Origin of the sequence: Streptomyces sp. NPDC001980, assembly GCF_040296885.1 — a bacterium.
In the GTDB taxonomy this organism is placed as follows: Bacteria; Actinomycetota; Actinomycetes; order Streptomycetales; family Streptomycetaceae; genus Streptomyces.
On record NZ_JBEOYD010000010.1, the window covers coordinates 1 to 115,343 of the forward strand.

Sequence of the window (115,343 nt, forward strand, 5' to 3'; positions counted from 1 at the left end):
CATTGTATTCGCTTCTACAAATCCAGAGGCAGGAAAAAGTGGGATTTCTGCATTTATAGTAGAGAAAGATACACCGGGCTTAATTATTGGAAAAGCCTGAAGGGGCGCGGGGAACTGCGCGAGCAACCACTGCGCGCCCGCAGCCGAGGTCTCCCTGCTCTTCCGCGGTGCTGCCGAAGGCAGTTCGGTAGGCCGAGTCGGGTGGGTGGGTGGGAAATCACCAGGGAGTCGGCGGCGGGGCCGTCACCGTTTCCGCGAGGCGGGCGAGGCGGTCCCTGAAGCGGCGGCGCCTCCGCGGGGAGGGGCCGTTCTCGCCGGCTGCCGCGCTGACCAGGTGCTGGACCGTGTCCAGGTCCAGTTCCGCGGCCTCGGGGACGGTGAGGGTCTCGTGGGCCAGGGCGGTGAGCGCGTCGTCGGTGGTGGTGGCGAGGGTCAGGACCGTCACGCCGGCGCGGCGGGCCGTGTCGACCCACTCCAGCAGGGGTTCGGCGTCCCCCGGCGCCACCACGAGCAGGGTCTCGCCCCGGCGGGCCGCCTCGATGCGGCCGGGGCCGACCGCGAGGTGCGCCGGGTCGGTGGGGCGGGCGTCGTGCCGTACGAGGGTCGGCGCCAGTTCCGGCGTACCGGACCACGCCGCCTCGTCGACGAGGTGGGCGGCGAGATGCCACGGCTCGTACTCCGGCGTGCCGAGCAGGAGCAGTCCGCCGCCGTGGGTCACCACCGAGCCCCGCAACGCGCCCGCGAACCTCCGGGTCGCGGTCAACCACTCGGTCCCGGCGAGCACTTCACGCAACAACGCGACCCGTACGGCGTCCATGTCTCCGCATACTGCCGCAATCGGGCACTCGTGACGTGGAGTTCACCCCGAATTCGCCCGGCCCGGGGAGGAGGCGGCCCATGAGTGACGTAGAAGCAAGCATTCCCTTTCGCGCGGGCAAAGAGGGCTACGCCAGTTTCCGGATCCCGGCGGTGGTGGTCTCCCGGGCGGGCACCGTGCTCGCCTTCTGCGAGGGGAGAGTGAACTCCGCAGCCGACTACGGGCACATCGACGTGGTGCTGAAGAGGTCGGGGGACGGCGGCCGTACCTGGGGGCCGCTCCAGGTCGCCGCGAGCAACGGGACCGATCTCGCCGGGAACCCGGCGCCCGTCGTCCTCGACACCGGTCGGATCCTGCTCGTGCACGTCCGCAGCGCCGCCTCCGCCACCGAGGACGCCATCCTGCGCGGCAAGGTGTCGGACGCCGACGGGCGGCGGGTGTGGGTGCAGCACAGCGACGACGACGGGGTGACCTGGTCCGCCCCGGTCGAGATCACCCAGTCCGTGAAGAAGGCCGGGTGGCGGTGGTACGCCACCACACCCGGGCACGCCATCCAGTTGCGTTCGGGACGGGTCGTCGTGGCCGCCAACCACACCCTCCCGCCCACCGGGACGGACAACGGCACCGAGGGCAAGTACAACAGCGGGCACTGCCTGCTCAGCGACGACCACGGGGCGACCTGGTACCTCGGCTACCTCGACGAGAACACCGACGGGTACATCAACGTCAACGAGACCACCGCCGCCGAACTGCCCGACGGGCGCGTCTACTTCAACACGCGCAACGATTCCCCGGCGCCGGGGAACAGAGCCGACGCCCACTCGGCGGACGGCGGGCGCACCCTCGTGAAGCCCTTCCGGCCGCAGGCCGGGCTCACCGCGCCGGTCTGCCAGGCCGGCGTGCTCCAACTCCGCGATCCCGACCTGCTGCTGTACTCCGGGCCGGGCGATCCGGCGACCCGCGCCCTGATGACGATCCGCGCCTCCGTCGACGGCGGGACCACCTGGCGGGCCGCGTACACGGTCGACGGACTGCCCGCCGCCTACTCCGACCTGACCCGGATCGACGCGGCCACCGTCGGGCTCCTGTACGAGACCGGCGACTTCAGCGCGTACACGACGATCACGTTCCGCCGGGTGCCCGTGAACCGGCTCACCTGACCGAGCCTGGCCGGGTACCGCCACCGGCCCGGACGTAGAGTCGGCCCATGACCTCTACCGACAGTGCACAGCAGCCGGCGGCCGAGAGTGCCCCCGCCAAGGATCCCTGGGACCTGCCCGACGTCTCCGGTCTGGTCGTGGGTGTGCTCGGCGGCACCGGCCCGCAGGGCAAGGGCCTCGCCTACCGGCTGGCCCGGGCCGGCCAGAAGGTGATCATCGGCTCGCGGGCCGCCGAGCGCGCGCAGGCCGCCGCCGACGAGCTCGGGCACGGTGTCGAGGGTGCCGACAACGCCGAGTGCGCGCGCCGCAGCGACCTCGTGATCGTCGCCGTGCCGTGGGACGGGCACGGCAAGACGCTGGAGTCGCTGCGCGGGGAACTGGCCGGAAAGCTGGTCGTGGACTGCGTCAACCCGCTCGGCTTCGACAAGAAGGGTGCCTACGCGCTCAAGCCGGAGGAGGGCAGCGCGGCGGAGCAGGCCGCGGCGCTGCTGCCGGACTCGCGGGTCACGGCCGCCTTCCACCACCTCTCCGCGGTACTGCTCCAGGACCCGGAGATCGCGGAGATCGACACCGACGTGATGGTGCTCGGCGAGGTGCGGGCGGATGTCGAGATCGTGCAGGCGCTGGCCGGACGGATCCCGGGGATGCGCGGCGTCTTCGCGGGGCGGCTGCGCAACGCCCACCAGGTGGAGTCCCTGGTCGCCAACCTGATCTCGGTCAACCGCCGCTACAAGGCACACGCCGGGCTCCGCGTCACGGACGTCTGAGCGGATGGGGGACACTGGTGGGCGGCCACGAGTGTCCCCGACCGCCCCGACCGATCCGAAAGCGACTGCCCCTATGCCCCGCCTCGCCGTGTACGCCCTCGTCGTCTGCGTCCTCGCCGTCGCCGCCGCCGTCGTCTCCTTCGTCCAGGGCAGCTGGGCGATCGGCGTCGTCTGGGTGCTGCTGACAGGCCTGTCGTCGAACATGACCTGGTACTACGTGCGGCGCGGCCGCCAGGAGAAGTCGGTCACCGGCTGATCACCAGCGGTCGGCCCGCGGCTGCTTCTCCTCGCCCTCCAGGAGGACCCGCCCGCCGATCTCCACCCAGCCGTACGGCTGGGGTGCGGTCAGGATCTGCGAGCCCCTGCCCTGGGTGATGTTCAGGGCCCGGCCCAGCTCCGCGGTGAGCAGCAGCGCCGCCGCACCGGTCGCCTCGTCCTCGTCGATGCCGTCGTCACGGCCGGGGAAGGCGCGGGCACGGACCCGCCCGGCCGACTCGTCCTCCCACGCCCAGGCATAAATCCACTCCCCCGGCGGCGGCACCGGCAGCGCGTCGACCTCGGCGGCCTTGGCGTACTGGCGCAGGGTGCGCGGCGGGGCCCACTCCGGGAGCGCCTCGATCCAGCTGAACTCCCCGTCCAGCCGGGCGCCGACCACGCCGGCCGGGGTGACCAGTTCGGGCACGTCCAGCAGCCAGGCCGTGCCGACGCAGGGGTGGCCGGCGAACGGCAGGCGCAGGGTGGGGGTGTAGATGTCGATGGCCCCGCGCTCGGGGTCGTCCACGAACACGGTCTCGCTGAACCCGAGTTTCGCCGCCAGCGCCTGCCGGTCCTCCCGGTCGGGCAGTACGGAGCCGTCGCGGACGACCCCGAGTTCGTTGCCGTACCCGCCGTTCGCCGCGCAGAAGACACGCAGCACGTCGTAATCAGTCACTCCGGCATTGAAGCATTCGCGGGGACGGCCGGTGCGTCCCGCCGGGAAGGGGCCATGAGCACGGCCCGCTCGCGCCCACAGCACACCACTTGACCTTCCCTTTGCCATTCCTTGGCGTTCGTTTTTGGTCGTCGATATCAAGCCGTGTCTGTGATCTTTCTGTGGCTGGTGAATCACCACCCGGACGGGTATGAGTGAGGTAAGCCTCAGGTAAGTTAGGCCAGCCTCACCACACCATCCCGCTTGGAGCCTGCATGCGTGCCGTCCGACTCACCGTCACCGCCGCCGCCACCGTGGCCGCCTTGACCGCCCTCTCGGCCTGCACGGCGAAGAGCGACGCCAAGGGCGACGACGCGATCCAGGTCACCGCCGCCGACGCCAAGTGCGAGACGTCGACGAAGTCGGTTCCGGCGGGGCACGTCACGCTCGCCATCGAGAACACGGGATCCAAGGCCACCGAGGTCGAGATCCTCTTCCCGGACGACCGGATCGTGTCCGAGAAGGAGAACATCGGGCCGGGGACGAAGTACACGCTCACCGCCGAGGTGAAGGCGGGATCGTACGAAATAGCCTGCCGGCCGGGGATGAAGGGGCACGGCGTGCGGCAGAAGCTGACCGTCACCGGCGGAACGGTCGCCAAGCGCGACCCGAAGCTGGACGCGGCCGTCGCCGCCTACCGCGAGTACGCGCAGGAGCAGGCCGACGCGACGATCCCGAAGGTGGAGACGTTCGTCAACGCCATCAAGGCCGGAGACATCGACGCCGCCAAGGACGCCTACGCCCCCTCCCGGGTCGGCTGGGAGACCACCGAGCCGATCGCCGAGTCGTTCGGGGACATCGACCCCAAGACCGACACCCGCGTCAACGACCTGGAGAAGGGCCAGAAGTGGACCGGCTGGCACGCGCTGGAGAAGGCGCTGTGGGTGGACAAGAAGGCCGGCGCCGAGCAGAAGACCCTCGCCGATGAGCTGCTCGCCGATCTGAAGGACTGGCAGAAGCGGGTCGGCAAGGCCGAGATCACCCCGACCTCCATGGCCAACGGCGCCAAGGAACTCCTCGACGAGGTCGCCACCGGCAAGGTCACCGGCGAGGAGGACCGCTACTCGCACACCGACCTGAGCGACTTCAAGGCCAACGTCGACGGCGCGCAGAAGGCGTACGAGCTGCTCAAGCCGGTCGCCCAGAAGAACGACGCGGCGCTCACCGGCGAACTCGACAAGCAGTTCGCCGCGCTGGACGCGCTCCTCGACAAGTACCGCACGGACAAGACCTCCGACGGCTTCGTCTCGTACGACACGGTCACCGAGGCGCAGCGCAAGGAGCTGTCGGACGCGGTCAACGCCCTCGCGGAGCCGCTGTCCAAGCTCGCCGCGGCCGTGGTCAAGTAGGGGAGCGGGGAATGAGCGAGAAAAGCAATCCGTCGCGTCGGGCGCTGATCGGCTGGGGCGGGGCCGGGCTGGCGCTCGGGGCCGCCGTGGCCGGGGGCGCGGTGGCGATGGCCGAGGCCGGCGACGACGTCGACCCGGTCGCCGCCGACACCGCTGCCGCCGTCCCGTTCCACGGCACCCACCAGGCCGGCATCGCCACCCCCGTCCAGGACCGGCTGCACTTCGCCGCGTTCGACGTGAAGACCGACGACCGGGCCGAGTTCGTGCAGTTGCTGAAGGACTGGACGGCCGCGGCCCGGCGGATGACCGCGGGCAAGGCCGTCGGCGAGGGCGCGTACGGCGGGCTCGCCGAGGCGCCCCCGGACGACACCGGCGAGGCCCTCGGGCTCAAGCCGTCCCGGCTGACGCTGACGATCGGCTTCGGGCCGTCCTTCTTCGAGAGGTTCGGGCTCGCCGGGCAGCGGCCCGCCGCGCTCGTCGACCTGCCGAAGTTCCCCGGGGACAACCTCGACTCGTCCCGTACCGGGGGTGATCTCTGCATCCAGGCCTGTGCCGACGATCCGCAGGTCGCCGTGCACGCCATCCGCAACCTCGCCCGGATCGGCTTCGGCAAGGTCGCCATCCGCTGGTCCCAGCTCGGCTTCGGGAAGACCTCGTCCACGACCCCGGACGCCCAGACTCCCCGCAACCTCATGGGGTTCAAGGACGGCACCCGCAACATCGCGGGGACCGAGACCGACCGCCTGAAGAAGTTCGTGTGGGCCGGGGACGGGGACGGGCCGGGGTGGATGAGCGGGGGGTCGTATCTCGTCGCCCGGCGGATCCGCATGAACATCGAGACCTGGGACCGGACCTCGCTCCAGGAGCAGGAGGACGTGTTCGGGCGGGACAAGGGCGAGGGCGCCCCGGTCGGCAAGGCGAAGGAGCACGACGAGCCGTTCCTGAAGGCCATGAAGCCCGATGCCCATGTGCGGCTCGCGCACCCGGACTCCAACGGCGGGATCACCATCCTGCGCCGGGGCTATTCCTTCACCGACGGGACGGACGGGCTCGGGCGGCTCGACGCCGGGCTGTTCTTCCTGGCCTACATGCGTGACGTCGGCAAGGGGTTCATCCCGCTCCAGCGCAAGCTGTCCGCGTCCGACGCGCTCAACGAGTACATCCAGCACGTGGGTTCGGCGGTCTTCGCGGTCCCGCCCGGCGTCCGGGACACGGACGACTGGTGGGGCCGGGCGCTGTTCTCCGAATCCGCCGAGGGGGCGTGAGCCGTGTTCTCCAACTACCTGATCGGTCTGCGGGAAGGCCTTGAGGCGTCGCTCGTCGTCTGCATCCTCATCGCCTATCTGGTCAAGACCGGGCGCACGGACGCCCTGAAGCCGATCTGGATCGGCATCGCGGTGGCGGTGCTGATCGCCATGGGCTTCGGGTGCGCGCTCGAATTCGGTTCCCAGGAGCTGACGTTCCAGGCGCAGGAGGCGCTCGGCGGGTCCCTGTCCATCGTCGCGGTGTGCCTGGTGACCTGGATGGTGTTCTGGATGCGGCGCACCGCCCGGCACCTCAAGGCGGAGCTGCACGGCAAGCTGGACGCCGCCCTCGCGATGGGCACGGGCGCGCTGGTCGCCACCGCCTTTCTCGCCGTCGGCCGGGAGGGCCTTGAGACCGCGCTGTTCGTGTGGGCCTCCGTGCACGCCGCGAGCGACGGCACCCCGCGCCCGCTGATCGGCGTGGCACTGGGCCTGGCCACCGCGGTCTTCCTGGGCTGGCTGTTCTACCGGGGCGCGCTGCGCATCAACCTCGCCAAGTTCTTCACCTGGACCGGCGGCATGCTGGTCGTGGTCGCGGCGGGCGTGCTGGCGTACGGCTTCCACGACCTCCAGGAGGCCGACTGGATCCCGGGCCTGACCAACCAGGCCTTCGACATCAGCGGCACCATCCCGCCGGACAGCTGGTACGGGACGCTGCTGAAGGGCGTGTTCAACTTCCAGCCGGACCCGACCGTGCTCCAGGTCACGGTGTGGCTGCTGTACCTGGTCCCGACACTCGCGCTCTTCTTCGCCCCGGTAGGGTTCGGCTCCGGGAAGGGGAAGGTGAAGGCACCTGATGACGCACCTGAGGACGCATCTGAGGACGCATCTGACGAACAGGGATCGCGCCCCTCGACGGCTCCGCGGACTCCGCAGGCGTGATCGGAACGCGCTCATAGCGGTCTCGCTGACCGCCATGTCGCTGACGGCGAGCGGTTGCGTGGTGGTGCACGGGGAGCGCGAGGTGCTCCCCGCCACCACCCGAGCCGAGGCCGCCAAGGCGCTCCGGCAGTTCACGGACGCCTACAACAAGGCCGACAAGGCCTACGACGGCTCCCTGGACGCGGACTACACGACCGGCGCCCTCGCCGACATCGACTCCGCGCGCCTGAAGGCCGGGCACGTCAACAGCCCGGCCGGCAACTCCGCCCACTCGGCGCTGGAGTTCGACGACGTCGCGTACACCATCCCGAAGAAGGCCGGCTGGCCGCGCTGGTTCGTCGCCGACGCGCACGGCAACAAGGGCGGCGACGAACGCTGGCTGCTGGTCTTCACCCGCAACAGCCTCTCCCAGCCGTTCCAGGTGGCGTACCTGACGCTGGTCGCGCCGGACGACGTACCGAAGTTCACCACCGACAAGGACGGCTGGGCCGAGGACGTACCGGCGAACAGCGCCCAGCTCGCCGTCTCCCCGGGCGACCTGAGCCAGGACTACGCCACGTACCTGAAGAGCGGCGGCACCGTCTTCGCGGACGGCCCGCAGACCAGCGGCTGGCGCACCGACCGCACGAAGTCCACCAAGCCGGGTCTGGCCACCCAGTACATCGACGAGCCGCTCACCAACGGCGACTACGCGCCGCTCGCACTGCGCACCACCGACGGCGGGGCGGCGGTGTTCTTCACCACCCGCTACTACGCCAAGGAGACGGCGGCCGCGGGCGCCTCCGTGCCGACGCCGAACCTGAGCGTCAAGGCCCTCACCAAGGGTGAGATCAAGCAGTCGCTGACGATGCAGTTCGTCTCCAACCAGATCGCACTGGACCCGGCGGGCACCGGCAAGGTCTCGATCCTGGGCCGCATCCAGGGCCTGACCTCGGCACAGGGGTCCTGAACAGCGCCCCTTACGGGGCGCCGGGGGTACCCCCGGCCGAAGGCTGGGGGAGGAACTGCGCGACCAGCCACAACGGCGCCGCAGCCGACCGACGACCCGACCCGGCGCTTCCCACGGCGCGCCTACCAGGCCGCGCCCACCTGGTCGGTCTCCTCACCCGCGTACCGGGCGCACGCGTCGGTGAGGATCTCCAGCAGGCTCAGCGGGTCGGGGAGCGCGTGCTCGGGGCCGCGTACCCAGTGCACCCGCCGGTCGCCGTCGCCGGGCAGCCGGGCGGGCGGGACGAGGACGTAGGAGCCCCGGCAGTGCCAGCGCAGGCCCGGGTGCTCGTCCATGGTCTCGGGGCGGCAGTCCAGCTCGCAGGGCCACCACTCGTCCTCGTCCTCGGGGGTGCCGCGGGTGAGGGTGAAGAAGAGCAGGCGGCCGTCGTCGCTGTCGGCGACCGGGCCGACCTCGACGCCGCTCGCGAGCAGCCGTTCCAGCGCCTGCCGGCCGGCCTCCAGGGGCACGTCCAGGACGTCGTGGGTCATGCCGGTCGCGGTGATGAAGTTGGCCTGCGGCTGGTGCCGGGCCCAGCGCTCGATCTGGGCGCGGTCGGTGGTGGACTGCGTCTGCCACGCGAACGACACCGGGTGCCGGGCCGGGGTGGGACAGCCGACGCGGTCGCACGAGCAGCCGTAGCCGGGGGCGGGGTGGGCGGCGGGGGCCAGCGGGAGGCCTGCCTCGGCGGCGGCGAGCAGCAGGGCCGCGCGGCCCTGGTCGTCGGCGGCGGCCGCCTGCTTCGGGCGGCGGCCGCGGAGCCACTGGGAGAGTCTGCCCTGCCGGCCGCTCGGGCCGCCGAACGTCGCGCTCATCTATCGCCTCGCCTCGCTGTGGTCCGGCCAGGATGCCTTATGGACACGTCTGGGTGCGAAGCGGGGGGTACGGGAGCTGTGTCACCCGGGCGGCCACGGGTCGCCCCAGTCCGCGTCCCGGGCCGCCTTGTACAGGTCGCCGTGGCGCTTGGTGACCGTCGTGCGGCGCAGCTGCTCGTCGGTCTCGCACAGGTCGAGCAGGACCTGGCCCTTGCGGATCTGGGGGCGGCGGACCACCCGGGCCGGTGCCGGGGCGGGCGGGAAGCGGGTGGCGGCCACGTAGCTGAACTTCTCGTCCTCGTAGGGCAGTGATCCGCCCTTGACCTGGCGGTGCAGGGAGGAGCGGCTGACCCGGGCGGAGAAGTGGCACCAGTCCGTGCCGGGGGCGATCGGGCAGGCGGCGCTGTGCGGGCAGGGGGCGGCGACGTGGAAGCCGGCGCCGGTCAGGCGGTCGCGGGCCTCGATGATCCGGGCGTAGCCGGCGGGGGTGCCGGCCTCGACGATGACGACGGCCTGCGCGGCGGCCGCGGCGGCGTCGACGAGGGCGGCGCGGTCGGCCTCGTCGAGTTCGTTGAGGACGTACGAGACCGTGACGAGATCAGTGCTCTCGATGGTGAGCGCCGCTCCGATCCGGGAGCGCTGCCACTTCGCGTCCCGCAGGGCCGGGTTCGATGCGGCGATCTCCCGGCCGAGGGCCAGCGCCGGCTCGGCCCAGTCGAGGACCGTCACCGGCCGCGTGCCCTCCCACGTGTCGGTCACCGCCCAGGTCGCCGCGCCCGTCCCGCCGCCGACGTCCACATGGCTGCCCGGCGCCCATCCCTCCGGCACCGCGTCGGCGAAGGCCGCCAGCGCGGACCGTACCGCCTCGAAGGTCGCCGGCATCCGGTACGCCGCGTACGCCACCACGTCCGCCCGGTCTCGCAGGATCGGCGCGTCGGTCGGGGTGGCCCCGCGGTAGTTGGCGATCAGTCGCTCGACGGCTCCGGTGGCCTGCTTCGGGGGAAGGCCGTCGAGCAGGTCGGAGAGCGTGGCGCGGAGCCGGTCGGCGGGTGGGACGGGATGGGTGGGGTGGTTCACCCGGTGATTGTATGGACAGCTCTGGCGAGGCGGGTCGCGGCGGCGGCCCGGGGTGCGCTGTCGCCGGGGCGGCGGCGTGGATGCACGGTGTTGGCCAGCAGGACGAGGAACGTGTCCGTCGCCCGGTCCAGCACCAGGCTGGTCCCGGTGAACCCGGTGTGGCCCGCCGCGCCCTGTCCCGCCAGTTCGCCCATGAACCACGGCTGGTCCACCAGGAAGCCCAGGCCGGGCGGGGCCAGCAGCAGGTCCACGAAGTCGGGGCCGAGGATCCGCGCGGGGCCGTACGCGCCGCCCGCGAGCAGGGCCCGGCAGAAGATCGCCAGGTCCCGGCCGGTGGAGAAGAGGCCGGCGTGCCCGGCCACCCCGCCCAGCGCCCAGGCGTTCTCGTCGTGCACGACGCCCCGCAGCATCCCCCGGTCCGCCTTGGCCCACGGCCGCCGCTGGTCCTCGGTGGCGGCCGCCCCCGGGCAGGGTCCGAAGTCGGTGGCGGTCATGCCGAGGGGCCGGGTGATGCCGTCGCGGACCAGGACGTCGAGGGGGCGGCCGGTGATCCGCTCCAGGACGTGCTGGAGGAGGAGCAGGTTGAGGTCGGAGTAGCGGTAGGTGCCGGGTGCGCTGCTCGGGGCCTCCGCGCGGAGCAGGTCGAGGCGGGCGGCGTCGTCGGGGCAGTCGTAGAGCGGGAGTTCGGGGCGCAGGCCGGAGGTGTGGGTGAGGAGCTGGCGGACGGTGATGCCGTGGGCGGCGACGCCGTGGAAGTCGGGGAGGTAGGCGCCGACGCGGGCGTCGATGCCGAGGGTGCCGCGCTCCAGCTGCTGCACGGCGGCGACCGCGGTGAACAGTTTGGTGAGGGAGGCGACGTCGAAGGGGGTGTTGACGGTCGCCGGGACGCGGGCGGCGGGCAGCAGTTCGACACCGGCGTCGGTCGCGGGGTTGTACGCGGACCAGCGCACGGCCCAGCCGGACGCCTCCTGTACGGCGATCACGGGGCCGCGTCCGGCGACCACGACGGCCCCGGCCGCCCAGGGCCGCTCACCGGTGGTGAGGTCGTGCACTTCGCGGACGAGGTGCCTGAGTTCCGCGGGGTCGAGACCGGCCCGTTCCGGTGTCTCGACGCGCAGTCTCGGTACGCTCAGCTCCCTGCTCCCTCCGTCCTCGCACGGGTGTTCCCACGTGCTGCCCAGGGACGGCACATTCCCACGAAGCAGGCCAGTGCCACCAGTGCCCCCGCCAGTTGGACGATTGCCATGGGCACGGCGGTTCTCTCCCCGGCGATCCCGACCAGCGGCGAGGCGACCGCGCCGACGAGGAACGAGGAGGTCCCGAGCAGCGCGGACGCGGAACCGGCGGCGTGCCTGGTGCGCAGCAGGGCGAGGGACTGGGCGTTGGGGAGAGTGAGGCCCATCGCGGACATCAGGACGAAGAGGGCGGCAGCGACCGGGGCGAGGCCGACCGGGCCGAAGGCCCCGGCCGACATGAGCAGCAGGGCGGTCGCGGCGAGCACGGTCACGACCAGGCCCGCGCCCAGCACCTTGTCCAGGCTGACCCGGCCGACCAGCACCTTCCCGTTGACCTGCCCGGCGATCACCAGCCCGACCGAGTTGAGGCCGAAAAGGAGGGAGAAGGTCTGCGGGGAGGCGCCGTAGATCTCCTGGATGACGAACGGGGACGCGGCTATGTAGGCGAAGAGGGCCGCGAAGGCGAAGCCGCCCGCGAGCATGTAGCCGGTGAAGGGCAGGTCGGCGAGGAGGGTGCGCATGGCGCGGACGGCGGCGGCCGCTCCCCCGGCGTGCCGGGCGGCCGGCGGCAGGGTCTCCGGGAGCCGCACCCACACCAGTGCGGCGAGCAGCGCCCCGACGACCGTGAGGACGACGAAGACGCCCCGCCAGTCCGTCACCCGCAGGATCTGCCCGCCGATCAGCGGGGCGATGATCGGGGCGACCCCGGAGACCAGCATCAGGGTGGAGAAGAAGCGGGCCATGGCGACCCCGTCGTAGAGGTCGCGTACGACGGCCCGCGCGATGACGATGCCGGCCGCGCCCGCGAGGCCCTGGGCCAGGCGGAAGGCGACGAGGGTCTCCACGTCCGGCGCGACGGCGCACAGGGCGGTGGCGACGACGTAGACGGCGAGGCCGGCCAGCAGCGGGCGGCGGCGCCCCCAGCGGTCGCTCATCGGGCCGACGACCAGCTGTCCGAGGGCCATGCCGGCGAGGCAGGCGGTGAGGGTGAGCTGGACGGTCGCGGCGGGGGCGCCGAGGGAGCGGGTGACCTCCGGCAGGGACGGGAGGTACATGTCCATGGCCAGCGGGGGCGTCGCGGTGAGCCCGCCGAGCACCAGGACGAGGAGGAGGCCGGCGCGGCGGGGGGCGGCGGTGGCCGGGCCGGAGCGGCCGACGGGGCCGGCGGGGCCGCGCGGTGCGGGTACGGCGGTGCCCTGGGCGTCCGCGGTGTCCTGGGCGTCCGGTGTCGGCGGCGCCGGCTGCTCGGGCATGTGTCCCCCGTCTTCGTAGGTCTCGCGGTCCGGTCAGCTGTTGCTGGATCCCGACGGCCCCCGCATATGCTCTCAGCTCGTACAGACTGCCGGGAAACACGTGAGCGAGGGTGGGCGGCCGGGATGGGTGAGCAGAGCGTGCGGTGGGGGATCCTGGCGACGGGCGGGATCGCGGCCGCGTTCGCGGCGGACCTGGTCGATCTGCCCGACGCGGAGATCGTGGCGGTGGCCTCGCGGTCCCCGGAGGCGGCGGAGGGGTTCGCGGAGCGGTTCGGGATCGGGCGGGCGTACGGGGACTGGGAGTCGCTGGCCCGGGACGAGGACATCGACATCGTGTACGTCGCCACTCCGCACTCGGCGCACCGGGCGGCAGCCGGGCTGTGCCTGACGGCGGGGCGCAACGTGCTGTGCGAGAAGCCGTTCACGCTCAACGCCCGCGAGGCCGGGGAACTGGTCGCGCTGGCGAAGGAGCACGACCGCTTCCTGATGGAGGCGATGTGGATGTACTGCCATCCGCTGATCCGGCGGCTGACGGCGCTGGTCGCGGACGGGGCGATCGGCGAGGTGCGGACCGTGCAGGCGGACTTCGGCCTGGAGGGGCCCTTCCCGCCGGCGCACCGGCTGCGGAACCCGCTGCTCGGCGGGGGCGCGCTGCTCGACCTGGGGGTGTACCCGGTGTCGTTCACGCAGCTGCTGCTCGGTGAGCCGGACGGGATGTCGGCGCGAGCGGTGCTCTCGGACGAGGGCGTCGATCTCCAGACGGGTGCACTGTTCTCCTGGGAGAGCGGCGCTCTCGCCTCGGTGCACTGCTCCATCGTCGGCGGCACCGGCACCACGGCCTCGGTCACCGGCTCGCAGGGCCGGATCGACATCCCGGACGGCTTCTTCAACCCCGACCGCTTCGTGCTGCACCGCGACGGCCGCGACCCGCAGGAGTTCGCCCTGGCCCCGGAGGACGGCCCGCGCAACACCTTCCGCCACGAGGCCGGCGAGGCCATGCGCGCGGTCCGGGCCGGCGAACAGGAGTCCCCGCTCGTCCCCCACGACAGCACCCTCGCAGTCATGCGCACCCTGGACGCCCTACGTGAGCAGATCGGCGTGCGCTACCCGGGCGAGCTGTAAGAGCGCCCCCGAAGGGGCGCTGGGGGTACCCCCGGCCGAAGGCTGGGGGAGGAACTGCGCGACCAGCCACGACGGCGCCGCACCCGACCGGCGGCTGCGCAACGCGGCCCTCCCAGCGGAGCGCCTAGGCTGCGCGTCCATGGATGCCAAGCAATCGAAGATCGCGGTGGTCACCGGAGCCGGCTCCGGTATCGGCCGGGCCGTGGCCGTGGAACTGCTGCGGGCCGGCTGGTCGGTGGCGCTGGCCGGCCGGCGCCAGGCGCGGCTGGCGGAGACGGCGGCACTGGCGCCCGAGGGCGCCTCCGTCGCCGTACGGACCGACGTCTCCCAACCCGACGAGGTGACCGCGCTGTTCGCGGCGGCCGTGGACCGGTTCGGGCGGGTGGACCTGCTGTTCAACAACGCGGGGACGTTCGGCCCGGGCGGGGTGGCCGTGGAGGACCTGCCCTACGAGGCGTGGCGGCACGTGGTGGACACCAACCTCAACGGGGCGTTCCTGTGCGCGCAGGCGGCGTTCCGGCAGATGAAGGAGCAGGAGCCGCAGGGCGGGCGGATCATCAACAACGGGTCCGTCTCGGCGCACGCGCCCCGCCCGCACTCCGTCGCCTACACCGCGACCAAGCACGCGCTGACGGGACTGACCAAGTCCCTGTCCCTCGACGGGCGGCCGTACGACATCGCGGTCGGGCAGATCGACATCGGCAACGCGGCGACGGACATGACGGCCCGGATGGAGACCGGCGCGCTGCAGGCGAACGGGGAGATCACCCCGGAACCGGTGATGGACGTGGCGGACGTGGCGCGGACCGTGCGGCACATGGCCGAGCTGCCGCTGGCGGCGAACGTGCAGTTCGCGACGGTGCTGGCGACGGCGATGCCGTACGTGGGCCGGGGCTGAACCGTCGTTCAGTCGGACAATCCACAACCTGCACAAGCGGAATGTCAACGTCCGCAGTATTGCGGCCGGTAACGGGCCTATGCTCAACTCTCCTCCACCAGAACTTCACAGTTGAGGCTCTGGCATTCCGCCGACCACACCGAGGGGGGAGGCGGCAGCCGTTCCACCGGACCGGGGTGGGGGTGGACCCGCGAGGGACCGCGGGTACGCACCGGTGGGTGGGGCGGCTGCCGCGTGACGTCAGCCCGCCGTCGTGTCGGCCGGGCCGGCCGGCGTCTCACCCGAGTCGGGACCGGCCACGGCACCGGCCGCCCGCCGCCGTCGGCGCAGCGTCCACGCCCCCGCGCCCAGCAGCGCGAACGTCACCGCCCCGCCCTCCGCGATCCGCCACGGCGACGGTCCCGAAGACCCCGAACCGGCGGCCGCCCCCGTCCCGGCCGCCCCCGCGGCCCCCTTGCCCTTCGACGACGGACTCGCGCTCGCCCCGCCCTCGCTCAGCGGATCGACCAGCGTCCCCACCGACTGCGCAGCACTCCCCTTCCCGAAGCCCCAGTCGAGCAGCGCGGCGGTCTGCTCGTACACGGCGTTGGTGGCGGGGTCCGGGTGCATCACGGTGACCAGCAGGGTGCGGCCGCCCCGGGTGGCACCGCCGGTGAAGGTGTTGCCGGCGTGAGAGGTGTAGCCGTTCTTGACGCCGAACAGGCCCTTGTAGACGTCGAGCCCCCAGGCGCCGGTGAGCAGGCGGTCGGTGTTCTGGATCTGGAAGGTCTTCTTGCCGCCCGCCGGGAAGTTCGCGGTCCGCGTTCCGCAGTAGCCGCGGAAGTCGTCGTCCTTCAGCCCGTGCCGGGCGAAGAGGGTCAGGTCGTACGCCGACGACAGCTGGCCGGGGTGGTCGAAGCCGTCGGGGCTGACCACGTGGGTGTCGAGGGCCTGCAGGTCGGCCGCCTTGGCCTGCATCTCGGCGACGGTCTTCGCGATCCCGCCGTTCATGTGGGAGAGGACGTGCACGGCGTCGTTGCCGGAGCGCAGGAAGACGCCCTGCCACAGCTGCTCGACGGTGTAGGTGAGGCCGGGCTTGATACCGACCAGGCTGGAGCCGGCCGGGACGTCGGAGACGTCGGAGTCCTTGACCTTGTACCGCTCGGTCCGCTCGAACTTCTTCAGCACGGTGTCCGCGAACAGCATCTTCAGGGTGGAGGCGGGCGCCAGCCGCCGGTGCGCGTTGTACGAGGCGAGCACCTCACCGCTGTCGCAGTCGGCGAGCAGCCAGGCGTGGGCGGTGATCTTCTTCGGCAGGCCGGTGGCACCGTGCACCTGTATGCCGCCGCGGGCCAGCCGCTCGCCGCCGATGACGGTGTCCGTGGCGGCCGAGGCGGGAGCCGCCACGGACACGGGAAGGGCAGCGGCCGTCAGTCCGAGGGCGGCACGCCGGGTCAGCCGAGAGGAATCGCGCATCCCGGGACCGTACACCGCACCCAACAGGGCTTTGCCGGGAGGACCCCCTGTCCGGCATATGAATTTGCTGTCTTATGAAAGTTTGCTAAGACATCCCGGTTTCTCAGCTCTGACACATCTTTTACCCAGGGCTGCTCAAAGGTTTCTCCCTAGCTTGAGCTCGCGTCCACAGCGGGCGCCAAGAACCTTCGAGGAACGGGATGTTTGGCATCTATCTCAAGCGCGAGCTGGGCCGCAGAAAGAAGGCGGCCCTGGTCATCGCTCTGGGTCTGGCGCTCGGTATCGCGCTGGTCATCACGGTCAACTCGGTGTCGGCCGGCATGACCCAGGCGCAGGACAAGGTCCTCAAGTCGCTGTACGGCCTCGGGACCGACATGACGGTCACCAAGGCCCGTACGGCACCGACCTCGGGCAGCTCAGGCGGCCCGAACTTCAAGTTCGACGCCAAGTCCAGCAGCAGCTCCACGCAGAGTTCGGACCGGGTGCAGACTCAGGGCGGTCAGGCCCTGAAGTCGTCCCTGGTCACCAAGGTCGCCGGCCAGACGGGTGTGGAGAGCGCGGTCGGAGCGCTCTCCCTGAACGTCACCAAGGTCGACGGCTCCTTCACCCAGGGCAAGGCGAAGAGCACCACCGGCAGCAGCAGCAACAGCGGTGGCCAGGGCCAGCCGGGCGGCAGCAGCAGCTCGGGCGGTGCGCCGCAGGTCCAGGGCGGCGGCGCCAACTTCAACGTCAACAGCTACTCCGTGGCCGGCGTCGACGTGGCCCACCAGGGCCTCGGCCCGCTGTCCACCATGAAGGTCACCTCGGGCAAGACGTTCACCTCGGCGCAGACCAGCGCCAAGGTCGCGGTGGTCAGCAAGTCGTACGCCAAGGAGAAGAAGTACAAGGTCGGCTCGACCTTCAAGATCTCCAGCACCAAGTTCACGGTCATCGGGATCGCGACCCCGGACAGCAGCGAGTCCGACACCGACGTCTTCGTCCCGCTGAAGGTCGCGCAGACCCTCGGCGACGCCAAGAACCAGGTCACCACGATCTACGTCAAGGCGACCGACTCCAAGCAGATCTCCGCCGTGAAGAAGGAGATCACGGCCAACATCTCCGGTACGACGGTCACCACCTCCGCCGACCTGGCGTCCACCGTCTCCGGCTCCCTCTCCACCGCCTCCAGCCTGGCGACCAGCGTCGGCAAGTGGCTGTCCATCGCGGTCCTCGCGGCGGCCTTCCTGGTGGCGGCCCTGCTGACCTCCTCCGCGGTGTCCCGCCGGGTGCGTGAGTTCGGCACCCTGAAGGCGCTCGGCTGGCCCTCGCGCAACGTGACCCGCCAGGTCGTCGGCGAGTCCATGGTCAACGGCCTGATCGGCGGCGCCCTCGGCATCGCCCTCGGCGTCGGCGCGGCCTACGCGGTCACCGCGATCAGCCCGAAGCTCACCGCCCAGCTGGGCAGCACCGGCGGCGGTGGCGGCGCGGGCGGCGGCCCGGGCGGCGGCGGCCCCGGCCAGCAGGCCTCCCAGAACACCCTGGAGATCGCGCTGTCCGCGCCCGTCTCCCTCACCACCATCGCCCTCGCGGTCGGCCTCGCGGTCACCGGCGGTCTGATCGCCGGCGCGATGGGCGGCTGGCGCGCCTCCCGGATGCGCCCGGCCGACGCCCTGCGCAGCGTCGCGTAACACCCCGCCCCTCCGAGCCGGGGCGCCGCTTCCACTCCCCCCGGGACGCGGCGCCCCCACCCCCTTACCGCAAGCACCCAGTGGAGAACCCATGTACAGACTCACCGGAGTCACCAAGCGCTACACGCGGGGCAAGGAGACGGTCGAGGCGCTGCGCGGCGTCGACCTGACCATCGAGGACGGCGACCAGCTCGTCATCCAGGGCCCGACCGGCGGCGGCAAGTCGACCCTGCTCCAGATGATCGGCGGCCTGGACCGGCCGACCGAGGGCAGCGTCCTGCTGGACGACGTCGACCTCGCCCGGGTCAGCGAGACCAAGCTGACCCGGCTGCGCGCCGAGAAGATCGGCATCATCTTCCAGTCGTTCAACCTGATCCCGACGCTCACCGCCCAGGAGAACGTCGAGACGGCCCTCGTCCCGCTCGGCATCAAGCCGGCCGAGCGCCGGGAGCGCGCGGCGGAGGCGCTGCGTTCGGTGGGCCTCGGCGAGCGCCTCGGGCACGCCCCGTCCGAGCTCTCCGGCGGCCAGCAGCAGCGCGTCGCGATCGCCCGCGCGCTGGTGAAGAAGCCGAAGGTGCTGCTCGCCGACGAGCCGACCGGCAACCTCGACGAGGGCACCCGCGACGACATCATGGCCCTCCTCGAAGGCCTGTGGCACGAGTACGGGCTGACCTTCATCATGGTCACCCACGACTCCTCCATCGCCCGCCGTGCCCCGCGCCTGGCCACCATCAAGGCCGGCCAGATCACCCTCACCGAGCAGGGCGGCGGACAGCGGTTCGCGCAGCAGGCGGCGGCCGGACACGGCGGGCAGCAGGCTGCGGCGTATGGCGCCCCGCAGCCCCAGGCCTACGGCCAGCAGCCGTACGTGCAGCAGCAGTACGGCGGCGGCCAGGGTTACTGACCGCGGTCAGTGAGCGGCGCGGGGCCGCTCACCGCCCGAGGAGCCGGTCGATCTCGGCCAGCTGCCCGGCGGTGAGCGGCCCCTTCGCGATCGCGCCGGCGTTCTGCTCGGCCTGGGCGACGGACCGGAAGCCGGGGATGGGGACCGTACGCGGGCTGCGGGCCCAGATCCAGCCGAGGGCACCCTGGGCGAGGGTCCGCCCGTCGCTGGTGAGGAGCTCGCGCAGGGCCTCGATCCGCTCGACCCACGCGGGATCGGCCCCGTCGCCGTCCCCGAACCCGGGCAGCCAGGCCGGCGGCCTGCTGCGGATGTCGCCGGCCGCGGCCCCCGCCCGCCGCCCGCCGAGCAACCCCATGGCGAGCGGGCTGCGGTTGATGGCGGCGAGGTCCAACTTCTCGGCCGTGTCGAGGAGTTGTGGAGCGTCCTGGAGCACATTCAGGGTGTGCTGCACGGCCGTGCAGTGCGGTCCCTCGGCGAAGACGGCGGCGCGGGCGGGGTCGTCGGTGCTCCAGCCGTAGGCCCGGATCAGCCCCTCGCCGACCAACTCCTCGCAGACGTCCCGGAGTTCGGCGGCACGGGCCGGGTCGGCGTCGGAGAGGTGGAGCTGGTAGAGGTCGACGTGGTCGGTGCCGAGGCGGCGCAGGGAGGCGGTCAGGGCGCGGCGGACGTAGGCCGGGGAGTCGTCGTGGCCGGTGAGGGTGCGGGTCTCCTCGTCGAAGACGTTGCCCCACTTGGTGGCGACGACGACCTCGTCCCGGCGCTTGCCGAGGGCACGGCCGAGGACGCGCTCGCTGTGGCCGGCGCCGTAGGTGTCGGCGGTGTCGAAGAAGGTGACGCCGAGATCGAGGGCGCGGTGGACCGCCCGTACGGACTCCTCGTCGTCGACCTTGCCCCAGCCGAGCGGCTGCCCGGTGGCGTCCTGCCACTCTCCGCCGATGGCCCAGCAGCCGAAGCCGAGCGCGCTGACACGGATGCCGGAACGGCCCAGGGTCCTGGTGGTGCTGTCGGTTTCCATGCCCGAGACGGTAGGAGTTCGAGCGCACACGAAGGCAAGGCGGTTACCGGGTCTTCCGCTACGCCTGCCCGGTCTCGAAGCGGGAGATGCGGCCGTCGTCCGCGACCGTGAAGTCCCAGCGGGTGACCATCTCGCCCCAGGTGTCGTTGCGGTAGTGGGCGAGCAGGGAGCGGCCGCCGTTGGACTCGTTGTCGACGTCGATGTGGCCGTTGGAGGAGAAGATCTCCCGGTCGATCCAGTCGTCGAGGTTCCGGTCGGAGCCGTCGTCCGCCATGGTCGCGTCCGGGGTGAGGAGTTCCACGAGGCGCTCGCGGTCGCTGGCGTTGACGGCGGTGACGAAGGCCCGGACGGCCGGGTCGCTGAGCTTGGCTGTCTTGATCCTCATGTCAGTCAGCGTCACATCGGTCCCGGCGGCCCGCCACCCGCCCGCCACCCGAACGGCCGTGCGGACGGGCCGACCGGGTGTGCCGGGTGCGACGGTGGAAACCCGTGATCCGCATGCCGCCGATGGGAGCTCCCGTGACCTGTTACGACCGACGTGACGTGGGCCTGCTGCTGCTCCGGCTGGGCACCGGCGGGGTGCTGGCCGCGCACGGCGCGCAGAAGCTGTTCGGCCGGTTCGGCGGGGGCGGCATCGAGGGCACGGGCCGGTTCATGGAGTCGGTCGGGTACGCGCCGGGGAGGCCGAGCGCGCTGGCGGCGGGGCTCGCGGAGGCGGGCGGCGGAACGCTGCTGGCGCTGGGGCTCGCGACGCCGGCGGCGGGGGCCGCGGCGGCCGGGGCGATGGCGGGCGCGACCGCGCTGCACAGGCCGAACGGCTTCTTCGCCGCGGAGGGCGGCTACGAGTACGCGGCGACCCTGGGCCTGGCCACCGCGGGCCTGGCCGTCGCGGGCCCCGGCCGGCTCTCCCTGGACCACGCGTGCGGGCATGTCTTCGACCGGGGCTGGATGGTCCCGGCGGCGCTGGGCGTGACGGCGGCGGTGACGGCGGTGGTGATCGGCGCCCGGAACCGGCGGGTGCGGCGGGCGGCGGAGGGGGAGCAGGAGGCGCTGTTCGAGGAGTAGCGGCGGGGACGGGCGGGGCAGGCTCTCCGCCATGACGGAAGAGCGGACGACATCGCCTGCGGAGGTCCGGAGCGCCCCGGACGCCCCGGACCTGTGGGCCTCTGTCGAGGACCTGTGGACCTGGCTGGACGCCAACCGCCGGCACGGCGGCGAGACCGGCCTCGTGCTGCGCATGCTCAAGCTCACGGAGGAGGTCGGCGAGGTCGCCCAGGCGGTGATCGGAGCGACCGGCCAGAACCCCCGCAAGGGCGTCACCCACACCTGGGAGGACGTGCAGGGCGAGCTCTGCGACGTGGTGATCACGGCACTGGTGGCACTGCGGACGCTGACGCCGGACGCGGCGGCGGTGTTCGGGCGGCATCTGGCGGGGGTGACGGAGCGCTCGCTGGGACCGGCCGCCGCCGGCGGGACGGCGGATCGCGACGATCCGGACGGGGGTCGTCTCGGCTGAGAGACCATACGGACCACACCGGGCGCCAAGTGCCGCTGCCGCGTGCGGGGTTCGAAGCCCGCACCGCGCCCCGTCTCGCCGAATGCCGGGTCCGGCTCCCCCGCCCACACAGGTCCGTCAGTGCTGCCGTCGGCAACACGGCGCTACAGATGTCCAGATATCGCATGGAAATCGCCTGACAGAGGATCAGGGCAACTTCTTCGGTCGGCCCAACGGTCAGGTGGACGCGCGAAGAGCTCTGACAGAGCATGGACATGGAACGTATCGGTGCGACATCTCGGCACTCGGCACCACTCAGACGCTCAGGGTCAGGGGGAGCAACAACCGATGGATGCGCCTCAGCAAAGCAGCCGCACTGCAAGCCTGGTGGACGTCACCGGGCTCTCGCCCGATCTGCTGGCAGCACTGGCCGACCCGAACACGGCGTTCGGCCTTGCCCTACAGCGCCACCTCCAGAAACCCGACAGTCCGCGGGTAACGGCCGACGTCGTCTTCGACAGCGCGTTGTGACCGGGCGGAAGCTCGGACCCGCCGAACCGGGGTGTCCATCGGGTGTTCCCTTACGGCAGTTCCTGTTGAAGATCCACAGCCGGTGCAACCTGTCCTGCGACTACTGCTACGTCTATTTCGCCGCCGACCAGAGCTGGCGGGAACGGCCCGTCGTGATGAGCCTGGACACGGTGCGGCGGGCCGCGGACCGCATCGTCGACCATGCTCTGGAGCACCGGTTGCCGTCCGTGCGGGTCATCCTGCACGGCGGAGAACCGCTGCTGGTGGGCAGGAAGCACCTCTCCGAAGTGCTCGGCGTCCTCCATGAACGCCTCGACCCGGTGGTCCGCTTCCACTGTTCGCTCCAGACGAACGGGACGCTCCTCGACACGGACTTCCTCGAACTACTGCTCGATCACCGGGTCGAAGTGGCGGTGAGCCTCGACGGCCCTTCCGCGGCACACGACCGGCACCGCCGGTTCGCGGACGGCCGCCCCAGCCATCCACGGGTCGCCGAGGCACTGGGACTTCTCGGCCGCCCCAGGTACCGCGACCTGTTCGTCGGGCTCCTGTGCGTCGTGGATCTGGCCAATGATCCCGTCGAAACCTATGAGGCACTCCTCGGTTTCGCCCCTCCGCGCGTCGACTTCCTTCTGCCGCACGGCACTTGGCGACATCCGCCGCCCGGTCTCGAGGACCGGACGGCACCTCCGCGCCGTCCGCCGGACCCCGAGGCACGGCATGACCGAGTCCCCTACGCCCATTGGCTGATCCCCGTCTTCGACCGCTGGTTCGACGCGCCACGGCAGGAGACGCGGGTGCGCATGTTCGAGGAACTCATGTCCGGTCTGCTCGGGGACCCCGTGCACGCGGAGGCGTTCGGACTGACACCGCACGATCTCGTGGTCGTGGAGTCCGACGGGACCCTGGAGGACTCCGACTCCCTCAAGGTCGTGGCGCCCGGCGCTCCGGCCACCGGACTCGACGTCTTCCGGAACTCCTTCTCCGAGGCCCTGTCGACGGACACCATGCGCCGACGGCAGTCGGGCGCGGACGGCCTCGGGCAGGTCTGCCGGGACTGCGCGTTCACCACCGTCTGCGGGGGTGGCCTGTACTCCCACCGCCATCATCCGGCGACCGGATTCGCCAACCCCTCGGTCTACTGTGCGGATCTGGCCGCCCTGATCGCGCACATGCGACGCCGCATGAACGAACGTCTGGTGCGCCCCCTGTGAGCCGGATTCGGGCCGACACGCTCCCCGCCGGTGAAGTACCCAACCGGGCCAGGAGAGTTGAACGCTTTGGGGATGGGGATAGTGCATATGAACTCGGACGCCGCCGACCAGGATACCGCGCGGGACAAGGGGGGTATCGTCTGCTGTCTCGGCACTGCTCTGTCACAGCAAGGTCTGAGGGGTACCGGTTGGGGGGTGATGAGGTGTGGAGGTCCATTGTTTCGTGCTCGCTTCCGCCGGCGCCGGACACCCTCCAAGGCGCGCAGTGTGACCCGCTTCACCACGTGATCCCCGCGGAAGCTGCAGGTCAGGGACTCATTGGAACCGTATTTCTTCCTGAGTTATGCGCGCAGGCGGGGCCCCCGGGTCCTGATCAAGCGGTTTTACGACGATCTTTGCACCGAACTGCGCGACTTACGCGCGAAGACCGGCGAACCGTTCGGCCGGCCCTACCTGGACGTCCTGTCCCTTCAGGTCGGCCAGGACTGGAACGCCAGCCTGAGCGATGCCGTCGGTCACTGTCGCACCATGGTGGCCCTGTACACCCCGGACTACTTTCGCAGCGACTTCTGCGGCAGGGAGTGGAAGGCGTTCGAGGACCGGCAGCGCACCCTGCGCGAGGTGACGGGAGTGGACGCGCGAGCGCTCATCCCGGTTCTGTGGGAGCCCGTACCGGCCGTGCCCTCCGGCGCCGACCACATACAGTACGAGAACATCGACTTCGGCGAGGATTACGCCCGGTCGGGGCTGAGGCGTCTTCTGGTCATGGATCCGGGCGGCGAGTACCGGCGGATCGTGAAGCTCCTCGCACAGCAGGTGCTGATCGCGGCGGAACACTTCCGCATCCCCATGGCGAAGGGTCTCGATCTCAAGGCACCGGAAGCCGCGGGCCCGTTCCCCTCGGCGTCCGACCTCGCGGCGCCGGGCAGCCACGCCGTGCTGCTGGTGGCCGCGCGGACCGCCGCGACGGCGCATCCGCACTCGGCGGACCTCCGGTGCCCGTGCCACGGCGACAGCCCCGCCGACTGGAATCCGTTCCACGCCGAGCACGGGGAACCGCTGGCCCCGCACGCGAAGCACCTTCTGGAGCAGAGCGGCTTGACCGTACGGACCGAGACGGTCTCGTACCTGCTCGGTCAGCACCTCGAAAGGGCCCGTGCACAGGGACAGGTCGCGATCCTCCTGGTGGAGGCGTGGGCCGCGGCTGACGAGGCGTATCGAAGCGCCCTTCGGGCGTACGACCGGGAGAACCATCCCGGCAGCGTCGTCATCGTCCCGTGCGGAGCGGACGAGGCAGGTGATTCGTCACAGAGCAAGGCCTACTGGGAGACGGTCCGCGGCGCGTTCCCCCTGAACTGGGCGAGCGGCGCCGGCGAGCCCTTGCCGTTGGTCCAGTTGGGTGCTTTGTCAGACGATTTCGACGCCCTCCTCCATGCGGTCGTTGCCAAGGCGAGCAACCACCTCTTCTCTTTCCTGGGAGAAGAGGAGGTACACCGGACCGCCCCCGCGCCATTGCCCATCCTGAACGCCGTGCCCGCCATCCGCCCCATACCTTCGAGAGCCGGAGCAAGGAGCAGGACCGATGACCCATGACGACCGCGGCCGGGGCACCATCATCACCTTCTACTCCTTCAAGGGCGGCACAGGGCGCACCATGGCGCTGGTCAACACCGCCTGGATCCTGGCCAGCAACGGCCTGCGCGTGCTCGTGGTGGACTGGGACCTGGAGGCCCCAGGACTCCACACGTACCTGCAGCCGCTGCTCGCCGACCCCGAACTCACCGAGACTTCGGGCGTGATCGAGTTGGTCCAGAGCTTCGCCGAGAAGGCGAAGGCGCAGACCGTCGGTTCCCGGTCCGAGAGCGGCGGCACGCTCGCACCTCCGCTGCCCGACGTCGCCGACCTGCGGCAGCATGCCCGGATCGACGAGTACATCGTGGGAACGGACCTGCGGCTTCCGCCCGGCGGGAAACTCGACCTGCTGCCGGCCGGTGCGCAGGACCCGGCGACGTACGCCGTCAAGGTCGGCACCTTCGACTGGGGCATGTTCTACCGCGTGGGTGGCAACAATCTGCTGACCGCGTTGCGTGAGGAACTCGCGGCGCGTTATGACTACGTGCTGATCGACAGCAGGACCGGTTTCAGCGACACGGCGGGCATCTGCACGATGGTGCTGCCCGACATCGTGGTCGACTGCTTCACCCTGAGCCGGCAGGGTGTCAACGGCGCCGTCCAGGTGGCGGAGTCGATCCGCCTGCAGTCCAACCCCCAGCGCGACATCCGGATCGTGCCGGTGCCCATGCGCGTCGAGGACGCCGGCCGCGACCGCCTGGAGGCCGGGCGCTACCAGGCCCGCAGTCTGTTCGCCCGGTACCTGGACTGGATGCCCGAGGACGAGCGCGACGTCTACTGGAACAGCGTCGAGATCCCGTACAAGGCCAGCTACGCGTACGAGGAGATCCCCGCCACCGTCGGGGAACGCCGTCAGGACGGTACGCTGCTCGCCGCCTTCGAACGGCTCACCGCACGGCTCACCGACAACCGGGTGACCCGGCTGAGCAACATGTCCGAGACCTACCGGCAGCGGCTGCGCAGGGAGTACGAACGCAACTCGCCCATCAGCCGCAAGGACTTCTACATCAGTTACGCGGCACCGGACCGTCTGTGGGCGGACTGGGCCGCGGCCACGTTCCGGGCGGCGGGCTTCGAGGCGAAGCTCGCACCGGTCGAGGCCGCGGATCTCTCGGCCGCCTCCACGGCACGGGACGACGTCGAACGCACCCTCGCCGGCGTAGCGCGGCTCGTCGTGTTGCTCTCCCCCCGCTACACGAAGTTGAAGCAGGCCGGGGACATCTGGCAGCGCGTCAGCCGCAGGGATCCGAACGGCGAGAACGGCATGGTCATCCCGGTGCGCGTCGACGACTCCTCGCTGCCGGCGGGGTTCTCCACGACGTCCCCGGCCGTCAGTCTCGTCGGGGTCTCCGCCGAAGAGGCCGTGTTCCGGTTGCTGACCACCGCCGACCGGGACCAGCAGTCCGGAGGCGGTGCCGGCCGCATCGCGGCGAGCGCGGTCACGTCCACCAGGCTCCCGGGCACTCCTCCGAAAGTGTCCCGGCTTCCCCAGCGCAACGCCGTGTTCACCGGCCGCCGGACACTGATCGAACGGCTGCGGGACAGTCTGCTCTCGGGCGGTGCGACCGCCGTGCTGCCCCAGGCCCTCTACGGGCTCGGCGGTGTCGGAAAGACGCAGATCGCCCTGGAGTACGCGCACCGGTTCGCATCGGACTACGACGTGGTCTGGTGGATCAACGCCTCGGAGCAGCAGCAGATCCGCCAGGACCTCAGCGCACTGGCCGGGCACCTCGGACTGGCCATCGGCGGCAAGGACCTGCGGGCCATATGCAGCGACGTGCTGGACAGCCTGCGCCAGGGCACGCCTCCGCACGCCCGGTGGCTTCTCGTCTACGACAACGCCGAGAACGCCGCGGATCTGAACGAGCTGCTTCCCGAGAGCGGACCGGGCCGACATGTCCTCATCACCTCCCGCAACCCCGGGTGGGACGAGCGCGCGGAGCGCCTTGAGGTCGACCTCTTCAGCCGGGACGAGAGCGTGGACCTGCTCCGCCGCTACAACCGCCGCCTGGAATGGGCGGAAGCGGACCGGGTGGCGGAGGAGCTGGGGGACTTCCCCCTCGCCGTCAGCCTCGCCGCGGCCTCGCTCCAGCAGTCGGCCCTGTCCGTGGACACCTACGTGGAGATGCTTCGTAGCCAGATGACCGACATCCTGCGCAGTCAGCCTGCGCCCGAATATCCGACTCCCGCAGCAGCCACCTGGCTGCTCTCGCTCAACCAGTTGCGGGAGCGGATGCCCGCGGCCGCCGCGCTCCTCCAGCTGTGCGCGTTCTTCGGACCGGATCCCATCCCGCAGAGCCTGCTCGAGAACAAGGCCTCCCGCAGACTGCTGCAGCGCTTTGACCCGAGCCTGGCCAACCGGCAGATGATGATCCCGTTGTACGGGGAGATCAAGCGCAACGGGCTCGCGCAGATCGACGAACGCGCCAACACCCTCACCCTGCACCGGCTGGTCCAGCGGGTCCTGAGGGATCAGCTCGGTCCCGAGGAACAGCAGGAGATGCGCGAGCGCGTCCACGCCGTCCTCGGCGAGGGCAACCCCGCCAACCCGGACGAGGCCGGCAACTGGCGTCAGTACGCGGCGCTGCTGCCTCACCTGCGGCCCACACAGGCCGAGGAGAGCGAAGACGCCGAGGTGCGGCAGTGGATCTGTGACACGGTCCGTTATCTGTGGCGCAGCGGCGACCCCGCGACGGCCGGTCAGACGGCCGGGCGCGTGCTGGCCACCTGGTCCGCGCAGTTCGGGGACGACGACGCGCTGGTGATCCAGCTGCGCACCGAGCTCGGCAACGCCCTGCGCGACCAGGGGCGGCTGCCCGAGGCTTTCGAGATCACCCGCGACGCCTACGAACGCGGACGCAGCGTCCTCGGTGAGGACCACATGTACACCCTCAACGCGGCCATGAGCCTGGGCGCCGACCTACGCGGCGCGGGACGCTACGAGGAGGCCATGGAGAGCGACCGGGAGACGTTGGAGCGGGCACGTCGCGTGTACTCCGAATCCCACATCCGGACGCTGCAGGCGGCCAACAACCTCGCCGTGTCCGAGTTCCTCTCCGGCAACCGGGAGGACGCGCGCAGGACCAACCGCGACGTCCTCAGGCAGTTTCAGGAGATCTCGGGCCCGGACCAGCGCACCACCCTCAACTCGGCCACGAACTACGCACGCGACCTGCGCGCCGCGGGAGAGTTCCACGAGGCGCTGAAACTCATCGAGGACACCCTGGAGCGCAGCCGGCGCGCGCTCGGCGACGATCACCTGGTCACGATCCGGGCCTCGCTCGGGGCGGCCATCCTGCACCGCCGCCTCGGCAACTTCCAGAAGGCTTACCCGTTGACCAACGAGACGTACGAGCAGTGCCGGAAAATCCTCGGCGACGACCACCCCGACACCCTGGCCGTCGCCACGAACCTCTGCTCGGACCGGTACGACCGGGGCGACGCCGTCGACGGGCGGAACCTCGCCAAGGACACCTTCGACCGCTACGAGCGACGCTTCGGCGCGGACCATGTGTTCACCCTCACCAGCGCCACCAACCTGGCGGTCCTGCTGCGCCTCACCGGTGAGCGGGAGGAGGCGCTCCGGCTGTCGGAGCAGACCCTCGACCGCTTGCGGCACCTGCTCGGCTCCAAGCACCCGTACACCCTCACCTGCATGCTGAACCATGCGACGGACCTGTCGGAGAACGACCGCCGCAGGGAGGCCGTCGAGATGGCTCGCGGAGCGTACGAAGGGCTGAAGGAGGTACTCGGCGCCGACCACTATCTGGCGATCGCCGGAGCCTCGAACCTCGCCGTACTGCTCCGTCAGGTCCAGCCGGACGAGGCGGATCAGCTGCACAGGGAAGCCGAACAGCGAGCCCGGGGCAGCAAGGAACTCGGCGCCGAACACCCCATGACCCGGTCGGTCACGGCGTGGCGCCCGATCGACGCGGACATCGAGCCGCCCGTCACCTGACCGGCGGTGCGGGATGAGGAGGGGGCGACGGGCAGGGTCCGTCGCCCCCTCCTCATCCCGCCAGCATCTTCAGCTCCCGCCGATGCCACACCACCGGGCTCCGGTCGTCGTCCGTCAGGAGGGCGAGGACGCGGAGCACGATGATGTCGTGGTCGCCGGCCGGGTAGGTGTGCTCGACGGTGCACTCCAGCCAGATCGGGGCGCCCTCCAGGAAGACGGCGCCCGATGCCGACTCCCGGGTGCGGAGGCCGGCGAGGCGGCCCTCCTTGCTGCGGGAGGCGAGCTGGCGGGCCTTGCCGCTGTGTTCCTCGCCGAGGACGGAGACGCCGATGGTCCGGGCGGCTGCGAGTGCCGGCCAGGTGGTCGAGGTGTGCTGGACGGCGAAGGAGACCATGGGCGGGCGGTGCGAGACGCCGACGGCGAACGACGAGACGATCATGGCGGTCGGTTCGCCGTGGACGCGTGCGGAGAGGGCGGCCAGACCGGACGGGAACGCGGAGAACGCCCCCTGTATGGCGCCGGGATCCGAGGTGAAGCCTTCCGGGGGCGTCATCGTGCGGCCCTCGACGTCGCCGCGTCGCGCGCGGTCGGGCCGCGCTGGGCGGGGCGGAGGCTGTCGACGGCGGCGACGGTCTTCATCGGGCGACTCCGGTCGGAGGAGGGCGGCGGCGAGGAGGGTGAGCAGGCCGACGGCGGCGAGCACGGCGAGGGTGGCCGCGTAGCCGAACCCGGTCAGCAGGACGGCGCAGACCGCGCTGCCCAGGACCGCGCCGAGTTGTTTCATGGCGTTGAAGGTTCCCGAGGCCGCTCCGACGTCGTCCGGGGCGACCGTGGTCACGGCGGCGATCGAGAAGGGCGACCAGACGAACGAGTTGGCGACCCCGTACACCGCGAGGACGGCGGTCAGGACGGGGACCGGCGCGTCCGCCGCGACCAGTGCCGCCGCGGCGCCGACGGAGAGGACGAGGGCGGCGGAGCCGACGACGGCCACCGCGCGAGTCCCGATCCCGTTGTTGAGGCGGGCCGACAGCGGGGCGCCGAGCACACACACCACACCCATCGGTACGAGGGTGAGTGCCGCCGTGCCGGGAGCGAGCCCGCGTTCCCCCTGGAGGTACAGCATCAGCGGGATCATCGCCGAGCCCGAGCAGAAGGCCGCGGCGGCGGCACCCCAGGCCGCGGTGCGGAAGCCGCGGCTGCGCAGCACGGCGATCGGCACCAGCGCCCGCTGCCCGGAGCGACGTTGCAGCCGTACGACCAGCACGACGAGCAGCGTGCCGGCGGCGGCGAGCAGCCAGCGCGGGACGCCCCACACGTCGGCGCGGGCCGCGTCCGTGCCCTGGACGCCGAGGACGAGTGCCCCGGCACCGGCCGCGTTCGCGCAGATCGCCCAGACGGGCACGGCGGCCTGCGGGTGGCCGGGCAGGGCGGGGACGAAGGCGGCCACGGCCGCGGCCGTCGCGATGCCGACGGGCACGTTGACCCAGAACACCGCCGGCCAGCCGCCCACGGCGACGAGCAGGCCGCCGACCAGCGGGCCTACGGCCACCGCCGCCCCGCCGACCGCGCCCCACACGCCGAGCGCGACGGCGAGGCGCGGCGGCCGGAACAGGGCCCTGATGAGGGTGAGGCACTGCGGGGTCATCAGCGCGGCGCCGATGCCCTGGACCACCCGCCAGGCGATGAGGGTCCCGGCGGTGGGGGCGAGCGCGCACAGCAGCGAGCCGAGCGTGAACGCCGCGAGGCCGAGGAGGAGGACGCGCCGGGGGCCGTGGCGGTCGCCGAGCCGGCCCGCGACGACCAGGGGGACCGCGCAGGCGACGAGGTAGCCGCTGTTGACCCAGATCGCGAGGGTCTCGGTGGTGTGCAGGCCGCTGATCAGCGCGGGCAGGGCGACCGAGGTGACGGTGCTGTCCAGCAGCAGCATGAAGAAGCCCGCGCAGATGCCGGCGAGGGCGAGCCGGTCGCGCCGCTCGCTGCCTGCGGTCATCTCACACCGCCAGGTTCTCGCGCAGCGTGGTGCCGGGGTAGGCCGGGGCGAGGCTGCCGCGGCGGCGCAGTTCGGGGAGGAGCAGTTCGGCGATGTCGGCGAAGCCGGAGGGCATGGCCAGCGGGCTGGAGAACATGTAGCCGCCGCGCGCTCCGGTCGCCGCGAAGTTCTCCTCCAGCGCGTCGGCGACGGTGGCGGGGTCGCCGGCGATGCCGTGGTCGAGCCCCGTCGCCCTGCTGCGGCCGTGCGCGAAGAACTCCGCGCGGCTCATGGCGTGCTCGGCGCCGAACTCCGCGACGAGCGAGCCGACGAGGCCGGCCGGGCTGGCGTTGGCCGCGACGATCGCGTCCCGCAGCTCGCCGAGGCGGAAGGACTCCGGGAGCGTGGCGAGGTCGTAGCCCATGTTGTGGGAGAGGTGGGTGGCGACGGTCTCCTCGTTCCAGAACGCGAGGGCCGCGTCGCGGCGGGCCCGGGCCTCGGCCGTGGTACGGCCGACGATGACCTGGGTGGCCCACAGGATGCCGACGCCGGCCGGGTCGCGGCCCTCGGCGAGGAGTGCCTCGTCGAGCAGTTTGCGGTGCCGCTGCTGGGCGGCGAGGTGACCGCCGAAGCCGAAGACCAGGTCGGCGAAGCGGGCGGAGGCGGCTATGCCGCGGGGCGAGTTGCCCGCCTGGACGATGAGTGGATGGTGCTGGGGGCTGGGTACGGAGGCGAGCGGGCCCTTGACCGTGAAGAAGCGGCCCTGGTGGTCGATCGGGTGCACCTTGGCCGGGTCGGCGAAGCGGCCGGTGGCCCGGTCGCGGACGATGGCGTCGGGTGCCACCGAGTCCCACAGGGCGCGGCAGACCGCGACGAACTCCTCCATCCGCTCGTAGCGCAGGTCGTGGTCCATCAGTTCGCCGAAGCCGTAGTTCGCCGCGTCGGCGCCGCGCGTGGAGGCGACCACGTTGAAGGCGACACGGCCGCCGGTGACGTGGTCGAGCGAGTTCAGCAGCCGGGCGACGTAGAACGGGTGCATGAAGGTCGAGGAGTAGGTCAGTCCGAAGCCGATCCGTTCGGTGACCGTGGACATCGCCGCGATCACCGGGGACATGTCGTGGCGCGGCCACTGGATGCCCCACTCCACGGCCGGCGCGATGCTGCCCCGCCAGGTGCTGGGGATGCCGCTGCCGTCGCCGAAGAACAGCAGGCCGACGCCCGCGCGTTCGGCGGTCCGGGCCAGCTCCATGTACAGGCGGACGTCGGGGAAGTCCGTACCGGTCCAGGAGCCGGGCCGGGCCCAGGCGCCCTCGGTGTGGGTGAAGGAGAGGTCGAAACCGATGTGCATGCCGGTCACCGGGCGCCCCGCTTCCACAGGCCGACGACCTCGTCGGCGTCACCGAGTACGGCGACGTTCAGTGCCAGCTGCACCAGGGCGGCGGCATGGACGTCGAGGTCGTAGGCGGCTGTGGCGTCCCGGGGGACGACGACCGGCCAGTCCAGCTGTACGGCGTCCTGGGCGGTCGCGTACACACAGCACTCGCTGGTCAGGCCCACGACGGTGAGCCAGCCACGGCCGGCCGCGCGCAGCCGCGCGTCCAGGTCGGTGCCGAGGAACCCGCTGTAGCCGCGCTTGACGACCCGCTCCTCCCCCTCGGCGGGCCGCACCCGGTACCACTCCGCGCCCGCCGAGCCGAGCACGCACGGCTCGTCCGGGCCCATGGGAGCGTCGTAGTCGCCGCCGCGCAGCCAGTTGCCCGCCCGCCACGGCCTAGCCGGGTCGCTGCCCAACTCGACCCAGACGACGGGCACTTCGAGTTCGCGTGCACCCTGGACGAGGTACTCGACGCGGGTGACGGCCCGGTCGAGGGCCGCGAGACCGTCGTCCGTCGGGCCGTATGCGGCCACGCGGTCCGGTTCGGCGAAGTCGCGCTGTACGTCGACCACGACCAGCGCGGGCCCGCTGCCGGGCCGGGCGAGGTGGGCGAGTTGTCTCTCCCGCAGACCGGGGCCGGTGCCGGGCATCAGGCGGTCACCCCGTCCCGGGCCCGCAGTTCGGGCAGCACGGTCTCGCCGAACAGCAGCATGTCCTCGTCGTACTCCGGGAAGATCAGCATGAGCCCGTCCAGGTCGGCCTCGCGCACGATGTACTCGATGTGGTCGGTGACGGTGCTCGCCGACCCCGCGACGTAGGGCGTCTGGAACGCGGCCTCCCCGTCCGCCCCGTCGGCCCAGGCGCGGGCCTGGTCCTCGGGGATGCCCCAGGTGCTGCGCATGTGGGCGAGGGCCTCCCGGTCGAGGCCTGCGCCCCACTCCCTGACCTTCTTGGCGGCGAGTTCGTCGGTCTCCTCCTGGACGACGGTGAGCATGGAGTAGGTCCTGCAGACCCGGCCGGCCGCCGCCGCCCGTTCGTGGACGTCCGTCGACAGCGTGCGCATCTCGTCGAGGCTCTCGGCGGCGAGGAAGGCGCCGTCGGCGTACCGGGCCTGGAAGCGGCGGGCGTCCTCGGAGCGGCCCGCGTTGATGAGGGTGGGACGGACCGCCGGACGCGGCCGGGACTCGCAGTCGACGAGGTCGAAGTACGGGGTGCGCAGGGTGACGGAGTCCTCGGTCCACAGCCGGGTGACCGCCTCCGTCCACAGTTCCGTCATCCGGTAGCGGTCCTCGTGGCTGAGGTCCGGGTCCCACTCGCCGAACTGCTCGAACTCCCCCGCGTAGGAGCCGTTGACGATGTTCATGCCGGCGCGGCCGCCGGAGATGTCCTGGAGGGTGGCGAACATCTTCGCGGCGACGGCGGGGTTGTGGACGTTCGCGTGCAGGGTCGCCCAGATCTTCACCCGGCTGGTCGCCTCGGCGAGGGCGGCCATCATGGTCATCGATTCGAGCGAGCGGCCCCAGTGGTCGGTGCTGCCGCCGAAGCCGCGCCATTTCGCCATCGACATCACGAAGTCGAGGCCGATGGTCTCCGCGTGCACGGCGGCGCGCCTGTTCCAGGCGTAACTCGCCTCGGGGTGGGGGGCGGTGGTGGAGAGCATCCAGCCGCCGTTCCCGATGGGGAGGAAGATTCCGTACTCTTTCGTGGGCACGTTGCGGGCCTTTCCTGCGGGTGCGGGCCGGTGTGGGTCGTCGGTCGGGTGCGGCGCCGTGGGGGCTGGTCGCGCCCACGCGGCGGAGCCGCACATTGATACAGCCCCGCGCCCCCTTACGGGGCGCTGCCGCTCAGGGAGCCGGCCAGACGAGCTTGTCGTCCGTGTAGATGTTCTTGACGTACGACGTGTCGAACCATGCCGCGGCCTTGTCCGCGGTCACGTCGGCGGGGACGATCGCGAACTGGTGCAGCATGGCGACGAGCGCCGTGACGTTCTTCGGGTCGATGGCGCCGAGCGGCTGTCCGGGCGTGGGGTTGTCCTTCACGACCTGGGTCTCGGTCTGCCAGATGGTCGCGTTGAGTTTCTTGTCGTACGTCGGTCCCGACAGGCCGGCCGCGTAGCCGACGCACTCGGTGATGTGGGCGGCGCTCGCCGCGCAGTAGGCGTAGGCGTGCAGGGCGGCGCGCAGGATGTCCTCGACGGCGTGCGGGTGGGCCTTGGCGAAGGCCGGGTTGACGGCCATCGCGCCGAGCGAGCTGGGGACGTCGTAGTCGACCGGCTTCCAGACGGTGACGTCGTGGCCGGCCGCCTTGAGCTGGTTGGGCTCGTTGGAGACGAATCCGGTGAGCGCTTCGAGTCCGCCCTGCTTGCGGGGCAGTACGGAGGGGTCGTAGCCCTCCTTGACCAGCTTGAGCGAGTCCCACTTCACGCCGGCCTTGACCAGCATCGCCCGGACGGAGGCGGGCACATAGCCCTTGTGGCCGACGGTCCTGCCGTCGAGCTGGGTGAGGTCGGTGATGTCCTTGTTGGTCATCAGGATGTCGAGGCCGGCGTCGGAGTACGAGGAGACGCCGGTGATGTCGATCCCGTTGGCGCGGGCCTGGATGACGTCCTGTTCGGCGACGGGGCTCACGGTGGCCTGTCCGCTGGCGAGCAGTTTGGTGTTCTGGGAGGTGTCGCCGGTGCCGGGTTTGAGGGTGACGTCGAGGCAGAGGTCCTTGAAGTAGCCGAGCTTGCTCGCGGCGATGTATTCGAGGATCGACGCGGACGACTGGTACTGGTAGCCGGAGAGGTAGGTGATCTTGCCGGCGGCCTTGTTCTCGGCGCAGCGCCCGGTGGAGATCGCGGATCCCTCCGAGCCCTTGGAGGTGGTGGCGTCGGATCCCGACCCGCATCCGGCGGCCACGGCCGTCAGGGCGACGGCGGCGAGAGCGGCGAGGCCGGATCTGGCGAGGCGTGACTGCATGGGTGACTCCCAACTGGCGGTGTCCGCCGGGTGTGTTGATGCGTGGGATGGATGACGGCACGGGCCGCCGGAGCCCCGGCCCTCGTGGGCTCCCGGGCGGGGCGGTGCGGGCGCGGGCCCGGTCAGTCGTCCGTGCTGTCGTGCCAGTGCAGGACGCGGCGCTCGACCAGCGTCACGGCGAGCAGCAGCAGGACGCCCATGACGGCGAGGACGAGGATCGCGGCGTATACGACGGGGAGCTGGTTCATGGACGAGGCGACGCTGATCACGGTGCCGAGGCCGCGGGTCGAGCCGGACGCCGACATCTCGGCCACGACGGCGCCGATGATCGACAGCGGGAAGACGATGCGCAGCGCGGCGAACAGGAACGGCAGCGCGTGCGGGATGCGGACGTACCAGAGCAGTTCGACGCGGCCCGCGTCCATCGTCCGGTACACCTGGAGCACCTGCCGGGGCACCGAGCGCAGTCCGGCGGCGGTGTTGATGAGGATCGGGAAGAAGCAGATCAGGGCCGCGATGACGACCTTGGGCAGCGGGCCGAAGCCGAAGGCGACGACCAGGGCGGGCGCGATCGCCACCAGCGGGGTCACATTGAGGACGACCGCGATCGGCATGACGGCCCGCCGCAGCAGCGGGAGTTCGCTCGTCAGCACCGCGAGGACGAACGCGGCGGCGAACCCCGTGCCCAGGCCGGCCGCCGCCTCGCCCAGGGTGACCAGGGCGTTGTCGACGTAGTAGCCGAACTCGGATCCGAGCGAGGCGCCGATCTTCCCCAACGGGGGCAGCAGATACGGCAGTTCGTCGGCGCCCCACTGCCAGAGCAGGGCGAGCAGCGCCAGTGTCACGAGGAGCGGCGCCCAGACGGCGGGGCGGATCCAGGCGATCCGGGACCGGGGATGCCGCAGGCTGAAACGGGAGGGCTCGGCGGGCGGTTCGGACCCGGTGGCGGCCTGCGCGGTACGTTCGTCGGCTACGGTCATCGCTCCCGCCTCCGTCACGCGGCTTCGCTGCGCCAGGCCCGGCGCAGCCGGTCCCGGACCAGGTCCTCGTACTCGTGGAACCGGCGCTCCCCGAACAGGCGGTCGCCGCGGGGCCGTTCCAGATCGACCTCGACGGTGTCGACGATGCGGCCGGGACGCGGGGCCATGACGACCACGGTGTCGGAGAGCCGGACGGCCTCGGAGACGGAGTGGGTGACGAACAGGACCGTCGTCCGCAACGCGTCCCAGAGGTCGAGGAGCTGGTCCTGGAGGCTCTCGCGGGTGAACTCGTCGAGCGCCGAGAAGGGCTCGTCCATGACGAGGACGTCGGGCCGCAGGCCGAACGCCCTCACGATCGCGGCGCGTTGCCGCATCCCGCCGGAGAGCTGGGCGGGAAGCTTGTGCATGGCCTCGCCGAGACCGGCCTTGACCAGGAGTTCCCGCATGTCCGGGGCACCGGTCGCCGCGCGCTCGGCGCTGCCCGCGATGCGTTCCCGGCGGCGCGCCGCACCCTTGTTGATCTTCTGCGGCAGGCTGACGTTCCGCAGCACCGACAGCCACGGCAGCAGGGCCGGGCTCTGCGGCACCAGGCCGATCATCTTGGCGGCGCACGCCTCGGCCGGGGGCACGCCGTGCACCCGGACGGTGCCGTGGTCGGGTTCCTCCAGACCGGCCGCGAGCCGCAGCAGCGTCGACTTGCCGCAGCCGCTGGGCCCGATCAGGCTGACGAAGCGGCCCACCGGTACCGACAGGTGGACGTCGTCGAGGGCGGTCGTCGCGGCCGGCCCGAATCCGTAGACCCGGCGCACCGACCGCAGGTCGAGTGCTGGCGTACCAGTCACCTTCACGCTCCCATCCATGTCGCGAGCACGAAGGCCCGATCCTGGAAGTCGGAGAGCGTGCGTGGCGAGTGCGGAACTGCCACGCGGAAATCCGCTTAGGTGCCCCCGACAGTAGGAACCCCGTGTTTCACCCGGTCACGGCGGTCCGTTTCAACGGCTTTACGTTCGGCTCGGCAGTGTTACGACGGTGTCGCCGTCGAAGACGTAGACCTCTATGCCGAGATCCGCGGCGGCGCGGGCCACCCAGCCGCCCAGCGCCTGCACGATCACCCCGGTGACGAGGAGGACCGTGCGCTCGGCGGTGGGCACCGAGTTCCTCAGCCAGAGCAGCTTGAACATGTCCGCCATGACCTTGTTGCGGTAGGCGGGCTTGTAGGCGCCCTGGTTGGCGACGAGCTGGACGAGCACGCGGCCCGGGGCGTCGATCCCCTCGACCTCGACGCGGCTGCCGTCCGGCAGCATCAGCGGCTTCGGGCGCAGCGCGGTGCCGAGCCGGTCGCTCAGGGCGAGCAGCATCCGGCGTTCGACGGAGCCCTCGGCGAACCGGCTCCACTCGGTGGGGGCGTCAACCACGGTCAGGCGCACGTCCCGGAGTCTAGGAACGTCCCGTTTCGCGGGTGTTTCCTGCATCGGGCCGCGGTCAGAAGACGCGTCGGGGTCGGAACATCAGGGTCAGAAGATGCCCGTCCGGATCGCGTACGCCACCGCCTGGGTCCGGTTCCTGACCCGCAGTCTCTTCACGGCCTCGTGGATGATGCCCTTGATGGTGCGTTCCGAGTAGCTCATTTTGTCGGCTATCTCGACCGTGTTCATGCCCTCGGAGAGCATGCGGAGCACCTCGATCTCCCGGACCAGGAGGCCGTCCCTGCGGGACAGGTCGGTGAGGGTCTGCTGCCGTTGCTGGTTGCCCAGTTCGGCGATCAGGTGGGCCACCAGGTCCTCGGGCATCCGGCAGCGCCCGGCGCCCGCCTCGACGACGGCGTCGACCAGCCGGTCGAGGTTCAGGTCGCCCCGGTACAGGAAACTGGTCAAGCCGTACTCGACGGCCAGCGAGAGCTGCCCCTCGGTGATGCGGTCGGCGATCATCACAACCGGGACGGGGGTGCCGGGGGCGCGGGCGGCGTCCTGGCGCATGACCCTGATCCAGTCGTCGTCCACGGCGCTCAGCAGGAGGACGGACACGTCCGCGTCGGGCAGCTCCTGCGCGGTGAGGACTTTCACGCGGGCACTCGACTCCAGGTAGGCGCCGGTGGCGTGTTCCAGGATCGCGTCGCTCGCCCTCACCACGGCCGAGACCGGGGCGCTCAGCGCGTCGCACATTCCATCCGCTTGGTTCTCAGGCACGTTTCAGCACCTTAGGGCGCCGGTGGGTCACCGGCTTACGTCAAATGACCCAATGAAATATCCGCCCCTCTGTGCCGATTTGATGCCCTGTGATGCCTTTCAGGGCAAGGGAGTCGGGTATGCGGGCGGGCAGGTCCGCCACCAGGAGGGCGGCCGGCACAGACCGGTTGTACCAGGGAAGGCCGCCGCCGGGCCCTCGCTCATCGGGCCGTCTGCCCTTTCGTCCGGCGAGTGGGTTCGTTCGCGCATGCGGCGCCCCCGGCACGTCCGCGGACGGCCACCGGCCCTGTGCGGTGTGTGCCGCAGGTGTGATGATGTGTCTCGGCCGCCGACGGCGGACATATGTCTCGGACGAACCGGGAGACGAACGGGGAGCGGGCCAAGGCCTAGGCCCCGGCTCCGGCCTCCGGTGTCTCGGTCCCCTCCTGTGTCGACAGGGTGTAGAAGACCGCCCTGCCCTGCTTGGTGCGCCGGGCCCGGTTCCTGGCGACCAGGTTCTCCAGCGTCGTACGGATCACCGTCGTCTTGATGGTGCGGCCGGGCTGGCCGGCCCTGATCGCCTCGGCGACGTCGGTCGCGGACCGCGGCTCGCGCTGCTGGGCGAGATAGGCGTGGACGGCCTCGACGAGGCTCGGCTTCGGCTCCGCGGGGCTCTGCTTCGGGAGGTCACGGCGGTTCGGCACGGGCTCGGTCCGCTGGTGCGGCACGACGGCGTCGGCGTCCGCGTCGGCCGTTCCGGGGGCGGCGACAGGGACGGAGGCGGTGGTCTGCGGGGTGAGCGCCTGCTGCAGCCGCTCCAGCACCATCCTGTTCTCCCGTACCGCGCGCAACTGCTCTTCCAGGGCGGCGATCTCGGTGGCGAGGCGGTCCTGTTCCTGGGTGTTGACTTCGAGGTCCTGCGCGATCCGCGCGCTGTACTCGGACGCCAGCTCGGTGCCGGGGGACTCGGACATACGGTCGGGCCTCTCGTCGATGTGCTGCGCGCGGGGACGCCGATGTGCCTCGCGCGGTGAACAGCGTACGCACAGGAGACGTCCCACGGGCACGACTCGGGCCGTCGGGTGTCTCAACCGGCGGCGGTGGCCCGTTCGATGACATCGACGACCACCTCGGGCCGTGACACATAGATGGCATGGCTGCCGGGCGCCTCGACGACCGTGGCGCCCGCGCGTCCGGCCATCGACCGCTGGGCCAGCGGCGGGATCATCCGGTCGTCGGCCGCGACCAGGTACCAGCTGGGCCTGGTCCGCCACGCGGGTTCGCCGACGGTCCCGGTCAGCGCCTCGGATCCCCACGGGACCTGCGAGTCGGCCATGAACCGCGCCCTCGCCTCGGGCAGGTCGCCGGCGAAGGAGGCGTGGAACCGGTCGCGGTCGAGCAGCACATAGCCGTCCCGCATCGGCAGGAGCGGCGGCACCGACGCGCCCGGCGGCGGGTCGGCGATCAGGGAGTCGACGGACTCGCCCCGGTCCGGCGCGAACGCGGCGACGTAGACGAGCGCGGACACCTTGGGGTCGCGACCGGCCTCGGTGATGACGACACCGCCGTAGGAGTGCCCCACCAGGGTCACCGGTCCGTCCTGCAGGGCGATGAGCCGCCGGACCGCCGAGACGTCCTCGGCGAGGGAACGGTTCGCGTTCTGCGCGACGGTGACCCGGTATCCCGCGTCGACGAGACGCTCGTGCACCCCCGCCCAGCCGGATCCGTCCACGAACCCGCCGTGGACGAGAATCACGTTCCGCACAGAATTCCCCTTGTCGTGACGGGCCGTCGGGCTTCGCTCCGGGTCCGGACCGCTTCGCTGGGCCCACTGTACGAGGCCGTGACGTGCGCGGTACCGGCAAGATGGCCTGATCGCCCTCGCGGGCGTGCGGGTCTGCCCGCCCGTCGTTGTGACGCATGCCACTGCGGCACGTCCGAACTTTCGGTGCCGTTCCACCATCCAGTCGCCGAGTCCGCCCCGACCAGGATGGGAAACTGCTGCATGTCCTCCCCCACACCCCCGGCCGCGGAAGTCGGCGAACACCGCACCGGTCCCGAAGATCCGGGCGCCGACCGGCTCGTCGGGCGTTCGGCGGAACTGGCGCTTCTCGGCGGGTTCTTCGGTTCCGCCGCCGCGCGGGGCCGGGCGCTGGTGCTGACCGGTGAGGCGGGGGTGGGGAAGTCCGCTCTGCTTGACGCGGGGGCGCGGCGGGCGCGGGACGCGGGTTTCCAGGTGCTGCGGGTGGTGGGCTCGCAGTTCGAGGTGAGTGTCAGCTTCGCCGCGCTGGACCAGGTCCTCCGGTCGCTGGCGGTGGAGATCGCCGAACTGGCCCCGTGGCAGGCGGAGACGCTGCGGGCGGTGCGCGGGGCGCCGGACGAGCGGCCGACCGAACTCCTCGCCGTCGCGGGCGCGGTGCAGGTCCTGCTGTCCCGGAAGGCCGCGCGCAGCGGGCCGGTGGCGATCGTGATCGACGACGTGGCGTGGCTCGACCGGCCCAGCGCCATCGTGCTGGGGACCGTCGCCCGCTACACCCACAGCGCGCCGGTGGCGCTGCTGGCGGCGTCCCGGACCGGCGACGAGTCCTTTCTGAGCAGTACCGGGATACCGGCGCACGAGGTCGGACCGCTGGACGAGGCGGCCGCGCACCAGCTGGTGGCCGAGCGGTTCCCGGCGATGTCGCCCCGGGTGCGGCAGCGGCTGGTCGCGGAGGCGGCCGGCAATCCGCTGGCCCTGCTGGAGCTGCCGGCCACCCTCAACGAGGCGCAGCGGCAGGAACGCGGGCCGCTGCCGGCCGTACTGCCGTTGCCCGAGCGGCTGAAGAAGGTCTTCGCCGTGCGGATCGACGCCCTGCCGGAGCGGACCCGGGAGCTGCTGCTGCTCGCCGTGCTCGACGGCTCGGGCGGGCTGCACATCCTGGAACGGGCCCTGGGCGGCGGCGATGTGCTGGCCGAGCTGGGCCCCGCCGAGCAGGCGGGAGTGGTGCGGGTCGACTCCGCCACCGGCCGGCTGGCCTTCCGGCACCCGCTGACCCGGTCCGCGGTGATGGAGCTGTCGACGGGCGCGGAGCGGCGGCGCGGACACCTGGCGCTGGCCCGGGAGTTCCCGGAGGGGTCCGAGCACCGGGCCCGGCACCTGGCCAACGCCGCGGTCGGCCCGGACGACGAGGTGGCCGCCCTGCTGCACGAGGTGGCCTACCGCACGTTGCGCCGCGGCGACGCCGTCGGGGCCATCAGCACCCTGCTGCGCGCCTCCGACCTGAGCAGCACCGGCGCGGCGCGGGGGCGGATGCTGGCCGAGGCGGCCTGCCTGGGCGCCAACATCACCGGAGACCTCCGCAACGTGCACGCGCTGCTCGACAACGCCCTGCTCGCGGACCCGGTGGGCAGCGGTTCGCTCGCCGCCGCGACCGCGGCCGCCAGTCGGCTCGTCAACGGCGAGGGCGACGTGGACACCGCCCACCGGCTGCTGACGGGCGCGATCCGCAACCACGCCGGGCCGCGCGGTGCCGACGACGACATCCTGAACGAGGCGCTGCTCACCCTGCTCATGGTGTGCTTCCACAGCGGCCGGCCGGAGCTGTGGCAGCTCTTCGACGCCGAGATGGCCGAGGCCCGGGTGCGCTCCCCCGATCACCTGCTGTGCGTGCTGCGCACGGCCTTCGGCGATCCCGCGCACGCGGCACCGGCCGACCTGGACCTCCTCGACGGCCTGGTCGCGGACCTGCACCGGGAGACCGACCCCCGGCGCATCGTCCGTACGGCGGTCGCCGCCGCCTATGTCGACCGGCTGCCCGGCTGCCGCAGCGCCCTGCGCCGGGTCGTCGACGACGGCCGGGACGGCGGCGCCATCACCATGGCCATCGAGGCGTTCTTCCTGCTGGCCAACGACGCCTACTTCAGCGGCCAGTGGGGCGACCTGCCGAAGCTCACCGAGGAGGGCCTGCGCTGGTGCACCAGGTACAACTACCGTCTGACGGCGGAGCCGGGCCGGTTCCTGCGGGGGCTGCTGGCGGCCGCCCAGGGCGACACCGGGACCGCCCGGAGGACCGCCGACCGGCTGGTGGCCTGGGGGAACCCGCGGGGGCTCGGACTGCTGCGGGTGTACGCGGCGCACATCCGGGCGCTGTCCGCGCTCGGCGCGGCGGACTTCGAGAGCGCCTACTCCCACCTGCGGTCGGTGATCACCCCCGGTGAGATACCGGCCCGCCTGCCGCACGCCCTGTGGCTCTTCCTGGACTTCGCCGAGGCCGCGGCCCGCACCGGCCGGCACGCCGAGGCGGCCGCACACGTGGCGGCGGTGCGCGGGACCGGCATCCCCGCGCTCTCCCCGCGGCTGGCCATGCTGACCGACGCCGCCGAGGCCGTCGCCACCCCGGACGTCATCGACCACGAGCTGTTCCGGCGGGCCGTCGGCACCCCCGACGCGGAACGCTGGCCGTTCGAGTGGGCGCGGATCCGCCTGGCCTACGGCGAGCGGCTGCGCCGGGCGAAGGCGGGTGCCGAGGCCCGGGGCCATCTGGACGCCGCGCTCGGCACGTTCCGGCGGCTCGGGGCCGAGCCGTGGAGCGCGCGGGCCGCGAACGAGTTGCGGGCGAGCGGCATTCCCGTCGGCACCGCGGCCTCCGGTGCCGGCCGGCCCGCGCTGCTGACCCCGCAGGAGCTGCAGGTCGCGCGGCTGGCCGCCACGGGACTGACCAACAAGCAGATCGCCGCCCAGCTCTTCCTGTCCCCCCGCACGGTGGCCGGGCACCTGAGCAACGCCTTCCCGAAGCTGAACGTCACCTCACGCGCGGGTCTGCGCGACGCGCTCACCGGCCTGGCCCCGGAGCGGACCGCGTGATCCGTCCGTGAACGGTCCGTGATCCGTCAGGAGGCCGACGTGGTGCCGGCCGCCTTCCGGCGGGCCCGCTCCCGGGCCGCGTCGAGCATCCGGTGCGCCTCGGCCCGGCCGGCCCGGACCCGTTGCCCGGCGTCGGCGTGCGGGGCGTCGGCGGTGGCGGCGAGCGCGACGGCGAGTTTGGCCCGCCCCTGGCTGAGCCGGCTGCGCACGGTGCCCACCGGGATCCCGCAGGCGTGGGCGATCTGCTCGTACGAGGCGTCCTCCGCGGTGAAGTAGCGCAGCACCAGCGGCATGCGCAGCACCGGGGAGAGTTCCGCCAGCGCCGCCCAGAGCCAGTCCCGCACCGCGGTGCGCTCCAGCCACTGTTCCGGGCCGGCGTCCTGCGACGGCAGGGGCAGCTCGTCCATCGGCTGCACCAGAGCGGAGTACCGCAGCACGGACCGGCTCGCGTTGCGCACGATCATGCGCAGCCAGGCGCCCACCGCCGTCGGGTCCCGTACGTCCCCGATCCGCAGCAGCGCCGTCAGCGCCGCGTCCTGCAGGACGTCGTCGACGTCCGTCGCCCGTCCCAGCACGCTCAGCGCGACCGCCCGCATGCCCGCCCGGTGCCGCTCCAGCAGCACCCCCAGCGCGGCGACCTCGCCCGACTGCGCCGCCCGCGTCAGCACCGCGTCCTCGACACGCGCGCTCGCCGCGCCTTCCCGAACCATGAGATCCCGCTCCTGCCCGGCCGGGGCGTAAGCCACGAAGCCCACGATGTGCGTCCTCGGAGTCGATATTCCATCTCTGACATGTGGAACGTAGAAGCTCCGGCGACAACATGTCAAGACAGGAATGTGAGGCTCGACCTGTCAGAACTGGAATAAGAGGGCTAGAGTTGCGGACATGAGCCTTCGTCACGCCCTCTTGGGTCTGCTTGTCTTCCGCCCCGGCAGCGGCTACGACCTGCTGAAGATCTTCGACACCTCGCTCGGCCACGTCTGGCCGGCCCGGCAGAGCCAGATCTACGGCGAGCTGACCAGGCTGGACGCCACCGGCCTGATCACGGTGACCGACGAGGGCCCACGGGGCCGCAAGCAGTACGCGCTGACCCCCGAGGGGCACGCGGAGGCGCGGCGCTGGCTGGCCGGGACGGAGGAGCACCGGCCGCGGCGCAACCCGATGCTCCTGCAGACGTTCTTCCTCGGCCTCCTGCCCGCCGAGGAGGCGGCGGCGCGGCTCCTGCGCTACGCGGACACCGCGGCCGAGGAGTACGACGAACTGGTGGCGCTGCGGGACTCCGAGGCCTGGGACCGCGACGCGCTGACCGAGTGCGGCCGGCTCGTCCTGGAGTACGGCGTCCGCCAGCGGGCCCTGGAGCAGGAGTGGGCCCGCTGGGCGGCCGAGCGGCTGCGCGAGGGGCGCCGCACCGCGCCGGCCGGCCGGCCGGACGTACCGAAGGCGGGCTGACCCGGCCGGAAAGGCACCCGGGTGGCCGTCCCGGCTGCCCGCCGCCTACCCGTCCAGTCCCTCCAGCGCGTCGCGCAGAGCGGCGCGGGAGGTGACGCCCAGTTTCGGGAAGGCCTGGTAGAGGTGGGTCGAGACGGTGCGGGGAGAGAGGAAGAGCCGCTCCGCTATCTGCTTGTTGGACAGGCCCGCGGCCGCCAGGCCCGCGATCTCCCGCTGCTGCGGTGTCAGCGCCGGCAGGTTCCGGGCCCGCGCCGGGGCGCCGCAGGCGCGCAGTTCCGCGTCGGCCCGCTCGGCCCACGGGCGGGCGCCGAGCCGCCGGAAGGTCCGGGCGGCGGCCGCGAGTTGTTCCCGTGCCGGGGCCGGCGACCGGTCGCGGCGCAGCCGTTCGCCGTAGTGGAGCCGGATGCGCGCGTGGTCGAAGGGCCAGTGCTCGGCGCCCTCGACGGCCAGCGCCGCGTCGAACCCCCGTACCGCCTCCGCACCGCCTTCGGCGGCCAGCGCTGCCGAGCCGAGCAGCACCATGCGCAGCCGCGGTGACACCGCGTCGAGCCCCGCTTCCCGGGCCGCCCGGACATGTGCCACGGCCTCCTCGCGGCGGCCGGTGCGCACCGCTGCCTCCACCAGGTCCGGGATCACCCACAGCGCATGCCCGGCGAACGGCGCGAACGTCCCGGCCGGCGAGATGGTGCACACGTGCCGGTAGGCCGCCTCGAAGTCGCCCTGCGCCAGGGCGATCAGCGTCCTGGCGTGGGCGGCGTAGCAGCGGACGGCGTGGCCCCGGCGCGAGCCGGCCCACTGGTCCATCTGGTCGGCGAACCGGCTCGCGACCTCCATGTCGCCGCAGGCCGCGGCGGTGCAGGCCAGCACGAACTTGCCGGTCCAGGACCGCAGCGGGTAGTCGAGGTCCTCGCACCAGCGCAGGCCCTGGTGCGCCACCCGCCGCAGCTCCGGCCACCGGCCGGTGAACCAGGCGTGGCTGGCCCACAGGAACGAGGCCTGGATGGCCGGGAAGATGTTCTCGCCGCGCAGTCCGCCGCGGGCGGTGAGCAGCAGCGGCTCCTCGATCGCGCCGAGCCGGTCCGCGTAGGCGCCGGCCGTGGCGATCCGTACGATCCGCACCGGGTCCGGCGTGCCGGGCAGCGCCCGGACGGCGGCGTCGAGCCGGGCCCAGTCGGCCGGGCGGGCCCGGGCCGGGTCGCCGAAGGTGGTCCGCATCAGCCGCAGGGTGTCCGGGACCGAGGTGCACTTCGCCAGCGTCGCGTCGAAGTCCGCCCACAGCTCGCCCCGGCCGGCGTGCACGCACACCATGAACAGGGTGCTCAGCGCTTCGAGCAGGGTGGTGTCGGTGAGGTCGTACGGTTCGGGCTGCAGGGCGATCGCGCCGGACAGCAGGCGGTGCGCGGTGTCGATGTCGCCGTAGCTGTTGAGGAGGTGCAGCGCGGCGGCCACCGCGACCGCCGGGGACTCCGCGTCCGGGGCGGCCCGCCGGGCGTCGTCGAGCAGCCGGGGTACGTCGCGCACGCTGCCGGTGAGGTTCGCGCCGACGTACGCCGCCTTGGCCAGCCGCCGGGCGTGCCCGAAGCCCGCCGGGCTCAGCTCGGCGGCACGCACCAGGGCCGCGACCGCGTTCGGCCCGTCACCGCGGTGGGCGCTCGCCTCGGCGGCGTCCTCCAGCAGGGCGGCGATCCGCTCGTCGGGTTCGACGGCGGCCTGCGCCAGATGCCAGGCCTGCTGCTCGGGCACCTCGTGCCAGGCGCCGGCGAGCGCGCGGTGCACGTCGCGCCGCTGGTCGCAGGTCGACAGCTCCACCACGGCCGCGCGGATGAGCGGGTGCCGGAAGGCCAGCCGCCCGGCCCGCTCGTCGACCCGCACGAGCCGTGCGCGTTCCGCCGGGACCAGGTCCTCCGGGGCGCCCCCGCCGGCCGCCGCCCGGCGCACGACCAGCAGGTTGCCGCTGCCCTCCAGCGCGGCCACCAGCAGCAGGCGCCGGGTGACCGGCGGCAGTGCCCCGAGGCGGGCGGCGAAGGTCGACTGGAGCCGTTCGGTCAGCGGAAGGCGGGCGGGCAGGGCCTCGGACGCGATGCGCTGGGACTCGTTCAGCGCGGCCGGGAGTTCCAGCAGCGCCAGCGGATTGCCCTCGGCCTCGGCGATCAGCCTCCGCCGGACCCCGGACGCCATCTCCGGGAAACGGCGGCAGAGCAGTTCGTCGGCGGCGGCCTCGCCGAGCGCACCCAGTTCGTGCACGGGCAGCCCGCTGTGGTCGAAGAAACTCTCCTCGCCGAGCCGGGCCGCGCAGACCAGCCCCGTACCGGTACCGCCGAGCCGGCGCGCCACCTGCCCCAGGACGACGGCGCCGGCCCGGTCCAGCCACTGGACGTCGTCCAGCACGACCAACGTGGGCTGGTCACGGGAGAGTTCCGCGACGAGCGCCACCACAGCCTCGGCGACCGCGTCGGTCCCGGGCGCCGCACCCCGCTCGAAGCCGAGGGCCCCGGCGAGGACGGGGGTCCGCACCGTCCGCGACTGGATCTCCGGCACCGACGTCAGCAACTGCTGCAGCGCGCCGTAACTGACCTGCGCCCGGTACTGCACCCCCGCGGCCCGCAGCACCCGCAGCCCCGCGGCCTCGGCCCGGTGGACGACCGCGGCGAGCAGCGCGCTCTTCCCGACCCCCGGATCCCCCTGCAGCGTCAGCGAACCGCCGCCGCCCGGCCGCGCGAGGCCGGCCAGGAAACCGTCCAGCCGCTCCAGGTCGGTCTCCCGGCCGATCAGAGGTTCTTCGCCAGGAGGAATATGCCCGGCTGCCCGGCCGTCGGTCATGCGCGGCCTCCGGCCCGGCCGGTCCGCGTGCCGGGGACGCCGGCCGAAACGTGGACGCACTCCTCGAAGAACCTCCCCAAGGCCCGGGTGCGGTCGGCCCGACGAGCCGTCAACAGGGTGGGGACACCGCCGGGTTCGGGCATGGCGCAGGCTCCTGACGAGGGGTGCGGACGGAGATGTCCCATCATGCGTGACGGGACGGCGGTCGTCCGCATCGCCGCGGCCGGGGTGGGCGGGGCGTCCGCGCCGGTCTCGTGCGAGGTCTCGTGCGACCCGCCAGTCGTCCGGTCGGGTGGCGGCAAGAGACCCGTCGCGTTCGGCCGGTCGAAACCACGGCTTCGTCGCACGGGCACGGCCCGCCCACAGCCTGGCGACCGTCCGACGACGTACATCGCCCGCAGGGCGTTGAGGAGAAGTCACACGATGTCCTACCTTAACCGGCGCATGCTCAGTGCTCTCGCGGTCGGCGCCGCCTCCGTTCTCGCTCTGGCCGGCTGCGGCGAGAGCGCCGATTCGGCTGCCTCCACCACGGCGGGGGGCAACGGGGGCACCCTCGTCATGGCCGCCGTACCGTCCGAGAACGCGACCGACCTCAAGGCGGCCTACCAGCCCCTGATCAAGCTCCTGGAGAAGGAGACCGGCAAGAAGATCGAGCTGCAGAACGCCACCGACTACGCGGCCGTCATCGAGGGCCAGCGTTCCGGCAAGGTCCAGATCGCCGCGTACGGGCCGTTCTCCTATGTGCAGGCGGTCAGCTCCGGCGTCAAGGCCACGCCGGTCGCGGCCGGTATCACCGCGAAGGGCGCGCAGCCCGGGTACAAGTCCTACGGCATCGTGAAGACCGGCTCGTCCATCAAGGACCTGAAGGGCTTCAAGGGCAAGAAGGTCTGCTTCGTCGACCCCAACTCCACCTCCGGCTACCTCTACCCGCGCGCCGGGCTGCTCGACGCCGGGATCAACCCGGACAAGGACATCACCTCGGTGATGGCGGGCGGCCACGACGCCTCGGTGCTCGCGGTCAAGAGCGGCCAGTGCGACGCCGGTTTCGCCTACGACACCATGGTCGACAAGCAGCTGATCGAGAAGGGCCAGCTCAAGAAGGGCGAGATCACCACGGTGTGGAAGTCCCCGGTCATCCCGGGCTCGCCGGTGGCGATCAGCGACGACCTCGACGCCGGCCTGAAGAAGACGCTCACCGACGTCTTCCAGAACAAGGCCAACGCCGACTACCTCAAGGCCCACGGCTACTGCACCGGCAGCGCGTGCGAGGTCGACGACTCCGGCGACTGGGGCTTCGCCCCGGTGACCGACTCCACCTACGACGGCGTCCGCAAGGTCTGCGACGTCACCAAGGACAAGCAGTGCGTGGCGTCCTGACCCCGCCCGACGACGACTCGGTGGTCCGGTTCGAGGGGGTCGGCAAGCGGTACGACCCCGGCGTCCGCGCCCTCGACGACGTCTCGCTGACCGTCCGGGCCGGCGAACTGGTCGTGCTGCTCGGCCTGTCCGGGTCCGGCAAGTCGACCCTGCTGCGGCACGTCGACGGGCTCCAGCGGGCCACCACCGGCACGGTCACCGTGCTCGGCACCGACGTCGGCCGGGCCGGCGGCGCCGAACTGCGCCGGCTGCGCCGCCGGATCGGCTTCGTCTTCCAGCAGTTCCACCTCGTCGGCAGCCTCACCGTGCTGGAGAACGTCTGCACCGGGGCGCTCGGCCGGCTGCGCGGCCCCCGGCTCGGCCTGGTCGGCTACCCGAAGGCGGTACGGCGGGAGGCGCTGCGCCACCTGGAGCGGGTCGGTCTGCTCGACCAGGCGTTCCAGCGGGCCGACACCCTCTCCGGCGGCCAGCAGCAGCGTGTCGCCGTCGCCCGGGCGCTGATGCAGCGCCCGGAGATCCTGCTCGCCGACGAACCGGTCGCCTCGCTCGACCCCGAGTCCGCCGCCCAGGTCATGCGGCTCATCAAGGAGATCGGCGCGGAGGAGCGGCTCACCGTGCTGTGCAGCCTGCACCAGGTGGACCTCGCCCTGTCCTGGGGCCACCGGGTGATCGGGCTGCGGGCCGGGCGGGTGCTGATGGACAGCCCGGTGGCCGGGCTGACGCGGGCCGAGGTGATGTCCGTGTACGAGCGGCTGGGCGCCGCGGCTCCGGCCGTACTCGCCGAAGCGGCGGGCTGACGCCATGACCGTACGGACCACGGACACACCGGATATTCCTCACGCATCGGGCATATCGGGCACACCGAAGTCGCCGCCCCGGCCCGGCCCGGCCGCCCCGGCGGCCCGTACCCTCGCCCGGCCCCGCGTCGGCGGAATCGCCGCGCTCCTGATGACGGCCGCGCTGCTCGGCCTCGCCTGCTGGGCCTTCGCCGACCTGCGCATCAACGTCGCCACCCTGGTCGACAGCGCCTCGAACGCGGCCGACTTCGGCCGGCGCATGGTCCCGCTGGACTTCCCGCCGCCCGGCGAACTGCTGGAGCTGTGCGGGCAGACGCTGGCCGTCGTGGTGTGCGCGACCCTGCTGTCGGTGCTGCTCAGCCTGCCGGTGGCGGTGCTGGCGGCCGGCAACACCACCCCGCACCCGGCCGCGCGCTTCGGAGCGCGCGGTGTCATCGTGCTGGCCAGGGCCGTGCCCGACGTGGTGCTGGCCATCGTCTTCTTCCGGATCTTCGGCCTGGGCGGGCTCACCGGCGTCCTGGCCATGGGTCTGCACTCGGTGGGCATGGTCGGCAAGTTGTACGCCGACGCCATCGAGCAGATCGACGAGGGGCCGCGGACGGCGGTACGCGCCACCGGGGCCGGCCGGGTGCAGCAGCTGGTCACGGGTGTCCTGCCCCAGGTGCTGCCCGCCCTGGTGGCGCACGCCCTGCACCGGCTCGACATCAACCTGCGGGTCTCGGTGGTACTGGGTTTCGTCGGCGTGGGCGGCCTCGGCTACGCGATCGCGGAGGCCCTGGGCTCGCTGAACTACCGGCGCGGCATGGCGCTCGCCCTGGTGGTGCTCGTGCTGTGCGTGCTGGTCGAGCTGCTCTCGGGGGCGATCCGGCGGGCGCTGCTGCGGGACACGGACGTCGGGAGGGGGCGGGCGCGTTTCCGGTGGGCCCGGCGGCAGCCCCCGGTCCGCGCCCACACCGACGCCCACGCCCACGCCCACGCCGACGCCGACGCCGACGGCTCGGTCACCCCGGTCGGAGAAAGGGTCCGGGCGACAGGCACGGCGCCCGTCCCCGCCCGGATCAGCCCGCCCTGGACCGCGCGCCGTGTCCGCCGTACCGCCTACACGGTGGTGAGCCTGCTCGCGCTGGCCGCCTCCGTGCGCGGGGCCGGTCTCGCGCCGGGGCAGTTCTTCGGCGCGCTGGGCACCATCGGGCACACGCTCGGCCTGTTCTGGCCGCCCCGGACCGGCGGCATCCTCCCCACTCTGCTGGCCGACCTGTTCGAGACCGTGAAGATCGCACTGGCCGCGACGCTGATCGGCACGGTCCTGGCCCTGCCCGTCGGCGCGCTGGCGGCCCGCAACGTGTCCCCCTCCCCCGCGACGGCCGCCGTGTTCCGGACCGTCGTGGTCCTGGTGCGCGGCATCCCGGAACTCGTCCTCGCCATCGTCTTCGTCGTCGTCACCGGCCTCGGCCCGGTGGCGGGCGCCCTCGCGCTCGGCGTCGGCGCCGTCGGCCTGCTCGGCAAGCTGGTCGCCGACTCGCTGGAGGAGGTGGACCCCGGCGTGGAGGCGGCCGTACGCGCCACCGGGGCCTCCCGCCCGCAGGTCTTCTGGTCCGCGACGCTGCCGCGGGCCGCGCCCGCCCTCGTCGGTCACGTCCTCTACCAGCTCGACGTCAACATCCGCTCGGCGACCCTGCTCGGCATCGTCGGCGCCGGCGGCATCGGCTTCGACCTGCTCAACGCCTCCCGGGTGCTGGAGTTCGGGGTCGTCACCACGGTGCTGCTGCTGGTGTTCGGCACGGTGCTGCTCGTGGAGCTGCTGGCGGTCTGGCTGCGCCGGATCGTCCGATGAGCCGCCCAGCAAGCCGCCGCCCGACAGCAGCCGCCCTACAAACCGTCCGATAAAAGGGACACCAGGGGCAAAGGGCTCGCAAAGAACGCGATACAACTGTCCGGACTGTTCACCTTGCGGGTCGGGGCCGTTGGCCGACGGCAAGTTGTCCGGACGAGTTGGGCGACCACCGTTCCCGGTGTGAGTGCGACCAGGTATCTGGAGATCGCGGACCGGCTGGCAGCCGAACTCGACGGCTGCGCCCGCGGCACGCGGGTGGCCAGCGAGGCCGACATCGCGCGCAGGTTCGGTGTCGGGCGGGCGGCCGCCAGGGCCGCCGTACAGGAATTGGAACGCAGATTCGTGGTGCGCCGGACCCAGGGTTCGGGCACCTTCGTCAACCGCCGGATCGACTACGTCATCTCCCGCAGCGCCCCGCCGTCCTGGTCGACGACGATCGCCGCGGCGGGTGCCACACCGCGCGCCCTGGTCAAGTCGGTGCGCCGGACCACCCTCCCCGCCGACCTCGCGGAACGGTTCGAGCGCCCCGCGGGGGTGCCCGTGCACGAGGTGGTACGGGAGTTCTACATCGACGATCTGCTCGCCGCGTGGGTGCACGAGTGGATCCCCGTGGACGAGGTGCCGGACCTCGGTCTGGCCCTGCACGCCGTCGAGTCGATGGACACCGTGCTCCGCCAGCTGGTGCGGGTACGGCCGGTGCGGGCCTGGTGCCGGGTGAGCATCGACGTCCCGCCGGCGGAGGTGCTGCGCGCCCTGCGGATGGAGAGCAGCCAGCCCGCGTGGCTGGTGGAGAGCGTCAGCCGGGCCGAGGGCACCGGCACCGTCCTGATGTGCAGCCGCACCTGGACCCGCGCGGACGCCGTGCGCGTGGTGGTCGAACTGGACGAACAGCCCTGCGCCCCGGAGACGACAAGCGCAGCGGACCTAGAGGACTCAGAGGGCTCGGAGAACTCAGAGGGCTCAGAGGGCTCAGACGACAAGGAGAAGCAGTGACACACGTGGTGAGCAGGGAGCAACGCTGTGCCCTGCTGGCGGAGGCGGAACGGGAGGAGCTCGTCGCGCTGGCCGACGCCTGTCTGGAGGACGGCGCGGGCGTACGGGTGCTGGTGGCGCCCGAGGTCGGCTGCGTGACCGCCCAGGTGCGCGAGCCCGTGCTGGCCGAGCGGTTCCTGCTCGGTGACGTGCTGGCCTGCCGCGCCGAGGTGGAACTGGCCGGCCACCGGGGCTGGGCCATCCGGCTCGGCGACGACCGGGCGGCCGTGCTGGCGGCGGCCGTCCTCGACGCCGAGGCCCAGTCCGGCCGGCCCCGGGCCGCCGAGATCGACCGGCTGTGCGAGCGGGTCGCGCGCCGCCGGGCGGAGCGGGAGGGCCAGGAGTGGGCGGAGCTCGCCCCGACCGTCGTCGAGTTCGAGGAGCTGACGTGACCGTGGCAGAACAGCTGCCCCCAGCGGTGGAGACCGCGGAACTGGTGACCGCGGCGAAGCCGGCCCCCAGGCAGGCGCAGGGCGTGTTCCGCGCCGTGCTCGACGCGCTGGCCCGGCCGGGTACGACCACCCGGCTGCCCGTCGCACCGACGGGCCCGGTACCCGCCGCCCTGCTGCCGTTGCTGGCCCTCGCCGACCTGGGGACGGGCTTCTGCGTCCTGGAGCAGGACGGCACAGGCGGCACAGGCGGCACAGGCCGGTGGTCGGAGGTGGTGGCCGTGGCGACGAACGCACCCGCCGTACCGCTGGCGGAGGCCCGGCTGGTCGCCGCCGTACGCCCGGTCGCGCCGGACGAGATACGGCGGCTGCGCCGGGGCAGTGCCGAGGCGCCCGAGGACGGTGCCCTGCTGTTCCTGCCGGTGTCCGCGCTGGACGGCGGGCCCAGGAAGTGGCGGCTGTCGGGCCCCGGCGTACCGGGCGACCTCGTCGTCGCGCCGGACGGCCTGCCGGACGGGTTCGTCGAGGCCCGGGCGGAGGCGGTCGCCGGATTCCCGGCCGGAATCGACCTGTTGCTGACCGCACCGGACGGACGCCTGCTCGGCCTGCCGCGCAGTACGGCCGTCGTGGAGGAGGAGAACTGATGGGGTACTCGGGAGCACGTGGCGGCCTGGAGGCGATCCTCGCCGCCGAGGACCTGGTCCGCCACAAGCGCGACCACGCGCCCGTGCCGTGGGCGTCGACCGGGCAGATCACCGCCCGGTTCCGGCTGGCCGTCGACCGCGTGATGGGCGAGGCCGGGCTCTACGACGAGCCGACCGCGGCCGCCGCGCTGCGCCAGGCCGAGGGGGACACCCTGGAGGCCTCGCACCTGCTGCGGGCGAAGCGGTCCACACTGCCCAGGCTGGCGGTGAGCGAGCCGGTCGATCCGGACGAGATGACGATCCTGCGCCGGATCGTGCCGGCGTTCCGGAGCCCGGACGGGCCGCAGCTGCTCGGCCGTACCTCGGACTACACGGGCCGGCTGCTGGAACAGCCGGACGGCCCGCCGGAGCCGCCCGCGGAGCTGTCGGCGGAGCCTTCCGGGGAGGGGGTGGCCCGCACCGAGGAGCAGCGCCGCCCGCGCCGGTTCCTCGAACTCCTCCGCAAGCTGGAGCTGGTCGACGAGCAGCCGGCCCACGACGACCCGGAGCCGCACGACATCACCCGCAAGCCCGCCCGGCCGCCGGCCGCGCGCTCCGCCGTCCTCGCGGCGATGGCCCGCGCCGAGACCGGCGCCCTGGTGGCGCTCTGGTACCGCTCGATCCTCGGCCCGGACGGGGACGTCCACGAGATCACCCTGGGCGAGCTGCGACACGGCCGCCTGCCGCTGCGGGTCCGCCACCCGCACACCGGGAACCCGGTCGCCGTCGGCGAGTTCCGGGTCACCGAGGCCGAGGCCGTCGAGGACCTGGACGGCGCGGAGGAGGACCGTACCCGCTTCGGCGTCGGCTACGGGCTGTGCTTCGGGCACAACGAGCGCAAGGCGATCGCCATGGCCAACCTGGACATCGCCAACCGCCGGTTCGGCCGCAGCGGCCCGCTGGAGCAGCTGCTGCTGATGACGATCGACGGCCTCGACTCCGGCGGCTTCCTGGAGCACCTGAAGCTCCCCCACTACGTCACGTTCCGCTCGATGGCCGAGCGCAAGCAAGCCATGCGGGCCGCCGCCGAGGCGGGCGAGGAACCGCCCGCGCGGATCGCCGGCCCCGCGGGAAAGGACTGCCGATGACGACGACCACGGCCCACACCTCCGGAGCCCCCGGAACCTCCGGGACCTCCACGACTTCCCCGACCTCCGCGATCGGCGCGCTGGTCGCCGAGGCCGAGGCCGGCGCCCCGCCCGCCGGGCTCCTCGACGAGAACGCCAAGCGCGAGATCCGCCGTGCCTGCCTCACCGCGGTCTGCGTCCCCGGCTACCAGGTGCCGTTCGGCTCCCGGGAGATGCCGGTGGCCCGCGGCTGGGGCTCGGGCGGCCTCCAGGTCACCCTCGCGGTGATCGGCGCCGACGACACCGTCAAGGTGATCGACCAGGGCGACGACGCCGGGGTGAACGCCACCAACCTGCGCCGCCTCATCGCCGGGACCACGGGCTCCGCCGAGTCGGCCGACACCCGGGAGGCCACCGTCGTACAGACCCGCCACCGCGTCCCCGAGGAGGCCCTGGGCGCCCAGCACATGCTCGTCTACCAGGTCCCGGTGCCGGAACCGCTCCGCGGGGTGCAGAAGTCGGTCGCGGAATGTGCCCGCATGCACGCCGAGGACGACTACTCGGCGATGTGGGTCAGCCTGTACGAGGACATCGTCCGCAACGGCATGATCACCGCGAGCACCGGCTATCCGGTGCTGGTCGGCGGCCGCTACGTCATGGCCACCAGCCCCATCCCGCGCTGGGACGTGCCCCGGCTGCACCAGGCCGAGCACCTCAACCTCTTCGGAGCGGGCCGCGAGAAGCGGATCTACGCGGTGCCCCCGCACACCGACGTCCGTCCGCTCACCTTCGACGACGTCCCCTTCGAGGTCGAGCACGCACCCGGCGCCCGCTGCCGGTTCTGCGGCAGCGACGACGTCTTCCTCGTGGACTCCGGGACGTCGGGCGACTTCGCGTGCAGCGACACCGAGTGGTGCGCGCGGGTGCAGGACGGCGACGCCGACACGGCGGCCCACCGGCGCCGGGCGCCCCTGGCCCTGCTGCCCGACCCGGCGGCACGGGCCCGGCACGCCACGCCCGGTCCGGCGGAGCTCCCCTCGGCGCCACGACCGGCCTCGGCCCCTGCCTCGGCCTCGGCCTCGGCCTCGGGCCTGGAGTGGGCGCTGCGCGTCGACGGCATCGGCAAGGTGCACGGCGCCGGCGGAGCGGCGGCCGTCCCCGGCACCGGACCGGAGCACGGCACCGCGATCAGCCCGGCCACCGGCGCGGTGGTCGCGGCCTGGGACATCTCCTTCGACGTGGCCCCGGGCGAGGCGCTCGGCGTGATCGGCGAGTCCGGCTCGGGCAAGTCGACCGTGCTGCGCTGCGTGGTCGGCGACGAGCCGGCCACGGCCGGCCGGGTCCACCTGGCCGGGGTCGAGGGCGGCGCGGTGGACGTGCTCGCCCTCCCCGCCGCCGTACGCCGGGCGCTGCGCATCGACACGATGGCCGTCGTCTACCAGGACCCGGCCGCCGGACTCGACCTGCGCGTCTCCGCGGGCGGCAACATCGCCGAGCGCCTCACGGCGGCGGGCTGGCGCGGCTACCACGCCATCCGGCGCCGGGCCGCCGAGCTCCTCGACCGGGTCGAGGTGCCGCTCGCCCGCATGGACGACCCGGTGCACACCTTCTCGGGCGGCATGCGACAGCGCGTCCAGATCGCCAAGGCGCTGGCCACCGAGCCTCCCGTGCTCCTCCTCGACGAGCCGACCACGGGCCTGGACGCCTCGGTCGCCGCCGGAGTCCTCGACCTGCTGCGCAGCCTGCTCGCCGAGCGCGACGTCGCCGCGGTCGTCGTCAGCCACGACTTCTCGGTCATCGAGGCACTGACCGACCGCACCCTCGTCATGCAGACGGGCCGGGTGGTCGAACGGGGCCTGACCGACCAGCTCTTCCACGACCCGCACCACCCCTACACCCAGCGGCTGGTCGCCGCGGCCCGGAGGTGAGCCCGATGCACAGCCCGGTGCACAGCCCGACGACTGAAGCCGTTGTCACCGAAGCCGTACTCACCGAACCCGTTCTCACCGAAGCCGTTCTCTCGGTGCGCGCGCTGCGCAAGTCCTTCACCCTGCACAGCATCGACGGCCGTACGGTCCCGTCGCTGCACGGCGTCGACCTGGACGTGCACGCCGGCGAACACGTGGCGCTCGCGGGCCCCAGCGGCGCCGGCAAGTCCTCCCTCCTGCGCTGCGTGTACCGCACGTACCTCCCGGACTCCGGCTCGGTACGGCTGCACACCGAGGCGGGCCCCGTCGAACTCACCGAGCTCCCCGACCGCGCGATGGCGCGGCTGCGCGGCCGGGAGTTCGGCTACGTCTCGCAGTTCCTGGCGGCCCCGCCGCGTACCGGCCCGCTGGAGGTGGTCGCCGCGGTGGCCCGGCGCCGCGGACTCGACCGGGGCGAGGCCCGGGAGGCGGCCGCGGCGGCGCTCCGGCGCCTGAAGCTGGACGAGACGTTGTGGGACGTCGACTGCGGTGTCCTGTCCGGCGGCGAACGCCAGCGGGTGAACCTGGCCGCCGGCACCGTACAGCCGCCCCGGCTGCTCCTGCTCGACGAGCCGGTGTCCGCCCTGGACCCGGCCAACCGCGAGGCCGCGCTCGAACTCGTCGACTCGCTGGTCGGGCAGGGCGTCGCCGTCCTCGCCGTCTTCCACGACATGGACGCCATCCGCCGCCTGGCCTCCCGCGTGGTGTTCGTCCGGGACGGCCGGATCACCCACCAGGGCACCCCTGCCGAGACACTGGAGGAAGCAGCATGAGTACGGGTACGGGTACGGGTACCGCTACTGGTCTTGCCGAACCGGTCGCCCAGGGCTGGACGCTGGGCGCGCCGCCCGCCGACTACGTGCTGGGCCACGTCCGGGCCGTCCTCGCGGACCGGGTCCTGGACGACGCACTGGTGGCGGTCAGGGACGGCCGTATCGCCGCCGTGGAGCCGCATCCGGCGGGTCTGGAGGCGGACGTGGACGGCCAGGGCCTGCTCTGCCTCCCCGGCCTGGTGGACGTCCACAGCGACGGCCTGGAGAAGGAACGACTCCCCCGCCCCGGCGCCGAACTCCCCCTCGAATTCGCCCTGTTGTCCTTCGAGGGCAAGCTGGGCGCGGCCGGTGTCACCACGGCGTTCCACGGCGCGGCGTACGAGCAGAGCCACGGCCGGGGCCTGTCCCGCAGCGTGGAGACGGCCGAGCAGATCTGCCGCGCGGTGGAGGCCCGCACGAACGGCATGGTGGACCACCGCATCCTGCACCGCCTCGACGTCCGCTGCCCCGAGGGACTGGCCGCCCTGCGCCGCCGCCTCGACGCGGTCGACGGCGTCGCCCTCGTCTCCCACGAGGACCACACGCCGGGCCAGGGCCAGTACGCCGATCGCCGCTACTACGAGCAGTATCTGATGGGCACGCGGGGCATGTCCGAGGACGAGGCCCGCGCCCATGTGGACAGCCTGATCGAGGAGCGGGACGGCCGGCTCGACATCCGCGAGGAGGCGCTCGCCGACCTGGGCGAGCGGGCGACGGCGGGCCGTGTCCGCCTCCTCGGCCACGACCCCGGCTCGGCGCAGGAGGTGGCGGCGCTGCGCGAACGCGGCGGCGCCGTCGCCGAGTTCCCCACCACCCTCGCCGCCGCCGAGGCGGCCCGCGACCTGGGCATGCCCACCGTCATGGGCGCCCCCAACGTGCTGCGCGGCAACTCCCACAACGGCAACGCGTCGGGCCGGGACCTGGTCGGCCGCGGCCTGGTCACCGCGCTCGCCTCGGACTACCTGCCCTCGGGCCTGCTGGCGGCGGCCCTGCTGCTCGCCGAGGAGGGCCTGGCCACCCTGCCCGCCGCGGTGGGCCTGGTGACCGCCGGACCGGCCGAGGTGGCGGGCCTGCCGGACCGCGGCAGCCTGGCCCCGGGGCAGCGCGCCGACCTGGTCCTGGCCGCACCGGGACGACCGTGGCCGGTGGTGGCCGCGGTACTCCGGGACCGTACGAACGGAATCGCGGGCGGAATCGCAACCGGCATCGCGGCCGGAATCGCGGGCGGACCGGAGGCCTCGACGTGACCGGAAAGATCACCTGGCCGGTCCCCGCACCCCAGTTGCCACCCGCCGTCCACCCGGCCCTCGCGCAGGCGACCGAGGCCGCCGTCGCCGCCTTCCGCACCGCCCGCGAACGCTACGACCGCGCCCAGCTCGCCGAGAAGGTCCAGATGGGCGCCGACGGAACCCCGACGATGCGGCTCGACATCCTCGTCGACACCGCCATCGCGGAGGTGGTGTCCGCGCACCGGATCAACCTGCTCAGCGAGGAGCTGGGGAGCATCGACAACGGCTCCGCGGTCACGTTGGTGACGGACCCGGTGGACGGTACGGCGAACGCCGCGGCCGGCGTCCCGCTCTCCGCCTTCGCCGGAGTCATCGCCGTGGACGGCGTACCGGTCGAGGCCCTGACCTGCTGGCTGGACACGGGCCGCTGCTGGCACACGGTGGCCGGGCAGCCGTCTCCCTACCGCACCAGCGGACGCGAGCACCTGGACGGCGCCGCCGTCAGCCTGCTCCGCCCCCAGCGGCACATCGCCGACGCCTGGTGGCGGGTGGCCGAGCGGGCGGCCCGGATCCGGATCCTGTCGACCAGCTGCCTGGAGGCGGCCCTGGTCGCCGAGGGCTCGACGGACGCGTTCGCCGACGCGGGCTCCGACACCCACCGGATCGTCGACCTGGCGGCGGCGATGCTGACGGTCCCGGCGGCGGGCGGCGCGGTCATCGACGTACACGGCCGCCCGCTGGAACTCGACCCCGACCTGAGCCGCCGCTGGTCGGGAGTCGTGGCGGCGACACCGCGACTGGCCGAGGAACTGGCGGAGGCCATCCGCGGCGACCGTCTTGATCTGGAGGAATCATGAACACGCTCACTTCCGACCGACTGGCCGAACTCGTCGACGGCCTCGCGGGCCTCCCGTACGGCGGCGAACCGGTGGACCAGCGCACCCACGCGCTCCAGGCCGCCCACCTGGCGATGGCGGCCGGCGCCGACGACGAACTGGTGGTCGCCGCCGCGCTGCACGACATCGGCAGGGCGCGGCCGGTACGGGCCGACCACCCGGGTCTGCCGCACGAGCTGGCGGGCGCGGAGTGGGCCCGCCGGCACCTGGGCGAACGCACGGCGTGGGTCATCGCCCAGCACGTCCCGGCCAAGCGCTACCTGGTGGCCACGGACCCCGCCTACCGCGCCCTGCTCAGCCCGGCGTCCATCGCCTCGCTGAAGGTGCAGGGCGGCCCGATGGACGAGGAGGAGGCCGCCGCGTTCGCCGCCCACCCGATGGCCGAGGACGCGGTGGCGCTGCGCCGCTGGGACGACGCGGCGAAGGACCCGGAGGGCCCGGTGCTGGAGCTGGCGGAGCTGCTGGCGGCGTACGAGAGGTGCGTCGCCGCTTCCTGACCGGCACAGGGCGCTTCAGGAAGCGGCGGCGGCGGCCGGCCGGATCGTCGCCCGGATGTGCTTCATCAACGGCTGGTCGCTCTGTTCGCTGTAGTCGCACAGGGCGATCAGCACGTTCATCTCGGGCATGTACCCGGCCGCACAGCCGCGCGGCAGATCGTACGGAACGGCGAGGTAGCCGTTCAGCTCACGTGTACTGCCGTCCTTGGCCGTGCTCTCGATGTCCACCGGATCGAACTCCGCGATGCCGCGCTCCCGCATGTCGGCCGCGTTCATGAAGACGAGGGTGCGGAGGTTCTTGATCCCCCGGTAGCGGTCGTTGTCGGAGTAGATCGTGGTGTTCCACTGGTCGTGGGACCGCATGGTGCCGAGCGCCAGGGTCCCCGGCGCGGGTACGACGTCGGGCAGCGGCGCCGAGGAGAACTCGGCGAGCCCGGAGGGCGTACGGAAGACCAGTTCCCGGGCGGGCTGCCGGATCCGGAACCCCAGCGGCAGCCGTACCCGCCGGTTGAAGTCCTCGAAACCGTCGAGAACCTGGGCCATGGTGTCGCGGATACGGTCGTAGTCCTCGACGTACCAGGCCCAGGGCGTGGTGCTGTCGGGAAGCGCCGCGCGGGCGATCCCGGCGATGACGGCGGGCTCGGACAACAGGTGCGCGGAAGCCGGCTTCTTCATCCCCACGGACAGATGCACCATGCTCATGGAGTCCTCGACGGAGGTGCTCTGGATGCCGCACCGCTGATGGTCCTTCTCGGTACGGCCGAGGCAGGGCAGGATCAGCGCCTGCCGGCCGTGGACGAGATGGCTGCGGTTGAGCTTGGTGCTCACCTGGACGGTGAGTTCGCAGTTGCGCAGGGCCTCGTAGGTGGCGCGGGTGTCGGGCGCGGCGAGGGCGAAGTTGCCGCCCATGCCGACGAACACCTTGACGTCGCCGCGGAGCATCGCGTGGACGGTGCCGACGGTGTCGAGCCCGTGCTCCCGGGGCGGATCGATCTCGCACACCGCGGCGAGCCGGTCCAGGAACTGGCTGGTCGGCCGATGATCGATGCCGCACGTCCGGTTGCCCTGCACGTTGCTGTGCCCCCGCACGGGCGAGGGCCCGGCCCCCTCCCGCCCGAGGTTGCCGCGCAGCAACAGCACGTTGACGATCTCCCGCACGGTGTCGACCCCGTGCTCATGCTGACTGACACCGAGACACCAGCTGATGATGCTGCGGTCGGCGTCCCCGTAGATCCGGGCCGCACGGAGAATGTCGGCGCGGCTGATCCCGGACTGCCGCTCGATCTCCTCCCAGGACGTGGCCTCGCACACCTTCCGGTAGTCCTCGAACCCGCTCGTGTACCGGTCGATGAACTCCTGGTCGAGTGCCTTGGGATCGGACGTGGCCTGGTCGAGGACGGCCTTGGAGATCCCCCGCATCAGCGCCATGTCACCCCCGACGCGCACCTGGAGGTTGAGGGTGCCGGTGCGGGTCGAGTGGCAGGCCGCCATGTCCACGAAGTCGTGCGGGATGATCGTCCGTCGCGAGGCCGCCTCGATCAGCGGGTTGACGTGCACGATCTGGGCACCGCGTTTGTAGGCGGTGGCGAGGGCGGTGAGCATCCGGGGCGCGTTCGACGCGGCGTTCACACCCATGATGAAGAGGGCGTCGGTGGCATCCCAGTCCTGAAGATCAACGGTCCCCTTCCCCGTCCCCAGCGAGGCGGTGAGGGCCCGCCCACTGGCCTCGTGACACATGTTGGAACAGTCCGGAAGGTTGTTGGTCCCCAGCTCACGGGCCATGAGCTGATACAGGAAGGTGGCCTCGTTGCCGAGCCGCCCGGAGGTGTAGAAGGAGGCCTGGTTCGGACCGTCCAGCTCCCGCAACGCCCGCCCGACCAGCGCGAACGCTTCACACCAGCTGATCGGCCGGTAATGGTCCGACTCGCCGTCGTACACCATCGGCTCGGTCAGCCGCCCCTGGTCCTCCAGCGCGAAGTCACTCCACTCGGCCAGCTCACCGACGGAGTGCGCGGCGAAGAACTCCCGCCCGACCCGCTTCCGGGTCATCTCCCAGGTGACGTGCTTGACCCCGTTCTCACAGAGATCGAGCCGCAGCCCCTTCGTGTCGTCGGGCCACGCACACCCGGGACAGTCGAAGCCCTCCCCCTCGTGGTTCATCTTCATGATCGCCCGCGGCCCCTCGACGAGCGCCCGCTCTTTCACCAGGAACTTGCTCACGCTCTTGGCGGCGCCCCAGCCGGCCGCGGGATGGTGATACGGGTGGAAGAACGGCTCGCCATCAGGCCTGGGCCCCACCTGCTCCTCGGCCCCCGGCTGTCCCGACTCTGCCGACCGCATCCGCTTCTGCTCGTCGTGGGAGGTACTCACGGCTCTCACCCTTTGCCGGCGCGGGGTACACACCGCCGGGGCAGCGGCGTCTTTCCCATGCTAGGCAGGGTGATCCGGGCAGGCGAGGTGAGGCGAGCCGGGAGAGGCACACGACAGGCGCGGATCACTCTGTGTGAATACAGGGCCACGCCTGCCGTGAAACGGAGGAGCCACGGCGGGAGGTCGACGTCGTGGTCGGCGTTCGTGTAGCGGTACGAGTCGACGCGAGTCGCGATGACCGTGTTCCGCCAGGAAACGGCCTTCTGGATGCAGAGGGTGGTGTACTGGGGTATCCGGATCTGCTCCGCGAGGGCCTGCTGGATCGCGCCGCGTCCCGTGATGACACCGGGCAGGGGGACGTTCTGATAGGTGGCGTCCTCCGCGAAGAAGGCGGCCGGCTCTGCTGCGTCCAGGTTCGGCCACGCGGCACAGTACCGCTGGACGAGGACGGTTCCCGGGCCCGGTTCCAGCGCGCCGCCGGCCTCCGGGAACGACGGCGCCGCCGAGGCGGCCCCCGGCCGTGGAAGAGGCTCCGCCCGAAGGGGAGCCTCTCCTGGCTATTTGCTCTCCTGGCTATTTGACCGACCCCGCCATCACGCCCTGCACGAAGTGCCGCTGGAAGGCGAAGAACACCACCACGGGCACCACCAGGGACAGGAACGCACCCGGCGCCAGCACGTCGATGTTGCTGCCGAACTGCCGGATCTGGGACTGGAGTTCGACGGTCAGCGGCTGGGCGGAGCTGTCCGCGAACAGCAGGGCCACCAGCATGTCGTTCCAGACCCACAGGAACTGGAAGATGGCGAGGCTGGCGATGGCCGGCCGCCCCACCGGCAGCACCAGCCGGGTGAAGATCCGCCACTCGCTGCCGCCGTCCATCCGGGCGGCCTCCAGCATCTCCTTGGGCATCTCGGCGAAGTAGTTCCGCAGCAGGAACACCGCGAACGGCAGTCCGTACGCCACGTGGAACAGCACCACGCCGGGAATCGTGCCGAACAGGCCCAGTTGCCCGAAGAGTTTGGCGACGGGCAGCAGGCCGATCTGCACCGGTACCACCAACAGGGCGACCACCAGCAGGAACACGGGTTCGCGGCCTGGGAAGTCCAGCCAGGCGAAGGCGTATCCGGCCAGCGCGGCCACCACGACCACCAGGGTGGTCGCCGGCACCGAGATCAGCACGGTGTTCCAGAAGGCCTGGGTCATGCCCGAGTTCTTCAGCAGGGCCGAGTAGTTGTCGAAGGACAGCTGCCCGGGGCTGGTGAACGCCGTCCACCAGCCGCTGCTCGCCGAGTCCTGCGAGGACCGCAGCGAGGACAGCAGCAGCCCGGCAAGGGGGGTGAGCCAGACCAGCCCGACCACCACGAGGAAGGCCTGCACCACGGCGTTGCCCAGGCCGCGCCTGATCGCGTTCATCGCTGACTCCTCCGGAAGCGCCGGACGTTGAAGGCCATGGCCGGGATCACCAGGACAAGGAGCAGCACGCCGAGCGCGCTGCCGAGCCCCTGGTTGTTGCCGCCGCCGAAGGACACCAGCCACATCTGGGTCGCGAGGACGGTCGCGTCCTCCTGCACCGGCCCGGGCGCGATGATGTACACGAGGTCGAAGACCTTCATCACGTTGATGACGAGGGTCACGAACACCACGGTGAGCACCGGCGCCAGCAGCGGCACGGTGATGCGCCGGAAGATCTGCCACTCGTTCGCGCCGTCCATCCGGGCGGCCTCAAGGGCGTCCCGGGGCAGAGCGGCCAGCCCCGCGCCGATGAGCACCATCGCGAACCCGGTCCAGATCCACAGGTAGGCCCCGATGATGGCGGGCGTGACGAGGGCGGGTCCGAGCCAGGAGACACCCTGGTAGGGCTGCGCGAAGTTCGAGGCCGGCAGCTCCACCCCGTAGGAACCGGCCGCCAGTCCCGTGAAGCGGAAGGAACCGTCGGCGGCGGTGGTGGTGCTCGCGACCGCCTTGCCGTCGTCGGCGCGCACCGCCTGGACCTTCATCCGCGGCAGGCCGCTCTCCTTACGGTCCACCACACCGGGGCTGCCTCCGCCGCCCGGGGTGAAGTCCAGGTAGACCACCCCGCTCAGTTCGTCGGCCGCGGCCTGCCGCTGGGCCGCCGCGTAGGCGGGCTGTGCACCGCCCGGGAGGTCCTTCGGCGCGACGCCCACCAGCCCGAGCGACACCGTGTCGCCCGGCCCGAGGTTCGCGGCGGTGCGGTACGAGCCGTCCTTCTCCGCCGTGAGGTCCTGGCCGGTGCGGGCGCGGGCGGTCGGGTACTCGGCGGTGCCCTTGAACGCGTTGTGCACGGTGACCACGGCCGCGTTGAGCACGCCCTTGTGCGGGTCCTCGTCGTAGGCGAGCCGGAAGATGATGCCGGCGGCCAGGAAGGACACCGCCATCGGCAGGAACAGCAGCAGCTTGAACGCGGTCGCCCAGCGCACCTTCTCCACCAGCACGGCGAGGATCAGGCCGAGCCCGGTGAGCAGGGTCGGGGCCACCAGCACCCAGATCACGGTGTTGCGGATGGCCTTGAGCGTCGCCGGGTCGCGGAACATCTCCGTGTAGTTGTCGCCGCCGACGAACCGGGTGCCGGACGCGTCGAAGAAGCTGCGGCCGATCGAGAACAGCACGGGGTAGACGACCAGCGCGCCCAGCAGGAGCAGCGCCGGGAAGACGAAGAGCAGGGCGATGATCCGGCCACGGCGCCGGGTCCGCCGGGCGCGTTCGGCCTGCCCGGTGACGGGTGGTCCGGTCTGTGGAACCACAGTCGCGGTCACGGCCGTCAGCCCTTGTACGCCTTGGCCGCGGCGGTCTCCAGCTGCCCGGCGGTCGCCTTCGGGTCGGACGGGTCGGCGAGGAAGTCCTGCAGGATCTTCCACTCGCCGGCGCCCTTGGTGCCGCCGAAGGCCGCGGGTGCCTGGTCGGACATGTCGAAGCGGACCGAGTCACCGCCGCCCACCAGGGACTTGGCGATCTCCCGGGTGACGTCGTCGCTGTAGGAGGACAGGTCCAGGTTCTTGTTGGCGGACAGGAAGCCGCCCTCCTTCGCCCAGACGGCCGCGGCCTCCGGCGTGGCCAGGTACTCCAGGAGCTTCATGCCGGCCGTGGCGTTCTTGCCCGCCTTCAGCACGACCGCCGCGTCGCCGCCGCTGACCACGGGCGCCGTGCCGCCGTCGACGGCCGGGAACGGGAAGAACGTGGCGTCCGTGCCGATCGTCTTGCCGAACTGGTCGTGCGCGACGCCGGCGACGAAGTCGCCCTCGTAGACCATGGCGGCTTCCGGCTTGGGCCCGAAGACCTTCTCCACGGAGCCCGGGAAGTCGGTGTTGAGGGCCTCCTTCTGGCCGCCCGCGATCAGCTGCTTGTCCTTGAAGAGGGTGCCGAGCGTGCCCAGTGCCTTGACCACGGACGCGTCGGTCCACGGGAGCTTGTGGGCGGCGAGGGCGTCGTACTTCTCGGGTCCGGCCTGGGAGAGGTAGATGTTCTCGAACCAGTCGGTGAGGGTCCAGCCGTCCTCGCCGCCTATGGAGAAGGCGGCGAGTCCCGAGTCGGAGACGGTGTGCCCGTCCTTCAGCAGGTCGGCCCAGGTGGTGGGCGGCTTGACCCCGGCCTGGTCGAGGGCGTCGGGGCTGTACCAGACGGTGGACTTGTCGGCGGCCTTGAAGTAGAGGCCGTAGAGGGTGCCGCCGACACTGCCGTAGTTCTTCCAGACCGGCGCGAAGTTGCTGTCCACGGACTGCTGGGTGGTCTGGGAGAGCGGCTTCAGCCAGCCGCTCTTGGCGAACTGCTGGAGCACGCCGACCTGCGGGACCATGACGACGTCGGGGGCGTTGCCGCCCTCGATCTTGCTGCCGATGACGGTGGAGACGTTGTCGCCGGTGGACACGAACTGGGTCTTGGCGCCGGTCTTCGCGCTGAACGCGTCGAGGACCTTCTGGAAGCTCTTCAGTTCGTCCCCGGACCAGACGCCGGCCACGGTGACGGTCTGGCCGCTGAGCGACTTGCCGCCGCCGCCGGCCGAGACCGGTCCGCTGCTGCCTCCGCAGGCGGTGGCACCGAGCGCGAGGAGGAGGGCGGTGCAGCCGGTGAGCAGGGTGGTACGTCGTCGCATCATCGTTGATGTCCCTTCGGGAGAGCACGAGTTGAGCGGGGGGTCAGAGGGGGTTCAAGCGGGGGGTTCAGAGGGGGTTCAAAGGGGGGTTCAGAGGTCGTTGATCCACCAGGCGGCGGTGGAGCCGGGCAGTACTCCGGCCGGGCAGGGGCCGCTGGCGAGCAGGGGGGTGCCGGAGACGGGTGCGGGGGTGGGTGCCGTACCGAAGTTGACGGCGCAGACCAGGCCGTCACCGCGTACCGGGCCGCCGTCGCGGACGAAGCCGAGTACGCCGGGCGGGGTGTCCAGCCACTCCAGCGGGCCGTCGCCCAACTGGGGCAGCCGGGACCTGAGTTGGAGTCCGTCGCGGTACAGGTGCCAGAAGGAGCGGGTGTCGGCGAGGGCACGGTCGGTGGCGTACTCGGCGAAGTAGTCGGGCTGCGGCAGCCAGGGCCGGGCTCCTTCGGCGCCGGAGGTGAAGCCGAACGGGGAGGCCTGCCCGGACCACGGGAGCGGGACGCGGCAGCCGTCGCGGATCCGGGCCCGGCTGCCGGTGCGCCGGAAGATCGGGTCGGTGAGCACGTCGTCGGGCAGGTCGACGACCTCGGGCAGGCCCAGTTCCTCGCCCTGGTAGATGTAGGCGGCGCCGGGCAGGGCCAGCATCAGCAGGGCTGCGGCGCGGGCCCGGGCGGCGCCGAGTCCGCTGCCCTCGGGGGTGGGTTCGCCGTAGCGGGTGACCGTGCGGACCTGGTCGTGGTTGTTGAGGACCCAGGTGACGGTGGAGCCGGTGCCGGCGATGTCCTGCATGGCCTCGCCGATGACCTTGCGGAAGGCGTCGGCGTTCCACGGCGCACCCAGCAGGTCGAAGAAGAAGGCCTGGTGGAGTTCGTCAGGGCGGACGTACAGCGCGTGGTCGCGGGCGGTGGGCACCGACACCTCGCCGACGAGGAGGCGTTCGCGGCCGTCGCGTGCCGTGTACTCCTCGCACATCGCGCGCCAGTGCCGCCAGACGTCGTGCACCTCGGGCTGGTTCCAGGCGAGGGGGTTGACCGAGTCGCGGGTGCGGGCGTCGGCCTCGGGGTCCGGGGAGTCGGGCAGCTCGGGGTCCTTGAAGAGACCGGCGGCGACGTCGATGCGGAAGCCGTCGACACCCCGGTCGAGCCAGAAGCGGAGCACCTTGTCGAACTCGGCGGCGACCTCGGGGGTGCGCCAGTTCCAGTCGGGCTGCTCGGGCGCGAACATGTGCAGGTACCACTGCCCGGGCCGGCCGTCCGCCTCGGTCACCCGGGTCCAGGCCGGGCCGCCGAACATGGAGTGCCAGTTGTTGGGCGGTTCGGAGCCGTCGGGGCCCCGGCCGTCGGCGAAGTGGAAGCGGCCGCGCTCCCGGCTGCCGGGTGCGGCGGCGAGGGCCTGCCGGAACCACGGGTGCTCGTCGGAGCAGTGGTTGGGGACGATGTCCAGCAGCACCTTCATGCCGAGCCGCCGGGCGGCCGCCGTCAGCAGGTCGAACTCGGCGAGGTCGCCGAAGAGCGGGTCCACGTCGCAGTAGCCGGCCACGTCGTAGCCGTGGTCGTGCTGCGGCGAGGGATAGAAGGGGCTCAGCCAGATCCCGTCGACACCGAGCTTCTTCAGGTACGGCAGCCCGGCCCGGACGCCGGCCAGATCGCCGATGCCGTCACCGGTGCTGTCCAGGAAGCTGCGGACGTACACCTGGTAGATCACTGCGTCACGCCACCAAGGGTGCCGGTTCAACACGTTGTTCAACCCGTTGACCTGTCTCTGCGAAGGGCAGCAGTTATGCATGCATGTTAAGTAGACGTGTCGAGAGGGTGTCAACGAGTAGGGCAGAAGCTACTGTCGAGTTGGGAAGCTATGTCATGAAATATTGACCACTGAAGGGCACAGAAGAGACCGTCGCGTTACCTAACAAGTAACTATCGGCCTATCGGTTGGAGAGGGCGGCCAGTTCCCGTGCCAGCCGGCGCACCGCCGCCGCGGGCGTCTCGTGCCCGGTCATCGCGTCGTGCACGACGGCCTGCACCACCAGGCTGACCTGGTCGTAACGCGGGCTCTTGGGGCGCGGCCGGGCCGCCTGCACGCTGGCGCGCAGGGTCGGCAGATAGGGGAACTCCCGGATCAGCGCGGGGTCGTCGTACAGTGCGGCGCGCACCGGCGGCAGCGCGCCGCGGGTGAGGACCTGGCGCTGCACGGGCGCGCTGGTGAGGTACGCGATCAGCCGCGCCGCCGAGTCGGGGTGCCGGGCATGCGTGTTGACGGCCAGGTTGGAGCCGCCGAGGACGCTGGTCCCCGGCCCGTCGGGCCCGGGCAGCGGTACGGCGCCGACCTTGCCGGCGACCACCGAGCCCTTGGCCGAGGCGCCGACGTACGCGTACGGCCAGTTGCGGAGAAAGAGCAGGTGACCGTCCTGAAAGGCCTGCTTGGACTCCTCCTCCGTGTAGGTCAGCGCGGCCTTGGGGATCCAGCCCTCCCGCACCCCGCGGGTGAGGAACCCGATGCCCTCGCGCGCCGCCGCGGAGTCGACGGTGACCTTGGCGCCCTCGTCCCCGAGGATGGTGCCGCCGGCCGAGTAGACGGCCTCGGCGGCGTTCACGGTGAGCCCCTCGTAGGGCAGGAACTGGCCCGCGTAGCCGCCGAGTCCGTACTTCGGCGCGATGGTCTTCGCGTCGTGCTCCAGTTCGGCCCAGGTGCGCGGCGGGCGCACGCCCTCCTTGGCGAGGATGTCCGCGCGGTACAGGAGCAGACCGGCGTTGGTGACGTACGGGACCGCGTACAGCCGTCCGTCGTAGGTCGCCGTGTCGACGACCCGCGGCAGGAAGGTGTCCAGCGGGAAGCGGTCGCGGGGCAGCGGCCGGATCCAGCCCGCCGCGGCGAACTCCGAGGTCCAGGCGACGTCGATGTTGAGGACGTCGAACCGGCTGCGGTCACCGCCGCGCAGGTCGGTGACCATCTGCGCGTGGGCCTCGTCGGCGGAGTCGGGGAGTTCGACGAGGGTGACCCGCTCGCCGGGGTGGGTGCGGTTCCAGCCCTCCAGGAGCGGGCCGAGGTAGCCCGTGAGGTCCCCGGCGGTGGCCACGGTCAGCGGGCCGCGCCCTCCGCCGGCCCCCTGTCCGGAGTGCGCGCCGGAGGCGACGTATCCGGTCATGACCACGACGAGAGCCAGGAGACCCCTACCCGCGGCACGCAACCACCGCATAGGTTCCTCCCTGTGCACCGCGACCGCACGGGGCACCTTCACCCCGAGTCGGAGGCCATGTATACCTGTTAGGTATGGGCGATACTAGGGTGCGGAGCACAATCGGTAGACAGGAGGACTGCACACGTGCGCCTGCCCCTCCTGGCACTCCTCGCGCGCGGTCCGGCCCACGGCTACGAGCTGAAGCAGGACCTTGAGCAACTGCTGGGCTCCGCGTACCCTCAGCCGAACATCGGCCAGGTCTACGTGACCCTGGGCCGCCTGGAGAAGCAGGGGCTGATCGAGGGCGAGGACGTCGAGCAGTCCAGCCGTCCCAACAAGAAGGTCTACCACCTCACCGAGGCCGGGCAGGACGAACTCCGCGCCTGGTTCGAGAAACCCGAGGACGAGCCCCGGGTGCGGGACGAGTTCTTCATGAAGCTGGCGCTCGCTCCGCAGACCGGACTCGCCGACCAGATCGCCCTGATCAACCGGCAGCGGCGGCAGTACCTGACCACCATGCGCAGCCTGTCGAAGCTGGCCGCCGCCGAGAACCGCGACAACCGGATCGCCCACCTGCTGATCGAGGGCGCGATGCTGCACCTGCAGGCCGACCTGGACTGGCTGGAACGGTGCCAGGAAGAACTGGAGGAGCTGGAATGAGCGAGACTCCCGCTCCTGCGCCGCGCGCCGGGGGTGCGGCCACTCCCATGCCGCGCGCCGAAGGCCCGGCCACTCCTGTGCTGCGCGCCGAGGGCCTGGTCAAGACGCATCACGGCGAGGGCGCCCCGGCCCGGGCCGTACGCGGGGTGAACCTCGCCCTGCGGCCGGGCGAGTTCGTCGCGGTCACCGGTCCGTCCGGGGCCGGCAAGTCGACGCTGCTGCATCTGCTGGGCGGACTGCAGCGGCCGGACGCCGGCAGCGTCTGGCTGGACGGCACCCGCGCGGACGACTGGAGCGAGGCCCGCTGGGCCGTCGAGCGCCGGAAGCGGATCGGGATCGTCTTCCAGTTCTTCAACCTGGTGTCGAACCTGTCGGTCGCCGACAACGTGGAGCTGCCCGCACTGCTCGCCGGTGTCCCCCCGAAGCAGGCGCGCGCCAAACGCATCGAACTCCTCGCCGAACTGGGCCTCGACGGCAAGGACCGCAGCCTGCCCGGCGAACTGTCCGGCGGCGAACAGCAGCGAGTCGCGCTCGCCCGCGCCCTGATCAACCATCCCCCGCTCCTCCTCGCCGACGAACCCGCGGGCAGCCTGGACAGCAAGGGCACCCGCGAGGTGATGCGACTCCTTTCCCGCTTCCACGGCCGCGGCCAGACGATCCTCCTCGTCACCCACGACGCCCGGCTGGCCAGCGCCGCGGACCGGGTGATCAGCTTCTTCGACGGCCGGATAGCCGACGACGCGGAACTGGACGGCACGCCCACCCGCGGCACCGGGATATCCGGCGTGCTGGAACTGACGGACTGACGGACCGACATGCGGACGTACGACGTCCCCCGAAGGGGCTGAGCCGTATGCGGGCGACCTTGCGCTGGGCACACTCCGATCTGCGCACGCACCGCGGCGAGGCACTGTTCCTGGTGCTGGCCACGGTCGGAATCGTCCTGTCGCTTCTCCTCGCAACAGCCCTGTTCGGCTACGCCACCAACCCCTGGCAGCGCGTCTTCGAGCAGACCCGCGGCGCCCACGTATGGCTGCACACCGCCCGGTCCGCACAGCTGTCGAAGCTCACCGGGCTGGACGGCGTCGAGTCCGAGGCCGGCCCGTACGCCACCGAGACCACCACCCTCACTTCCCACGGCACCCGAGCCGCCGTGGAACTCCGCGCCACTCCCCAGCACCTCGCGATCGCCCGCCCGCTCCTCCTCTCCGGCCACTGGCTCGACCCGGCGAGCCCCGACGGCGTGGTCCTGGAGAGCCATCTGGCCCGCGCCCTGCTCGCCGAACCCGGCGACACGCTCACCCTGCCCGGCACCGCCCGCACGGTGACCGTGCTCGGCATCGCCGACAGCGCCGAGCCGCGCTACGACCCGGACGAGCAGCCAGGCCTGGTCTGGGCCCCTCCCTCAGTCGTCCACACCCCGAACGGCCAGGTCATCGGCCTGCGCCTGACCAACCCCGACGACACGGACTACGCCGTGCAGCGCGCGGTGACCGTCCTGGGCGCCGGCGTGATCGGCGAGGTCGCCACCTGGCAGCAGTCGCGCGCCGAGGCACAGGGCGACAACCGGCTGCTCGGCCAGGTGCTGGGCCTGTTCGGCCTGGGCGCGCTGATAGCCGCGGGCCTGGCCGTACACGGCGCGATCACCACCCGCATCCGCGGCCACCTCCGGGACATCTCCATCCTGAAAGCCATCGGCTTCACCCCGGACCAGGTGGTCCGCGTCTTCCTCCTCCAGCACATCGCGTACGCGCTCCTCGGCGCCGTGACCGCGGCCGCCCTGACCCGGTCCCTGGGCAGCAGGCTCCCCGGCCGCCTCGGCGACGCGATCGCCCTGTGGCAGAGCCTGCCCGGCCACGCGGTGACGCTCGTGACGATCCCCGCCGGCGCGGTGCTGTTCATAGCCGCGACGACGGGCCTGGCAGCCTGGCGCGCGGGCCGCGTCCCACCAGTCCCGACACCGCTCCCGTCGGTCCGGGGCGGCGCCGCCACCCCGCAGGTGGGCGGGCAGCTCTCGGCCCCCGCCCGGCGCGCCCTGGGCCTGCGGGTACCTCCCGCACTGGTCCTGGGCTGGCACACCGCCTTCGCCCGCCGGACACGCGCACTCACCACCGTGGCCCGGCTGGCACTCCCCCTCCTCCTCATCGTCGTGGCGATGAGCGCGTGGACCACCCTCAGCCGCTTCCACAGCGAACCCGGCCGGATCGGCCTCCCGGCCGCCCTCACCGTCCACGCGGACGCGGGCCTAGACGACCACGCCACCCGCGCCCTGCTGGCCCGCGACCCCCAGGTCGCCGCCGCCTACCCGGGCGTAGAGGTGGCCGCACTGGTCCCCGGGCAGACGGCCACGATCGCCCTACGCGGCTTCGGCACCCACCAGGCCCCCTACCCGTACGCGCTCGCCGAGGGCCGTCCCGCCCGCGGCGCCGACGAGGCGGTGGCCGGCCAGGGCCTGCTCGACCTGCTGGACGTGCGCGTCGGCGACTGGGTACGGATGACCGTCAGCAACCAGCCGCAGATCCTGCACATCGTGGGCCGCAGCATCGAGACGGAGAACGCCGGCCGGGTCATCTCCACGTCCCTGGACACCCTGCGCGAGAACGACCCCACCCTCACCGCCACCCTCTACCAGGTCCAACTGCGCCCCGGCACCGACCCCCACCAGGCCGCCCGCCGCCTGACCACTACCGGCCACGGCCACCTGGACGTGCACACCGTGACCAACCCGGCGGACGGCCTCTCCCCCCTACGCGGAGTGGCGGCCGGCGTGATCGCCGTCCTCGCCCTGATCGGCCTGGTCGAACTCCTCACCGCCATCGGCGGCACGGTACGCGAGGGCGAACGCGACCTCCTCGCCCTCAAGGCCATCGGCCTCTCCCCCCGCCAGATCACCGCAGTCACCGTCACGGCCACCGGCTGCACAGCGCTGGCAGCGACCCTGGCGGGCACGGCCCTCGGCACCCCCCTCGCCCACTGGCTGATCAACACCCAGGGCAGATCGAGCGGCATCGGCGCGGGTATCGCACAGAGCCCGCCGTTCCTCCTCCTGCTCCTGTTCGGCACGGCGGCGGTCCTGGGCGCGGCGGCCCTGTCCGCCCTCCCGGCAACCCGCGCGGCCCGCCGCCGCCTGGCGGACACGCTGAGCGCGGTGGCCTGAGCGGCACTCTGCCGTTACGGCTTCCGCGCGTTACGGCTTCCGCGCGTTACGGCTTCCGCGCGTTACGGCTTCCGCGCAAGCCCACCATGCTCGGCAACGACCGCCGGGGTGCCCGAACCGGGCTCCGGCCGCCACTCCGTCACCGACACGACACCGGGCTCGACAAACTCCAGACCGTCGAAGAACGCGGTGATCTCGTCGATGCTACGCAGGTTGTACGGAACGGCGCCGCTGCTGTTGTAGGCGTCCTGGGCCTGCTCGAAGACGGGGTCGATACCGCGCGATCCGTCGTTGATGGAGAGGTAACTGCCCGACGGCAGGGCTTCCATCAGCGTGGCGACAATGGAACGGGCCTGGTCATCGTCGGCGACGTGGCCCAGGATGTTGCTGAGGATGAGCGCGGTGGGACGACCGAGGTCCAGCGTCCTGGCGGCGACCTCCAGAATGCGCGCCGGGTCCGTCACGTCGGCGTCGATGTACGCGGTCGCCCCCTCCTTGCTGGAGTAGAGGAGGGTGCGGGCGTGCGCGAGCACCATCGGATCGTTGTCGACGTACACGATCCGCGCCTCGGGAGCGAGCCCCTGGGCGACCTCGTGGGTGTTCTGCGCGGTCGGAAGCCCGGTACCGACGTCCAGGAACTGCCGGATACCCGCCTCGGACACGAGATACGCGATGTTCCGACGCAGAAAGGCCCGACTGGAGCGGGCGATGGTGACGATCCCGGGAAACACCTCGGTGTACGCATCACCGGCCGCCTGGTCGACGGCGTAGTTGTCCTTGCCGCCGAGCCAGTAGTTCCAGATCCGGGCGGAGTGCGGCACCGTCGTGTCGATCTTCTGCTGGTCGGCCGGGTCGGGCGTCATCGCGGGGTCGCTCATGGGTCGTGTACGTCCTTCGGCCGGGGCGGGATCATTCGCGGCACATCCTACGAGCGAACTCCCGTTTCTCGCTTGCTAGTTCATGTCTTCCTTCCGGCTGGTTGGGACAGCGACGCGCGGTCCTTGATCGACCGGGGTTCAGCTCGCTTCGCGGCCACGCCTCTGCTCGGGGCGGGCGGGCGCAATGATGGTGGGAGCCTGTCCGGGAGGCAGGAGGCTGTCCGCTCCGAGTACTTGGCAGCGCGCCAGTCCGTGCCGGGACCACAGTGCGGCCGTCCACGCACAGAGCAGCGCGTCGATGAGATCTTCCCGATGCTTGTAGTCAGCCGCCTTGTGGGGTGAGGGCTCGGAGAGCAGCCGACGGGAGGCCGGGTGGGAGGAGAGCAGGAGGGGCGGATCGGTGGTGGCCAGGCCCGCCATGTGCGCGATCAGCCTGTCGCACTCCGCCGCCCGTACCGCTCGCCACTTCGCCGTCGGAACTCGTGCCGGCCGACGCTTGTACGTAGGGCGTTCCTGGTCGTAGCCCAGTTCGGCGGCTCCGACCAAGGTCGTGTACGGATAGCACTCGGAGAAGACCAGACCGCCGGTCGGCGGTCCGCTCCTGCCATCGTCGTAGGTCCAGCCCGACTCCTGCAGCCATTCCCGTAGCAGCACTCCGGCCTGTCGAGGAGAGCTCTGGTTGGTGCTGTTCGCGCTCACCTTCCAACGGCCGTATCGTTGGCCGACCTCCCGCTCACACGTCCGCTGGCCAACCGGGTTGTCGACGACCAGCGGCGCGTCGACGAATGCCAGGGTCGATCCGTCGACAGCTGTCCTGGCCAGCCATGCCATCGTCTCTTCGAGTCCGCGGGTCCAGCCGCATTCGATCACGACGCCGTACCTGTCGATGGCAGCTACGCCTGTTTCGTTGGGCTTGGTACGGGCTCCGCTCTGCGCCCAGGCGAGGTCGATGCCGACGAACCGTTCAATGCCCATGCATCCGTGGTACCACGGAACCGGCCACAGGCATGACGTGCTCTTCTTCTTCCTTGCCGAGGCGCAGGTTGGACCGCCGCCTACAACGGCAAGCGACCGCATGGTCGCACGGTCCCCGACTTCGGCATCTCCTCAACCGAACGGCGCCCTCCCCATCAACAGGTGTCATCGACGAACCGGGAAGGACCATAAGTGCGGGAATGAATGTGGCCCTTCCCGGTCGCCGATACATGATCGACCGTGAGGCACCCGGCCCCGATAGGGCCGAACGGCCCTTCTTCACGCCGCTGAGCGGACCGGCCGGAAGCAGCCCCTCGCCGGCCCCCGATCGCTTTACGAACCCATGACGAGCCCAAAAGGTTCCACGGAACCCTCGCATCCGTATGTCTGTGTGTGCGGGATCCGAAGAACCGGATCAGGAGACACGGTGCTCGTTTCACGGAAGGCGGCGGGAACTCTCTTTGTAGGTGGTGCCCTCAGCATCACCCTCGGCTCCCTCCTCTACCCCGCCATGCTCGGAGTCCAGAAGGTCAGCAGCGCACCCGAGCGGGTCGTCGCCACCCCGGCGACCGGACCGCTGACGGAAGCCGACCGGGATTTCGTGGTCGAAGTGCGCTCGGCAGGACTGTGGGAGTACCCCGTAGGCCAGAAGGCGGTGAAGAAGGGGACGACGAAGGCGGTCAGGAACGCCGGGAAGCATCTGGTCGACGGTGATGCCTCGTTGGACGCCGCCTGCCGCAATGTCGCCAATCAGTTGGGCATTACGCTGCCCAACCTGCCGTCGCCACAACAGCAGAGCTTCGAGTCCCGGCTGAACGGGGAAAGCGGCAAGCAGTTCGCCACGGACATGGCCACCACCGTGCGCGCGACCAATGGCCAGTTCCTCACCACGATCGCGAGCGTCCGCACCACCACGAGGAACTCGCTGGTCCGCGCGCTGGCCGACCAGGCCAACGACACCGTCCTGGACCACATCGCGGTCGTGGAGAAGACCGGCCTGGTCGACTTCGCCCAGGCCCTCGCCCAGGAAACAACCTCGCCCAACCTTCCCGCCCAGGACCTGACCCCGCCGCCCGCAGTCGCGGGCCAGCCGCAGGTCGTCCTCACTCCCCCGGCGAACAGCACGGCCTCACCGAGTCCGACGGTGGGGTGAGGACCTGGGCCGAGTCCCCGACGCCGACCAAGCCGCCGTTGTGCTCGGCCCCGGCCTCCCGCCGCCCCCGGCGGCACGCTGCTGACGAGCGCCTTTCCGGGAGCTCAGGTCCACCGCACCTACCGGAGAGGCTCGTCAGGCCTGACCGGACGCCCGACCGGCGATCGATGGACAGGCAATGGAAAGGGAGGGGAGTGCACTTGTGCAGCTACCTTCACGGCTCAGTGCGACACCATCGCGCCCTGCAGCGGTCCGGACGGGGACTTCGTCGCCATCGGGGTCGAACGATCCCCTCGATGCGCTCGAAGACGGGTACGCAACTGTCTGTTCCTCCCCACACGGAAGGACACGTTGCTTCGGGCGCCGCTCTGTCGCTGTGGTCGCGGGACGGGGCGGAACCCGTCGTCCCGCCAGACGAGCCGCGCGACGCGGCCCGCCTTGCGGTCGGCAGCCGTCAGATCTTTCGCCTAGGACTGCTGCCGGGGTGGAGCCTGCCGGTTTCGTCGAGGTCGTTGAGTACCGCGGGCAATCCGACGCGCAGCATCTTGCGCCGGACGTGGCCGAGGATCTGAGCCATGAAAAACCCGCTGGTTCCTGCGAAGCCCGTGTGGTCGTAGGTGAAGCGCGTTCCTGCGGCATGGGGCTCGATCAGATAGGTGACCTGGGTGGTTTCGCCGCCGCCGTGGTCGGTCCACGAATAGCGCAGCAGTCGCGGCTCGTCCACCTCCAGCACGACACAGTCGACGATGCCGCTCCAGCCCGGCTTCGGCTTCGCGACGAACTGGAATTCAGTGCCGACGGTGGTGGCGAATCCTTCCGGTCGCGCCCCGGCGCCGGTCGCGGTCCACAGGGGGATGAGCGCCGGGTCGGTTACGGCGCGCCAGACCTTCCCGGGAGAGTGCGGGTAGTCGCGGACGATGCGGATGGCGCTCACGGGGCTCCCAGAGTGGTGCGGACGTCTCGCCGGAGAATTATTTTATAGCGACTGAAAAAATATAGTAGCAGTAAGAATCTCGCAGCTGGATTACGCTGTCCCACGTGAGCACGGTGGAATGGACGGGATGGCGCAGACAGGCCGGGGAGCCCGAGGCCGAGGGGTTGCGGGAGCGGAAGAAGCGGCTGATGCGGCAGCGCCTGTCGGACACCGCGACCGAGATGTTCCTGGAACGCGGTTTCGACGGCGTTCGCGTGGCGGAGATCGCCGGGGCATGCGGGGTCTCGGAGAAGACAGTTTTCAACTACTTCCCCACCAAGGAATCGCTCGTCCTGGACCTCGGCGAGAACACGATGGCCGCCCTGCGTACCGACCTGGCCCTCCCCGGCCGCTCTCCGGTCGACGCGGTGCTGGGGATCCTGTCCGGCGAACTGCGCGGCCTGGTGTCCTGGATCGCCGCGCAGGACGACCCGGTCCAGGCCGCCGCCATGATCAGGCGCTTCCGCGAGCTGACCCGGTCCACGCCCTCACTGCGGGCCTATCACCGCGACATGAACGACCGGCTCATCGGTGTTGCGGCCGAGGTGCTGGCCGGGCGCACCGGGATGAGCCCGGAAGATCCCGAGCCGCAGATCGCGGCAACGGCCCTGCTCGGGCTGTGGCCCATCCAGTTCCGGAGCCTGGGCAAGCACCTGGCGGGTGTTCGCACCTCTGAGCAGGCGGAGCGGGTGCATGAAGCGGTGACCGCCGACGTCCGCCGTGCGGCCAGGCTCATCGAGACCGGCCTCGTCCCAGACTCTGGGAGAACCGCCGATCCTGATCAAGCCGGCGGCCTGATCGCCGAGTTTGAATCGGTCACCGATCCGCGCGGAGACAGCTAGGGGCGCTACCGGCTCTCCTCACTACTGGCCCTGGTGGCCTGCCACCAGGCGGTGCCCGCCTAGCCCGCCGGTCTGTTTCATCGTGCCAGGTGGAGTGGGGTGGGGGCACGTCGAGGAGACGCGCCCCCGGCCGCACCGGGTCACCAGGTGTGAGCCACGTCCGCCACGAGTTGGTTGACCGTCTGGAAGACCCGGAACGGCAGCCGGGCGCGGACGCCCAGGCCCGCCTGGGTGTAGCCCTCGGAGCCGCCGGTGACCTTGAACTCCCGGAAGGTCCAGTAACCCTGTGACGTCGACGGACGGCACCCCGGGCCGGAAGACGAGGAAATGGGTGTCGCGGACGAGTACCTGGCCGACCTCCGGACGCGGGATGGGGACCTGTTCATGGCCGGACGCCAAGCCTGCCCGCGGGTCAGGGGCAAGGCTTGGGTCGTACGCCGGGAGGGAGTCAACGCGACGTTCCGAACCGCGCAAACGCGCCGAGCGACCACTCGCAGGGCTACGTGAAGACAGACACCGCACAGTTCAGGGGTCCCGAATCAGCCCTGGCCGGGGACACGGGCCACATCGCCTGCTGCGGACCGGCAGGGACGGCCACACCCGTTCCCCCACGGCATCTGTGAGATCGGATGGTGTCCTTCCGAGGGGTGTGGCGGCAATCACCGCATGGGCCTCGGCCCCGGACCGTGAGCACCTGACGGTGTGGGTGGCGTTGCTCGTTGAAGCGACGATCGAGGCACCAGCCATATCCCCGCACCAACCGCTCCGCCTGATTTCGTCCAGGCTCTCGTCAGCCACGTAGCAAGTAACCGGATCCCACCTGAGCACACACAGGTGGTTCGGTGTCGCCCTCGTACGCCAGATGGAGCTCATGCCGTGCACGGGTGGCCAGAACGTAATAGGCCATGCGCAGGGCGGCGGAGGTGGGATCGGCAGCCGCGTCCGTATGCGTATCGGGGATGACGACTGTGTCGAACCCAAGCCCTTTGGCACTCGCTCGGTGGACGAGTACGATTCCGGGTCGTCCGAGGTCCAGCGTGCGGTAGCGCGCCTGTCCCGCCCGGGCCCGAGATGTGTACAGCTGCGGCTTGAGCCTCGGTGCCCGGCGTTCCAGACTTCCGAGCAGTGAGAACTGGGTGTGGGTCGAGTTCACGATCACGCCGATAGTCTGCTGGGGATGTCTCTCCGCCAGAAGGATCAACAGGTCGGCAGCGCCGCGGTCCGGCAGGTGGTGCAGCCGTGGCGGCGGCCCTTCGCGTGCGGGGAGTACAGGTACCCCGGCCCCGGTGTGGAAATGAGCGGCGAATGCCGCGATCTGGCGGGTGTTGCGATGGTTCCCGTCGAGTTCGCGACGCGTGCACCTGCCCAGTCGCTCAGCGATCTCGGCGAGAGTGGAGTTGGTGTCGGTCAGGCGCTGGCACTCGTCGGCGTACACCGTCACACGTGCCTTGAGCAGTCGACAGAGAAGGTAGAACTCGGGCGGCAGGTCCTGGCCTTCGTCCACCACGAGGGTGGGACCGGATACATGTCCGGCCTCCGCGGCACGGTCGTAACACGCCTCCCAGTCGTACCAGCCGTCGTCGGTGCGGGAGACTTTCCCGTCGCACCAGTCGGCGAGCCAGGCATGTGCGGTCGACACACGTACGCCTCGGTCGGCCGGGCCGAGTGCATGAACGACCGCGGCCAGGGACTGCCGCAGGAGGTTGGATCGGGTCAGCAAGGTCACCGGCGCCCCTGTGAGAGCGAGCATGACGGCTCGTTGGGCGGCCAGGAGGCTCTTACCGCTGCCGGGCGGCCCGCTGACGAGATGGTTGCCGTCGAAGGGGAGATCATCGAGGGAGCCACGCTGTTCCGGTGACAGCCCGAGATAGGTGACTGTCACGACTGCTCCAGAGCGTTGGCCGCGGCAGCACGGGCAGCGGTGACGATCGTCTCCAGATAGCCGGGCACGTGTTCGCCGCCCACGACCAGGGCGCGGTCGAGCAACGCGTTGCCGGCCTCGCAGCTGGTCTCCGGAAGAAGGGCGCAGGCGTGGCAGGCCGCGCGGTTGAGATTGCCGAAGCCCTGGCCGGTGTGTTCTGCACAGAGGGGGTCGGCCGAGCACCAGGCCGCGGCCTCTGCCATCCGCAGCAGGGTCTCCGCGAGACGCGAAGGTTCGCCCTGCCGGACGAGGCCCCCAAGGGTGCCTTCCGCGTCACCCGCGGCGGTGTACACGAGGATGCCGTACTGGTCCTGCTCGGACCGTGCATAGATCCGTTCACGCAGACTGGCCGTGGTGTATCCCGATTCGAAGGAGAGCTGGCGGATCAACAGATGCGCCAAGGTGTGCAGGAGGACGAACCGGGGCGCGAGTTCAGGACCGGTCAGCGCTTCCAGACGGTCCTTCTGAAAGGAGCGGCCGAGATCCCCATTCATGCCCGCGACTCGCTGACGTACCCTCCGATCGGTTTCCCAGCTCGCCAGCTCGGATCTGTCGAGCGTGAGGAAGATACCTTCACCGAAGACCTCCACCGCCGGCAGCCATCTCAACCGCCGCGCGGTGTCCGCGGGGACGGCCACGGCGTCAGGTGAGACACGGGTGAAACCCGATAGGGCGCGTACCTCGCGCAGCCGGTCGACGAGGACGATCCGGCCGAGACCGCGCCGCAGTCCGACCCACGGTTCCTGCGTCTCGCTCTCAAGACCGAGGGTGGTCTCACGCAGCGCGAAATCGCGGGTCGCCGGCGGGGTGGGCGCGGTGAAAGCTGCCCATTCCTCGCGGCTCAGGTCGGGCCGGGCCGGAGCGGACGCCGTGTCACCGAACTCCGCGGGAGCCTGGCCCGTCTCCTCACGCAAAAGCGCGTCCAGGAGGTCCTCGTCGGCTCCGGTGTCCTCCATGATCACTTCTCGGTACATCGCTGCGCGTGGCTTCCCCGCGTCGCGGCACAGTGGCACCCACAGATCATGTTGGCGTACCCGTTCGGCGACCACGTCGTCATCATGAGCGCGAACGTCCGTCTCGGGTATGTCGAGTGCCGAGTGCGTCACCGGGTAGTACAGGTTTCCCGCCGTTCGCTGCACCACCTGCACCGGCTTGACGCACTCCGTGGCTTCGCTCGCCCGCTGCCAGGGGTTGCGTCCTGAGCAACGCATGCCATGCGTCCCGAGGATGTCGAGCAGATCGCGTGTGGCGCCGCAGTCCTTCGCGGAGCAGCTGACGGAGAGCGCTTCGAGGCCGGAGGCGCGCTCGGAGACGAGGAAGCGGAGCTTCTCGCGTTCGCCGCATTGACGTCGCTCACCTGCCTCACGCCGCGAATGGGCCCAGAACCACCAGTCGATGTCGCCGAGATGCCCGGCTGCGCAGATCTGCACGAACCTCATGGGTGCGAGCGTCCGGCCCGGCGAGCAGGAGGTGCAGCGTGGTGGCTGTCCGGGCTTCTCATCCGCGATGCGCCAGCGCTTCATGCGCCGGCAGGCGCCGCAGAACAGCCAGGAGGGAAAACGGATGTACGGCACACCGGGCGCGTCCGGAGTGTCGTACCGGTCGTTGGCCGTCGCAGGAGCGGCGTAGAAGCCCGTCACCCCGAGCCGGGACGCCAGCCGCGCAGACACCACCTTCTGTCGGCCCTTGCCCGGCCAGTCGCCGATGCCGGTGGCGACGAACGACTCTCCCTGGATGTCGAACACGGCCCCGACCCCGAAGGGCACCACCGTCTGCGACTGGCGTACCCGAAGCTTGCGGCTCACAGGTCGGCTCCCTTCACCATCACCTGGCATTCTCGGTCGACGTTGCGCATGGAGTTCGGTGTCTCCCACAGTCCGTAGCGCTGCTCGAAGCTCTTGATGAGGTTGGACTGCCCCTTGCCCTGGCTGCGGTAGTACAGCTCCCTACCGTCCTTGCGGGCCTCGCGTGCCGCGTCCTCCCAGCAGGCGATGAGGTCTGCCAGCTCCTTCCTCACTGCGTCGCCGGCTGACGGCTCGCACGTCTGGGCACGGGTCGCCAACTCCTCGGCCACCGCCTCTACTTCGCCGAGTCGGTCGATCACCTGTCCCGCCTGGTTCTCCGCGGCGAGCCCGAGCCGGTGCCGTACGAGGATGACGAGCGCGGCATGCAGGGCACGGGCACGGGAGGGCACGGACCAGGGGGTGACGCTTGTCGGTTCGACATGCCGGTAGAGGGAACGGTGATACACATCGAAGGTCTCGTAGTGGGAACGGTCCCGTGGACGGGTCGCGTTGAAGAAGGTGACGACGAGGCCCGGTACGGAGTGCCGACCGACGCGGCTGGTGGCCTGGATGTATTCAGCGGTCGTCTTGGGCTGTCCCTGCATGAGCATGAGTGCCAGTCGCTTCACGTCGACGCCGACGGACAGCATGTTGGTGCAGGGCAGGAAGGAGACCGACTCCTTCTCGTCCCACCGCTTCTCCAGCCGGTCGAGCAGGACAGGCTGCTCCGCACGAGGCAGGTTGCTGGTCAGCTCCTGCACCTGATGGTCCGCCAGGCTCCTGGTTCCTGCCCCGGACTCCAGCCCAGCGAGCTGGGCGGGGATGTCGTCGGCGGCGGCGGTGACGGTACGGCCGAGCTCACGCAGACTGTGGTGGTAGGCCACGAGCGTCCAGTAGGCGTCGCGGTGTTCCTCCGGAAGCTCCCAGGCACCTTGGAGCATGGAGGCGGCGGTGGCCACGGCGGCGCGCCCCGCCGTGTGTCCCTGGGCCATGACGCCCAGGTAGCGGCGGCCGGGCCGGGTGGTGTCGGGTTCCGCGAAGTAGGAGTGGCGGGCGTCGAGCCCTGCGGGAGGAAAGAGCTGGACCCCGGCGCCGTACAGAGCCCGGACCTGTTCGCCGGAGCGGCGAATGGTCGCCGTGGACGCCACGACCTTGGGCCCGATGCCGTCGGGTGTGGTGCACAAGCCGAGGATCGCCGCCTCGTACAGGCCGACGGTGGTGCCCAGGGGACCGGTGAGCAGATGCAGTTCGTCCTGGATGACGAGCGAGGGCGGCCGGTTTCCGCTGCCTGCGCCGAAGAGTCGTCCCGCGCGGGGTTCCCAGGCCAGGCGGGCGAACTTGTCCACCGTGCCGAGGACGAAGGTGGGTGGCCGGTCGTAGAGCTGCTCGTCCACGACGGCGACGGGCAATTCATCGTGGAAGGCGCACTCGTCACGTGGGCAGAAGAAGGCGAAGGCGTCCGCGGCGGCGCGTACGCCGTAGTCGCCGATGTCCGGCGACTTGTGGGCGGGCAGGATCCTGGTGCCGCACCAGGGACAGCGATCGAGGATGAAGACATCGTCCGGCCGGGCGGCGGCACGTACGTCGTCGAAGGCCGCGCGGGCCTTCTCGTAGGTGTTCGGGGTGGTGGTCTCGCCCACCCACAATCCGATCGAGAAGGGCTCCTGCCCGTACGTGACCGGATCGGCTCGACGCAGGGTCTCCAGGGCGCAGACGGTGGTGGCCGCCCGCTGGAACTGCTGGGTCGTCAGCAGACTGAGGGTGTAGCGGCTCAGGACTGCCGTACCGCCACCGGCGGGTTCGCGCCGGCGCAGCACCATCTCGAAGGCGGCGAGCAGCAGATACGCCTCCGTCTTACCGCCACCGGTCGGAAACCAGATCAGGTCCGTGGTGGCACGGTCGGCGTGCCGGGGATCGGCCACCCCGTCCAGAGCAAGCAGGAAGAACGCCAGCTGGAAGGGGCGCCAGGCCGCAGCTGGATCCGGTTCCGGGTCAAGGGGCACGGCAGCGCCACGCGGTCGGCGGGCACCCGCCAGGTCGGGAGATGAGTGGCGCATCTGAAGAGCCATGGCACGGTTGGCGGCGCGGAAGGCGTGCAGTAGTTCAGGGCGGCTCGGGTCGCAGAGGGTGCGTACACCGGATTCGATCCGGGTGACGGTGTCACGGATACGACGGAGGATGCGGTCCGCGGCGTCACGGCCCCAGCCCGGAACCTCCTGGTTCAGCTGACCCACGTACCAAGCACGGTAGTCGGCGACGAACTCCGTCAGCTCCTCGCGTAGTTGGTCGACGGTGATTTGCGGATCCGCGAGGTGCAGCACGTCGAGTGCGGGAGTTCCGCTCAGGCCGGCGGCTCGGACGCCGCTCGCCTCGGCCTCCGGCATGACGGCCGCGCTGAGAGCGGTCACCTGACGGGCCTCGTCGTAGTGCTCGGCCACCGCGCATCCGTGGCCGACGGCATGTGTCCGCACGTGCTCGTACTGCAGGCGCAGTTCCTGTTCCTCCAGATCGCGGCTGGCCAGTCGGACGCTCGGGTACTGGCGGATGCCGCCGTCCACGGGCCGTGCCTCCAGGCCCACCTGGAAGAGCATCCGATCCCATTGGCCGGCCTTGCCGAGCGTCTGTTCATGGTGGGCGGTGTTGACCAGGGCGACCGTGACCAGGTGCCCGGTGCCGAACGCCCGTCGCCGGAGGCGGATTTCTGCGCGACCGTCAAGGACGGGAACATGATCGCGGTCCGGACCGACTGTGTGGGTCTCGGCGGGGAGCGGGACGCGTTCCCAACGTCGGCCTCGTTCGCCCGTGGCGGCGTGGGTCCGATAGCGAGCGCCGGTACAGGTGATCTCGACGATGGTGGCGTCGGTGTAGAAGCTGAAGCCGAGCGAGGAGGGCAGCCAGGCGTTGGACTCGGGGACGGGATCGCTCGCAGGGGCGGTGTCCTCGGCTGCGCCTTCCGTACCGGCGCCCTCCAGCTCTTCCGCAGCCAGGTTCAACTGCCTCTGCAGATCAGCCTCTTGGGGATACAACGTCCCCATGAGGTATTGCCGGTCCGGCGGGGCGTCGAGGGTCTCGTACTCTCCCTGGGCGGGACCGACGAGCTGTCGGTGCAGGTAGGCCGTGAGTTCATGTCTGGGATCCATCGGGTTCCTCAACGGGTGCGCGGGGAGTTGAGCGGTGTGCGGATCACGGCTGGCGCCGTTGGTTCCTGAGCCAGGACGGGCCGTTCGCGACTCCGCGCTCCACGGCGAGCTGGTCCTGAAGTTCGGTGATACGGGCCCACGCGTCGTGCTCGGTCTGCGCGATTCGCTGGGCAGCATGCTGCTCCGCGTCACGTGCCTCCTGACGGGCCGCGCGAACATCCTGGTCCTGCTGGGCGAGTCTGGACTCGGACTGCCGCAGTCGGGCTTCGAGGGTGGCGATACGCGCTTCCGCGTCCTCACGACAGCGTCGCAGCGCCTGGTCCGCCTCATCGGCTCGCCGCCGGTGAAGGTCGTTGTCCGCGGCGGCCGCCCGAGCAGTCTCCTCGGCCTGTTCAGCTCGGCGTGTCACCGCCTGATACGCCTCATGGTGGACGGCTTCCAGGCGTGCGATGCGTTCCTCCGTCTGAGCTCGGGCACACTGCTCACGGCGTAGCAGGGTCCGGTCCATCCGAAGCAGCAGCGTCTCTTCCAGGGCGGCGAGTTCGGTCGCGGTGTCCGCACGGGCCGCGGCGATCCGCGCGGCGGCGGCCTGACGCTCCGCGTCGAGCTGCCGCTGATGTTCCTCGCGCAGCTGCTCGACGTACGCCTCGTGCGCAAGCCGGGCTTCGACCAAGCGCACCTGGGTGGTGGTGCCTTCGCGGTCCACGTCAGTGCGCTTCGTCTCCACAGCGTGCTCCGTGTCCTCGGCCCGGCCTTGCTTCCGGGGTGTGTCGGCAATGAACTCCCGCAGTGCGTCGCGTACGGCGAGCCGCGATTCTGCGTGGACCAAGGGCTTGACGGCCAGGTAGGCCCGAGGCGTGCTGCCGACGAGCGCCTCGGCGGGCTGTTCGAAGAAGTCCTCGGGCCTGTGGCCGGACTCGACCAGCGCGTCAAAGACGCGCCGCAATACCTCCAGTGACGCGACGACCGCACGGTCGGCTGTCTCCGTCCCCTGAACGGCACACATCACGGTGTCAGCCGCGGGCTGACCGAGGAGCACAGTGAGTTGCAGATGTCCTACGGCCGTCAGCGCGTACTCCGCGAGCCGAGCCACGCTGTCAAGCGGGGCCTGGGCCATTCGCCGGGCTTCTTCCCAGTCAGTGGTGTACGACTCTGCCGCACTGACCTCCGCCTCGGAACCCGGCACCGAAACGCCGAGCGGCGGCGAGGGCTCCGCTTCTGCTGCGGGAGCGGCATCCGGCTCCGACTCGGCAGCCGCCGGATACACCACAGGAGCAGGGGCAGGCGTCGACGGCGCGGGCAGAGGCACACTCCCCGCGTCCATGGCAGACACTGATTCCGTCAGGGGGCCAGCACCAGCCGCAACCTCCTGCTTCTCCGTCTGCTCGACCGCGCCCGCAGATGCTCGCACCCGGACCTGCTTCCGAATCCTGGCAGCGCCACCGCCGGCAGTCCGGTCGTACCCCTCGTCCGCCTTCTCGCTCTGTTGCACTCCGCCGGCGCCAAGAAGTCCTGCCATCCGCAGCCTCGCCTTGAGTGCCGGACGGAGTTTGACCTCGATCTGTCTGATGCGCTCCCGGGTCACGCCGAACTCGCGGCCCAGTTCGTCGAGCGTCGACGGTTCGTCCCCGTCCAGTCCCAGACGTCGTACGAGAACTCGGTGATCGCGTCCGGAGAACGTGCCCACGACGGCCATGACCTGCTCCGCGGCCAGCGCGTTCAGAACCATGTGTTCCACCGATGGCAGTGCTCGTCTCCACCCCACGAAGTCGCCGAGGGTCACCCCGTCGCCGACGACACGGTCGAGGGAGTCGGTGCGCCGACTCAGGCGTCGGGCCTCCTCGGCCTTAGCCAGGCTGATGTCGCACAGCACCGCCACGTCGGCGATGCTCGCCGGCTTCCCCTGCCCGTTCAGGGTCCGCTCCGCCTTCGCCACCCGACGGATCTGCTCGTGCATATGGACGGGGATCCGGATGACGGCACCCTCGTCGGCGACAGCCCGCGTGATCGCCTGCCGTACCCACCACGTGGCGTACGTCGAGAACTTGTACCCCTTGGCCGGATCGAACTTCCGGGCCGCCGTCAGCAGGCCCAGCACACCGTGTTGGAACAGGTCGTCGCACTCCAGCCCCTGATCGAGGTAGCCGCGCGCGATCGAGTGCGCGAGCCGCTGGTTATGGAGAACCAGACAGTTCCGAGCGCGGATTCTGAGATCGTCAGGGGGCAGACCGCTCAGTTCGGCCTTCTCCGGTTCGCACGCAATGCGGCTCGGGCCGCCCCGCACAAGTACTCCGAGTCCCACCTCGGCCTCCGCGCTGAGGAGACGGTCTTCGGGTCGCCCGCGAAAGCGGTCCTCCTCCAGCACGGCCAGAGCGACGGCCACGGCGGCAGCGACATCCCCCGCTTCCGGTACGACCGCCGGCGGCCCCACGAACTCCGGCGGCGCAGGATCCTCCGCGGGTTCAGGCTCTTCCGGCTGCTCGTCCGACGCGGCAGTGTCCTCCCGCAGATGAGCCCCGGTGCGCAGTGCCGCCGTTTCCGCAGCATTGAGACCGGCCAGCCGAGCCACGCCGTCCACGGCCCGCGTCGTCACGTACCCGTCGGCATCGGCGTAGCGCGCCAGCAAAGCCTTCACTGCACGAACACGAGGAAACACATTTTCTTCACGGATCCGTGCAACCTTTTCCATATCTGCGCTGTCCGCGTCTATATGCACGCGCACCACTTGTACGGGCAGCCCCAATCGCGCCAGCTCGTCCCGCAGTCGCTCCCGCTCGGCGTCGCCGAGCTTCAGCGTGCGCACGCTCTCCGCGAAGACCTGTTCCGGTACGACCCCGTTCACCGCCGCACGCCGGAGCCGCGCCAGCAGCTCGACCAAGGCGGCCTTCACGCCAGACGCACCCACCCCACCGACGGACTGAGCTCCCACACCGCCCCCCAGGCTCATTTCACTTGAGACGGTAGATGTGGCGCGTTGACAATGTCAACAGGTACGCAGGTGCCGGCAAAAGGAGCCAATCGTGTACAGTGACGCGGGCCACACTCTCCGCTCTGACACGATGGAGCGTGCGGCAGCAGGTCAGGGGGCGCGCTCCGTTATGGAGTGCGGAAGAGGAAGAGGGAACGGCAGTGAGCCACGAGCTGGTCGACGGCAGATTCCGGATCGGGCACGTCATCGGCAGAGGCAACATGGGTGAGGTCCACCGGGCCGAGGACCTGCAGGCGGCCGAGGGATCACCTGAACGAGCAGTCGCCGTCAAGACCATCCTGCGCCGCCGCACCGGCATCCAGATCGACACCGGCGGCGATCCCAAGGCGGTTCAGCGCTTCGACCGCGAGGTGCGCATCATGCGCCGGCTGCGCCACCGGAACCTCACGCAGCTGATTGCGGGGGGCATCGCCGCGGACAACGGCGGTCTCCCGTACCTCGCCATGGAACTCCTGGACGGGGAGACGCTGCGCGACCTGATCGAGGAGGAGCCCCAGCTCCCCCTCGCCTGGGCTGCCGCGATCGGCGCGCAGATCGCCGACGGTCTCGCCGCGGCCCACATGGCGGGCGTCGTGCACCGCGACCTGAAGCCCGCCAACGTCATGCTCACCCAGGGCGGTACGGTCAAGGTTCTCGACTTCGGCATGGGCCGCATCGTTGACGACCCGGACGAAGCCAGGCTCACCAGCACCGGCGTCAGCGTCGGTACCGCCCGCTACATGGCTCCGGAGCAGTTCAAGGCCAAGCAGGTGACGCAGGCCGCCGATCTCTACGCACTGGGCTGTGTGCTGTACGAGATGCTCGTCGGGGTTCCGCCGTTCACCAGCGAGTCCCCGTACGAACTCGCGAGCAAGCACACCGGCGAGGACCCGACCCCCGTCGCCGCGATCCGCAGTGAGATCCCCGTCGAGCTCGCCCGCCTCGTCCACCGTCTGCTGGCCAAGGACCCTGCGGACCGCCCGGCGGACGCCGTGGCGGTCCGTGACGCACTGATGCCGCTCGCTCTCTCCGATGAGGACGCCTCAGCACTGCCGCACTGGGGAGCCATGGACCCGACCCTGCCCCTGCGCGCCTCCGCGTCCGCCCACGCGCCCGAGCTCCCGGTACCCGCTCCGAAGCCCTCGCCGGTCATCGCTTCCGGCGCCGGCATGGACGTCTTCGGCGTCCACGAGAAGCTCATCGAGGACTACCACTCCTTCACCAAGGGCGGCACCGTCATCCGCGACGAGCGCATTGGCGCGTTCGTCGAAGACGACCTGGAGAACAAGTCCCAGTGGCCGAACCCCTGGCTGTCGCTCAACCCTTTCTTCCAGAGCGGCGGCACGGTGGCGCAGCTGGCCGGCCAGAAGGTGCTCCACGACGAGTGCGCCCGTATCTTCCAGGCGAAGAAGACCGAGGGTGGGACCACCCCCGACGGACGTCCGCTGACGCTCCACCAGCACCAGCGCGAGGCTCTCGACGCCGCCGCGTCCGGTGCGTCGTACGTGCTGACGACCGGCACGGGCTCCGGCAAGTCCCTCGCCTATATCGTCCCCATCGTCAACAAGGTGCTTCACGAGCGGGACGCCGAAGGTCCGGACGCTCGCAAGCGGGTGCGGGCGATCATCGTGTATCCGATGAACGCGCTCGCCAACAGCCAGCTCAAGGAGCTGGAGAAGTATCTGCGCGACGGGTACGGCGAGGGCCGCGAGCCGGTCACCTTCGCCCGTTACACGGGTCAGGAGGACGACGAGAAGCGTAAGGAGATCCGCGACAACCCTCCGGACATCCTGCTGACCAACTACGTGATGCTGGAACTGATGCTGACCCGTCCCGCCGACCGGGCGAGTCTCATCGGCATGGCGCGGGGCCTGGAGTTCCTGGTCTTCGACGAGCTCCACACCTACCGCGGACGTCAGGGCGCCGACGTGGCTCTGCTGATCCGCCGGGTCCGCGAGGCCTGCCAGGCGCCGGACCTGCAGTGCATCGGCACGTCCGCCACCATGTCGACCGAGGGCACGCTGGCGGGCCAGAAGAAAGCCGTCGCCGACCTGGCGAGCACCTTGTTCGGTACGCAGGTCCGGCCCGAGCACGTCATCGGCGAGACCCTCGTCCGCGCCACCGACGACGCGCCCGGCACCGTACCCGCCGAGCGCCTCAACTCCCCCGCGGCTCCGCGCGCGTACGACGATCTGGTCCGCGACCCGCTGGCCCGTTGGATCGAGACCCGATTCGGTCTGGCCACGGACGAGGCGACGGGGCGGCTCGTCCGCCAGAAGCCCGCCCGGATCGAGGATGCGGCGGCGGAGCTGCACAAACAGTCCGGGGTCGACGAAGAGCAGTGTGCCAAGGCGATCCGCGCCACCCTGGAGGCTGGTTCACAGGCCCGCCACCCGGTGACCGAGAGGCCGCTGTTCGCGTTCCGGCTGCACCAGTTCCTCTCCAAGGGCGACACCGTGTACGTCACCCTGGAGGACAAGCTCTCCCGCTACCTCACCCGTTCCTACCAGCTCGAAAAGCCGGACAAGAGCGGCAAGGTGCTGATGCCGCTCGCGTTCTGCCGGGAGTGCGGCCAGGAGTATCTGACGGTGTGGCGGACTGAGAAGGACAGGGAAGTCCGATACGAGGCACGCCGGGACACCTCCGCGACCGGCGGACGGCAGGGCGACGGCTATCTGTACGTCGACCACGAGCGGGAGTGGCCGGCCGCCCTCCAGTACGCGGTGGACGACCGCCGGCTGCCCGAGTCCTGGCTGGAGTTGGACGAGAAGGGCCAGGAGGTCGTGAAGAAGTCGTACCGCGACCGGGTGCCCCGGGCCGTCACCGTCGACCCGTTCGGCTACGAGGGGCGCGGTGATCTGAAGGCCGCGTTCATCCCGTCCCCGTTTCTGTTCTGTCTGCACTGCGGGGTCGCCTACGAGCAGACGCGCGGCCGGGACTTCGCGAAGCTGGCGACGCTCGACCAGGAGGGCCGTTCCTCCGCGACCTCGCTGATCTCGGCATCGGTCGTACGGTCGCTGAAGTCGGTGCCCGAGGAGGCCTTGGACAAGGAGGCGCGCAAGCTCCTCACGTTCGTCGACAACCGCCAGGACGCCTCCCTCCAGGCGGGCCACTTCAACGACTTCGTGCAGATCACGCAGTTGCGAGGGGCGTTGTACCGGGCGGCTCTGGATTCGGGCGACGACGGCCTGCACCACGAGGAGCTCGCGTCGACGGTGACGAACGCACTCGCCATCGACCCAGCGGACTACACCGGCGAGGCGGATCTGCCCCCATCACTCGCCCGCAATGCCGCCCGGACGCTCCGCGACGTGATCGCCTTCCGGCTCTATCTGGATCTGGAGCGCGGCTGGCGCATCACGATGCCGAATCTGGAGCAGACCGGCCTGCTGGAGATCGACTACGAGGACCTGGAGTGGGTGGCGGCCAAGCAGGACCGGTGGGCCACCACCCATGCGGTGCTGCGTGACGCCGACCCGGCGCTGCGGGCCGAGATCATGAAGGCGCTGCTCAACGAGATGCGCCGGTCGCTGGCCATCGACGTCTCGTACTTCCGCGACGACGTCTTCGACTCGCTGCAGCGGGCGAGCGAGGAGCGGCTCGTGGACCCGTGGTTGCTGTCGGCCGCGGACAAGCCGCGGGTCGGCACCGCCTATCCGCACCCGTCCCGCCCGGGTATGGACCGCTCGGGGCTGTTCCTGTCGGCGCGTGGCAAGTTCGGCAAGTATTTGGGGCGCTCGGACCGCTCTTTCAAGGATCTCGACCAGACCGACCTCCAGCTGGTGATCGAGGAGTTGCTGAAGGTCCTGGCGAAGGCCGGTCTGGTGAAGGAGGTGGAGGTCGCCCCGCAGCGCGCGGGCCGCTTCCGCAGGCCCACCACGCCGGCCGCGACGGGCTACCGGGTGGCCGCGCAGTCGCTCGTGTGGCGCGCGGGCAGGGGCGAGACGGGGACGCACGACCCGCTGACGCGCACCTACCAGAGTGGCGACGGCCCGCGCGTGAACACGTTCTTCCGCGACCTGTACAAGGACGCGGCAGGTGCGCTGTCCGGACTGTTCGCCCGCGAGCACACCGCCCAGGTCTCTCCCGAGGACCGTCAGGAGCGTGAAGAGGCCTTCCGCAAGGCGGAGTTGAAGCTGCTGTACTGCTCCCCGACGATGGAGTTGGGTGTCGACATCTCCTCCCTCAACGCGGTCATGATGCGCAATGTGCCGCCGACGCCGGCCAACTACGCGCAGCGCTCGGGCCGGGCCGGCCGTAGCGGCCAGCCCGCGCTGGTCACCACGTACTGCGCGACCGGCAACAGCCACGACCAGTACTACTTCCGCCGCTCGGAGCGCATGGTGGCGGGAGCGGTGGCCCCGCCCCGCCTGGACCTGGCCAACGAGGACCTGGTCCTCTCCCACCTCCAGGGCATCTGGATAGCCGAGACGGGTCTCAAGCTGGGCCGAGCCATGTCCGACGTACTCGCCGTGCCAGCTCCGGACAGCGGCGCGCACCTGACACCGGAACTGGAACTCCTCCCCGACGTCCTGGCGGCCTCCCTCGACGAGAGCGCCCGCCGCCGCACCATCGACGCCTCACTGCGGGTGTTCGGGCCCCTGCTGCCCAAGTTCGCCGACACCACCTGGTGGCACGACGACTGGATCCAGGACAAGGTCCACTCGGTGCAGGAGCGCTTCGACCGTGCCTTCGACCGGTGGCGCAGGCTGTTCAGCGCCGCGCTCAAGGACTACTACACCCAGAGTGAGCGCCGTATCGACTACGGCCTCACGGACGGGGACCGCAAGCGGGCCAACACCCGCCAGCGGGAGGCCTGGACGCAGCTGAACCTGCTGATGAACGAGAGCGTCGACAACAAGTCCGTGCTCTCCGACTTCAACCCCTACCGCTATCTGGCCTCCGAGGGCTTCCTGCCCGGCTACAGTTTCCCGCGCCTGCCGCTCGCCGCGTACATCCCAACGATCGGCCGCCGCCGCGGTGACGGCGACTACCTCCAGCGGCCTCGCTTCCTTGCGATCCGCGAGTTCGGCCCGGGTGCGCTGATCTACCACGAGGGTGCCCGCTACCAGGTGACGCGCATCCAGCTGCCGCCGGACTCCTCGGGCGAGCTGACCACCGGCGAGGCCCGCCGTTGCGCGCACTGCGGCTATCACCATCCTCCGGAGGACCGCGAGGACCGCTGCGGCTTCTGCAACGAGCCGCTGGGTTCGGCCACCTACGGCCTGCTGCACCTGCACACCGTGTACACCACCCGCCGCGAGCGGATCTCCTCCGACGAGGAGGAGCGGCGCCGCGCCGGCTTCAAGCTGGAGACGTCGTACCGCTTCCACAAGCGCGATGCCGCCGACAAGGGCCGTCTGGAGGCCTCGGTCACCGACTCCTCCGGAAGCCGGATCGCCCAGCTCGCGTACGGCGACTCCGCGACGATCCGGATCACCAACACCGGCCGGGTACGCGCCAAGAGCGACGAACCGGCGGGCTACTGGCTGGACCTGGCGGACGGCCGCTGGATGAACGACAAGGACGCCTCCGAAGCGTCCGGCGACTCCAGCGAACTGCCGGTGATCGACGCGGACGGCAACGAGCGGCGACGCAAGAAGCGGGTCATCCCGTACGTGGAGGACCGCCGCAACATCCTCGTCCTCACCCTCGACGAACCGTTGCCGGAGCCGGTCGCGCTGACCCTGATGTACGCGCTGGAGCGGGGCATCGAGGCGGCGTTCGAGCTGGAGGACGCCGAGCTGTCCAGCGAGCTGCTGCCGCCGGACGACGGACCGCGTGGCCGCATCCTGTTCACGGAAGCGGCCGAGGGCGGTGCGGGCGTGCTGCGCCGCCTCCAGGCGGAGGACGACGCCCTGGCGAAGGCGGCCGGGCGAGCCCTGGAGATCTGCCACTTCGGCACGCACGGCGAGGACGAGGGCGGCGAGAAGCACCGCCCCGGCCGGGCCTGCGCACTCGGCTGCTACGAATGCCTGCTGACGTACGGCAACCAGCTCAACCACGCGCTCATCAACCGGCACACGGTGGCCGACCTGCTGGTGCGGCTCGCGTCGGCGACCGCCCAGCGGGAGGCCCGCGGCGAGTCGAAGTCGGAGCGGTATCGGCGCCTGCTCGCGGAGTCCCCCGCCGGGCCGACGTCCGCCGAGGCGTCCGCCTCCGAACTCGCCGCTCAAGGGGACTTCCTGGGCTGGGCGAAGGCGCGCGGGCTGCGACCGCCGGACGACACCGGCACGTTCCTCACCGAGGCCAACGCGACACCCGACTACGTGTACCGGCTGCCCGGCGTGAACGTCGCCGTCTTCGTGGACTCACCGCCGCGGGAGCAGGACGCCCTACGCGACGAAGACGCAGAGGAACGCCTGTTCAACGCCCGCTGGGATGTCATCCGCTTCCCGCACGGCGGCGACTGGGACGCCATCGCCGCCGCCAACGTCCAGTACTTCGGCTCCCCCGCCACCGGCTGACCCGCCCTCCAGAGGATTGACGACCGACATGCCCGACGAATACTCCACCGGTTCCCTGGTGAAGGCCCGAGGCCGTGAATGGATGGTGCTCCCGCAGAGCAAGCCCGATCTGCTGGTGCTGCGCCCGCTGGGCGGCTCGGACGACGACATCGCCGCCGTGTTCCCGGCGTTCGAGAAGGTGGACCAGGCCAGGTTCGCGCCGCCCGAGCCCGGCGACCTCGGCAACCAGCTCGCGGCCGGCCTGCTGCGCACGGCGCTCCGCGTCGGCTTCCGCTCCGGCGCGGGCCCCTTCCGCTCGCTGGCCGGCATCGCGGTGGACCCGCGCGCCTATCAGCTCGTACCGCTGCTGATGGCCCTGCGGCAGAAGACCGTCCGCATGCTCATCTCGGACGACGTCGGCATCGGCAAGACGATCGAGGCGGGCCTGGTCGCGAGCGAACTCCTCGCCCAGGGCGAGGCGACGGGCCTCGCTGTGCTCTGCTCACCCGCGCTGGCCGAGCAGTGGCAGCAGGAGCTGCGCACCAAGTTCGGTATCGACGCGGAACTGGTCCTCTCCTCGACGGTCTCGCGCCTCGAACGCGGCCTGGACCTGGGCCAGTCCCTCTTCGACAAGTATCCGCACGTGATCGTGTCGACGGACTTCATCAAGTCCCCGCGCCACCGGGACGACTTCGTACGGCACTGCCCCGACCTGGTGATCGTGGACGAGGCACACACCTGCGTGGCTGCCGACGACACGTCGTCGAACTCCCAGAACCAGCTCCGCTACGAGCTGCTGCGCCGCGTCGCCGAGGACGCCACCCGGCACCTGGTGCTGGTGACGGCGACCCCGCACAGCGGCAAGGAGTCCGCCTTCCGCAACCTGCTGGGCCTCGTCAAGCCCGAGCTCGCCTCGGTGAGCCTGGACTCGGAGTCCGGGAGGCGGCAACTGGCCCAGCACTTCGTGGCCCGCAAGCGGGCGGACGTACGCCAGTACCTCACGAAGGAGGACGGGCTCAGCGACGACTCCCTCGCCGAGCGCACCGCGTTCCCCTCGGACCGATACTTCAAGGACGAGACGTACAAGCTGTCGCCCGAGTACCGGGCCCTGCTCGACGACGCGATCGCGTACGCGAGTGAGCGGGTCGAGGAGGCGGGCGGTCAGGGCAAGCGCGAGGCGCGCATCGCATGGTGGTCCGCGATCGCCCTGCTCCGGTCGCTGGTGTCGTCGCCGCGAGCCGCCGCGAAGACGTTGCGGACGCGTTCGGCGGCGGCGGTCGCCGCGTCGGCGGAGGAGGCCGACAAGCTGGGTGCGCCGCTCACCAGCGACGCGGCCGACAACGACACCATGGAGGGCATGGACCTCGCGCCCGGCGCGGAGATCACCGAGGACGACCCCCGCTCCCGCCTCGGCGAACTCGCCGACCGCGCGGCGAAGTTGGAAGGGCCGACCAAGGACCTCAAGCTCAAGGCGCTCGTCAAGCACCTCAAGGCGCTGTTGGCGGACGGCCACAACCCGATCGTCTTCTGCCGCTACATCCCGACCGCCGAGTACCTCGCGGAACAGCTGGAGAACGACAAGGAGAGCGGCAAGCGCGGCCCGCTCGGTGCGAAGACGGTCGTCAAGGCGGTCACCGGCACGCTCTCGCCACAGCAGCGCATCGAACGCATCGAGGCGCTCGCCGAGGAGGCCGGCGAGGACGCCGCCGCACGCCGCGTCCTCATCGCCACGGACTGTCTGTCCGAGGGCGTCAACCTCCAGCACCACTTCGACGCCGTCGTCCACTACGACCTGGCCTGGAACCCGACCCGCCACGACCAGCGCGAGGGCCGCGTCGACCGGTACGGCCAGCGCAAGGACCAGGTCCGCGTCATCACGATCTACGGCGACGACAACGGCATCGACGGCAAAGTCCTCGAAGTCCTGATCAAGAAGCACCGCCAGATCAAGAAGGACCTCGGCATCTCCGTCTCCGTACCCGACGAGCTGTCGACCGGCGTCACGGACGCGATCGTCGAGTGGCTGCTGATGCGTGGGCGGGAGGGCCAGCAGGACACCCTGTTCGGCTCCGAAGCCCTGGACGCGGCGACGAACAAGGTGGAGAGCGACTGGAACTCGGCGGCCGAGCGCGAGAAGAAGTCGCGTTCGCTGTTCGCGCAGCGCTCGATCCACCCGGAGGAGGTGGCCCGCGAGGTCACCTCGATCCGGGAGGCACTGGGCGGCACGGGCGAGATCACGACCTTCGTACGGGAGTCGCTGGAGGCCCTGGGAGCGGTCCTCCGGGGCACCGGGGAGGAGTTCACCGCACAGGTGGGCGGCACGCCCATCGGCCTCCAGGACGCCCTCGCACCGGCCATAGGCGCCGAGGTGATCGACAAGGACCGTCCGATCCCGTTCCGTACAGATCCGGCGGTGGCCCGCGGAGAGGCGGCACTGGTCCGCACCGACCCGGTCGTCGGCGCGCTCGCGGCCCACGTCCTGAACGCGGCCCTGGACAAGAACGTGCTGGGCGCCCGCCCGGCCCGCCGCTGCGGCGTGGTCACGACGGACGCCGTCGGCACCATGACGACCCTGCTCCTGGTCCGCTACCGCTTTCACCTCACCCTCCCCTCTCGCAACGGCGACCGCCAGATCGTGGCGGAGGACGCCCGGTTGCTGGCCTTCGAGGGCTCCGCGAAGAACGCGGTGTGGCTGACGCCCGAGCAGGCCGCGGAGCTGCTCGACGCGACCGCGTCCGTGAGCACCGACCCCCACTTCGGCGAGCGCACCATGACCCGCGTCCTCACGCAACTCCCTGCCGCGTACGACCACTTGGGGGTCTACGGCGAGGAGCTGGCCGCCGAACTGGACGCCTCGCACCGGCGGGTGCGGGCCGCGTCCGGTGAGATCGTCCGCGGTCTGTCGGTCACGGCCCAGAAGCCCGCCGACGTCCTCGGCGTGTACGTCTATCTCCCCACCACCCCTGCCGCCCCTGCGACCGCTCCGGGAGTGTCCGCCTGATGTCCGCCACCACCCGCCACCAGGTGTTCACCGCTGTCCACACGGTCGGCGACCTGCTGCCGGCCAACATGCTGGTGCGCATCTCCGAGGGCAAGGTCACCAAGGACCTCAAGGGCCTCGCACCGGCGGACTACCGCATCCCGGGCTCCCGTTCGGTACGCGACCAGGCCGAACGGCAATGGGACGACCTGAAGTCGCTCTGGCGCGAACTGCGCGAGAAACTGCCCGCCGAGCCGGAGTCCTCGGTCCGCCCCGACAGCACCGGCTACGCCCAGGCCAACTGGGTGGAGCCGTTGTTCGAGGCGCTCGGCTTCGGCCGCCTCACTCCGGTGGGCGAGGCGGGCATCGTGGCGGACGACGGCACGAAGACGTTCCCGATCAGTCACCGCCGGGACAACACCCTCGTGCACGTGGTGACGTGGAACGCGTCCCTCGACAAGCGCCAGGGCCCGGGTGTCCCCGCCCCGCAGTCGCTGTTGCAGGAGGCCCTGAACCGCACGGACGCCCACCTGTGGGCCCTGCTCACCAACGGCCGTCAGCTGCGCCTGCTGCGCGACTCCAGCGCGCTCGCCACCACGTCGTACGTCGAGTTCGACCTGGAGGCGATCTTCGACGGCGAGCTGTTCAGCGAGTTCGTCATCCTGTACCGGCTGCTGCACGCGTCGCGCTTCGAGAGCCCGCAGAGCGGCGGCTCCCAGTGGACCTGCTGGCTTGAGGTGTGGCGGGACGCCGCGATCCGCCTCGGGGCGCGCTTCCTCGACGACATAAGCGAAGGCGTGCGTCTGGCCATCAAGGAACTCGGCACGGGCTTCCTGAAACACCCGGCGAACAGTGCCCTGCGCGAGAACTTCGACCGCGACACCTACCACAAGGCGCTGCTTCGGCTCGCCTACCGCCTGCTCTTCGTGTTCGTCGCCGAGGACCGGGATGCGCTGCACCCGCCGGAGGCCGACCCGCAGGCGCGCAAGCGGTACGCCGACTACTTCGCCACGTCCCGACTGCGCGAGCAGTCCCGTCGCCGTCGCGGAACCTCACACGGAGACCGCTGGGAGGCGCTGCGCCTGGTCCTGGGCGCACTGGGCGAGGAGGGGGGCCTGCCGGAGCTGGGCCTTCCCGGCCTGGGCGGCCTGTTCGACGACACACCGGCGGACGCTCCGCTCCGTAAGCTCAGTCTGACCAACGAGCACCTGCTCGCTGGCGTGCGCCACCTGGCCGAGGTCCGGGACACGGAGGCGCAGCGCAGGCGGACGGTCGACTACCGCACGCTGGACGCGGAGGAACTGGGCGCGATCTACGAGTCCCTGTTGGACCTGGTCCCCCAGGCCGGCGCGGACCGCACCTTCGAGTTGGTGCCGCGCGCGGGCAACGAGCGCAAGAAGACCGGCTCGTACTACACGCCGAGTTCGCTGGTGGATGTGCTGCTGGACTCCACCCTCGACCCGGTCATCCAGGCGGCCCAGGAGCGGGGCGAGAAGAAGGCGGCGGAGGCCAGGCAGTCGGACGTGGACGCGCGGGAGACCATCGCCGCCGAGCTGCTGTCCCTGACCGTCTGCGACCCGGCGTGCGGGTCCGGGCACTTCCTCGTCGCTGCCGCCCGTCGTGTCGCGAAGCGGGTGGCGGCGGTACGCGACCGGACGCCCGAGCCCACGCCGGAAAGCATCCGGCACGCGCTCCACGAGGTCATCGCGCGGTGCGTGTACGGCGTCGATCTCAACCCGATGGCTGTGGAGCTGGCCAAGGTCTCACTGTGGATGGAGGCGTTGGAGCCGGGGAAGGCGCTGGGCTTCCTCGACGCGCACGTGAAGCTTGGCAACGGGCTGATCGGGGCTACGCCGGCACTGTTGCGGGGTGGGATTCCGGACGAGGCGTTCAAGGTCGTCGAGGGGGACGAGAAGTCGGTCGCCACGGACTGGCTCAAGCAGAACAAGGAGGAGCATCAGGGCATCCTCCGACTCGATGCCGCACTCGACGAGTCGGTGAGCGTCACGAACACCGTGTTCGCCACCGAACTGCGCGACCTGGTCGAGAACTCGGAAACGGAGAAGCTCGGCCAGGTCCGCAAGCTGGCTGAGCGGTATCACGAGTGGGAAGAGTCGCAGGCGTACAAGGACGCGTTGAAGATCGCCGACGCCTGGTGCGCTGCCTTCATGTGGGAGAAGACGGCGGATGCGCCGCCGCCGGTGACTCAGCGGGTGTTCCTGTCGCTCCAGGCGGCCGAGGGCGTGGGCGCGCCGAAGGAGACGCATCGGGAGATCGCACGGCTGAGGGAGGAGTACCGGTTCTTCCACTGGCATCTGGAGTTTCCGGATGTCTTCAACGTGCCCGATGGGGCCTCGGGGGATGGGGTTGATCCGGTTACCGGGTGGGCCGGCGGGTTCGACTGCGTGTTGGGGAATCCGCCATGGGACAAGGTTGACTTCGAGGACAAGAAGTATTTCAGCGTCGTGGAGCCGTCGCTCGCGGAGATCTCCGGGACGGCTCGGCGTACGGCTATCGCGGAGTGGGCGGCCGAGCACGAGGAGGAGGGCGAGCGGTACTACGCGGCTCGGCGACGAGTGAAGTCGTCGTTCCTATTCTTGGGGTCTTCGGGGGCTTATCCGCAGTTGCGGAAGGGGTTGTCGGTCAAGGGCGTCAACTCTCTTCAGACGGATCAGTTGTTCACCGAGCGGTTCGTGTCCGTGACGGCGCCTGAGGGCCGTTGCGGGACGGTTGTGCCTACGCAGATCGCCACGGGGGCGGGGGCGCAGTTCCTCTTCCAGGATCTGACGCGGCGGGGGGCGGTGAAACACCTTTACGACTTCGAGAACGGTAGGCGGGAGAAGCTGTTCCCGGCGGTGGACTCCCGCTACTCGTTCTCGCTGATCTCGCTCGCGGGCCGGGGCCTGGCTGAGTCCGCCGCGCGCTTTGCGTTTTTCCTCGGCCATCCTGATGAACTTGCCGATGGCGGCTCCGTGTTCGAGCTGTCGCCTGAGGAAATCACCCTTATCAATCCAAACACGGGGACGCTGCCAGTGTTTCGGACGCGAAAGGATGCCGATCTCACGGCTTCCATTCAGAGGCGCATTCCGGTCCTGGTCAAGGAAGGACAGCCGGACGGCAATCCGTGGGGCCTCGCATTCAAGAACCTCTTCAACACAACAGACGATTCTGACCTGTTCCGCACCCGCCAGAATCTGACGGCGGACGGCTGGGAGATGGAAGGTGACATCTTCGTGCGAGACGGGAAGCAGATGCTCCCGCAGTACGACGGCAAGATGGTCCACCACTTTGACCACAGATGGAACCGATACCGCGACGTCGGCAACACCGATTACGAGCGCGTGCCGTTGGAGGTCAAACAGGACGCGTACGGCACAAACCAGCCTCGGTACTGGATCCAGGATGAAGGGCGCATCCCAACTGTACGCAAGGGCAACGAAGTCACCGTTGCCGGCATCGACTTGCGCCTGGAAGAACTAGGATGGGAACACGACTGGCTGTTGGGCTGGCGCAACGTCGCACGAGCAACTGATGAGCGAACAGCAATCCCCGCGTTCATCCCTAGGGCTGCGTCCGTGGAAAAGTTCCCGCTGATGCTGCCCCACGTGCCGACGTCTCTCACGGCAGCACTCCTCGCGGCCCAGAGCTCCCTTGTCTTCGACTACGTATGTCGTCAAAAGGTTGGCGCGATCAGTGTCATGCTATTCATCTGGAAGCAACTGCCCGTCCCGCGCCCCGACGACCTCGCGCCCCACACTGCCTTTCTCACCGCTCGCACCCTCGAACTCGTCTACAGCTCCTGGGAAATGGAGCCCTTGGCCACCGACCTCGGCGATGAAGACGCGCCCTTCACCTGGAACGAGGGCCGCCGCGCCCAGCTCCGAGCCGAACTGGACGCCTACTTCTTCCACCTCTACGGCGTCTCCCGCGAGGACACCGAGTACATCCTGGAGTCCTTCCAGACGGAGAACGGCGGCCTCAAGAACAACGAGATCTCCAAGTACGGCGAGTACCGCACCAAGCGCCTGGTCCTGACCGAGTACGACCGCATGGCCGCCGCCGGCCTCACACTGGAGAACCCGCTCGTGGACGGCGAGAACTACACCTCCACCCTCACCCCGCCCCCGGGCCACGGTCCCCGCCACCCCGCCTGACAACTCGCCCCAGAGACAGGAGCGCCACGGCCCATGAGTAACCCGCAGCAGCCCGATCAGCTGCCCTCGGACTACGAGCTCGACGCATGGCGTTCCGTCCAGCAGTTCAAGGGCCGCCCCCTGTCACGAGCGATGAGAAACGCCGGCGAGCAAGTCGCCAACGGTGTCTCGGAACTCGGCAAGCGTGCCGCGAGGCAACTGGAGAACCACCCACGGGCCAAGTCGGCGGTTTCACGTGGACAGGAATTCGTCGCTAAGGGCGCTCAGAAAGTCGGCGCCGGAACGCGCAAAGCAGCCGACGCCCTGCCGGACTGGAGCGGCACCGCCGTTGACTCCATACAGAAGACGCTGGGGCGGGCCTCGCGAGCGGGCCTGTCCTCCAAACGCGTGGTAGCGCTTCACAAGAAGCGCGGGCACGACGTCGCCTCGCTGCGCGACCTGCGCCGCCTCGACCTCGAACAGGTCGACGTGGTCCGCGGACGGGCGGCGAGCTGGTACTTCCCGGCCGCCGCAGCGCTTTCGGGAGCAAGTGCGGGGCTGGTGATCTCTGGAGGAGAGCTCGTCATCGCCGCCTCCGCCGGCGCCGCGGCGGCCCCTTCGGGAGGCGCAATCACCGGTGCCTTCGTCGCCGATGCCGCAGTCGTCCTCGGACTCGCGTCCCGCGCCGTCGGTCAGGTCTCGCTGTTCTACGGCTACGACCCCGAAGAGCCCGCCGAGAAGCTCTTCGTGCTGTCTGTTGTCAACGTTGGGACGGCGAGCTCGGTCGCCGCCAAGAACCGTGCGATGTCCGACATCTCGCGGCTCACCCAGGCACTCTTCCGCGGCAAGACGTGGGAGGTCCTGAACGAATCGCTTGTTACCAAGGTCTCCCAGCAGTTCGCGAAGGCGTTCAGCTTCCGCCTCACCAAGAAGGGACTCGGCAAGGCCGTACCCGCGTTCGGGATCGTCGTCGGAGGCACCCTCAACTGGACCACTCTGGAGGGAATCGTCGACGCAGCCGAGATGGCGTACCGGCGGCGGTTCCTCCTGGAGAAGTACCCGCATCTCGCTGACGAGGAGGCAGCCGGATCGTTTCCCGACACCAGCCCGGACGGCCCGGACGATACCGACGAGGAAATCAGCCTGCTTGACGAGATCGCCGAGGCAGGCGGCCCCGACCTCCACTGACCCGTCGTCCCGGCGGCGAACGTAACCACGCTACCGCCGGGACGTATGCGCCTCAGGCCCCCGCAGCGAACCCCACGAACCGCGACCACTCCTCACGCCCGACCGCGAAGTGAGGGCGCGTGACGTCCTTCGAGTCCCGCACGCAGATAGCTCGTTCGGTGACAGCGACCTCAACGCAGTCGTCGCCCTGGCTGCCGCTGTGGCTGGACTTGAACCAGGCGAGTTCCGTCGTGCTCATAGCTCTCCTCGGATTCGCTCCAACAGACCCCGCGAGTCTTTGGGGTTCAGGGCCTGCGAGCGCAGTGTGTCATAGCGCTGCTGGAGGAGGCTCACCTCTTTCACGTCACCGATCAAGCGCCCATTCTGCTGCCCCTCGGAGTACCCGAACCGCCGCCCCTCCAGCGTCTCCAGGAGCCGCACCGGGCCGTCCAGACAAGCATGCAACCCACCCTCCAGCGGCACGATCTGAAGCGTCACATTGCGCGGCGCGCTGTGCTCCAGCACATGGTCGAGCATGCCCCGCATCTGCTCATCGTCCCCAAACCGACGCCGGAAGACATGCTCCTCGACGATGAAGCTGAACGGGACAGTCGGCCGCTCGTACAGCATCCGCTGCCGTTCCAACCGCACAGCCAGCAGCGTCTCCAACTGCTCGTTCGTGACCACCGGAATGGTGCCCTCGAACACCGCCCGCGCATACCCCTCCGACTGCAACAACCCCGGCACCAGCCGACACTCATACGTACACAGACTCACCGCCACCCTCTCCAGCCGCGCCCACCGCCGGAACCAAGCCGCCAGCCCCGCCTCCCCTCGCGTCAGGAACTTCGCCGCCCTCCGCAGCGCCCCCGTGTTCCCCGTCGCCTCCTCCGCCCGCTCCACGAAGGACTCGTCCGGCATCCGTCGCCCCAACTCCACGGACTCCACCGTGTGTTTGGAGAACCGGACCCGCTCCCCGAACTCGGACCGGCTCAGCCCGGCGTGTTCACGCAGAGCCTGGACGACGGCCCCGAATGTCCGCAGACTGTCGGAGGGGGCGGGCTCCCGCGCCTCCTCGTACCCCGTCAGCTCATCGCTGCTGCCGTCGGTCATGCGCGGCCACCTCCAGGTGCGTACGTGCGCTACTGCCCGCGATCAACTCACCCAGAGTGACGGCAAGATCGACGTACCGTCTACACAAAGTCCCCGTACGCTGACGTACCGTACGGTTCCCACCCCTGGAACGCGCCCCCATGCGCCCGCCACGGTTGCCCCATGAACGCCCCCACGCCTCAAATCCCTGTTACCGTACACACTTTCGCCCAGCGGCTGTCCTCCACGCGTCGCGGGGCCCGCCTCGCCCGACTGCTCGCCGTCGAGCGACTCCAGGCCTGGCAGGTGTCACCCGCCGTGACCGAACGCGTCGAACAGATCGTCGCCGAACTCGCCGCCAACGCGGCACTGCACGGCCGCGTACAGGGCCGCGACTTCCAGGTCGCCCTCACACTCGACGAGGCGACCGGCACCGTACGCGTATCGGTCACGGACGCACGCGGGGAGCAACTCCCAACACCAAAGGCAGACTTCGAGGACCCGGCACACAGCGAGTCGGGCCGAGGCCTGCCCCTGGTCACCGCCCTCGCCGACCGCTGGGGCACGGAACCGTTTCCACCCAGCGGCAAGACCGTATGGGCGGAAGTGAGTCCGCGGTCGGGCTGAAACCCTCTCTCTCTCCCCCCCACCGAGCCTCTTCCCCATTCCGCCCCTTCCGCGCACCCTCGCCGTGATGCCGTCCCGACCAGGGGATACCAGGAGGCGTACGGCCTCCTCCACACGCGCGACACGACGGGGGTACCAGTGGCGAAGGACACGACGGCCGGCGCGGACAACCGTGGCCTCTTCGACGACTTCGGGGCCTTCCGGACCCCGACGGCCGAGGACTTCACCGCCGTGCTGACCCGTGGTCTGGTCGCCCCCGACGCCAACGTGCTGCTGAATCTGTACCGGTACACCGAGCAGGCCCGCGGTGACCTGCTGCGCGCCCTCGGCGGGTTGGAGAACCGACTGTGGGCGCCCAGGCCCTCGTGGAGTTCTGACGGAATCGCGAGAGCACCCTCAGCGACGCCCGATCGTCCGGCGCGCAGGCCGCCGGGGAGATGGCAAGTCACGCGGCGCAGGCGGAGCGGACTCTTCGCACCTGGGGCAATCGCGTCCCCTGCCCAGGGAGGAGACCGACCGCCTCCATGGCCAGCTGAACGAGGTCTTCGACGACGTACAGAAGGCGATCGTCAAAGTCGGTCAGGGCGAGTGGCAGAACATCACTCAGGACACGAGCACCGACCCGGTCATCGCGAAGCTGGAGCCCGCCCTCGTCGGCCGCGTCGGGGCGCCGCTATGCCGGGATGTCGAGCCTGTCGGCGATCAGATGGCGTGCGGCGCCCTCGACGGTGCCGCTGGCGATCGGTCGGCAGCGAGGGCTGTGTCGCTAAATGGTCTACGTCCAGCTCGGCGACCGCCCGCCGGGCTCTCCGTACGGGACTGGCCGGCCGGTGAAGGCGTCGAGGAGAATGCGGTCCCCGAGCGGTTTCCGCAGCTCTACTTTGACGTTCTGTTCGGTCAGGTCGGCGTTGCAGGGACCGCTCTTTGCTCCCTTGACGGAGGCGTACAGTACGACGTTCTCGTCCGTTTCCAATGCCTTGACGACGGGGCCGTCGTCGCACGCTCCGTGAGCGGCCTTGACGGTAATGGATCGCCCGTCCGTTGCTGTTCCGGCAAGCCCGGAGAGGCTCCTGAGACCGCCGGCAGACCCTTGCCGGGCTTGTGCGATCGGTGGCTGTGGAAGCTTTGACGGCGTGACGGCGACCCGCTTGAGCGGGGCATCATAGCCCTCCAGTGTGAACAGCCAGGCGGGAACGGTGGCTGTTCCCCGGCTCGTGGTGATGGTCGTTCGGCCGAGCTTCGCTCCCGTCACCGTCAGCCGGGGGCCCTCGCTGCGGTTGAGGGCAAACGACTGGTACGCCTTCTTCGCCCCCACCAGCGGTCGGGTCAGAGCGCTCCCGCCTGTCCAGTCGACCTTCCCCTGCTCGGTGGCGGCGGCGGGCAAATTGCCCTGCAGCACGAAGTTCTTGCTCTCGTAAGCCAGCTGGTCCGCCTGACTGTGCCAACCGGACTCCGGTATCTGTACCGCGTCGGCCATGGGGTAGTACCCCTTGTGCCATGCAGCGGCAGACGCGGACCCGCGCCAGGCATCGGCCACTTGACGGGCGCGCTCCTCCTGCTTCTGCAACGACTGACCGTTTGTGTGGCCATCGTCGGCTCGGGAACCGCCGCCGCATCCTGCAAGGAGGCAGGCGCCCAGGAAGGGCACGAGAACCAGGCCGACGAGGCGCTTCGTGTGCTTGTTCATGTCGTTCCCTCGTAATGTGGCCGACGACGCATTCTCTGCTGGAAGCATGGCGCGCAGGGGCCTTTCGGTTCCTGAGCGCCAGCTCCGTGTTCACATCTTCGACGCGGAGCGGGGCCAACAGGTTCGCTCACCGTCGCTCGCGCCGCCCGCGGTGCTGGTCAAGACCCCAGGCGGCGAGGTGCGGGCGCGACCTAATAGACCTTCAGGCCCTCCCAGTCGAGCACCTTATAGACCGGTTCGTAATAACTGACTCGGTCCGATTGTGCGTCGGAGTCCCCGCAGGGCTGGTCGGCGTAGTTGCCGCCGGACGTGATGCCCAGGGCCGTTCCACTGCTGAAGAGCGGCCCTCCGCTGTCCCCATGGACAGTGCAGTTGCTCGCCTCGATCATGTGGTTGAGAGTGATGCCGCTGGAGTATGTGACCGTCACGTCCGTTGCGAGCACCTTGCCCACCAAGTCCTGGCTGAAGGTGCCGACCCGCTTCACCAGTTCGTCCTCGAACGCAGAGGCGGAAGTGGTTATCTGCTGCTCCGAGCCGTCCCAGTACAGGACGGTCCCGTACGGCGTGACGTCGCTGTTGGTGTACTCCACCACCCCGTAGTCGGACCTGTCGGTGTTGTTCCCGTTGTACCAGTCGATAGCCGGCCCGAGGGAAACGTCCCCATACCTTCGACTCCAGGCGACGGCGCCGTCGTCCATGCAGTGCCCGGCGGTGAGCATGAACTTCTTGCCGGTGTCGTCCTGCACGTTGAACCCGGCTGTGCAGGTGCGAATCCAGGTTGTCCCTGAATCGACGTATGGCGCGGTTATGCCCACGCCACCGCGCATGGCGTTGGCGGTCGATTCGATCTTGCCCGGGTGTTCGGTTATGTCGACCGCATCGCCGTACCCGGAGACAGCATCCTTAATCCGGGACCTGTTGGCGGCGGAGACCCCGTCGTAGATCTCCACATCCACACGGTTGCCGCTCCGGTCAATACTCCAGGCGGTGTTGGGAATGCCTGCCAGCTTGTCCAGTTTCGTCTTGGCGGAGTCGAGGATGGCCGTGCTGTAAGGGACGACCTCCGCGACCGCGCCAGCACTTCGCACGGTTTCCGCCGCGGCCTGATCGGTGACCGCCACCACGAGCCGTCCGTCCCGGTAGTAGACGCCGGCCGTCCGCTTGTCACCCAACTGTCTCGCGACAGCTGAAGCCTTGGCTGGATCGGTGAGTGGCGTCGGTGCGGCCTGGGCGGTGGTTGCGGTGGTCAGCGAAAGTATTCCGCCGACCGCCGCTGCCACAAATCCCCGATAAGTGTGGCATCTTCGCATCTCTGGCCCCCCACAGTGACGAAGTATGCGCATCAGGTGATCGACGCGCGTCACGCCAGAATGATCAGAAAAGGTTACCAAGAATTGAACTTGACATGACAGATGCGCCGGTTGAGCCATGTCGACTTAAAGTGGCCGACTATGGCGAGAAACTATGGCTTCGCGCGACAGTTGGCCCGGGCATAGCAGACTCGTCAGCGGGAGCATCGGCGACATGTGCGGCAACACGACGCGTGCTGCCGATTCCAACACGACGGTCCGCCGTCCGCCCATGAACGGCAACAGCGCATGGCATCACCAACTCAATGCAGAAGAGCCGCACCCGTCAGCACGTACTGACGCTGCTCGGGATCGCGCATATCTGATGTAGTGGCGGATGCCGTCGTATGCGACCAAGTAGTCGTGGTGGTCCGTGGGTTCTGTCCAGATCTGCCTTCCGTAGAGCTTTCCATTGATCATGCTCTGGCTTGCCTACGACAGCTACGGGGATCGGGGCGCCGTGATCAAATACGCCGCCGAAATGGACGGCGTCGCGGACGCCAGGAGCATCTACGACATCTGCCAGTATCCGGAGGACCGCTCCCTCAGGGGCTTCACCAAGCCGGTCACCCGACTCACCAGCCTGCTACAAGGCCTGGACAAGATCCCGGACTCGGCCGTCCAGGTCCTGAAGGCCGAATACGACTCGGCACGAGCCGCGCATCCGACTTCTCCGTCCACCCGCTCCTCGTACCGCTGATCAACGACCTGCCGGACGAAGACGAGTAGGGGCGATCCCCTTCTCTCAGCGCAACAGGTCCGCCGCCCTGCGGGGAACGCCTCGCAGGTGGCGCCCGGCCTGCTCCATCCCCATCAGGAGGCCATGGCCTGCGTCGGCCAGGACCAGTCCGTCCACGACTGCTTCGCGCATGATGTCGACGGTGTCTTTGACGGTGATGCCCTTGCGGCGCGCGTAGTGGCCCGCTTCGCCGTCGTCGGTGATCCACACGGAGTTCGCGAATTCGCTGCGCTGCTCGATGACCACGAGCGTCTCCGCCTCACCGAGGTGCTGCAGGGGGCGGGAGCGGGAACCCCCGAAGACGACACGCCGGATCCGGTCCACCGCGGCGGTCTCAGCGGGGTCGTCGACAGCGATCGGCTCGCCGAGCCATCCGCCGGCCGTCACCTGGCCCAGCTTCGGCCAGTACCTCGTCGACTGCTCGGCCTCAGCTGCAACCGCCTCCGTCCAACGGCCACGGCCGTCGAGAACCTTCTCCAGCAAATTCAGCCGGTCGACGGCGGCGAAATTGCACAGCACGGTGTTGTCGGGAAACCAGCAGTGGCGCGTCATGGCTGGTAGACCAGGTCCCCTTCATCCGCGTCGGTACCGCCCGACACGCCTTCCTGCGGGTCCGGTTCAGGTTCGAGGGCCTCGCGGATCCTCTCGACGTCCACGCCCGTGTACGCGGCCAGCGGGCGCAGGGTCGTGTCCCCCGCGAGGTATGCCTCGTACAACAACTGAGCCGGGCGGAAGGGCAGTCGGTTGGCCAGCGACCACGTCGTGCGGGACTCGTAGAGGTCGCTCTGGCCGGTCAGCCAGTGGCAGTCCTGCGTCGTGAGCCCCCGCAGCCTGGCCGCCGTTTCCGGGGAGATGACGCCCAACTGCGTGAGCCGTGCCGCGAGAGCGCTGGGAGAGACCTGGAAGCGCACGACCAGCGAGGTGAGTTGCTCGTCCGTGACGTCCTTCTCACGCACAACCGCGTTGATCTCGTCCCTGGGCATGAGGAGATTCGCGGCGAACACATTGGCGCGCACCTCGGTCAGGTCCTTCTGGCGCCCCGGGGAGAGTTGCGTCTCCGTGAGCAGGTCCTGGGCGTCCCTGGCCAGAATGTGCCCGAGCTCATGGGCGAGGGTGAACCGCTGGCGGGTCGGCACCTTGGTTCGGGCGATCATGATGAGGCGGAAGCCGTCCGCCTGCCAGGCGGCGCCGTCGATTCCGTCCGGCATGCCGATCTTCGCGACGTCGACGCCGAACGTACGCTCCAGGGACTGAACCAGGTCGGCGGTATCGAGGCCGTCGATCGCCGGTGTGCCCGCGGCGGCAAGGCGGGCGAGCGCGTCGTCCGCGAGGGCCACGCCTTGGTCGACGTATCGCTTGAGGTCCGGACGGACGGAGGGCAGCTCCGGCAGTTCGGTGGCCAGGCCCAGGAGATCCAGCACCTCGTGTGCCGTGACGAACCTTTCGACCAGGTCCTTGAGCATGCCGCGGTCCTGGTCGTCAATCGCCGATGCGCTGGTGCGGGCCGCGATGGTGGGGCGCAGCGGCTCCCGGCCGGTCAGCAACCAGTCGACCGTGGTGCTGCCGAAGTCCGCGATCCGGGCGAGATCGAGTGACGTGAACCTGCGGACGCCGCTCAGAGATTTCGACAACTTGTCCGGCGCCAGTCCGATGCCCTCGGCGAACGCTGCCTGGCTGGCCGAAGCTCCACTCATCACTTTCCGTACGCGGTCCGTCACATTCTCGCCCATGACTTCACCATACGAGCGAGTTGCGAAAATCGCAACACGGGTTAATCGCCCCAGGACTCGCCGCCTCGACGAGGTACGCACCCGCCCGGGGCCCGCCGCCCCCACGACGATCAGGCGATGAGCTCGCCCAGTCCCTCACTCTCCTCTTCGTCCAGAGCAAGGACTCCGATGTCCGCCTGCTGCCCGTCCGCGTGCCCCTGCCGATATCCACTGCCGGTGAAGCGTGTGCGGCGCACCGTGCCGACCTTCGGATAGTGGCCGGCGACTGCGGCCTGGACCTGGGTGGTCCGGTCGGCGAGTACGACCGCCACGCTGCGCCCTTGCACCGCGGTGTCCGTCGCGGCGGCCTCGGTACGGTCGCGCTCGCTGTCCTCCCGGGCCGTGCGTTCGGCTTCCGCGATTCGCAGCGCCACGGCCCGGATGAAGCCGAGCATCCAGGAACGCTTGTAGGCGCGCGGAAGCTCTCCCGGCGGCCGGTGCCGCGTGGCAGCCCGTTCTGCGCCCTGCAACATCTGCAGGCGCAGGCTCGCGTACAGGACCTCGACAGAGTGCAGGTCGGACGCGAAGCCGAAGATGTGGACGCGATGCTTGTTGGCCTTGCCGCCGGGATAGATGGGGTGGCAGCGCATCGCGTAGGCGATGGCGGACAGCAGCCGCTTACACTCGCCCATCCACGGGGCGACGACCTCGATCACCCGGTCCGCCGGCTTTTCGGGGATCCGAGTGTCGCCCTGGAGCATGGCCTGTTCGATGCCGTACTTGGCCATCAAGGCCGCTGCCTTCTGCAGGAAGGCCTCCGCCTCGGGCTGAGTTGCCGCCGGATCCTCGGCCTGCCGCAAGATGGCCCGCACCTTGGCCAGCAGATCGTCGGAGAGTCGGCCGGACCTGGTCGGCGCGGGGGGCACAGGGGTGTCCGAGCCGTTCGCCGTAGAGGTACGGCCAGGCTGCTCCCGCTCGTCTGCCTCCTCGTCCTTCTCCTCCCCCTCCCCTTCGTCGTCCCACCCGTATTCCCATTCGTCCTCCTGCTCGTCCACGAGCGCTTCGGAGGCGATGGTGTCTGCCAGGTCGTCGACGTTCGGCACCAGCTTCCGCAGCCCCTGCAGCGCACCGTCACGCCATGCCCTGGCGTCGGCGTCCTGGATCTCGGCGCGCAGTGACCGGAGCAGTACGAATGTGCCGTCAGCGCCCCGCATCACGAACTCCAGTCGAGCGTGACCGAGTTCGGCGAGAGCCAGCAGTTCGCACAGATCGGTGGCACTGTGCCGGGAGTAGCGCAGCTCCAGACCGGGCTCGGGGTACCAGTCCTCCGGTCCGTCCGGTTCCAGCCCTTGGAACAGGGTGTCCTGACGGGCCAGTGCGAGATCGACATGTACGCGGACCGCAGCGGACGAGGCCGCTCCCGAGAAGGCCAGTGCGGCGGCACGCTCCTGCGGGGAGCCGACGACGTGATACCAGACCGGTACGGAGCCGCGCATGGAGTGCCAGGTGAGCTCCCCGCGCGCTTGGCGTTCAGCGACTTCCGCGGCGATACCGGGTGCGAGCACGCCGTCCGTCCACGCGCCGGCGGAAGAGCCCGTCACGCAGTCGAGGAATTGGCTCAGGTACTCGTTCCGAGCCCGCCGCTCGTGCGACGTGGCGGTGCGGAGCAGGGTCCGCTCGCAGGCAGAGAGCGAGGCGATCAGCGGATCGAGTTCTTCGCTGACGTAAGCCTCTGCCGTCTCGCGCAACTCCGCCAGAAACTCCTCCGTCGCCGGAGACGCGTTGCGCTCATGCTGGTCGCACCAAGCCCGCAGCTCCTCCCCGTACAACTGCTGTTCGACGATGAACGCGAGGTGCCCGGCGTTCTGCAGGCCCTCCTCGTACGCGGCCAAGGAGTCTTCGACTGTTTCGGTGACATCGGGCTGCGAAAGGACCGCCTGCACGAGCAGCCGCTGGGGCTCCTCGGCCACATCGTCCAGGTAGTCGGCCAAGGACGGGAGCGACAGCCCCTCCTCGTCGTGCCGTGTCCACCCCGGATACGGCACGCCGCCCGCGCCCGATGCCCGGACACCCCAGCGGGCGACCAGCTCGTCGTCGGCCCGTGCCGGCCCAACAGTCCCGGCCCGGTCCCGCCTCCAGATCGCGAGAACGAGTTCCTCCCAGGCCTGTGCGTTCCAGGACCACAGGGCCGGGTCCTCTGCCGTGACGAGGTTGGAGCGGAGGCTGCGCACGGCGTCGGCCAGGTCGTGGCGGTGTCCGTGCGGGATCAGCAGCTCCAGCCACGTGACCGTCTCCGCCACGGGCTGTACGCGCGCCTCGTCGGCCGCGACACGGCACAGGACCAGGGCATGCACGAGCCGCTGGTCACCCAGATCCGTGGGGATCAGATCGTGCAGTTGCGGACCGAAGTCGTCAAGCGCCTCGCTCAGCTCCGTGACCCGGGCCCGCAGCCACGCTTTACGGGCCCCGTTGAAGCCTGAGACCGAGTCCGGCGCATGGGCTGTGCTGTGCTCCGTCATGACGTTCACGCCCTCCCCTGGGCCAACCGCACCAGGCGGCAACCCGCACCCTGCGATCGAAACGAGTTCACATCCTAGGGGCCTCGGCTGCGGCCGGATCACCGGTGGTGTCAGTGGCTCCCAGTAGGCTGCGGGCAAGATCGGACCAGTGCTGTGAGGGGGAGTTCCATGGCCGAGGCATACCCGGAGTTCCGGCTGCGCTTGCCGAACGGCGGGCCGGTGGCTCGTGGGCGACTCCTGGCTGAGAGAGGCGCGAAGGGAAGCCGGAAATTCGTCGTGCTGGCGGGCTCCCCGGTCCGGGCCGAGGCGGTGCCCTCGTTCGCCGTGCGCAAGCCGCCCTCCTTTCGCAGGCGGCGGCAGTTGATCGAGGAGGGAGCGATCCGGGAGTCGGAGCGCTGGCCCGGATGGCTGGAGACCATCGAGGACATCGAGTTCACGTCACCGTCGGGTGCAGCCGAAATCCTCATGGGGTGCAGTACGAACGGATGGGGGGCATGGAAGTCCGCCACCGACGGACTGTCTCTCGCAGCGCATCTCGGGCAGGCGTCGGCCGGCCCCAACCGCCCCTGGCTCATCCGCGGCTCGAACGTCACCGGGCTCGATCTGGTCCAGCGCCTGTGGCTCCCGGAAGGACTCGTCACCCTCGCCGCCTCCCATCTGCGGCAGGGCATCACACAGTCCACCAGCAAGGACGACCTGCGCACCTTCGTCCAGGAGGACTACGAATCGACGGCCACCTACAGCCAGAAGCAGCAGCTCGTCGACGCGCTGCACGCCTTCCTCTCCCGTATCAGGCCCGGCGACACGGTGTGCACGATCTCCGGCGGGCAGCTGTATGTCGGTGAGATCACCGGCGAGCCGGAACAGACGGAGTCCGAGGACCGGCGGTCCAACCTGCGCCGGCCGGTGGACTGGCAGTCCACCGGATACCCGTACAACGACCTGCCGGAGGAGCTTCAGCAGAAGCTGTCGATCCAGCACGACGTCGTCGACCTCTCCGCGGTCCAAGCCCTTGTCGAGGGGCTCGGCCTGAGCGACGAGGAGCTGGTGGAGGAGGCCGAAGCCATAGAACGCGACCCCAGTGTGGAGATCCCTGCCCTGGTCGCCCGCCGCGAGCTGGAGCTGCCGGACCCCACGGACGAGCTGTCGGCGGAACTCCTGGTGCACGAGAAGGAGTGGCTGCGCGAGGTACGCGATCTGCTGGCGGACGAGCGGCAGTTGGTGCTGTACGGCCCGCCGGGCACGGGCAAGACGTATCTGGCGCTCAAACTCGCCGAGTTCCTGGGCGGTGGACCCGAGCAGGTGAAACTCGTCCAGTTCCATCCCGCCTACGGATACGAGGACTTCGTCGAGGGATTCCGGCCGAAGGAGGACCCGGACACCCACGAGGTCGCCTTCCGGATCACCGCTGGTCCGCTGCGTGAGCTGGCCGCCCTCGCAGGCAGCGAGGGTAACCGGCACATCCCGCACTTCCTGATCATCGACGAGATCAACCGCGCCAACCTGGCCAAGGTGTTCGGCGAGCTGTACTTCCTCCTCGAATACCGCAATAAGTCCGTCCGGCTCCCCTACTCCGGCGAGGACTTCGCGCTGCCGCCGAACCTGTTCGTGATCGGCACGATGAACACCGCGGACCGGTCGATCGCGCTCGTGGACGCGGCGATGCGCCGCCGCTTCGCCTTCGTCGAGCTCTCCCCGCGCACGGAACCGACGAGCGGGCTGCTGCGACGCTGGCTGACCAAGGAGAGCAAGGACAGCGAGCCCGCCGATCTGCTCGACGCGCTCAACTCCCGGATCGACGACGCCGACTTCCGTATCGGGCCCTCGTATCTGATGAAGAAGGGTGTCTATCGGGAGGGCGGTCTGGAGCGGACCTGGCGGACGAAGATCCTGCCTCTGCTGGAGGAACACCACTACGGGGAGGGCGTGGACATCGAGAAGCGGTACGGGCTCGCGGCGTTGCGGGAGTCACTGGCGTGAACGCCGACATCGGGCCCGTAGCGGCCGTCGAGTCCGTGGATCTCGTCGAACACGCACCGGCCGTCTCCGTTCCGCTGCCGGATGTCGTCGGCCGGGCTCTCGCCGACGCGCGCATCGTGGACGCCGCCCCGGACCCGTACACCCCGGGCCGCTGGTCGCTGCGGGCCGGCAGCAAGGTCGGCGCCGTGACCGTCACCGCACCGGGTACCGGTGAGCGGGTCACCGTCCGCGTCACACCGAAGGTGCACGTCACCCGGCTCTTCTTCCTGCTCGGTCACAGCCTCGACCCGAAAGGCCCCTGGCGTGACGGGCAGGTGTCGGTCGCGGAGCACAGCGAGGTGCTGCCCGCACTCGCCCACGCCGTGGAGCGGCAGGTCGACCGTGCCCTGCGCCAGGGTCTGCTGCAGGGTTACCGGGCGACGGAGGAGACCGCCCTCGTCGTACGCGGACGTATCCGGGAAGCGGAGCAGATACGGCGACGCTTCGGTATGACCCTGCCGGTGGAGGTGGCGTACGACGAGTTCACCACCGACATCGCGGAGAACCGCATCCTGCGGGCCGCCGTCGAACGTCTGCTGCGTCTGCCGGGTGTCCCGCGCGAGGTGCGCCGCAGGCTGTCCCACCAGCGCTTCCGCCTGGCCGATGTCAGCCCCATCGTCCGTGGGCAGCCACTCCCCTCCTGGCAGCCCAGCCGCCTCAACTCCCGCTACCACCACGCCCTGCACCTCGCCTGCGCCGTCCTGGACGGAGTCTCTGCCGAACACGCACCGGGCGGGCTCCGTGTCGACGGGTTCCTGTTCGACATGAACAAGCTCTTCGAGGACTTCGTGACGGTGGCACTGCGGGAGGTGTTCCGGGGTACCGGTCGCACGGCCCGTCTTCAGGATCCCCACCACCTCGACTCGGCCGCCGCGATCCGGATGAAGCCCGACTTCGTGCTGTACGGCGAGGACGGAGTGCCGTGTGCGGTGGCGGACGCCAAGTACAAGGCCGAGAAACGGGACGGCTACCCCGATTCAGACCTGTATCAGATGCTGGCGTACTGCACGGCCCTCGGCCTGCGCGAGGGCCACTTGGTGTACGCGAAGGGCAACGCTTCCCACGCCGCCCACCAGGTACGTCACGCCGGCATCCTCCTCCACCAGCATGCCCTCGACCTCGA

Annotated in this window: 86 protein-coding genes and 2 pseudogenes (1 of these 88 running past the window's edge); 45 read left to right on the forward strand and 43 right to left on the reverse strand. The window is 70.7% G+C overall.

Annotation, left to right across the window (positions count from 1 at the left end):
- Window positions 1-217: 217 nt before the first annotated feature.
- Window positions 218-817, reverse strand: a complete 600-nt coding sequence (locus tag ABT137_RS17305; protein ID WP_351709262.1) for a hypothetical protein — start codon at window positions 815-817, stop codon at window positions 218-220.
- 80 nt (window positions 818-897) lie between these two features.
- Between ABT137_RS17305 and ABT137_RS17310 the strand changes: the two genes are divergently transcribed.
- From ABT137_RS17310 to ABT137_RS17320, 3 genes are read left to right on the forward strand one after another with little or no spacing between them, the layout of a single operon-like run.
- Window positions 898-1,977: a sialidase family protein gene (locus ABT137_RS17310; RefSeq protein ID WP_351709265.1), complete on the forward strand. Its 1,080-nt coding sequence runs from the start codon at window positions 898-900 to the stop codon at window positions 1,975-1,977.
- 47 nt (window positions 1,978-2,024) lie between these two features.
- Entirely contained in the window at window positions 2,025-2,744 is a 720-nt protein-coding gene (gene npdG, locus ABT137_RS17315; protein WP_351709268.1) for an NADPH-dependent F420 reductase, read from the forward strand.
- A 4-nt stretch (window positions 2,745-2,748) separates the two neighbouring features.
- Window positions 2,749-3,000 carry a hypothetical protein gene (locus tag ABT137_RS17320; RefSeq protein ID WP_502984528.1) on the forward strand — a complete coding sequence of 84 codons (252 nt, stop codon included), beginning with the start codon at window positions 2,749-2,751 and terminating at the stop codon, window positions 2,998-3,000.
- On the opposite strand, the gene ABT137_RS17325 is transcribed toward ABT137_RS17320, so the two are convergent.
- On the reverse strand, window positions 3,001-3,675 hold the full coding sequence (locus ABT137_RS17325) for a PhzF family phenazine biosynthesis protein (RefSeq protein WP_350785110.1): 675 nt from the start codon (window positions 3,673-3,675) through the stop codon (window positions 3,001-3,003).
- A 254-nt stretch (window positions 3,676-3,929) separates the two neighbouring features.
- On the opposite strand from ABT137_RS17325, the gene efeO reads away from it, so the two are divergent.
- Genes efeO through ABT137_RS17345 form a run of 4 tightly spaced genes read left to right on the forward strand, consistent with a single transcriptional unit; the run spans window position 3,930 to window position 8,198 of the window.
- A complete protein-coding gene (gene efeO, locus ABT137_RS17330) occupies window positions 3,930-5,063 on the forward strand; it encodes an iron uptake system protein EfeO (protein ID WP_351709274.1) in 1,134 nt (377 codons plus the stop codon).
- Between the two features lie 11 nt (window positions 5,064-5,074).
- Window positions 5,075-6,328, forward strand: a complete 1,254-nt coding sequence (gene efeB, locus ABT137_RS17335) for an iron uptake transporter deferrochelatase/peroxidase subunit (protein ID WP_351709277.1) — start codon at window positions 5,075-5,077, stop codon at window positions 6,326-6,328.
- A 3-nt stretch (window positions 6,329-6,331) separates the two neighbouring features.
- Window positions 6,332-7,249, forward strand: a complete 918-nt coding sequence (gene efeU / locus ABT137_RS17340) for an iron uptake transporter permease EfeU (protein WP_351709280.1) — start codon at window positions 6,332-6,334, stop codon at window positions 7,247-7,249.
- Window positions 7,164-8,198: an SCO2278 family lipoprotein gene (locus tag ABT137_RS17345; protein WP_502984529.1), complete on the forward strand. Its 1,035-nt coding sequence runs from the start codon at window positions 7,164-7,166 to the stop codon at window positions 8,196-8,198. Before efeU ends, ABT137_RS17345 begins: the two co-directional genes overlap by 86 nt.
- A gap of 122 nt (window positions 8,199-8,320) precedes the next feature.
- Here the strand turns inward: ABT137_RS17345 and ABT137_RS17350 are convergent, their stop codons facing one another.
- The 4 genes from ABT137_RS17350 to ABT137_RS17365 all read right to left on the reverse strand — a co-directional run bounded on the left by ABT137_RS17350 (window position 8,321) and on the right by ABT137_RS17365 (window position 12,617).
- Window positions 8,321-9,052, reverse strand: a complete 732-nt coding sequence (locus tag ABT137_RS17350; protein ID WP_351709286.1) for a bifunctional DNA primase/polymerase — start codon at window positions 9,050-9,052, stop codon at window positions 8,321-8,323.
- 81 nt (window positions 9,053-9,133) lie between these two features.
- Complete coding sequence (locus ABT137_RS17355) at window positions 9,134-10,129, reverse strand: small ribosomal subunit Rsm22 family protein (protein ID WP_351709289.1); 996 nt, start codon at window positions 10,127-10,129, stop codon at window positions 9,134-9,136.
- Window positions 10,126-11,319, reverse strand: coding sequence for a serine hydrolase domain-containing protein (locus ABT137_RS17360; protein ID WP_351709292.1), 1,194 nt, complete (start codon window positions 11,317-11,319; stop codon window positions 10,126-10,128). The genes ABT137_RS17355 and ABT137_RS17360 overlap by 4 nt, the downstream gene beginning before the upstream one ends.
- Entirely contained in the window at window positions 11,259-12,617 is a 1,359-nt protein-coding gene (locus tag ABT137_RS17365; protein ID WP_351709295.1) for a multidrug effflux MFS transporter, read from the reverse strand. The genes ABT137_RS17360 and ABT137_RS17365 overlap by 61 nt, the downstream gene beginning before the upstream one ends.
- A 123-nt stretch (window positions 12,618-12,740) precedes the next feature.
- On the opposite strand from ABT137_RS17365, the gene ABT137_RS17370 reads away from it, so the two are divergent.
- Both ABT137_RS17370 and ABT137_RS17375 read left to right on the forward strand, forming a co-directional pair.
- Window positions 12,741-13,739 (forward strand): Gfo/Idh/MocA family protein, encoded by a 999-nt coding sequence (locus ABT137_RS17370; protein ID WP_351709298.1) that lies wholly within the window; start codon window positions 12,741-12,743, stop codon window positions 13,737-13,739.
- Between the two features lie 139 nt (window positions 13,740-13,878).
- Complete coding sequence (locus tag ABT137_RS17375; protein WP_351709301.1) at window positions 13,879-14,637, forward strand: SDR family oxidoreductase; 759 nt, start codon at window positions 13,879-13,881, stop codon at window positions 14,635-14,637.
- Window positions 14,638-14,877: 240 nt separating this feature from the next.
- Here ABT137_RS17375 and ABT137_RS17380 read toward each other — a convergent pair whose 3' ends face one another.
- Window positions 14,878-16,092: a D-alanyl-D-alanine carboxypeptidase family protein gene (locus ABT137_RS17380; RefSeq protein WP_351709304.1), complete on the reverse strand. Its 1,215-nt coding sequence runs from the start codon at window positions 16,090-16,092 to the stop codon at window positions 14,878-14,880.
- Window positions 16,093-16,292: 200 nt separating this feature from the next.
- Here ABT137_RS17380 and ABT137_RS17385 point away from each other — a divergent pair, with 200 nt between their 5' ends.
- Both ABT137_RS17385 and ABT137_RS17390 read left to right on the forward strand, forming a co-directional pair.
- On the forward strand, window positions 16,293-17,759 hold the full coding sequence (locus ABT137_RS17385; protein ID WP_351709307.1) for an ABC transporter permease: 1,467 nt from the start codon (window positions 16,293-16,295) through the stop codon (window positions 17,757-17,759).
- A 91-nt stretch (window positions 17,760-17,850) separates the two neighbouring features.
- A pseudogene (locus ABT137_RS17390) lies at window positions 17,851-18,537 on the forward strand (ABC transporter ATP-binding protein); the annotation flags it as partial.
- Window positions 18,538-18,691: 154 nt separating this feature from the next.
- On the opposite strand, the gene ABT137_RS17395 reads toward ABT137_RS17390, so the two are convergent.
- Together ABT137_RS17395 and ABT137_RS17400 are read right to left on the reverse strand one after the other, a co-directional pair.
- A complete protein-coding gene (locus tag ABT137_RS17395; protein ID WP_351709310.1) occupies window positions 18,692-19,678 on the reverse strand; it encodes an aldo/keto reductase in 987 nt (328 codons plus the stop codon).
- A gap of 58 nt (window positions 19,679-19,736) precedes the next feature.
- Window positions 19,737-20,063, reverse strand: coding sequence for a nuclear transport factor 2 family protein (locus ABT137_RS17400; protein WP_351709313.1), 327 nt, complete (start codon window positions 20,061-20,063; stop codon window positions 19,737-19,739).
- A gap of 134 nt (window positions 20,064-20,197) precedes the next feature.
- Here ABT137_RS17400 and ABT137_RS17405 point away from each other — a divergent pair, with 134 nt between their 5' ends.
- From ABT137_RS17405 to fxsT, 6 genes are all read left to right on the forward strand, one after another.
- Window positions 20,198-20,743 (forward strand): DoxX family protein, encoded by a 546-nt coding sequence (locus tag ABT137_RS17405; RefSeq protein ID WP_351709316.1) that lies wholly within the window; start codon window positions 20,198-20,200, stop codon window positions 20,741-20,743.
- Window positions 20,744-20,774: 31 nt separating this feature from the next.
- A complete protein-coding gene (locus ABT137_RS17410; protein ID WP_351709319.1) occupies window positions 20,775-21,194 on the forward strand; it encodes a MazG-like family protein in 420 nt (139 codons plus the stop codon).
- A 327-nt stretch (window positions 21,195-21,521) separates the two neighbouring features.
- A complete protein-coding gene (locus ABT137_RS17415) occupies window positions 21,522-21,704 on the forward strand; it encodes an FXSXX-COOH protein (protein ID WP_351709322.1) in 183 nt (60 codons plus the stop codon).
- 65 nt (window positions 21,705-21,769) lie between these two features.
- The gene (locus tag ABT137_RS17420; protein ID WP_502984530.1) at window positions 21,770-22,918 is read left to right on the forward strand and encodes an FxsB family cyclophane-forming radical SAM/SPASM peptide maturase; all 1,149 of its coding nucleotides are present in this window, start codon (window positions 21,770-21,772) and stop codon (window positions 22,916-22,918) included.
- A 318-nt stretch (window positions 22,919-23,236) separates the two neighbouring features.
- A complete protein-coding gene (locus tag ABT137_RS17425; RefSeq protein ID WP_351709328.1) occupies window positions 23,237-24,511 on the forward strand; it encodes a TIR-like protein FxsC in 1,275 nt (424 codons plus the stop codon).
- Window positions 24,501-28,508 carry an FxSxx-COOH system tetratricopeptide repeat protein gene (gene fxsT, locus ABT137_RS17430; RefSeq protein WP_351709331.1) on the forward strand — a complete coding sequence of 1,336 codons (4,008 nt, stop codon included), beginning with the start codon at window positions 24,501-24,503 and terminating at the stop codon, window positions 28,506-28,508. Before ABT137_RS17425 ends, fxsT begins: the two co-directional genes overlap by 11 nt.
- A gap of 52 nt (window positions 28,509-28,560) precedes the next feature.
- On the opposite strand, the gene ABT137_RS17435 is transcribed toward fxsT, so the two are convergent.
- The 11 genes from ABT137_RS17435 to ABT137_RS17485 all read right to left on the reverse strand — a co-directional run bounded on the left by ABT137_RS17435 (window position 28,561) and on the right by ABT137_RS17485 (window position 39,722).
- Complete coding sequence (locus ABT137_RS17435; RefSeq protein ID WP_351709334.1) at window positions 28,561-30,498, reverse strand: MFS transporter; 1,938 nt, start codon at window positions 30,496-30,498, stop codon at window positions 28,561-28,563.
- Between the two features lies 1 nt (window position 30,499).
- Window positions 30,500-31,825 (reverse strand): NtaA/DmoA family FMN-dependent monooxygenase, encoded by a 1,326-nt coding sequence (locus ABT137_RS17440; protein WP_351709959.1) that lies wholly within the window; start codon window positions 31,823-31,825, stop codon window positions 30,500-30,502.
- A 5-nt stretch (window positions 31,826-31,830) separates the two neighbouring features.
- Window positions 31,831-32,502 carry a cysteine hydrolase family protein gene (locus tag ABT137_RS17445; RefSeq protein ID WP_351709337.1) on the reverse strand — a complete coding sequence of 224 codons (672 nt, stop codon included), beginning with the start codon at window positions 32,500-32,502 and terminating at the stop codon, window positions 31,831-31,833.
- Window positions 32,502-33,563, reverse strand: coding sequence for an LLM class flavin-dependent oxidoreductase (locus ABT137_RS17450; RefSeq protein WP_351709340.1), 1,062 nt, complete (start codon window positions 33,561-33,563; stop codon window positions 32,502-32,504). Before ABT137_RS17450 ends, ABT137_RS17445 begins: the two co-directional genes overlap by 1 nt.
- Before the next feature lie 133 nt (window positions 33,564-33,696).
- Window positions 33,697-34,812 carry an ABC transporter substrate-binding protein gene (locus ABT137_RS17455; protein WP_351709343.1) on the reverse strand — a complete coding sequence of 372 codons (1,116 nt, stop codon included), beginning with the start codon at window positions 34,810-34,812 and terminating at the stop codon, window positions 33,697-33,699.
- A gap of 122 nt (window positions 34,813-34,934) precedes the next feature.
- Window positions 34,935-35,792 carry an ABC transporter permease gene (locus ABT137_RS17460; RefSeq protein ID WP_351709346.1) on the reverse strand — a complete coding sequence of 286 codons (858 nt, stop codon included), beginning with the start codon at window positions 35,790-35,792 and terminating at the stop codon, window positions 34,935-34,937.
- Between the two features lie 14 nt (window positions 35,793-35,806).
- Window positions 35,807-36,634: an ABC transporter ATP-binding protein gene (locus ABT137_RS17465; RefSeq protein WP_351709349.1), complete on the reverse strand. Its 828-nt coding sequence runs from the start codon at window positions 36,632-36,634 to the stop codon at window positions 35,807-35,809.
- A gap of 159 nt (window positions 36,635-36,793) precedes the next feature.
- Entirely contained in the window at window positions 36,794-37,219 is a 426-nt protein-coding gene (locus tag ABT137_RS17470; RefSeq protein ID WP_351709352.1) for a hypothetical protein, read from the reverse strand.
- 87 nt (window positions 37,220-37,306) lie between these two features.
- Complete coding sequence (locus ABT137_RS17475) at window positions 37,307-37,978, reverse strand: helix-turn-helix transcriptional regulator (RefSeq protein ID WP_351709355.1); 672 nt, start codon at window positions 37,976-37,978, stop codon at window positions 37,307-37,309.
- Between the two features lie 386 nt (window positions 37,979-38,364).
- Window positions 38,365-38,931: a hypothetical protein gene (locus ABT137_RS17480; RefSeq protein ID WP_351709358.1), complete on the reverse strand. Its 567-nt coding sequence runs from the start codon at window positions 38,929-38,931 to the stop codon at window positions 38,365-38,367.
- Window positions 38,932-39,044: 113 nt separating this feature from the next.
- Window positions 39,045-39,722, reverse strand: a complete 678-nt coding sequence (locus ABT137_RS17485; RefSeq protein ID WP_351709361.1) for an alpha/beta fold hydrolase — start codon at window positions 39,720-39,722, stop codon at window positions 39,045-39,047.
- Window positions 39,723-39,962: 240 nt separating this feature from the next.
- Between ABT137_RS17485 and ABT137_RS17490 the strand changes: the two genes are divergently transcribed.
- The gene (locus ABT137_RS17490) at window positions 39,963-42,800 is read left to right on the forward strand and encodes an ATP-binding protein (RefSeq protein ID WP_351709364.1); all 2,838 of its coding nucleotides are present in this window, start codon (window positions 39,963-39,965) and stop codon (window positions 42,798-42,800) included.
- Between the two features lie 26 nt (window positions 42,801-42,826).
- Here ABT137_RS17490 and ABT137_RS17495 read toward each other — a convergent pair whose 3' ends face one another.
- Window positions 42,827-43,555, reverse strand: coding sequence for an RNA polymerase sigma factor (locus tag ABT137_RS17495; RefSeq protein ID WP_351709367.1), 729 nt, complete (start codon window positions 43,553-43,555; stop codon window positions 42,827-42,829).
- A 130-nt stretch (window positions 43,556-43,685) separates the two neighbouring features.
- On the opposite strand from ABT137_RS17495, the gene ABT137_RS17500 reads away from it, so the two are divergent.
- Window positions 43,686-44,249 (forward strand): PadR family transcriptional regulator, encoded by a 564-nt coding sequence (locus ABT137_RS17500; RefSeq protein WP_351709370.1) that lies wholly within the window; start codon window positions 43,686-43,688, stop codon window positions 44,247-44,249.
- Window positions 44,250-44,294: 45 nt separating this feature from the next.
- Here ABT137_RS17500 and ABT137_RS17505 read toward each other — a convergent pair whose 3' ends face one another.
- Window positions 44,295-47,069, reverse strand: a complete 2,775-nt coding sequence (locus ABT137_RS17505; RefSeq protein ID WP_351709373.1) for an AAA family ATPase — start codon at window positions 47,067-47,069, stop codon at window positions 44,295-44,297.
- A gap of 423 nt (window positions 47,070-47,492) precedes the next feature.
- Between ABT137_RS17505 and ABT137_RS17510 the strand changes: the two genes are divergently transcribed.
- The 12 genes from ABT137_RS17510 to ABT137_RS17565 all read left to right on the forward strand — a co-directional run bounded on the left by ABT137_RS17510 (window position 47,493) and on the right by ABT137_RS17565 (window position 59,649).
- Window positions 47,493-48,446, forward strand: coding sequence for a phosphate/phosphite/phosphonate ABC transporter substrate-binding protein (locus ABT137_RS17510; RefSeq protein ID WP_351709376.1), 954 nt, complete (start codon window positions 47,493-47,495; stop codon window positions 48,444-48,446).
- A complete protein-coding gene (phnC, locus tag ABT137_RS17515; RefSeq protein ID WP_351709379.1) occupies window positions 48,431-49,243 on the forward strand; it encodes a phosphonate ABC transporter ATP-binding protein in 813 nt (270 codons plus the stop codon). The genes ABT137_RS17510 and phnC overlap by 16 nt, the downstream gene beginning before the upstream one ends.
- Window positions 49,244-49,247: 4 nt before the next feature.
- Complete coding sequence (gene phnE, locus ABT137_RS17520; protein ID WP_351709381.1) at window positions 49,248-51,077, forward strand: phosphonate ABC transporter, permease protein PhnE; 1,830 nt, start codon at window positions 49,248-49,250, stop codon at window positions 51,075-51,077.
- Between the two features lie 180 nt (window positions 51,078-51,257).
- The gene (locus ABT137_RS17525; RefSeq protein WP_351709384.1) at window positions 51,258-52,070 is read left to right on the forward strand and encodes a GntR family transcriptional regulator; all 813 of its coding nucleotides are present in this window, start codon (window positions 51,258-51,260) and stop codon (window positions 52,068-52,070) included.
- Complete coding sequence (locus tag ABT137_RS17530; protein WP_351709387.1) at window positions 52,067-52,501, forward strand: phosphonate C-P lyase system protein PhnG; 435 nt, start codon at window positions 52,067-52,069, stop codon at window positions 52,499-52,501. The genes ABT137_RS17525 and ABT137_RS17530 overlap by 4 nt, the downstream gene beginning before the upstream one ends.
- Window positions 52,498-53,142 (forward strand): phosphonate C-P lyase system protein PhnH, encoded by a 645-nt coding sequence (phnH, locus tag ABT137_RS17535; protein WP_351709390.1) that lies wholly within the window; start codon window positions 52,498-52,500, stop codon window positions 53,140-53,142. Before ABT137_RS17530 ends, phnH begins: the two co-directional genes overlap by 4 nt.
- Window positions 53,142-54,269, forward strand: a complete 1,128-nt coding sequence (locus ABT137_RS17540; protein ID WP_351709392.1) for a carbon-phosphorus lyase complex subunit PhnI — start codon at window positions 53,142-53,144, stop codon at window positions 54,267-54,269. The genes phnH and ABT137_RS17540 overlap by 1 nt, the downstream gene beginning before the upstream one ends.
- A complete protein-coding gene (locus ABT137_RS17545; RefSeq protein WP_351709395.1) occupies window positions 54,266-56,176 on the forward strand; it encodes an alpha-D-ribose 1-methylphosphonate 5-phosphate C-P-lyase PhnJ in 1,911 nt (636 codons plus the stop codon). Before ABT137_RS17540 ends, ABT137_RS17545 begins: the two co-directional genes overlap by 4 nt.
- A 5-nt stretch (window positions 56,177-56,181) precedes the next feature.
- Entirely contained in the window at window positions 56,182-56,988 is an 807-nt protein-coding gene (locus tag ABT137_RS17550) for an ATP-binding cassette domain-containing protein (RefSeq protein ID WP_351709398.1), read from the forward strand.
- Window positions 56,985-58,274 (forward strand): alpha-D-ribose 1-methylphosphonate 5-triphosphate diphosphatase, encoded by a 1,290-nt coding sequence (locus ABT137_RS17555; protein WP_351709401.1) that lies wholly within the window; start codon window positions 56,985-56,987, stop codon window positions 58,272-58,274. Before ABT137_RS17550 ends, ABT137_RS17555 begins: the two co-directional genes overlap by 4 nt.
- The gene (locus ABT137_RS17560; RefSeq protein WP_351709404.1) at window positions 58,271-59,113 is read left to right on the forward strand and encodes an inositol monophosphatase family protein; all 843 of its coding nucleotides are present in this window, start codon (window positions 58,271-58,273) and stop codon (window positions 59,111-59,113) included. Before ABT137_RS17555 ends, ABT137_RS17560 begins: the two co-directional genes overlap by 4 nt.
- On the forward strand, window positions 59,110-59,649 hold the full coding sequence (locus ABT137_RS17565; RefSeq protein WP_351709407.1) for an HD domain-containing protein: 540 nt from the start codon (window positions 59,110-59,112) through the stop codon (window positions 59,647-59,649). The genes ABT137_RS17560 and ABT137_RS17565 overlap by 4 nt, the downstream gene beginning before the upstream one ends.
- Before the next feature lie 15 nt (window positions 59,650-59,664).
- On the opposite strand, the gene ABT137_RS17570 is transcribed toward ABT137_RS17565, so the two are convergent.
- The 6 genes from ABT137_RS17570 to ABT137_RS17595 all read right to left on the reverse strand — a co-directional run bounded on the left by ABT137_RS17570 (window position 59,665) and on the right by ABT137_RS17595 (window position 69,320).
- The gene (locus tag ABT137_RS17570) at window positions 59,665-61,989 is read right to left on the reverse strand and encodes an FdhF/YdeP family oxidoreductase (protein WP_351709962.1); all 2,325 of its coding nucleotides are present in this window, start codon (window positions 61,987-61,989) and stop codon (window positions 59,665-59,667) included.
- A 603-nt stretch (window positions 61,990-62,592) separates the two neighbouring features.
- Complete coding sequence (locus ABT137_RS17575) at window positions 62,593-63,432, reverse strand: carbohydrate ABC transporter permease (RefSeq protein ID WP_351709410.1); 840 nt, start codon at window positions 63,430-63,432, stop codon at window positions 62,593-62,595.
- On the reverse strand, window positions 63,429-64,793 hold the full coding sequence (locus tag ABT137_RS17580) for an ABC transporter permease (RefSeq protein WP_351709413.1): 1,365 nt from the start codon (window positions 64,791-64,793) through the stop codon (window positions 63,429-63,431). The genes ABT137_RS17575 and ABT137_RS17580 overlap by 4 nt, the downstream gene beginning before the upstream one ends.
- A gap of 5 nt (window positions 64,794-64,798) precedes the next feature.
- Complete coding sequence (locus ABT137_RS17585) at window positions 64,799-66,130, reverse strand: ABC transporter substrate-binding protein (RefSeq protein WP_351709416.1); 1,332 nt, start codon at window positions 66,128-66,130, stop codon at window positions 64,799-64,801.
- Window positions 66,131-66,217: 87 nt separating this feature from the next.
- Entirely contained in the window at window positions 66,218-67,909 is a 1,692-nt protein-coding gene (locus ABT137_RS17590) for a glycoside hydrolase family 13 protein (protein ID WP_351709419.1), read from the reverse strand.
- Between the two features lie 139 nt (window positions 67,910-68,048).
- Window positions 68,049-69,320: an ABC transporter substrate-binding protein gene (locus tag ABT137_RS17595; protein WP_351709421.1), complete on the reverse strand. Its 1,272-nt coding sequence runs from the start codon at window positions 69,318-69,320 to the stop codon at window positions 68,049-68,051.
- A 126-nt stretch (window positions 69,321-69,446) separates the two neighbouring features.
- Between ABT137_RS17595 and ABT137_RS17600 the strand changes: the two genes are divergently transcribed.
- The 3 genes from ABT137_RS17600 to ABT137_RS17610 are packed head-to-tail and all read left to right on the forward strand — an operon-like array spanning window position 69,447 to window position 73,119.
- Window positions 69,447-69,962, forward strand: a complete 516-nt coding sequence (locus tag ABT137_RS17600) for a PadR family transcriptional regulator (RefSeq protein WP_351709424.1) — start codon at window positions 69,447-69,449, stop codon at window positions 69,960-69,962.
- Between the two features lie 47 nt (window positions 69,963-70,009).
- Entirely contained in the window at window positions 70,010-70,768 is a 759-nt protein-coding gene (locus tag ABT137_RS17605) for an ABC transporter ATP-binding protein (RefSeq protein ID WP_351709965.1), read from the forward strand.
- A gap of 47 nt (window positions 70,769-70,815) precedes the next feature.
- Window positions 70,816-73,119: an ABC transporter permease gene (locus ABT137_RS17610; RefSeq protein ID WP_351709427.1), complete on the forward strand. Its 2,304-nt coding sequence runs from the start codon at window positions 70,816-70,818 to the stop codon at window positions 73,117-73,119.
- A gap of 62 nt (window positions 73,120-73,181) precedes the next feature.
- Here the strand turns inward: ABT137_RS17610 and ABT137_RS17615 are convergent, their stop codons facing one another.
- Complete coding sequence (locus ABT137_RS17615; RefSeq protein WP_351709430.1) at window positions 73,182-73,997, reverse strand: SAM-dependent methyltransferase; 816 nt, start codon at window positions 73,995-73,997, stop codon at window positions 73,182-73,184.
- 138 nt (window positions 73,998-74,135) lie between these two features.
- Window positions 74,136-74,972 (reverse strand): DUF429 domain-containing protein, encoded by an 837-nt coding sequence (locus ABT137_RS17620; protein WP_351709433.1) that lies wholly within the window; start codon window positions 74,970-74,972, stop codon window positions 74,136-74,138.
- A 511-nt stretch (window positions 74,973-75,483) separates the two neighbouring features.
- Here ABT137_RS17620 and ABT137_RS17625 point away from each other — a divergent pair.
- Complete coding sequence (locus ABT137_RS17625; RefSeq protein ID WP_502984534.1) at window positions 75,484-76,125, forward strand: DUF4142 domain-containing protein; 642 nt, start codon at window positions 75,484-75,486, stop codon at window positions 76,123-76,125.
- Window positions 76,126-76,579: 454 nt separating this feature from the next.
- Here the strand turns inward: ABT137_RS17625 and ABT137_RS17630 are convergent, their stop codons facing one another.
- Window positions 76,580-77,059: an SRPBCC family protein gene (locus ABT137_RS17630; protein WP_351709439.1), complete on the reverse strand. Its 480-nt coding sequence runs from the start codon at window positions 77,057-77,059 to the stop codon at window positions 76,580-76,582.
- Between the two features lie 188 nt (window positions 77,060-77,247).
- On the opposite strand from ABT137_RS17630, the gene ABT137_RS17635 reads away from it, so the two are divergent.
- On the forward strand, window positions 77,248-77,940 hold the full coding sequence (locus ABT137_RS17635; protein WP_351709442.1) for a TetR family transcriptional regulator: 693 nt from the start codon (window positions 77,248-77,250) through the stop codon (window positions 77,938-77,940).
- 140 nt (window positions 77,941-78,080) lie between these two features.
- On the opposite strand, the pseudogene ABT137_RS17640 reads toward ABT137_RS17635, so the two are convergent.
- The 5 genes and pseudogenes from ABT137_RS17640 to ABT137_RS17660 form a co-directional block, all read right to left on the reverse strand.
- A pseudogene (locus ABT137_RS17640) lies at window positions 78,081-78,252 on the reverse strand (AMIN-like domain-containing (lipo)protein); the annotation flags it as partial.
- A 478-nt stretch (window positions 78,253-78,730) separates the two neighbouring features.
- Window positions 78,731-79,822 carry a DEAD/DEAH box helicase gene (locus ABT137_RS17645; protein WP_351709445.1) on the reverse strand — a complete coding sequence of 364 codons (1,092 nt, stop codon included), beginning with the start codon at window positions 79,820-79,822 and terminating at the stop codon, window positions 78,731-78,733.
- Window positions 79,819-81,666: a DrmB family protein gene (gene drmB, locus ABT137_RS17650; protein ID WP_351709448.1), complete on the reverse strand. Its 1,848-nt coding sequence runs from the start codon at window positions 81,664-81,666 to the stop codon at window positions 79,819-79,821. Before drmB ends, ABT137_RS17645 begins: the two co-directional genes overlap by 4 nt.
- The gene (locus ABT137_RS17655) at window positions 81,663-84,785 is read right to left on the reverse strand and encodes a helicase-related protein (protein WP_351709451.1); all 3,123 of its coding nucleotides are present in this window, start codon (window positions 84,783-84,785) and stop codon (window positions 81,663-81,665) included. Before ABT137_RS17655 ends, drmB begins: the two co-directional genes overlap by 4 nt.
- Window positions 84,786-84,828: 43 nt before the next feature.
- Entirely contained in the window at window positions 84,829-87,663 is a 2,835-nt protein-coding gene (locus ABT137_RS17660) for a sigma-70 family RNA polymerase sigma factor (RefSeq protein ID WP_351709454.1), read from the reverse strand.
- Between the two features lie 251 nt (window positions 87,664-87,914).
- Between ABT137_RS17660 and ABT137_RS17665 the strand changes: the two genes are divergently transcribed.
- From ABT137_RS17665 to ABT137_RS17680, 4 genes are read left to right on the forward strand one after another with little or no spacing between them, the layout of a single operon-like run.
- Window positions 87,915-94,220 (forward strand): protein kinase domain-containing protein, encoded by a 6,306-nt coding sequence (locus ABT137_RS17665; protein ID WP_351709457.1) that lies wholly within the window; start codon window positions 87,915-87,917, stop codon window positions 94,218-94,220.
- 28 nt (window positions 94,221-94,248) lie between these two features.
- Window positions 94,249-97,200, forward strand: a complete 2,952-nt coding sequence (locus ABT137_RS17670) for a DEAD/DEAH box helicase (RefSeq protein WP_351709460.1) — start codon at window positions 94,249-94,251, stop codon at window positions 97,198-97,200.
- A complete protein-coding gene (locus ABT137_RS17675) occupies window positions 97,200-101,333 on the forward strand; it encodes an Eco57I restriction-modification methylase domain-containing protein (protein WP_351709463.1) in 4,134 nt (1,377 codons plus the stop codon). Before ABT137_RS17670 ends, ABT137_RS17675 begins: the two co-directional genes overlap by 1 nt.
- A 33-nt stretch (window positions 101,334-101,366) precedes the next feature.
- Window positions 101,367-102,500 (forward strand): EcsC family protein, encoded by a 1,134-nt coding sequence (locus ABT137_RS17680; RefSeq protein ID WP_351709466.1) that lies wholly within the window; start codon window positions 101,367-101,369, stop codon window positions 102,498-102,500.
- Window positions 102,501-102,552: 52 nt separating this feature from the next.
- Here the strand turns inward: ABT137_RS17680 and ABT137_RS17685 are convergent, their stop codons facing one another.
- Window positions 102,553-102,738 (reverse strand): DUF397 domain-containing protein, encoded by a 186-nt coding sequence (locus ABT137_RS17685; RefSeq protein ID WP_351709469.1) that lies wholly within the window; start codon window positions 102,736-102,738, stop codon window positions 102,553-102,555.
- Entirely contained in the window at window positions 102,735-103,592 is an 858-nt protein-coding gene (locus ABT137_RS17690) for a helix-turn-helix domain-containing protein (protein ID WP_351709472.1), read from the reverse strand. The genes ABT137_RS17685 and ABT137_RS17690 overlap by 4 nt, the downstream gene beginning before the upstream one ends.
- A gap of 162 nt (window positions 103,593-103,754) precedes the next feature.
- On the opposite strand from ABT137_RS17690, the gene ABT137_RS17695 reads away from it, so the two are divergent.
- Both ABT137_RS17695 and ABT137_RS17700 read left to right on the forward strand, forming a co-directional pair.
- The gene (locus ABT137_RS17695) at window positions 103,755-104,198 is read left to right on the forward strand and encodes an ATP-binding protein (protein ID WP_351709475.1); all 444 of its coding nucleotides are present in this window, start codon (window positions 103,755-103,757) and stop codon (window positions 104,196-104,198) included.
- Window positions 104,199-104,429: 231 nt separating this feature from the next.
- Entirely contained in the window at window positions 104,430-105,032 is a 603-nt protein-coding gene (locus ABT137_RS17700) for a PIN-like domain-containing protein (RefSeq protein ID WP_351709967.1), read from the forward strand.
- Here ABT137_RS17700 and ABT137_RS17705 read toward each other — a convergent pair.
- Both ABT137_RS17705 and ABT137_RS17710 read right to left on the reverse strand, forming a co-directional pair.
- Window positions 104,974-105,885 carry a hypothetical protein gene (locus ABT137_RS17705; protein ID WP_351709478.1) on the reverse strand — a complete coding sequence of 304 codons (912 nt, stop codon included), beginning with the start codon at window positions 105,883-105,885 and terminating at the stop codon, window positions 104,974-104,976. The two genes, ABT137_RS17700 and ABT137_RS17705, sit on opposite strands and share 59 nt — an antisense overlap.
- Before the next feature lie 191 nt (window positions 105,886-106,076).
- Window positions 106,077-107,165 (reverse strand): S1 family peptidase, encoded by a 1,089-nt coding sequence (locus ABT137_RS17710; RefSeq protein ID WP_351709480.1) that lies wholly within the window; start codon window positions 107,163-107,165, stop codon window positions 106,077-106,079.
- Between the two features lie 487 nt (window positions 107,166-107,652).
- On the opposite strand from ABT137_RS17710, the gene ABT137_RS17715 reads away from it, so the two are divergent.
- Complete coding sequence (locus ABT137_RS17715; protein ID WP_351709483.1) at window positions 107,653-107,934, forward strand: hypothetical protein; 282 nt, start codon at window positions 107,653-107,655, stop codon at window positions 107,932-107,934.
- 45 nt (window positions 107,935-107,979) lie between these two features.
- Here the strand turns inward: ABT137_RS17715 and ABT137_RS17720 are convergent, their stop codons facing one another.
- The 3 genes from ABT137_RS17720 to ABT137_RS17730 all read right to left on the reverse strand — a co-directional run bounded on the left by ABT137_RS17720 (window position 107,980) and on the right by ABT137_RS17730 (window position 112,339).
- Entirely contained in the window at window positions 107,980-108,525 is a 546-nt protein-coding gene (locus ABT137_RS17720) for a PIN domain-containing protein (protein ID WP_351709486.1), read from the reverse strand.
- Window positions 108,522-109,667 (reverse strand): ImmA/IrrE family metallo-endopeptidase, encoded by a 1,146-nt coding sequence (locus tag ABT137_RS17725; protein WP_351709489.1) that lies wholly within the window; start codon window positions 109,665-109,667, stop codon window positions 108,522-108,524. The genes ABT137_RS17720 and ABT137_RS17725 overlap by 4 nt, the downstream gene beginning before the upstream one ends.
- Window positions 109,668-109,813: 146 nt before the next feature.
- Window positions 109,814-112,339, reverse strand: coding sequence for a DUF2786 domain-containing protein (locus ABT137_RS17730; RefSeq protein ID WP_351709492.1), 2,526 nt, complete (start codon window positions 112,337-112,339; stop codon window positions 109,814-109,816).
- Between the two features lie 30 nt (window positions 112,340-112,369).
- On the opposite strand from ABT137_RS17730, the gene ABT137_RS17735 reads away from it, so the two are divergent.
- Both ABT137_RS17735 and ABT137_RS17740 read left to right on the forward strand, forming a co-directional pair.
- Window positions 112,370-114,181: a DUF4357 domain-containing protein gene (locus tag ABT137_RS17735; RefSeq protein WP_351709495.1), complete on the forward strand. Its 1,812-nt coding sequence runs from the start codon at window positions 112,370-112,372 to the stop codon at window positions 114,179-114,181.
- On the forward strand, window positions 114,178-115,343 hold the 5' portion of the coding sequence (locus tag ABT137_RS17740) for an McrC family protein (protein WP_351709498.1). 94 nt of this gene lie beyond the right edge of the window; 1,166 of the gene's 1,260 nt are visible here — the first part of the coding sequence; the start codon lies at window positions 114,178-114,180; its stop codon lies beyond the right edge, outside the window. The genes ABT137_RS17735 and ABT137_RS17740 overlap by 4 nt, the downstream gene beginning before the upstream one ends.

Excerpts from the sequence above, each read along its gene's own strand:
- ABT137_RS17305 (WP_351709262.1), bottom strand. The coding sequence starts at position 817 with ATGGACGCCGTACGGGTCGCGTTGTTGCGTGAAGTGCTCGCCGGGACC.
- ABT137_RS17310 (WP_351709265.1), top strand. The coding sequence starts at position 898 with ATGAGTGACGTAGAAGCAAGCATTCCCTTTCGCGCGGGCAAAGAGGGC.
- npdG (WP_351709268.1), top strand. The coding sequence starts at position 2,025 with ATGACCTCTACCGACAGTGCACAGCAGCCGGCGGCCGAGAGTGCCCCC.
- ABT137_RS17320 (WP_502984528.1), top strand. The coding sequence starts at position 2,749 with ATGGGGGACACTGGTGGGCGGCCACGAGTGTCCCCGACCGCCCCGACC.
- efeO (WP_351709274.1), top strand. The coding sequence starts at position 3,930 with ATGCGTGCCGTCCGACTCACCGTCACCGCCGCCGCCACCGTGGCCGCC.
- efeB (WP_351709277.1), top strand. The coding sequence starts at position 5,075 with ATGAGCGAGAAAAGCAATCCGTCGCGTCGGGCGCTGATCGGCTGGGGC.
- ABT137_RS17345 (WP_502984529.1), top strand. The coding sequence starts at position 7,164 with ATGACGCACCTGAGGACGCATCTGAGGACGCATCTGACGAACAGGGAT.
- ABT137_RS17350 (WP_351709286.1), bottom strand. The coding sequence starts at position 9,052 with ATGAGCGCGACGTTCGGCGGCCCGAGCGGCCGGCAGGGCAGACTCTCC.
- ABT137_RS17365 (WP_351709295.1), bottom strand. The coding sequence starts at position 12,617 with ATGCCCGAGCAGCCGGCGCCGCCGACACCGGACGCCCAGGACACCGCG.
- ABT137_RS17370 (WP_351709298.1), top strand. The coding sequence starts at position 12,741 with ATGGGTGAGCAGAGCGTGCGGTGGGGGATCCTGGCGACGGGCGGGATC.
- ABT137_RS17375 (WP_351709301.1), top strand. The coding sequence starts at position 13,879 with ATGGATGCCAAGCAATCGAAGATCGCGGTGGTCACCGGAGCCGGCTCC.
- ABT137_RS17380 (WP_351709304.1), bottom strand. The coding sequence starts at position 16,092 with ATGCGCGATTCCTCTCGGCTGACCCGGCGTGCCGCCCTCGGACTGACG.
- ABT137_RS17385 (WP_351709307.1), top strand. The coding sequence starts at position 16,293 with ATGTTTGGCATCTATCTCAAGCGCGAGCTGGGCCGCAGAAAGAAGGCG.
- ABT137_RS17395 (WP_351709310.1), bottom strand. The coding sequence starts at position 19,678 with ATGGAAACCGACAGCACCACCAGGACCCTGGGCCGTTCCGGCATCCGT.
- ABT137_RS17400 (WP_351709313.1), bottom strand. The coding sequence starts at position 20,063 with ATGAGGATCAAGACAGCCAAGCTCAGCGACCCGGCCGTCCGGGCCTTC.
- ABT137_RS17410 (WP_351709319.1), top strand. The coding sequence starts at position 20,775 with ATGACGGAAGAGCGGACGACATCGCCTGCGGAGGTCCGGAGCGCCCCG.
- ABT137_RS17415 (WP_351709322.1), top strand. The coding sequence starts at position 21,522 with ATGGATGCGCCTCAGCAAAGCAGCCGCACTGCAAGCCTGGTGGACGTC.
- fxsT (WP_351709331.1), top strand. The coding sequence starts at position 24,501 with ATGACCCATGACGACCGCGGCCGGGGCACCATCATCACCTTCTACTCC.
- ABT137_RS17435 (WP_351709334.1), bottom strand. The coding sequence starts at position 30,498 with ATGACCGCAGGCAGCGAGCGGCGCGACCGGCTCGCCCTCGCCGGCATC.
- ABT137_RS17440 (WP_351709959.1), bottom strand. The coding sequence starts at position 31,825 with ATGCACATCGGTTTCGACCTCTCCTTCACCCACACCGAGGGCGCCTGG.
- ABT137_RS17445 (WP_351709337.1), bottom strand. The coding sequence starts at position 32,502 with ATGCCCGGCACCGGCCCCGGTCTGCGGGAGAGACAACTCGCCCACCTC.
- ABT137_RS17455 (WP_351709343.1), bottom strand. The coding sequence starts at position 34,812 with ATGCAGTCACGCCTCGCCAGATCCGGCCTCGCCGCTCTCGCCGCCGTC.
- ABT137_RS17460 (WP_351709346.1), bottom strand. The coding sequence starts at position 35,792 with ATGACCGTAGCCGACGAACGTACCGCGCAGGCCGCCACCGGGTCCGAA.
- ABT137_RS17480 (WP_351709358.1), bottom strand. The coding sequence starts at position 38,931 with ATGTCCGAGTCCCCCGGCACCGAGCTGGCGTCCGAGTACAGCGCGCGG.
- ABT137_RS17490 (WP_351709364.1), top strand. The coding sequence starts at position 39,963 with ATGTCCTCCCCCACACCCCCGGCCGCGGAAGTCGGCGAACACCGCACC.
- ABT137_RS17500 (WP_351709370.1), top strand. The coding sequence starts at position 43,686 with ATGAGCCTTCGTCACGCCCTCTTGGGTCTGCTTGTCTTCCGCCCCGGC.
- ABT137_RS17505 (WP_351709373.1), bottom strand. The coding sequence starts at position 47,069 with ATGACCGACGGCCGGGCAGCCGGGCATATTCCTCCTGGCGAAGAACCT.
- ABT137_RS17510 (WP_351709376.1), top strand. The coding sequence starts at position 47,493 with ATGTCCTACCTTAACCGGCGCATGCTCAGTGCTCTCGCGGTCGGCGCC.
- phnE (WP_351709381.1), top strand. The coding sequence starts at position 49,248 with ATGACCGTACGGACCACGGACACACCGGATATTCCTCACGCATCGGGC.
- ABT137_RS17540 (WP_351709392.1), top strand. The coding sequence starts at position 53,142 with ATGGGGTACTCGGGAGCACGTGGCGGCCTGGAGGCGATCCTCGCCGCC.
- ABT137_RS17545 (WP_351709395.1), top strand. The coding sequence starts at position 54,266 with ATGACGACGACCACGGCCCACACCTCCGGAGCCCCCGGAACCTCCGGG.
- ABT137_RS17550 (WP_351709398.1), top strand. The coding sequence starts at position 56,182 with ATGCACAGCCCGGTGCACAGCCCGACGACTGAAGCCGTTGTCACCGAA.
- ABT137_RS17555 (WP_351709401.1), top strand. The coding sequence starts at position 56,985 with ATGAGTACGGGTACGGGTACGGGTACCGCTACTGGTCTTGCCGAACCG.
- ABT137_RS17565 (WP_351709407.1), top strand. The coding sequence starts at position 59,110 with ATGAACACGCTCACTTCCGACCGACTGGCCGAACTCGTCGACGGCCTC.
- ABT137_RS17570 (WP_351709962.1), bottom strand. The coding sequence starts at position 61,989 with ATGCGGTCGGCAGAGTCGGGACAGCCGGGGGCCGAGGAGCAGGTGGGG.
- ABT137_RS17575 (WP_351709410.1), bottom strand. The coding sequence starts at position 63,432 with ATGAACGCGATCAGGCGCGGCCTGGGCAACGCCGTGGTGCAGGCCTTC.
- ABT137_RS17585 (WP_351709416.1), bottom strand. The coding sequence starts at position 66,130 with ATGATGCGACGACGTACCACCCTGCTCACCGGCTGCACCGCCCTCCTC.
- ABT137_RS17590 (WP_351709419.1), bottom strand. The coding sequence starts at position 67,909 with ATGCATAACTGCTGCCCTTCGCAGAGACAGGTCAACGGGTTGAACAAC.
- ABT137_RS17595 (WP_351709421.1), bottom strand. The coding sequence starts at position 69,320 with ATGCGGTGGTTGCGTGCCGCGGGTAGGGGTCTCCTGGCTCTCGTCGTG.
- ABT137_RS17605 (WP_351709965.1), top strand. The coding sequence starts at position 70,010 with ATGCCGCGCGCCGAAGGCCCGGCCACTCCTGTGCTGCGCGCCGAGGGC.
- ABT137_RS17610 (WP_351709427.1), top strand. The coding sequence starts at position 70,816 with ATGCGGGCGACCTTGCGCTGGGCACACTCCGATCTGCGCACGCACCGC.
- ABT137_RS17615 (WP_351709430.1), bottom strand. The coding sequence starts at position 73,997 with ATGAGCGACCCCGCGATGACGCCCGACCCGGCCGACCAGCAGAAGATC.
- ABT137_RS17620 (WP_351709433.1), bottom strand. The coding sequence starts at position 74,972 with ATGGGCATTGAACGGTTCGTCGGCATCGACCTCGCCTGGGCGCAGAGC.
- ABT137_RS17625 (WP_502984534.1), top strand. The coding sequence starts at position 75,484 with ATGCTCGGAGTCCAGAAGGTCAGCAGCGCACCCGAGCGGGTCGTCGCC.
- ABT137_RS17635 (WP_351709442.1), top strand. The coding sequence starts at position 77,248 with ATGCGGCAGCGCCTGTCGGACACCGCGACCGAGATGTTCCTGGAACGC.
- ABT137_RS17655 (WP_351709451.1), bottom strand. The coding sequence starts at position 84,785 with ATGGATCCCAGACATGAACTCACGGCCTACCTGCACCGACAGCTCGTC.
- ABT137_RS17670 (WP_351709460.1), top strand. The coding sequence starts at position 94,249 with ATGCCCGACGAATACTCCACCGGTTCCCTGGTGAAGGCCCGAGGCCGT.
- ABT137_RS17675 (WP_351709463.1), top strand. The coding sequence starts at position 97,200 with ATGTCCGCCACCACCCGCCACCAGGTGTTCACCGCTGTCCACACGGTC.
- ABT137_RS17680 (WP_351709466.1), top strand. The coding sequence starts at position 101,367 with ATGAGTAACCCGCAGCAGCCCGATCAGCTGCCCTCGGACTACGAGCTC.
- ABT137_RS17685 (WP_351709469.1), bottom strand. The coding sequence starts at position 102,738 with ATGAGCACGACGGAACTCGCCTGGTTCAAGTCCAGCCACAGCGGCAGC.
- ABT137_RS17690 (WP_351709472.1), bottom strand. The coding sequence starts at position 103,592 with ATGACCGACGGCAGCAGCGATGAGCTGACGGGGTACGAGGAGGCGCGG.
- ABT137_RS17695 (WP_351709475.1), top strand. The coding sequence starts at position 103,755 with ATGAACGCCCCCACGCCTCAAATCCCTGTTACCGTACACACTTTCGCC.
- ABT137_RS17705 (WP_351709478.1), bottom strand. The coding sequence starts at position 105,885 with ATGAACAAGCACACGAAGCGCCTCGTCGGCCTGGTTCTCGTGCCCTTC.
- ABT137_RS17715 (WP_351709483.1), top strand. The coding sequence starts at position 107,653 with ATGCTCTGGCTTGCCTACGACAGCTACGGGGATCGGGGCGCCGTGATC.
- ABT137_RS17720 (WP_351709486.1), bottom strand. The coding sequence starts at position 108,525 with ATGACGCGCCACTGCTGGTTTCCCGACAACACCGTGCTGTGCAATTTC.
- ABT137_RS17725 (WP_351709489.1), bottom strand. The coding sequence starts at position 109,667 with ATGAGTGGAGCTTCGGCCAGCCAGGCAGCGTTCGCCGAGGGCATCGGA.
- ABT137_RS17735 (WP_351709495.1), top strand. The coding sequence starts at position 112,370 with ATGGCCGAGGCATACCCGGAGTTCCGGCTGCGCTTGCCGAACGGCGGG.